Source organism: Xanthomonas prunicola, from assembly GCF_002846205.1.
GTDB lineage: Bacteria > Pseudomonadota > Gammaproteobacteria > Xanthomonadales > Xanthomonadaceae > Xanthomonas > Xanthomonas prunicola.
The window spans coordinates 1-81,472 of record NZ_PHKV01000013.1 but is presented as its reverse complement, the minus strand read 5'-3'; the positions used below and the strand labels follow the sequence as shown (position 1 = coordinate 81,472).

57 protein-coding genes, 2 pseudogenes and 1 riboswitch are annotated in these 81,472 nt (G+C 64.3%); of the genes and pseudogenes, 29 read left to right on the top strand and 30 right to left on the bottom strand.

All coding sequences use genetic code 11. The features are described from left to right. Positions 1-371: 371 nt before the first annotated feature. From rpmG to XpruCFBP8353_RS21100, 3 genes are all read right to left on the bottom strand, one after another. On the bottom strand, positions 372-539 hold the full coding sequence (rpmG, locus tag XpruCFBP8353_RS21110) for a 50S ribosomal protein L33 (protein ID WP_002809462.1): 168 nt from the start codon (positions 537-539) through the stop codon (positions 372-374). Positions 540-552: 13 nt separating this feature from the next. Then, on the bottom strand, positions 553-789 hold the full coding sequence (gene rpmB / locus XpruCFBP8353_RS21105; RefSeq protein ID WP_002809459.1) for a 50S ribosomal protein L28: 237 nt from the start codon (positions 787-789) through the stop codon (positions 553-555). A 386-nt stretch (positions 790-1,175) separates the two neighbouring features. Then, a complete protein-coding gene (locus XpruCFBP8353_RS21100; RefSeq protein WP_101364975.1) occupies positions 1,176-4,370 on the bottom strand; it encodes an efflux RND transporter permease subunit in 3,195 nt (1,064 codons plus the stop codon). Between the two features lie 140 nt (positions 4,371-4,510). Here XpruCFBP8353_RS21100 and XpruCFBP8353_RS23880 point away from each other — a divergent pair, with 140 nt between their 5' ends. Further along, the gene (locus XpruCFBP8353_RS23880) at positions 4,511-4,654 is read left to right on the top strand and encodes a hypothetical protein (protein WP_162301140.1); all 144 of its coding nucleotides are present in this window, start codon (positions 4,511-4,513) and stop codon (positions 4,652-4,654) included. A 316-nt stretch (positions 4,655-4,970) separates the two neighbouring features. Here XpruCFBP8353_RS23880 and XpruCFBP8353_RS21095 read toward each other — a convergent pair whose 3' ends face one another. The 5 genes from XpruCFBP8353_RS21095 to rsmG all read right to left on the bottom strand — a co-directional run bounded on the left by XpruCFBP8353_RS21095 (position 4,971) and on the right by rsmG (position 11,428). After that, the gene (locus tag XpruCFBP8353_RS21095) at positions 4,971-6,242 is read right to left on the bottom strand and encodes an efflux RND transporter periplasmic adaptor subunit (protein ID WP_101364974.1); all 1,272 of its coding nucleotides are present in this window, start codon (positions 6,240-6,242) and stop codon (positions 4,971-4,973) included. A gap of 182 nt (positions 6,243-6,424) precedes the next feature. After that, a complete protein-coding gene (locus XpruCFBP8353_RS21090; RefSeq protein WP_101364973.1) occupies positions 6,425-7,696 on the bottom strand; it encodes a TolC family protein in 1,272 nt (423 codons plus the stop codon). A gap of 55 nt (positions 7,697-7,751) precedes the next feature. Beyond that, positions 7,752-8,135 (bottom strand): DUF2946 family protein, encoded by a 384-nt coding sequence (locus XpruCFBP8353_RS21085; RefSeq protein ID WP_101364972.1) that lies wholly within the window; start codon positions 8,133-8,135, stop codon positions 7,752-7,754. A 506-nt stretch (positions 8,136-8,641) separates the two neighbouring features. Then, the gene (locus XpruCFBP8353_RS21070) at positions 8,642-10,456 is read right to left on the bottom strand and encodes a DUF885 domain-containing protein (RefSeq protein WP_101364970.1); all 1,815 of its coding nucleotides are present in this window, start codon (positions 10,454-10,456) and stop codon (positions 8,642-8,644) included. A gap of 333 nt (positions 10,457-10,789) precedes the next feature. Continuing rightward, the gene (gene rsmG, locus XpruCFBP8353_RS21065; protein ID WP_101364969.1) at positions 10,790-11,428 is read right to left on the bottom strand and encodes a 16S rRNA (guanine(527)-N(7))-methyltransferase RsmG; all 639 of its coding nucleotides are present in this window, start codon (positions 11,426-11,428) and stop codon (positions 10,790-10,792) included. Positions 11,429-11,621: 193 nt separating this feature from the next. On the opposite strand from rsmG, the gene XpruCFBP8353_RS21060 reads away from it, so the two are divergent. Further along, positions 11,622-13,283 (top strand): alkaline phosphatase D family protein, encoded by a 1,662-nt coding sequence (locus tag XpruCFBP8353_RS21060; protein ID WP_101364968.1) that lies wholly within the window; start codon positions 11,622-11,624, stop codon positions 13,281-13,283. Positions 13,284-13,459: 176 nt separating this feature from the next. Then, positions 13,460-15,031: an alkaline phosphatase D family protein gene (locus XpruCFBP8353_RS21055; protein ID WP_101364967.1), complete on the top strand. Its 1,572-nt coding sequence runs from the start codon at positions 13,460-13,462 to the stop codon at positions 15,029-15,031. Positions 15,032-15,049: 18 nt separating this feature from the next. On the opposite strand, the gene XpruCFBP8353_RS21050 is transcribed toward XpruCFBP8353_RS21055, so the two are convergent. Continuing rightward, on the bottom strand, positions 15,050-15,646 hold the full coding sequence (locus XpruCFBP8353_RS21050; RefSeq protein ID WP_101364966.1) for a 4'-phosphopantetheinyl transferase family protein: 597 nt from the start codon (positions 15,644-15,646) through the stop codon (positions 15,050-15,052). Between the two features lie 126 nt (positions 15,647-15,772). Here XpruCFBP8353_RS21050 and XpruCFBP8353_RS21045 point away from each other — a divergent pair, with 126 nt between their 5' ends. After that, positions 15,773-16,024 carry a GlsB/YeaQ/YmgE family stress response membrane protein gene (locus XpruCFBP8353_RS21045; protein WP_101364965.1) on the top strand — a complete coding sequence of 84 codons (252 nt, stop codon included), beginning with the start codon at positions 15,773-15,775 and terminating at the stop codon, positions 16,022-16,024. A gap of 59 nt (positions 16,025-16,083) precedes the next feature. Here XpruCFBP8353_RS21045 and XpruCFBP8353_RS21040 read toward each other — a convergent pair whose 3' ends face one another. Together XpruCFBP8353_RS21040 and xth are read right to left on the bottom strand one after the other, a co-directional pair. After that, a complete protein-coding gene (locus XpruCFBP8353_RS21040) occupies positions 16,084-16,521 on the bottom strand; it encodes a GFA family protein (RefSeq protein ID WP_101364964.1) in 438 nt (145 codons plus the stop codon). Then, positions 16,518-17,297: an exodeoxyribonuclease III gene (xth, locus tag XpruCFBP8353_RS21035; protein ID WP_101364963.1), complete on the bottom strand. Its 780-nt coding sequence runs from the start codon at positions 17,295-17,297 to the stop codon at positions 16,518-16,520. Before xth ends, XpruCFBP8353_RS21040 begins: the two co-directional genes overlap by 4 nt. 378 nt (positions 17,298-17,675) lie before the next feature. Between xth and XpruCFBP8353_RS21030 the strand changes: the two genes are divergently transcribed. After that, positions 17,676-18,821: an ROK family transcriptional regulator gene (locus XpruCFBP8353_RS21030; RefSeq protein WP_101364982.1), complete on the top strand. Its 1,146-nt coding sequence runs from the start codon at positions 17,676-17,678 to the stop codon at positions 18,819-18,821. A 490-nt stretch (positions 18,822-19,311) separates the two neighbouring features. Here the strand turns inward: XpruCFBP8353_RS21030 and XpruCFBP8353_RS21025 are convergent, their stop codons facing one another. From XpruCFBP8353_RS21025 to XpruCFBP8353_RS21015, 3 genes are all read right to left on the bottom strand, one after another. Continuing rightward, entirely contained in the window at positions 19,312-21,039 is a 1,728-nt protein-coding gene (locus XpruCFBP8353_RS21025) for a cation acetate symporter (protein ID WP_101364962.1), read from the bottom strand. Beyond that, positions 21,036-21,353 (bottom strand): DUF485 domain-containing protein, encoded by a 318-nt coding sequence (locus tag XpruCFBP8353_RS21020; protein WP_101364961.1) that lies wholly within the window; start codon positions 21,351-21,353, stop codon positions 21,036-21,038. Before XpruCFBP8353_RS21020 ends, XpruCFBP8353_RS21025 begins: the two co-directional genes overlap by 4 nt. A gap of 86 nt (positions 21,354-21,439) precedes the next feature. Further along, positions 21,440-22,822, bottom strand: coding sequence for a DcaP family trimeric outer membrane transporter (locus XpruCFBP8353_RS21015; RefSeq protein ID WP_162301145.1), 1,383 nt, complete (start codon positions 22,820-22,822; stop codon positions 21,440-21,442). Between the two features lie 298 nt (positions 22,823-23,120). On the opposite strand from XpruCFBP8353_RS21015, the gene acs reads away from it, so the two are divergent. Beyond that, complete coding sequence (gene acs / locus XpruCFBP8353_RS21010) at positions 23,121-25,064, top strand: acetate--CoA ligase (protein ID WP_101364960.1); 1,944 nt, start codon at positions 23,121-23,123, stop codon at positions 25,062-25,064. Positions 25,065-25,328: 264 nt separating this feature from the next. After that, on the top strand, positions 25,329-25,997 hold the full coding sequence (locus XpruCFBP8353_RS21005) for a response regulator transcription factor (protein WP_010374372.1): 669 nt from the start codon (positions 25,329-25,331) through the stop codon (positions 25,995-25,997). Positions 25,998-26,141: 144 nt separating this feature from the next. On the opposite strand, the gene XpruCFBP8353_RS21000 is transcribed toward XpruCFBP8353_RS21005, so the two are convergent. Further along, a complete protein-coding gene (locus tag XpruCFBP8353_RS21000; RefSeq protein ID WP_101364959.1) occupies positions 26,142-27,050 on the bottom strand; it encodes a DUF4424 domain-containing protein in 909 nt (302 codons plus the stop codon). A 505-nt stretch (positions 27,051-27,555) separates the two neighbouring features. Here XpruCFBP8353_RS21000 and XpruCFBP8353_RS20995 point away from each other — a divergent pair. The 8 genes from XpruCFBP8353_RS20995 (at position 27,556) to XpruCFBP8353_RS20955 (ending at position 34,313) form a co-directional block, all read left to right on the top strand. Continuing rightward, entirely contained in the window at positions 27,556-28,119 is a 564-nt protein-coding gene (locus tag XpruCFBP8353_RS20995; protein WP_162301147.1) for a peroxiredoxin family protein, read from the top strand. A gap of 3 nt (positions 28,120-28,122) precedes the next feature. Further along, positions 28,123-28,326: a hypothetical protein gene (locus XpruCFBP8353_RS20990; RefSeq protein WP_101364957.1), complete on the top strand. Its 204-nt coding sequence runs from the start codon at positions 28,123-28,125 to the stop codon at positions 28,324-28,326. 581 nt (positions 28,327-28,907) lie between these two features. Further along, complete coding sequence (locus XpruCFBP8353_RS24680; RefSeq protein ID WP_407071321.1) at positions 28,908-29,144, top strand: hypothetical protein; 237 nt, start codon at positions 28,908-28,910, stop codon at positions 29,142-29,144. Beyond that, entirely contained in the window at positions 29,141-30,151 is a 1,011-nt protein-coding gene (locus XpruCFBP8353_RS20975) for an aldo/keto reductase (protein ID WP_162301144.1), read from the top strand. Before XpruCFBP8353_RS24680 ends, XpruCFBP8353_RS20975 begins: the two co-directional genes overlap by 4 nt. Then, entirely contained in the window at positions 30,148-31,020 is an 873-nt protein-coding gene (locus XpruCFBP8353_RS20970; RefSeq protein ID WP_101364955.1) for an amidohydrolase family protein, read from the top strand. Before XpruCFBP8353_RS20975 ends, XpruCFBP8353_RS20970 begins: the two co-directional genes overlap by 4 nt. Then, a complete protein-coding gene (locus tag XpruCFBP8353_RS20965) occupies positions 31,017-31,787 on the top strand; it encodes an SDR family oxidoreductase (protein ID WP_101364954.1) in 771 nt (256 codons plus the stop codon). Before XpruCFBP8353_RS20970 ends, XpruCFBP8353_RS20965 begins: the two co-directional genes overlap by 4 nt. A 167-nt stretch (positions 31,788-31,954) precedes the next feature. Next, positions 31,955-32,812 carry a fumarylacetoacetate hydrolase family protein gene (locus tag XpruCFBP8353_RS20960; RefSeq protein ID WP_101364953.1) on the top strand — a complete coding sequence of 286 codons (858 nt, stop codon included), beginning with the start codon at positions 31,955-31,957 and terminating at the stop codon, positions 32,810-32,812. A 178-nt stretch (positions 32,813-32,990) separates the two neighbouring features. Then, positions 32,991-34,313, top strand: coding sequence for an L-fuconate dehydratase (locus tag XpruCFBP8353_RS20955; RefSeq protein ID WP_101364952.1), 1,323 nt, complete (start codon positions 32,991-32,993; stop codon positions 34,311-34,313). A 266-nt stretch (positions 34,314-34,579) separates the two neighbouring features. On the opposite strand, the gene XpruCFBP8353_RS20950 is transcribed toward XpruCFBP8353_RS20955, so the two are convergent. Together XpruCFBP8353_RS20950 and fucP are read right to left on the bottom strand one after the other, a co-directional pair. Beyond that, positions 34,580-34,939 (bottom strand): L-fucose mutarotase, encoded by a 360-nt coding sequence (locus XpruCFBP8353_RS20950; RefSeq protein ID WP_162301143.1) that lies wholly within the window; start codon positions 34,937-34,939, stop codon positions 34,580-34,582. A 2-nt stretch (positions 34,940-34,941) separates the two neighbouring features. Continuing rightward, a complete protein-coding gene (fucP, locus tag XpruCFBP8353_RS20945) occupies positions 34,942-36,243 on the bottom strand; it encodes an L-fucose:H+ symporter permease (protein WP_101364951.1) in 1,302 nt (433 codons plus the stop codon). A gap of 177 nt (positions 36,244-36,420) precedes the next feature. Between fucP and XpruCFBP8353_RS20940 the strand changes: the two genes are divergently transcribed. The 4 genes from XpruCFBP8353_RS20940 to XpruCFBP8353_RS20925 all read left to right on the top strand — a co-directional run bounded on the left by XpruCFBP8353_RS20940 (position 36,421) and on the right by XpruCFBP8353_RS20925 (position 40,884). Continuing rightward, complete coding sequence (locus XpruCFBP8353_RS20940; protein ID WP_101364950.1) at positions 36,421-37,170, top strand: IclR family transcriptional regulator; 750 nt, start codon at positions 36,421-36,423, stop codon at positions 37,168-37,170. A gap of 125 nt (positions 37,171-37,295) precedes the next feature. Further along, on the top strand, positions 37,296-38,423 hold the full coding sequence (locus XpruCFBP8353_RS20935) for a helix-turn-helix domain-containing protein (RefSeq protein ID WP_162301146.1): 1,128 nt from the start codon (positions 37,296-37,298) through the stop codon (positions 38,421-38,423). An 81-nt stretch (positions 38,424-38,504) separates the two neighbouring features. Continuing rightward, complete coding sequence (locus tag XpruCFBP8353_RS20930; RefSeq protein WP_101364948.1) at positions 38,505-40,046, top strand: S41 family peptidase; 1,542 nt, start codon at positions 38,505-38,507, stop codon at positions 40,044-40,046. 79 nt (positions 40,047-40,125) lie between these two features. Continuing rightward, positions 40,126-40,287: riboswitch (yybP-ykoY riboswitch) on the top strand. 12 nt (positions 40,288-40,299) lie between these two features. Continuing rightward, positions 40,300-40,884: a manganese efflux pump MntP gene (locus tag XpruCFBP8353_RS20925; protein WP_101364978.1), complete on the top strand. Its 585-nt coding sequence runs from the start codon at positions 40,300-40,302 to the stop codon at positions 40,882-40,884. 80 nt (positions 40,885-40,964) lie between these two features. Here the strand turns inward: XpruCFBP8353_RS20925 and XpruCFBP8353_RS20920 are convergent, their stop codons facing one another. Together XpruCFBP8353_RS20920 and XpruCFBP8353_RS23875 are read right to left on the bottom strand one after the other, a co-directional pair. After that, positions 40,965-44,417 (bottom strand): hybrid sensor histidine kinase/response regulator, encoded by a 3,453-nt coding sequence (locus XpruCFBP8353_RS20920; RefSeq protein WP_243391175.1) that lies wholly within the window; start codon positions 44,415-44,417, stop codon positions 40,965-40,967. A gap of 182 nt (positions 44,418-44,599) precedes the next feature. After that, positions 44,600-44,749, bottom strand: coding sequence for a hypothetical protein (locus tag XpruCFBP8353_RS23875; RefSeq protein ID WP_162301142.1), 150 nt, complete (start codon positions 44,747-44,749; stop codon positions 44,600-44,602). Positions 44,750-45,147: 398 nt separating this feature from the next. Here XpruCFBP8353_RS23875 and XpruCFBP8353_RS20910 point away from each other — a divergent pair, with 398 nt between their 5' ends. Beyond that, positions 45,148-47,790, top strand: a complete 2,643-nt coding sequence (locus XpruCFBP8353_RS20910) for a glycosyl hydrolase 115 family protein (protein WP_101364946.1) — start codon at positions 45,148-45,150, stop codon at positions 47,788-47,790. A 103-nt stretch (positions 47,791-47,893) separates the two neighbouring features. Here the strand turns inward: XpruCFBP8353_RS20910 and XpruCFBP8353_RS20905 are convergent. Both XpruCFBP8353_RS20905 and XpruCFBP8353_RS20900 read right to left on the bottom strand, forming a co-directional pair. Beyond that, positions 47,894-50,293, bottom strand: a pseudogene (locus tag XpruCFBP8353_RS20905) (GH36-type glycosyl hydrolase domain-containing protein); the annotation flags it as partial. Between the two features lie 2 nt (positions 50,294-50,295). Beyond that, positions 50,296-51,678, bottom strand: a complete 1,383-nt coding sequence (locus XpruCFBP8353_RS20900) for an MFS transporter (RefSeq protein ID WP_101364944.1) — start codon at positions 51,676-51,678, stop codon at positions 50,296-50,298. Between the two features lie 157 nt (positions 51,679-51,835). Here XpruCFBP8353_RS20900 and XpruCFBP8353_RS20895 point away from each other — a divergent pair, with 157 nt between their 5' ends. Both XpruCFBP8353_RS20895 and XpruCFBP8353_RS20890 read left to right on the top strand, forming a co-directional pair. Continuing rightward, positions 51,836-52,420, top strand: coding sequence for a gluconokinase (locus XpruCFBP8353_RS20895; RefSeq protein ID WP_101364943.1), 585 nt, complete (start codon positions 51,836-51,838; stop codon positions 52,418-52,420). 803 nt (positions 52,421-53,223) lie between these two features. Further along, on the top strand, positions 53,224-54,954 hold the full coding sequence (locus XpruCFBP8353_RS20890; protein WP_101364942.1) for an outer membrane protein assembly factor BamB family protein: 1,731 nt from the start codon (positions 53,224-53,226) through the stop codon (positions 54,952-54,954). A 322-nt stretch (positions 54,955-55,276) separates the two neighbouring features. Here the strand turns inward: XpruCFBP8353_RS20890 and XpruCFBP8353_RS20885 are convergent, their stop codons facing one another. From XpruCFBP8353_RS20885 to XpruCFBP8353_RS20865, 5 genes are all read right to left on the bottom strand, one after another. After that, entirely contained in the window at positions 55,277-55,504 is a 228-nt protein-coding gene (locus XpruCFBP8353_RS20885) for a hypothetical protein (protein WP_011257273.1), read from the bottom strand. Beyond that, complete coding sequence (locus tag XpruCFBP8353_RS20880; RefSeq protein ID WP_162301141.1) at positions 55,485-55,934, bottom strand: 3-dehydroquinate dehydratase; 450 nt, start codon at positions 55,932-55,934, stop codon at positions 55,485-55,487. Before XpruCFBP8353_RS20880 ends, XpruCFBP8353_RS20885 begins: the two co-directional genes overlap by 20 nt. 10 nt (positions 55,935-55,944) lie before the next feature. Then, positions 55,945-56,373, bottom strand: coding sequence for a hypothetical protein (locus XpruCFBP8353_RS20875; RefSeq protein ID WP_101364940.1), 429 nt, complete (start codon positions 56,371-56,373; stop codon positions 55,945-55,947). A 631-nt stretch (positions 56,374-57,004) separates the two neighbouring features. Next, positions 57,005-60,862, bottom strand: coding sequence for a translocation/assembly module TamB domain-containing protein (locus XpruCFBP8353_RS20870; RefSeq protein ID WP_101364939.1), 3,858 nt, complete (start codon positions 60,860-60,862; stop codon positions 57,005-57,007). Then, complete coding sequence (locus XpruCFBP8353_RS20865) at positions 60,859-62,640, bottom strand: autotransporter assembly complex protein TamA (RefSeq protein WP_101364938.1); 1,782 nt, start codon at positions 62,638-62,640, stop codon at positions 60,859-60,861. The genes XpruCFBP8353_RS20870 and XpruCFBP8353_RS20865 overlap by 4 nt, the downstream gene beginning before the upstream one ends. 384 nt (positions 62,641-63,024) lie before the next feature. On the opposite strand from XpruCFBP8353_RS20865, the gene XpruCFBP8353_RS24400 reads away from it, so the two are divergent. The 6 genes and pseudogenes from XpruCFBP8353_RS24400 (at position 63,025) to XpruCFBP8353_RS20840 (ending at position 70,722) form a co-directional block, all read left to right on the top strand. Further along, positions 63,025-64,104 carry an MvdC/MvdD family ATP grasp protein gene (locus tag XpruCFBP8353_RS24400; protein WP_228729120.1) on the top strand — a complete coding sequence of 360 codons (1,080 nt, stop codon included), beginning with the start codon at positions 63,025-63,027 and terminating at the stop codon, positions 64,102-64,104. Positions 64,105-64,202: 98 nt separating this feature from the next. After that, the gene (locus XpruCFBP8353_RS23560; protein ID WP_127172435.1) at positions 64,203-64,385 is read left to right on the top strand and encodes a hypothetical protein; all 183 of its coding nucleotides are present in this window, start codon (positions 64,203-64,205) and stop codon (positions 64,383-64,385) included. Between the two features lie 377 nt (positions 64,386-64,762). Then, on the top strand, positions 64,763-65,437 hold the full coding sequence (locus XpruCFBP8353_RS24395) for a hypothetical protein (RefSeq protein WP_311061691.1): 675 nt from the start codon (positions 64,763-64,765) through the stop codon (positions 65,435-65,437). A gap of 727 nt (positions 65,438-66,164) precedes the next feature. Further along, entirely contained in the window at positions 66,165-67,433 is a 1,269-nt protein-coding gene (locus XpruCFBP8353_RS20850; protein ID WP_101364937.1) for an HlyD family secretion protein, read from the top strand. Beyond that, the gene (locus tag XpruCFBP8353_RS20845) at positions 67,430-69,532 is read left to right on the top strand and encodes a peptidase domain-containing ABC transporter (protein WP_101364936.1); all 2,103 of its coding nucleotides are present in this window, start codon (positions 67,430-67,432) and stop codon (positions 69,530-69,532) included. Before XpruCFBP8353_RS20850 ends, XpruCFBP8353_RS20845 begins: the two co-directional genes overlap by 4 nt. Positions 69,533-69,623: 91 nt before the next feature. Continuing rightward, positions 69,624-70,722, top strand: a pseudogene (locus tag XpruCFBP8353_RS20840) (IS3 family transposase). 148 nt (positions 70,723-70,870) lie between these two features. Here XpruCFBP8353_RS20840 and XpruCFBP8353_RS23870 read toward each other — a convergent pair. The 3 genes from XpruCFBP8353_RS23870 to glyQ form a co-directional block, all read right to left on the bottom strand. Next, on the bottom strand, positions 70,871-71,014 hold the full coding sequence (locus XpruCFBP8353_RS23870) for a hypothetical protein (protein WP_162301139.1): 144 nt from the start codon (positions 71,012-71,014) through the stop codon (positions 70,871-70,873). Next, positions 71,014-73,209, bottom strand: a complete 2,196-nt coding sequence (gene glyS, locus XpruCFBP8353_RS20835) for a glycine--tRNA ligase subunit beta (protein WP_101364935.1) — start codon at positions 73,207-73,209, stop codon at positions 71,014-71,016. Before glyS ends, XpruCFBP8353_RS23870 begins: the two co-directional genes overlap by 1 nt. Positions 73,210-73,527: 318 nt before the next feature. Continuing rightward, the gene (gene glyQ / locus XpruCFBP8353_RS20825; protein WP_101364934.1) at positions 73,528-74,436 is read right to left on the bottom strand and encodes a glycine--tRNA ligase subunit alpha; all 909 of its coding nucleotides are present in this window, start codon (positions 74,434-74,436) and stop codon (positions 73,528-73,530) included. An 89-nt stretch (positions 74,437-74,525) separates the two neighbouring features. Here glyQ and XpruCFBP8353_RS20820 point away from each other — a divergent pair, with 89 nt between their 5' ends. Next, complete coding sequence (locus XpruCFBP8353_RS20820; RefSeq protein WP_101364933.1) at positions 74,526-76,340, top strand: GspE/PulE family protein; 1,815 nt, start codon at positions 74,526-74,528, stop codon at positions 76,338-76,340. 399 nt (positions 76,341-76,739) lie between these two features. Here XpruCFBP8353_RS20820 and xopAD read toward each other — a convergent pair. Next, positions 76,740-81,472: XopAD/skwp family type III secretion system effector (xopAD, locus tag XpruCFBP8353_RS20815; RefSeq protein ID WP_282956978.1), on the bottom strand; the 4,733-nt coding region annotated here is incomplete at its 5' end.

Here is an 81,472-nt window from a genome sequence, read left to right as displayed (position 1 = left end):
AAGGTGACGCGCAGCGCCGGATGAGGGTGCGCTTCAGGCGCCTGCCAGTGCCTGGAGTGACAAACGCGTCGCCACGCGCCTTCAGAAGTGACACTGCGATTGCTTCGCCCGGTACCCTCACCCCAACCCCGCATCCGCTCCAAGACACGCGCACCTTCGGTGCGCAAGCGGTGCCTTCTCGCTCCAAGGCAAAGAGGCGTTGTCACACACCTTTATCTCCCTCGACCTTGCTGACTGGCTTGGCCGGGATGGCGTGACGCTATTGGCAAGAGCACCGCCATCAGCCACCAACACGGCATCCCAACCCCTAAAACGCAAACACCCGCCTTTCGGCGGGTGTTTGCTTGAAAGCAGATCCAGCGATCAATCGATCACTTGATCTTGCCTTCCTTGTACATCACGTGCTTACGCACGACCGGGTCGTATTTCATCATTTCCATCTTCCCCGGAGTGTTTTTCTTGTTCTTATCCGTGGTGTAGAAGTGGCCGGTAGCGGCCGAGGAAATCATACGAATCTTGTCACGCTTGCCTTTTGCCATGACTGCTTACTCCTCAGACCTTTTCGCCGCGCGCGCGCAGCTCTTTCAGAACGGCATCAATCCCGTTCTTGTCGATGGTGCGCAATGCATGCGCGGAGACACGGAGTTTCACCCAGCGGTTTTCGCTGGCGACCCAGAAGCGACGCTCGTGCAGGTTGGGCAGGAAGCGACGACGGGTTCTGTTGTTTGCGTGGGAGACGTTGTTACCCGTCTGCACACGCTTGCCGGACACTTGGCATACGCGGGACATTACGCACCTCGATAAATGAATTGCCACCCATAGCCTGGGGAGCGGCGGCCCCGACAGCGCCAGGCTGTCACGCAACGTTGGGAATCAAGAACTTACGCTGGAACAGGCCGGCAACCCCATTGCGCTGGGTACCGCCATCCGGAGCGATCCGGGCACAGCGAGCCGCGCATTATGCACGGCTTTCCTATGTGCCGCAAGCACTTAGCGTGTCCGGGGCGAAGGCGGCGCCTGCGTCGGCCCCGAGCTGCCACGTTGCGAACAATGGCGGCCGCGGCCCATTCTCCGACTGCCTGGTCATCCGCATGGCGGCACACACAGCCTAACCACGCCGTGCATGCCCAGACCGCGGAGCACGCAGGAGGCACGTGGCGGCCGCGCCGCGTCCGCTAGTCACTCGCTCCACGCCCCTGATGCGCTGGCCGCTCCCGATGCAGCCAGCGATACAGCACCGGCAACACCAGCAGAGTGAGCATGGTGGAGGAGACGATGCCGCCGATCACCACCGTGGCCAGGGGGCGCTGCACCTCGGCACCGGCACCGACGTTGAAGGCCATCGGCACGAAACCCAGCGCGGCCACCAATGCGGTCATCAGCACCGGCCGCAGGCGCGACAACGCGCCCTCGCGCACTGCCTGCTCCAGCGGCATGCCATCTGCGCGCAGGCTGCGCACGAAAGCGATCATCACCAGGCCATTGAGCACCGCCACACCCGACAACGCGATAAAGCCCACGCCGGCAGAAATCGACAACGCCAGCCCGCGCAGCGCCAACGCCACCACGCCCCCGGTCAGTGCCAGCGGCACGCCGCTGAACACCACCAGCGCATCGCGCAGCGAACCGAATGACCAGTACAGCAGTGCAAAAATCAGCAGCAACGTGCCTGGCACCACCCAGGCCAGGCGCTGGCTGGCGGAGATAAATTGCTCGAAGGTACCGCCGTAGCCGATCCAGTAGCCGGTGGGCAGCACGACCTCGGCCTGCACGCGTTGCTGCACCTCGGCCACGAAACTGCCCAGGTCGCGATCGCGCACGTTGGCGGTGATCACGATGCGGCGCTTGCCGTCTTCGCGATTGATCTGGTTCGGGCCGAGGACGGTTTCGATCCTGGCAACCTCACGCAACGGCACGGTGATCGGCTCGCCGCTGCGCCAGCCGGCAGCGCGGCTGGATTCGTCGGCATCGCCACGCTCGCCATCGCCGCGCAACGGGATCGGCAGGTCCGCCAATGCGGCCGGGTCCTGGCGCAGGCTCTCCGGCAGCCGTACCACGATGTCGAACCGGCGGTCGCCGTCGAACAGTTGCCCGGCCGGCTGCCCGCCCACCGCGGCCGCTACTGTGTCCTGCACCACACCGGGATTGAGCCCATAGCCAGCCAGCGCAGCACGGTCGGGCACCACTGCCAGCATCGGCAGGCCAGTGGCCTGTTCCAGGCTCACGTCGGCCGCGCCCGGCACCGCGCTGGCGATCTGCTGTACACGCTGCCCCAGCTTGACCAGCGTGGCCAGATCGTCGCCATAGACCTTGATCGCCACATCCGCACGCACGCCGGAAATCAGCTCGTTCATGCGCATCTGGATCGGCTGGGTGAACTCGTAATTGTTGCCGGGCAGCTGCTTGGCTGCCTCTTCGATCTCGGTCAGCAATTGCGCTTTCGGCTTGCGCGGATCCGGCCATTGCGCGCGTGGATGCATGATCAGGAACGTATCGGCCACCGACGGCGGCATCGGGTCGGTGGCCACTTCGGCGGTACCGATTTTGCTGAAGACATGCGCCACTTCCGGAAACTGCTTGATGCGTTTTTCCAGCGTGGATTGCATGGTGATGGACTGTTCCAGGCTGGTACCGGGAATGCGCAAGGCATGCAGGGCCACATCGCCTTCATCCAGATTGGGGATGAATTCGCTGCCCAGCCGCGTGGACAGCAGCGCACACAGCGCCACCGTGGCCAGCGCCGCACTACCGACCCAGCGGCCGTGATGCAGCGCGCGATCCAGCAACGGTGCATACACCCTGCGCGCCCAGCGCATCGCACGGTTTTCGTGTTCGGCCACCTTGCCGCCGAGCAGCAATGCGATCGCTGCTGGCACAAACGTCAGCGACAGCAGCATCGCGCCGCTGAGCGCGAGCACCACGGTGATCGCCATCGGGTGGAACATCTTGCCTTCGATGCCCGTGAGCGCGAACACCGGCAAATACACCGCGGTGATGATGCCCAGGCCGAACAGGCTGGGACGGATCACCTCGGCGGTGGCTTCGGCGGTGAGTTCGAAGCGTTCGTCGCGATCGAGCACGCGGCCCAGCCGCAGTTGCGCCTGGCCGAAGCGGCGCAGGCAGTTCTCCACGATGATCACCGCGCCATCGACGATCAAACCGAAATCCAGCGCACCCAAACTCATCAAGTTCCCGGACACGCCGCCACGCACCATGCCGGTAAGCGTGAACAGCATCGCCAACGGAATCACCGCGGCCGTGATCAAGGCCGCGCGCACATTGCCCAGCAGCAGGAACAACACCACGATCACCAGCAAGGCGCCTTCGATCAGGTTCTTGGCGACGGTGACGATGGTGCGGTCCACCAACGCGGTGCGGTCGTACACCGGCACCGCCTGCACGCCGGCCGGCAAGCTGGCGTTGGCCACTTTCAAACGCTCGGCAGCCGCCTGCGACACGGTGCGGCTATTGGCGCCGACCAACATGAACACCGTGCCCAGCACCACTTCGCTGCCGTCCTGCGTGGCCGCACCGGTGCGCAACTCGCGGCCCTCGCCCACCTGCGCCACATCGCGCACCCGGATCGGCACGCCTTGCCGCCGATCCAGCACGATCGCACCGATCTGCGCGCTATCGTCCACCTGCCCCGGCACGCGCACCAGAAACTGCTGGCCGTTGCGTTCGATATAGCCGGCGCCGATGTTGCGGTTGTTGGCCTGGACCGCTTGCACGACGTCGTCCAGGGTGAAGCCCAACGCGACCAGCCGCGCCGGGTCGGGCGTGATGTGGATCTGCCGCGCATACCCGCCGATGGTGTTGACCTCGGTCACGCCCGGCACATTGCGCAGCTGCGGGCGCACCACCCAATCCTGCAAGGTGCGCAGATCGGTGGCCGTCCACGCACTGCCATCGGGCTTGCGTGCATTGGGCTGGGCCTCGACCGTGTACATGAAGATCTCGCCCAGGCCGGTGGCGATCGGCCCCAGCTGTGGTTCCAGATCGGCCGGCAATTGCGATTTGACCTGCTGCAAACGCTCGGCCACCTGCTGCCGCGCGAAATACAGATCGGTGCCATCGGCAAACACGGCGGTCACCTGCGACAGACCATAGCGCGACAGCGACCGCGTCGACTCCAGCCCTGGTAACCCTGCCAGTACCGTCTCCAGCACAAACGTCACCCGCTGTTCGGATTCCAGCGGCGAATAACCCGGTGCCGCGGTGTTGACCTGCACCTGCACATTGGTGATGTCGGGTGTCGCATCGATCGGCAAGCGCGAAAAACTCCACGCACCGATTGCAATCAAGACGCCTGTCAATGCCAGCATCAACCAGCGCTGTGCAATCGCCAAGCGGATGATGTTGGTCAGCATGACAAGCCCCTCCGTACATACCCGGTACCGCTCTGCGCCAGCCGGTGTCCTCGCCGTGCCACCGACCGATAGCGCAGCCTCCCTACCGCGATGCTGCGCAACACGCCAAACGAACAACCAACCGCACACCAGCGCTGCTGTTGTTGCTGTTGTTGCTGTTGTTGCTGTTGTTGCTGTTGTTGCTGTTGCTGTTGCTGGTTGCTTTCGGGGCCCCATACCGCAGCGGCAAGGCCGGCAGATACAACCCGCAGGGCGCCGCGCATGGATGCGCGGTGTTTTTGTAAGTGACACGGATGTCCCTTACAAACATTTCTGCCGAACTTGCGCACCCGCAGCGCCGCAGGCGCGGAGGGCGCGAGGACGGGGTGTGCTTTCTTTTGGTTACTTTGGTCAGCCTGCGGCTGCCGTAGAGCGCTTCTTGCACAAGCAAAGAGAAGTGACTCGCGCCCGACAGGGCGTGAAAGCCTTTGCCCTTGTCTGAAAGGACAAGAAGGCCTTTGCCCTAATCCGAACGGGCGCGAACGCCTGGACCTTGGCATGTCCCCTTTTGCACGACAAACACCCTCAGTCAGGCATGCACTAGCGCTTCCCCCCATCAGATCAATGCTCATGCGAGGCCCCCGATTTTTCGATATCGGTCTTCACCAGATAACTCTGCTCCACCACCACCGTATCGCCCACGGCCAGACCCGATCGCACTTCCACCTGCTGCGCATCGCGTGCGCCAAGCTTCACCGGCCGCGCTTCGTACACATCGCCCACTCGTACAAACACCACCTCCCGGTCACGCACTTGTTGTAGCGCGCCCACCGGCACCACCATCGCCGCCGGCTGCTGCGCCACCGTTACCCGCGCTTTGACTGCAGAGCCCGGCCGCCACAAGCCATCGCTATTGCGCAACACCGCACGCGCCACGGTGCTCTGGCTCGCCGTGGCAGTGCCCGGCAACACACGCTCCAGGGTGGTCTGCGCCACGACGCCATCGCTCATGCGTGTCACCGTCACTGGTGCGCCGGCGGTGATGTGCCCGGCGTCGGCACCGAAGATGTGCAGATCCACCCACAGAGTCGATAAGTCGGCGATTTCGAACAGCGCCTGACCTTCGCCTGCGTTGCTGCCCAAGCTGGCGTTACGCGCAAGCACGGTGCCGCTGATCGGTGCGCTGATCGAATAGGTGGTCAGGCTCAGGTTGCTCTCCACCGTGGCCAGCACCTGGCCGGCGCGCACCTGGTCGCCGACATTGACGCGCAGGCTGCGTACCGGGCCGGGAAAGCGTGCGGTGGCCTGCGCTTGCGCACCTTCTGCCGGCGTCAGTAGCCCCTGCACTTCGTGCTGGTCGGCGATGCTGCCGGCGCCGACGGCGGCCACACGGATGCCCGCGTCCTGCGCGATCTTGGCCGCGATGGTGGTGCGCCCCTCATAGCTGGGATAGCTCCAGCGATGGGCCTTGCCCTGGACGGTGGCACGCACGTCCACATCGAACGAATGCGGCTCGCTTACCGTGGTGTCGGCTAGCAGACTGCCATCCCCGCGCGGCCGCAATCGATGCACGTCGTTGACGCCGCCAAGCCGCTGCAGATGCACTTCCACGCTACCAGCGGTGGCCGGCACCGGTTTTCCATCGCGGTAGAGCCAGGCCTGGTAGGTGGGTGGCGTGCCGTCTTCGGCGATCGCCAGCTCCACACTGTCGCCGTCCTGGTTGAGCAGCCGTCCGCCATGCGTGCCGGTCTGGCCTTCGCCGCCATGCGCATCGGCATCTGCCTCGCCTGCGGCGGCAGTGTCTGTGTGGTCATCGTGCGATGCTTCGCTGCTGCGGCCACAGCCGCCGAGCAATAGCGCCAGCAACAGCGGCGCAATCATGAAACGTGTCATCGAAGGGAATCCTGGTTGGCGCCGGCGCGTTGAATCGGGCGAACGAATAGAGATGCGTTGCGCTGGAAATGCGCCAGGCGTGGGCATCGTTTCGCGAGCGCTGGGTGCCGACATCACTGCGAATGCAGCGATTCCAACCAGGCCCACGCACGCGGCATGAAAACGCAGTACTGAAACAGCGTTCATGGCGTCACCTGCGCTGCGGGATCAATGACGAACGGCTGCCCGGTCAGGCGCTGGATTTCGATCAACGCGGTCTGCGCGTCCAGTGCGGCGGCCAGTTGCTGCTGACGTGCATCGCTGCGTTGCGCCTGCAGCTGCGCCCAGTCCAGATAACTGGTGGCGCCGGCGCGATAAGCGCGCTCGGCGGCGGCATCGGCACGTGCGAGTGCGGGCAGCACATCGCTGCGCATGCGCGTGACTTCCAACTGTGCAGCACGGTAGCGGCCATGCGCGTCGGCCAGCGTTGCGTAGAGCGTCAGCGCCTGCGATTGACGTTCCAGATCCAGCAACGACAGCTCCGCTTCGGCGGCGCGGATCTCCGGCTGCGCGCGTGCTGCGCCACCCAACGCCAGCGAGACGCTGCCGAGCAACGCTGTGGCGTCGTTACCTTCGAGCCGACGTACGCCCACCTGCCAGTCCAGATCCGGGCGCGCCTGGCTGCGTGCCAAGCGCACACGTGCCTCGCGCACGCGCTGTTCGCCATTCAAACGCGCCAGTTCCGGCGTGGCATCGAGCAACTGCGCCAACACCTCGAACTCGGGAATGTCCGGTAGCTGCAACGGGTCGCCGGTGATGGCGCCGACGTCCGATGTGCGCTCGCCCCACAACACCGCCAATTGGCGGCGTGCGGCGAGTAGTTCCTGTTGAGCGCGGTCGCGTTCGAGTTCTGCGCGCGCCTGCAAGGCCTGGGCGGTCAGCAACACCGATTCCGGCGACGCGCCGGCCTGCAGCCGTTGGCGCGCAGCACTGGCGGTGCGTTGGCGCTGGGCCAGCGTTTCCAGCGCCACTGCGTGCCGCTGCGTGGCCATGCCGATGGCCAGGTAGCGCCGCGCCACTTCGGCCAGCACATCCAGCCGGGCCAGGGCGCGTTGCGGCGCCAGCGTGTCGATACGCGCTTGCGCCAGGGTGCGGCGCGCGTCGAGCTTGCCGCCGCGTTCCAGCACGCCGGCCAGGGTGACGGTGAGTTCCGCCTGGTCCAGCGCGCGGGTGGGGCCGGTGCCGAACACGTTTTCCAGTTCGGCGCCGATGCGCAACGGCGGACGCAGTGCGTCGCGTTCGGCGTCGGCGGTGAGGACCGCGCGTTGGCCATCGGCCAGGCGCAGATCGGGGTGCTGGCGGGCAACGCGCGCAATGGCGTCGTCCAGGGTCAGCACGGGTTTGGGCGGCAGGTCCTGCGCATTGGCGCACGGCGCAACCGCGAAGACGGCAAGCGCCGTCAGTCGCAACCACATGAGGGTGTCTCCGGAATCGGGATCGATGGACAGGCCGGCAGTTGCCGGCGGTGCATCAGACCGTGATCGGAGGACGCAACCCGGTCTCGCTCAGACGCGAGCGGTAATCGGTGGTCAGCACGGGCGGCTGCCCGTGCGCGCGCGCAGGCAACGGACCCCAGGCAAGCGCCGGCAGCATGGCCGGGCTGTGCCCGTGGCAATAGCCGCTGTGCATCAAGGCATGCATCAAACCCGCACCGTCGCGTTCGCCGGCATCGCCTTCGTCGGCGCCGTCATGGCCATGCGGTGCGGTGTCGTCCAGATGTGCCTGGTCGTGCGCCAACGCATGCACATCACCCAGCGCGCAAGCGACCGGTGCGACAAGCACGCCCATGACCAGCACCAGCAACGCGATCAGGCGCAGCAAGGGGGGCAATCGACGGGCGCGACGAAGCAGCATGGGCGCAGCGTATCGGGGCCGGGGCAGTTACACAATCGCATGTACAGCCGAGCTACGTTCAAAGCGCAGGGCAAAAGCCGTGGTGCGTCGAGGACGCGATGCCCTCACCGCTCGCGGGACACGCCGTGAATCCGTCAGTGGAGGCTCCTTGGCGGCATCCATGCCGCCAAGGGTCCCGCAATCGGCGAGGACACCGCACCAGGGCGTTGGTCGGTAGCTTAGCGAAACCTGCTTGCCGATCATCTGGCGTTGGCAACCGACTGGATGTGCCGTAGTCCAACCACCCCATTTCATGCGCTGCTTGTAACCACGCACACCGACCATCTCGACGGGTCCTTGCCCGCCCACCGTCGCGGGACCTTACGCGGCATGGATGCCGCGTAAGAGCCTACAAGGACGTACTTGCGGCGTGTCCTGCGATGGTGGGCGGGCAAGGGCCCTGCAACCAAGCCAAAGACCAGACGCTCCAAAGTGGTCCTGTCAGCCGCTCAAGATGCCCCCGGGCATCACGGCGCCGCGCGACGGACCGGTTTGGCGTCTATCGGGCGTGCCTTGCTTTCGGCGATGAAGGCACGCACCTGCTGCTCCAGCACCGGCAAGGTGACCGAGCCCTGGCGCAGCACCACATCGTGGAAGGCCTTGATGTCGAAGCGATCGCCTAGCGCCTTTTCAGCTTCGCCACGCAGCTTGACGATGGTGATCTCGCCCAGCTTGTAGCTCAGTGCCTGGCCGGGCCAGGAGATGTAACGGTCCACTTCGGTGGTGACTTCGTGCTCGCTGAGCGCGGTGCGGTCGCGCAGATAGGCCAGTGCCTGCGCGCGGCTCCAGCCGTCGTGGTGCACGCCGGTGTCGATCACCAACCGGCAGGCGCGCCACATCTCGTAGGTGAGCCGGCCGAACTCTTCGTACGGTGTTTCGTAGATGCCCATCTCCTGGCCGAGCTTCTCGGTGTACAGCGCCCAGCCCTCGCCGTAGGCGGAGATGTAGTTCTCACGCCGGAAAGCCGGTTGCTCGCCCTGCTCGAGCGCCAGCGATCCCTGCAGCGAATGACCCGGCGAGGACTCATGCAGGGTCAGCGCCGGCAGGTTGTACAACGGCCGCGATGGCAGGTTGTAAGTGTTGACCCAGTAGGTGGTGGCACCACCGCGGCCAGCGGTCCAGAACGGGGCGATATCGTCGGGCACCGGCTTGATGGTGAAGCGCCCGCGCGGCAGCGTGCCGATGAACTTGCCCACCTGCCCATCCACGCGCTTGGAAATCCACGCGGCGCGATCGAGCAACTCTTGCGGGGTCTTGGCGTAGAACTGTGGATCAGTGCGCAGGAAGGCCAGGAACTGCGCGAACGTGCCTTTGAAACCCACCTGTTTGATGATCGCGTTCATCTGGGTCTGGATACGCGCCACTTCGTCCAGGCCAATCTGATGAATCTGCTCAGGGCTAAGTTCCAGCGTGGTGTATTCGCGGATCTGCTGCAGATAGAACGCCTTGCCGCCGGGCAATGCTTCGGCGGCCAGCGTGGTGCGTGCCTTGGGCATGTACTCGTTGCGAAAGAAGGTCAGCAACTTGCTGTACGCCGGAAGGACCTGCGCGCGCAGCGCCGCCTTGGCCTGTTCGCGCAGTTGCGCCTGCTCGGCGGCGGGGATCTGCGCAGGCAGCTGCTTGAACGGTGCGTAGAAGGTCGATTCGGTGGGGTCTTTGACATCGGCCACGGTGGCGATGGACACATCGCGCCCGTCCAGCACTGCGCGGGGCACACTGAATCCGCGGGCCAGGCCGGCGCGCATGTTGACCATCTGCTGGTCGAAGTAGCGCGGCACATCGTTCAGACGCGCGATGTAAGCGCGGTACTCGGCCGCGGTCTTCATCGGCCGCTGCGCCATGAAGCCCAGATTCGACCAGAACGAACTATCGGAATTGAACGGCATCTCGTAGGCACGCAGACGCACTTCGGCCGCCAGGTTCTCCACCTGCGGGCGGTAAATGGCGAAGTTGATCTGATTGGCCGGCGAGAGCTGCTTCGGGTCGATACCGTCGAGCTGCTTGAGCACGCCGTCCCACACGGCCAGCCGTGCTTGCTGCGCGGCCGCGCTGACATCGGGCAGATGCGTGTTGTCGCCAGTGGTGTCGCTGTCTTCGTCGGCCTGGCCGGTCTCGGCCTGGCGCCAGGCCCACTCTTTTTCATAGATGGCGCGGAAGCGCGCGTCGGCAGGTGCTTCGGCGGTCAGTGTGGCCGGAGTCGGTGGTGTGGCAGCCTGGGTCGTGGCGGCGAACGAGGTGCCCAACAGGGCGAGCGCGAGGGCAGTGGCGAGCGAAGAGGTCACGTGCGGAAAGCCTGATCTGGAGCGAACGCCCGATCATGGCAGCACCCGGGCGTGCTGCCATGGGCCGGAAGTCCCAACGCGGGCCGGCGCACGGGTGTGGCTGGAGTGTCGGCGGCTGGACCGATATGGCGGGGCGAGTCAGGGACTGCCCCCATCCGCCCTGCGGGCACCTTCGGGGGAAGCGACGTGGTGGGCTTGTCAGAAGCCGTTCGTCACCTCTTCGCCGGAGGTAAAGGACGTGACGTGCTTGGCGAGGGCAGTATCGCCCCCTCTCCCGCTTGCGGGAGAGGGTTGGCGTGAGGGCCGCTCGAGGCCGGTAAACGTAGCTTCGGATCAGGCCTTGCGCACCACCACCAGGTGCCGCTCGCCCTCCAGACCGGGCACCTGCAGCGGGTGCACCTCGGCCACGCTCCAGCCGTCGGGCAGTGCGGTGATTTCTTCGTGCGGATAAACGCCCTTCATCGCCAACAAGCTGCCGCCCGGGCGCAGCAGGTGGCCGCCGACGGCGATGATGCCGGCCAGCGTATCCAGCGCGCGTGCGGTGAGGTGGTCGTAGGCGGCTGGCTCGTCCAGCGCTTCGGCGCGCGATTCGGCCACGCGGGCGTTGCGCAGCTCCAGATGGCGCAGGGCCTCGCGCATGAAGCGCGCCTTCTTGCCATTGCTTTCCACCAGCGTCACCTGCAGCTGCGGGCGGGTGATCGCCAACGGGATGCCGGGCAGGCCGGGGCCGGTGCCGAGGTCGGCCAGGGTGCCGCTGGCGATGTAGGGCTGCATGGCCAGCGAGTCGAGCAGATGGCGGGTGACCATCTCGCGCGGGTCGCGCACGGCGGTGAGGTTGTAGGTCTTGTTCCAGCGCACCAGCAAGGCCAGGTAGCGCAACAGCGGCGCGGCGAAGGCCGCATCCAGGGATTGGGCCTGCAGGCCGCGTTCGAGCGCGGCGGAGACCTCGGGGGCAAGTGCGGCATCGTTCATGGCGCAATTATCGCAGCTGGGCTGGCGGGCATGCGCGTAACGATGGGGACGGTACTGCGAGGGCTGGCGTGGTTGCCTCCGCAGGTCGCTCACCTGCTGCGTGATGCTCGTCCTACGCCGTGGCGGCCTCTGCTGAACGAGCGGCAGTGACGCTGTCACGCGTGACACAAAACTGACATGCCGTGACCCCAGCATGGTCGTGTCTGCTTGCCTGCCCTTTATCCATGCTGTGATCGACCCGTCTGCCGCTTCCCTCCTGGCTGATTCCGCTGCCACCACGCTCGCTCCACCGGATCCTGGCCGGCGGCGCATCCTTATCGCTGGCGCCGGTCTGGCTGCGGCGGGGCTGCTCAGCCCCTTCGCACGCGCCAGCGGTAGTGCCGACCCTTTCACGCTGGGCGTGGCGGCCGGTGACCCCTTGGCCGATGGCTTCGTAATCTGGACGCGGCTGGCACCCCGCCCGCTGGACCCGGACGGACGCGGCGGCCTGAGCGCAGCGGTGCCAGTGCGCTGGCAGGTGGCCAGCGACCCGGCGATGCGCACCATCGTGCGCCAGGGCGAGACCGTCGCCAGCCCCGTCTGGGGCCACGCGGTGCACGTGGAGCTGACCGGCCTGGCGGCCGATCGCCCTTATTGGTACTGCTTTCAGGCACTGGGTGCGCGCAGCCCGATCGGCAGCGCGCGTACCTTGCCGGCAGCGCATCAGATGCCGGACACGGCGCGATTCGGGTTTGTCTCCTGTTCGCACTGGGAGCTGGGGTATTTCAGCGCCTACCGTCACCTCGCCGCAGAACAGCCGGACCTGGTGTTCTTCCTGGGCGATTACATCTACGAGTACAGCAACCACGGCGCGGCGGCGAACAAGGTCGTGCGCCCGCACGGCAGCGGCGAGTGCCTGGATCTGGCCGGCTACCGCAATCGCTACGCGCTCTACCGCACCGACCCGGACCTGCAGGCGCTGCATGCCGGCAGCGCCTGCGTGGCGACCTGGGACGACCACGAGGTGCAGAACGATTACGCCAACCGCTGGTCGCAGGATCCGTCGATTCCGGTCGACACCTTTCTGGCCCGGCGCGCTGCCGCCTACCGCGCCTTTTACGAACATTTCCCGCTGCGGGCCCGGCATCGCCCGCACGGCGCGGACATGCGCATCTACCGCTCGCTGGATTACGGCCAGCTGGCGCGTTTTTACGTGCTCGATGGCCGCCAGTACCGTAGCGAGCAACCCTGCCCGCAGGCCAATGGCTGGCGCGGCGGCCATGTGGCGGCCGACAGTTGCCGAGAACGCACCGACCCGCGTCGCACCATGCTCGGTTGGGAGCAGGAGCGCTGGCTGCATGGCGGCTTCGCCCAGTCACCTGCGCGCTGGAACGTCATTGCGCAGGATTTGCTGGTGGCACCGATGCGGCAGGCAGGGCGCGATGGCGTGGTCGGGCACTGGACCGACGGCTGGGATGGCTACCCGGCTACACGCGAGCGCATGCTCGATGCGATTGCGAAGACGCGCTTGCGTAACCCGGTGTTCTGGGGCGGCGACATCCACTCGTACTGGGTCACCGATCTGAAGGCCGATCCGGCCGACGACGCGTCGGCAACGCTGGCCACCGAATTCGTCGGCACCTCGATCACCTCCGACGGCCAGAGCAATGTCGAACTGCACGCGACCATGGCAGCCAATCCCCACGTGCATTACGTGGACGGCGAAACGCGCGGCTATGTGTCGGTGACGGTCACGCCAGGGCAGATGGAAACGCGGCTGCAGGGCATCTCCGATCGGCGCGACCGCAACGCCACGGTGTCGACGATGAAACGTTTCATGGTGGAAGACGGCAGACCCGGCGCAGTGGAGGCCTGAGCTGCTGCCGCGGCAGCGTAAGTCTGGACTGCGCCGAAACGGCTGCCCACAGCACTCCAAACACCGCGCACTGTGTCGGCCATCGCATTGAGACGGTCAGACGTAGGAATGGACATGCAGCGGTAAGACGGCAGCGCTACACCTGCACGCTGCTGCAGCTGCCTGAAGGACACGCCATGACCGCCTCCGATCCCGCCCGCCGCCGCATCCTGCAAGGGTTGGGGGCCGGTTTGTTGCTGCCGGCCGCTACCGGTTGGTCCACACGCGCTCTGGCCGCGCCGTCGGGGCGACCGGCCATCACCGACGGCGTGCAAAGCGGCGATGTGCTGGACGGCCGCGCGATGCTGTGGAGCCGTGCCGATCGCCCAGCGCGGTTGCGCGTGGAATGGGACACCCGCCCAAGCCTGCGCCAGGCGCGACGCGTGGACGGCACGATGGCGTCGCCGGCGCACGACTTCACCGCACGCGCGGATCTGAGCGGCCTGCCGCGCGATCAGGACATCTTCTATCGCGTGCGCTTCGAAGATGCAGACAGCGGCGTCCTGAGCGCGCCCGTCCACGGCCATTTACGCAGTGCGCCGCAGGCGCGTGGCGATGTGCGCTTTGTCTGGAGCGGCGATACCGTGGGCCAGGGCTTCGGCATCAATCCGGACATCGGCGGCATGCGTATCTACAGCGCGATGCGCGAGCGCAATCCGGATTTCTTCCTGCACAGCGGCGACACCATCTATGCCGATGGCCCGATTCCGGCCGAGCTGATCGTGGAAGAAGGCAAGCGCTGGCGCAACCTCACCACTGCGGCCAAGAGCAAGGTCGCCGAAACGCTGGACGAATTCCGCGGCAACTACCGCTACAACCTGCTCGATGCGCACGTGCGCCGCTTCAATGCCGAGGTGGCGCAACTCTGGCAATGGGACGACCACGAAACCACCAACAACTGGTCGCCCGGCAAGCAGTTGGATGCGCGCTACCAGGTGCGCGACATCGACGTGCTGGCCAAGCGCGCTCGCCAGGCGTTCCTGGAATATGCGCCGATGCGCGGCGTGCGCGCCGATGGCAACGGACGCATCTATCGCAAGATTTCCTACGGCCCGCTGCTGGATGTGTTCGTGCTGGACATGCGCAGTTACCGCGGCGCCAACAGCGACAACCTGCAACCGCAACCCGGCCCCGATGCTGCGTTTCTCGGGCCGGAACAATTGGCATGGCTGCAACGCGAACTGGCCGGCTCACGCGCGCAGTGGAAAGTGATTGCTGCCGACATGCCGATCGGCCTGCAAGTGCCCGATGGCGAAGATGCGAACGGGCGCCCGCGCTGGGAAGCGATTGCCAATGGCGATCCCGGCGTGCCGCGTGGCCGCGAACAGGAAATCGCCGCGCTGTTGCGCTTCATCAGCCACGCACGCATCCGCAACACGGTGTGGCTCACCGCCGATGTGCATTACTGCGCGGCCCATTACTACCATCCCGACCGGGCGGCGTTTCAGCAGTTCGAGCCATTCTGGGAATTTGTCGGCGGCCCGCTCAATGCCGGCAGTTTCGGGCCCAATGCGCTGGATGCCACGTTTGGCCCGAGCGTGGTGTTTCAAAAGGCACCACCTGCGCCCAACACGTCACCGCTGGCCGGTTACCAGTTCTTCGGCGAAGTGGAGATCGATGGCCGCAGCGGCGTGCTCACGGTGACCTTGCGCGACCTGGATGGCGTGGCGCAGTTTCGTCAGCCGATTCTGCCGCACGGTGTGACGTAACAACACGCGGCGGCCGGCTTACGCGCCCGCCAACGGATAAAACGCCAACGCCGCGCGACACTCCGGTGCAGCCCACCATTCGTGCAACTGCCATTGCGCGGCCTGGCCGAGTGCCGGATCGCACCACTGCAGGTGCAGCGCGCCATCGGGCGTGAGTGCATATGCAAGCCGATGCAAACCGAACGACAGCCCATGCCCATATGCCTTGAGCAAGGCTTCCTTGGCGCACCACAGCCGAAAGAACAGCGCATGTTGTGCGTCCGGCGCCAGTGCGGTGAGCAAGGCGATTTCGTCGGGATGGAAGAAGCGTTGCGCGATCTCCAGCACGCGCGGACGCGCGCGGATGCGCTCCAGATCCACACCCAGCCTCACGCCTTCGCCCAGCCCCACCAGCAGATACTCGCCGCTGTGGCTCCAGCCGGTATCGCGGTCGGGGAGCGCCGGCTGCAGCGATGGACGCCCGCGTGCATCGCGCTGCAAGGGCACCAGCGCCGGGTCGATGCCCAGCGCCGGGCCAAGCAGCTGACGTGCCTGCGGCTCGCCGCGTTCGCCGTGCCGGTGCGGGCGCAGCCACAGCTGCACCGGGCCAACCCGCCAATTGGCGTGCGCTGTCACGCGCTGTGCACCAAGCCAAACGCTTGGCCACGCCGTTCATGGCGCTCGACAGCTGCTTCACGCGCGGCTGCGTTGAATGGCGCCCATGCACCACCTCCGGTGCACGCGAACAAGGAGATCAGCAACATGGGCATCATCATCTGGTTGATCGTCGGCGGCATCGTGGGTTGGCTGGCCAGCATCATCATGCGTCGCGATGCACAGCAGGGCATCATTCTCAATATCGTGGTCGGCATCGTCGGTGCGCTGATCGCCGGTTTCCTGTTCGGCGGCGGCATCAACCAGGCCATCACGCTGTGGACCTTCGTATGGTCGCTGGTGGGTGCGGTGATCCTGCTGGCCATCGTCAATCTGTTTACCCGCGGCCGCCTGCGCTAACGTAGCGCGTCACACACCTGGCTCCATGCAACGCCCGGGTCTGCCCGGGCGTTGTCGTATCAGCCTTCCGCAGCAGCGCGGTCGGCCGGATGGTTGACACCGTCTTCCACCGGCACGGCGATGTTCAGCGCATAGGGGTTGACGCCTTCCAGGCAGCCGACGTTGTAGCCGTATTCGTTGGGATTGGAGCGGCGCCGGTGATGCGTGTAAATACCGCACACGCCGCAGAAATAATGCGCCGCGGCGTGTGTGTTGAACTGATACAGGCGCAGCACCTCTTCGCCCTGCAGCACGTGCAGACCATCGAGCGGGACCGAGGCGACGATGGCGCCACGCCGGCGGCACATCGAACAATCGCAACGACGCGGATCGAGCAGGCCGTGCGGCAGATCCAGATCGATTTGCACTGCACCGCAGTGGCAACTCAGACGATGCACCGGCGCCAGCGTGACATCGCCTACTTTGTGCGTGCTGCGACGCAGATGCCGCTCGCTCATGCGCCCGCCTCCGCCAGCCGTACCCACGCCGGAGCATGATCGCTGGGGCGTTCCCAGGTACGCGGTTCGCGGTCGATGCCCGACGCCACGGCACGCGCGCGCAAGGTATCGGACACCAGCGTCAGGTCGATGCGCAGGCCGAGATTGCGACGGAAGCCGGCCTGGCGGTAATCCCACCAGCTGAACTGCTCGGCGTCCTGGTTGTGCAACCGGAATGCATCGTGCAGGCCCAGCGCCAGCAATTTTTCCAACGCGGCGCGTTCGTCGGTCGAGGTGAGGATGTGGTGCTCATTCCACACCGTCGCATCGTGCACGTCGCGCGCATCCGGGGCGATGTTGAAGTCCCCCAGCACCACCAGCTGCGGATACTTTTGCAGCTCCTGGGCGATCCACTCGTGCGCTGCGGCCAGCCAGCGCAATTTGTAGGCGTACTTGTCGGTGCCCACATCCTGGCCGTTGACCACATACAGATTGATGATGCGCACGCCATCGACCGTGGCGGCGATGACGCGCTGCTGCACGTCGTCGAAGCCGGGGATGCCCATCTGCACGTCCAGTGCCGGCGAACGCGACAGGATCGCGACACCGTTGTACGTCTTCTGTCCGCAGAACACGCTGCGGTAGCCCAGTTCAGCCAGTGCTGCGTCCGGAAACTTATGGTCTTCCAGCTTGGTTTCCTGGATCCCCACCACGTCCGGCGCGAACGCGGTGAGCCACTGTTGCAGGTGCGGCAGACGCACGTTGAGCGAGTTGACGTTCCAGGAGGCAATCTTCATGGCGTGGACCGTGGTTCAAACCACCAATGGTACCGCGCATGTGCCGTGCCTCAGGACGGTGGAGCAATGCGTCCCTTCGATGGAGGGCAACGGGGCACGCGTGCCACGCAATGCAGCGATGGAGGCGGGCGCATTTGTGCACGTCCCGTCCAGATGCGTGCGCCGTGTTTCGGTGCCGACGGACGACCGGGCGCGCTTGCCGTCGCGCGGCGGCACGGGGGCGTCTACCTGCAGATCAGGACCAGTGAGACGACTGCCACGGGCGACAGCACGCTGGTGGCATCTGCAAGTAACAGCAGCGATCAATCATTTACTGAGAATTTAGTCAGCGCAGCCGAAGTGGGTAAGCTAGCGCCACCCTCTGTGATGCCGCTAGCCATGCCGTCATCAGCCGCCGTCGCGTTGCCGCCGCATTCGCCAGCCCTTCCCAATCTGAGCATCAACGAGCGCGACATGCTCGACCGCCTGCGGCGGGCCGGCGTACTCACCCGTGCCGACCTCAGCCGGGGCACCGGACTGACCGTGCAGACCGCAGTGCGTCTGATCGAAGGTCTGCAAGCGCGCGGCATGGTGCAGATGGGCGAAGCGGTGGCGCGCAACGGGCGCGGCAAGCCCGGCGTGGCGGTGTCGCTGAATCCGGCGTACGGGCACACGCTGGGTATCTCCATCGCCACCGATGCACTGACCTTGGCGCTGGCGGATTTTTCCGGAGCGGTGTTGGCCGTCAGCGAGACCGCGCTGACCGATACCACCTTGTACGGCGTGCTCACCCAGCTGCAGGCCGCCGATGCCGCGCTGCTGGCACGTGCGGACGCGGCTGGCACGCGCCTGGGCGTCGGCGTTGCAATGGATGGGTTTTTCACCGGTGAGGATGCCTTCATCAACCCGCCCGAGCCGCTGCGCGCCCTGGGTCAGATCGCCCTGTGCCCGTGGCTGGCCGAGGCGTTCGGGCAACCGGTGTGGATGGATAACGACGGCAGCGTTGCCGCCGCTGGCGAAGCGATGCTGGGCGTGGGTCAGCGCTACCGCGACTTTGCGTATCTGTTTCTGAGTTACGGTCTGGGAGGCGGCCTGGTCATCGACGGCCAGGTCATGCGTGGCGCACGTGGCAATGCGGGCGAGTTCGCCGGCATGTTGCCGGCGCAGCAGATGGAGCGCCCCACCCTGGAACTGCTGCGGGAACTGCTGGCCGAAGACGGCGTGGCGTTCGCCGATGTGCGCAGCGTGCTGGCGGCCTACGATCCGGCCTGGTCGGCGATCGAGCGTTGGATCGCCCGCAGCGCACCGGGAATATCGTTGATCGTTTGCGCCATCACGGCCGTGTGCGACCCCGAAGCCATCGTGCTCGGCGGTCGCCTGCCGGGCGATCTGGCGCAGCGCTTGATCGCCGCAGTGCAGATCGACAACCTGCCACGCCGCGACCAGGACCGCCCGATGCCCCTGCTGCTTCCGGCCGAAGCGCCGGCCGATGCCTGCGCGATTGGCGCGGCCACCCTGCCGTTGAAGGCACGTTACTTCCGCTAGGCGCGTCGCCGGTGGACGCACGGCGGCGTCGCTACGTTTCTTGCTGCCAGTCGATGCGCTGGTGAGCGGGAGGCGGCGGTGCCACTTCGCGGTTGGACGTGTAGGGCAGTCATCGTCGAACACCTCCACCGCCAGCATGCGTGCCTGTTGCTGCTGTCGTTGGGGTGAGCGCATCCAGCACCTTGTGCTCGGCTTGCAGCGGTGCAGCCGCATTGTCGGTGGCGCCAGTGACTGGCATGCCGCCAGTCGCTACGCCGCGCATAGGCCGGGTCGCACGCATGTAGCAGTGGCGACTCCACCAGCGACGCCAAGGTTGGATGGCATCGCGGTGACCTGCCCATCGCGCATGCGCTGCCACGCGGGCCAGTGACGTGCTGAATCTTAGCGCGATCGTCCAGCCGAGTCCTCGCCAGGACGGCTGCCTCCCCAAAACGCAAAACGCCGGCACTGGGCCGGCGTCTGCGCTCACAACACCAATGACGCTGGTCGATCAGTGACCGGACGCACCGCTGGCACCTAGGCCGGTTTCGGCACGGATCTGCTGCGCCTTGAACGCTGCGCGTTCGTTGGCTGCCTGCGGGCTGCGATCCAGCACCGAGAACAACCAGATGCCGACAAAGCCAATCGTCATGGAGAACAGCGCCGGCGAGGTGTACGGGAACGGCGCCGAGCCGGCTGCGTTGCCCAGCGTATCCACCCACACCGACGGCGACAGGATCGTCAGCACCAGCGAAGAGATCAGGCCGAGGAACCCGCCAGTCACTGCGCCACGGGTGGTGCAGTTCTTCCACAACAACGACAGGATCAGCACCGGGAAGTTGGCCGAGGCTGCGATGGCGAATGCCAGCGACACCATGAAGGCCACGTTCTGCTTCTCGAACACGATGCCCAGCAGCACCGCGATCACGCCCAGCACCAGGGTGGTGGCACGCGAGACCTTGAGCTCCGAGCCCGGCGCCGGGTTGCCCTTCTTCATCACCGTGGCATACAGGTCATGCGACACCGCCGAGGCGCCGGACAGGGTCAGGCCCGCCACCACCGCCAGGATGGTGGCGAAGGCCACCGCCGAGATGAAGCCCATGAACACGTTGCCGCCGACCGCATTGCCGACCAGCACCGCCGCCATGTTGGCCGCACCCTTGCCGCCGTGGATGGTGCCGGTGGCGACATCGGCGAACTGCGGGTTGGTCAAGACCAGTGCGATCGCACCGAAGCCGATGATGAAGATCAGGATGTAGAAGTAGCCGATCCAGGTGGTCGCCCACAGCACCGACTTGCGTGCCTGCTTGGCATCGGGAACGGTGAAGAAGCGCATCAGGATGTGCGGCAGGCCGGCGGTGCCGAACATCAGCGCCATGCCGAACGAGATCGCCGAGATCGGATCCTTCACGAAGCCACCCGGGCCCATGATCGCCAGCCCTGCTTTTGCCGCATCCTCGGGCGATGCACCGCCGTTGGCCGCAATCGCCGTCTTCACCCGGACGCCCTCGGCAAACAGCGCCTCGAAGCTGAAGTTGAAGTGCCACATGATCGCCACGGCCATGAAGGTCACGCCGGTCAGCAGCAGCACCGCCTTGATGATCTGCACCCAGGTGGTGGCGGTCATGCCGCCGAACAGCACGTAGATCATCATCAGCACGCCGACCAGGGTCACCGCGACCCAGTAGTCCAGGCCGAACAGCAACTTGATCAACGCACCGGCACCGACCATCTGCGCGATCAGATAGAACAGCACCACCACCAGCGTGCCCGACGCGGCGAAGCTGCGGATGGCGGTCGGCGCGAAGCGGTAGCCGGCCACGTCGGCGAAGGTGTACTTGCCGAGGTTGCGCAGCCGTTCGGCCATCAGGAAGGTCAGGATGGGCCAACCGACCAGAAAGCCGATCGCATAGATCAGGCCGTCGTAGCCGTTGGCCATCACCGCCGCGGTAATGCCCAGGAACGAGGCCGCCGACATGAAGTCGCCAGCGATCGCCAGGCCGTTCTGGAAACCGGTGATGCCGCCACCGGCGGTGTAGAAGTCAGCGGCCGACTTGGTCTTGGCCGCCGCCCACTTGGTGATCCACAAGGTGCCCAGCACGAAGAAACCGAACATGCCGATCGCCACCCAGTTGGTGGGCTGCTTGTCGACCTGGCCCATGTCGCCGCCGGCGGCCAGCGCGAGGCCTGCCGGCAACAGGCCGGCCAGAATCAGGAGAAGGCGCGAAGTCTTGCTCATTTGCGGGCTTCCTCGAGGATTTGCGCGGTCAGCTGGTCATACGCGCTGTTGGCACGACGCACATAGATGGCGGTGATGACGATGGTGAACACCATCACCCCGATCGCGATCGGAATGCCGATCGAGGTCACCCCGGCGCCGATCGGCTTGGCGAGGAATTCCTTGTCGAAGGCAATCAGGCCGATGTAGCCGTAATAGGCCAGCAACATCAGTACGGTGAGTGTCCAGCCCAGCGTGTTGCGCTGACGCTTGAGTGCGTGGTACTTCGGATTGGCATCGATCTTGGCGATCAACGCGTCATTCGAGACGGTCATGGTCTGTCTCCTGGTAGAGCGCTGGTAAGACATCAAGCGGCGATGCCCGCTCCACCGCAGTGGAGCAGGCCGCCAGTGGCAGGAACTTAGAAGCTGTACTTGGTGGTGAATTGCAGGCGCGAGATGTCACCGGAATCGCCGTTCTCCGCTTCGCGGCGGCCGTACATCAGCTCGGCGCCCACATCCACCTTGGGCAGCGGCGAATAGAAGACGTTGGCGCGGATGCTCTGCTGCGACTTGCTGGCCAGCCCGCCGGTATTGGCGATGTCGTGGTCGTAGTTCACCCGCGAATACATGATGGTGCTGCGCAGCTTGGCGTTGTAGTCGTGGCGCCAGGCCACCCAGCCGGCGATCGTGCTGACGGTCTGGATATTACCGTCCATGTCGATCTCCACATCCGAGCCGTTACCCAGACCCAGATAGCGCCCCAGACCCTCGCCGTAGCTGAGCTGGTAACGCAGATCGTTATTGGCATTGATGATCCAGCGGCCGCCGCCGGCGATGGCGCCGCCAAAGTCGGTGTCGTTGGTCAGTGCGCTGCGGGTGCGGTACTGGCGCGCAATGGCCGACAGACCGAACGTGCCCCAGGTGCCCTTCCAGTTGTAGCGCGCAGTCAGGTCCGGCATCGCGCCATGATCCGAGGCCAGGATGGTGTTGCCGCCCTGATACGGCGTGGTCAGCGTCTCGGGGTTTTCTGCCGACACGCTGAAGGCGCCGCGGGTGTAACGGATCTGGGTCTGGCGGCTGAACAACGCACCGTCGGTCGGCCCGACGATATCGGCCGCTTCCGGCAGGATGGTGGGATCGATGAAGTTGGACCAGGTCTGGCCGGCCAGCCAGTTGTTCCAGCTCACGTAAGCGTGGCGCAAGGTGCCGCCGTACAGATTGTTGACCTGGTTGGCCAGCGCGTTGCCGAAGAAATCCAGTTCGATGAAGCCGGTGATCTTGTCGCCGTTTTCGGTGACCGTGTCCACGCCCAGGTTGAAGCGCGAGAACTTTGCATGGAAGTCGGTGTCGGTGCTCGACGCCTGCCCGCCGATCGGTGTCTGCGTCGGGATGTACAGGTAACGTCCCACCGCGCCTTCGGCCAATGCGCCGTCGGAGGTGCGGGTGGTCATGAAGTCGGCCTTGATGAAACCGCCGTAACGGAACGTGGTCCCCGCCGCTGCGTTTGGCGTGATGCTGGTCAGCTGGATCGGCTTCTTGCCGGCAGGCACCACCGGTGCAGGCGGCGTCTGTGCCTGCAAGGTGCGCACTTCGCTGACTTGCGTCTGCGTCTGCGCGATCTGGCCCTGCTGTTGTTGCTGCGCGGAGACCAGCAGCTGGACCTGACGTTCAAGCTCGGCGATGCGCGCTTCCAATGCCTTTTCCTTGGCCGTCTGTGCGAACGCCACGCCCGGCAAAATGGTGGCGACGAACAAGGCGGCCGCCAACGGATGGCGCACCAGCGGTGCAATACGGTGTTTCATGGACCCCTCTCCCCAATGAAGGCCTCGCGCTTGATGGCGATGCTGTGCGGAGCGTGCGGCAGTCCGCGCTCCTGAGCCTATTCGCCTTTGGTCGTAGCTGCAACGCAACATTCTGCAAGATGACCGATGGTCGCACTGCAGCCGGCAATGGGTGTGCGCTGGTGCACTTCCCGAGGGGTTACGACCATGGTCTAAGGCGCCGTTGGCCGCCGGGACAGAATGGATGCGGCACACTGATCGTCTACCGAGGGCAGCCGTAACGCCCTCTTCCGACAAGTTCATCGCAAGTGAGGGTGCCATGGCTGATGTTTATCCCGTCGATCCCGCGTTCGCCGCCGATGCGCGCGTGACGCGCGAGCAGTACGCCGCGCTGTACCGCGAATCGATCGAACACCCCGAGCAGTTCTGGGGCAAGGCCGCGCAGCGGTTGGAATGGTTCAAGCAACCCACCCAGGTCAAGGACGTCAGCTACGCGCTGGAGGACTTCCATATCCGCTGGTTCGGCGATGGCGAGCTCAACGCGAGCGTCAACTGCCTGGACCGCCAGCTGGCCACGCGCGGCGACAAGACCGCGCTGCTGTTCGAACCCGACAGCCCGGATGCGCAGTCCTACCCTGTCACTTATCGCGAGCTGTACGAGCGCGTCTGCAAGCTGGGCAATGCGCTGCGCAACCTGGGCGTCAAGAAGGGCGACCGGGTCACCATCTATCTGCCGATGATCGTCGATGCCGCCGTGGCCATGCTCGCCTGCGCGCGCATCGGTGCGGTGCACTCGGTGGTCTTCGGCGGCTTTGCTGCCAACTCGATCGCCGACCGCGTCATCGATTGCCAGAGCAAGCTCATCATCACCGCTGACGAAGGCCTGCGTGGCGGCAAGAAGATCCCGCTCAAGGCCAATGTGGATGCAGCGCTGAAGATTCCCGGCACTAACACGGTCGAAACCGTGCTGGTGGTGCGCCACACCGGCGGTGCGGTGGAGATGCAGGCACCGCGCGACCGTTGGTTCCATGACGTGGTCGACGGCCAGCCGGCCGAGTGCGCCCCCGAGCGCATGAACGCCGAAGACCCGCTCTTCATCCTCTACACCTCCGGTTCCACCGGCAAGCCCAAGGGCGTGCTGCACACCACCGCCGGCTACCTGTTGTTTGCCAGCTACACGCATGAAGTGGTGTTCGACCTGCGCGAGGACGACATCTACTGGTGCACCGCCGACGTGGGCTGGGTGACCGGCCACAGCTACATCGTCTATGGTCCGCTCGCCAACGGCGCCACCGCAGTGATGTTCGAGGGCGTGCCGAACTACCCGAACGTGTCGCGCTTCTGGGAAGTGATCGACAAGCACAAGGTCAGCATCTTCTACACCGCGCCCACCGCCATCCGCGCGCTGATGCGCGATGGCGAGGCGCCGGTCAAGAAGACCTCGCGCAGGAGCCTGCGCCTGCTCGGCAGCGTCGGCGAGCCGATCAATCCGGAAGCCTGGCGTTGGTACTACGAGGTCGTCGGCGACAGCCGTTGCCCGATCGTGGACACCTGGTGGCAGACCGAAACCGGCGGCATCCTGATCTCGCCGCTGGCCGGCGCAGTCGATCTCAAGCCGGGCTCGGCCACCCTGCCGTTCTTCGGCGTGCAGCCGGCGCTGGTCGATGCCGAAGGCAAGATCCTGGAAGGCGCCACCGAGGGCAATCTGGTGTTGCTGGATTCGTGGCCGGGCCAGATGCGTAGCGTGTATGGCGACCACCAGCGTTTCATCGACACCTATTTCCGCACCTATCCGGGCAGCTACTTCACCGGCGACGGTTGCCGCCGCGATGCCGACGGCTACTACTGGATCACCGGCCGCGTGGACGACGTGATCAACGTCTCCGGCCACCGCATCGGCACCGCCGAAGTGGAAAGCGCGCTGGTCTCGCACCCCAAGGTGGCCGAAGCGGCGGTGGTCGGCTTCCCGCACGACGTCAAGGGCCAGGGCATCTATGCCTACGTCACCCTGATCGCCGGGCAGACTCCGAGCGAAGACCTGCACAAGGAATTGGTGAGCTGGGTGCGCAAGGAAATCGGCCCGATCGCCTCGCCCGACCATCTGCAGTGGGCCCCCGGCCTGCCCAAGACCCGCTCGGGCAAGATCATGCGCCGCATCCTGCGCAAGATCGCCGAAAACGCCCCCGACCAGCTCGGCGACACCTCGACCCTGGCGGATCCATCGGTGGTGGATTCGCTGGTCAATGAGCGGCTAACGCGATAACGCGCTGACGCGCGTTGGGAATGGGGAATCGGGATTGGGGAATCGTTAGAGCGGTTCCCTTAGGAGTGGGAAATACCTAGGCGGATTGGGGATTCGTAAAAGCCGGTTCCAGGCCCCTACATTTATTCACCGTTGCCAATTCTCTTCTTCAACGTCACCGCATCGACGCTGTTGCTGTTGCTGTTGCTGTTGCTGCTTGCCGCGCCGCTCTTCGCTATTGCCTTTGCGATTCCCCATTCCCGATTCCCCATTCCCGGCCCCTCAATGACCACCCTGCTGATCGCCGATGACCATCCCCTGTTCCGTGAAGCCTTGCGCGGGGCGGTGCAGCGCGTCATGCCGGGGGTGCAGTTGTTCGAGGCCGACACGGTGGATGCGTTGTACACCCTTGCCGATGCGCAGCCGGATGCCGATCTATTGCTGATGGATCTCAACATGCCGGGCGCGCAGGGTTTCAGTGCGTTGGTGCATATGCGCTCGTTGCATCCGCAATTGCCGGTGGTGGTGGTGTCCGCACGCGAAGAGCCCACCGTGATGCGGCGGGCGATCGACCACGGCGCGTTCGGCTTCATTCCCAAGTCTGCCGATTCGGACACCATCGGGCGTGCATTGGCCACCGTGCTCGATGGCGAGCGCTGGATCCCGGCCGAAGCGCAAAACCTGCCGCCCACCGATAGCGAAGAACGCGAAGTTGGCCAGCGTCTGCGCGATCTCACTCCGCAACAATTCCGCGTGCTGCAGATGCTGGGCGCCGGGCGCCTCAACAAGCAGATCGCCTACGACCTGGGGGTGTCCGAAGCCACCATCAAGGCGCATGTCACCGCCATCCTGCGCAAGCTCGGCGTCACCAATCGTACCCAGGCAGTGCTGATGGCCGGCAAGCTCGCCATCGATGCCGACGGCATCGTGCTGCCGCCGCCGGAAGACGACTGACGTAGACCCGCGCCCCTTGCCGGCGACGTGGTCCAGCGGACAGCATTCGTTTGCTGCGCGCTGCAGACAACTGCCGCGATGGGCCTAATCGGTAACGCCGCCTCGCACACTCGTTGGCGCGTACGCTGAGGTTTCCGGTTCGATTTACTCTGCAGCACGCACGAACAACACGTTCAGATCGCGCATCGGCACGAAGTTGGCCTGCTTGAACTGGAAGGTCAGCGGGTCGATCTTTTTCAGTTCGCCGTCGAAGCACACACTCAGGATGTCGCTGGGCGCCTGCTTGCGGATGGTCAGCTGGAAGTCCTTGATCGGGCCGTTCCAGTTCTTGCCGGTGGTGAGCACATAACGCAGGTTGGCCCAGCCCAGACCGTACTGGCCTTCGCGACGCTGCATGCTGGCTTTGGTGGACGGCTCGATGCAGGTGTCTTTTGCATACGTCTCCAGCAAATACCTGCTGGGCTGCGGGACGCCGGTGGACACGCTGGGTGTGTAGGTGTGGCGGATCTGCACGCTTCCTTTAGCGGGAAATTTCTGCTGCCAGACGAAGTACTCGTTGAGCGTGAAGCGCGGTTGCCCATCGCCATCGACCCAGCGCGCGGGCAGCGGCTTGCGTCCCTTCGGCGGCGTGGACGATTCGGTGAAGGCGGCGACGTCGTCCGGGGTCCAGCCGGTGGCGGCGAACGTCTTGGAGACGTCGCTGCCGTCATCCAGCAGCACCACCAGCTTGCGCGTGGTGGCGACCGGTTTGCCATCGGCCCAGAGTTTGAAATCGGTCAGTGCACTGTGATCTGCCATACCGAAATACATCGGCGGCATGGGAAAGGCCACCGGCACGCTCAGATCGCGCTCGCTGTGATTGGTGAACACATAATCCACCTGCACGCGCGCTTCGCTGAGCAGCAGCGCTTCGCGGTCCATGCTGATGTCGGCCTGATGCAGCAGACGGATGGTGCCGTTGTCGTCGCCGAAACTGCTGTCATTGGCCTGTGCCGCACTGCAGGCAAGCAGTGCCAGCACGCACAGCCGAGCGGAGAACGCCATCGCGCGCATCACATGATCCTGGGAAGGACGGCACGCACCCACGCGCCGTAGCGCACAGCATGCCACGAGCGGGCACGGCTGGACGCTGGACAGCAGCTAGCGCTGCGTGGACAGCGCGTGTGGCGATGCCGCTCTCGCGTCTGGTGGTTTCTGTGTTTCCGGCGTGATTGCGTGCTCGCGCCCGCGTGCAGCTACCGCAGATCAGCCTGCATACGAGGTTGGTTTGACGGTGCGCTTGCGTTCGACACGTCAGGCAATCCGTATGTGCACATGTGCGCCGACGCCGATGCCGCATCGCACGCTTAGCGGTTGACCGGATTGCGCAAACACCCATCCCGACACCATGCATCAGTGACAAGCCCAAGCGCGCGGGCGTGATCGCATCCACAGCCGCAGCCCGTGCGACATCTCAGTTGTCGATATCACCATTGACCATGTGCTGATGCCTGGGCAAGGCTCGGGCACCCGGAACGCTGTTGGAGCTTGAATGGCGCGACGTTTCCCCTGGCTCTGGATGGGCCTGCTGGTGGCATGTGCATTGATTGCTGTGCTGGCGTGGCAGAACCGGCAGTTGCGTGTGCAGCAGCAATGGCTGCAGACGCGCATCGGCACACCCTACGAAGGCATGTACGTGCCGCGTATCGAAGTGACCGATGGCGCTGGTCAGCGCCATTTGCTCGGCGCTCCGCATGGGCCAGCGCAGGTGCTGTTCTTTTTCACCACCACCTGCCCCTATTGCCAGCGCTCGGCACCGACCGTGCTGCGCGCGGCGCAACAGTTGCAGGCCAACCTGCCGGGCAGGCCGCAGCTGTTGGGCGTGTGCCATTGCGATGCTGCCCAGGCCGCGCGCTATGCACATGTGCACGGTTTCGATTTTCCGGTGGTCACGTTGACCGATCGTCGCGCGTTGATGCTGTTTCGCGCGCGCAACGTGCCGCTGCTGATGGCCATTGATGCGGAGGGGCGCGTGCGCCATTCCCATCTTGGCGTTTTCGATACCACGGAGCGGGTGCAGGAACTCGTCGCCGCCTTGCGCCACACGGACGCGCCAGCGGCTTTTGCAACGGTGAAGGAGTAATGCATGAAGAAGCGTTGGGTCACCTTACGCAGTGCGTTGATGGCAGCGACCTTTCTGGCAAGCACCGGGTTCGGTGCCTTCCAGGTGATGGCGGTCGATAACGCACAGCCGAAAGTCGAATCGTGTAGTGCATGGGCCTGCAAAGCCGAGTGTCCGGAATTCGGCGGCGACCTGGGCCAGGGCAACGTCTGCTACTGCTGCGGTTGACTGCGATCGATAGCGCGACTGCGTCGCTGCCAGACAGGAACGCCCAGTCCGCGGAATCGGCATGTCGCACGCACACATCCGGTTCTTCGCACCGACCGTATCCCGCTGACAGTCAGCGATGGAGTGATTGTCGCTGTAACGCCTGACGGCGAGGTCCCCCCGGACCTCGCCGTTTGACGCTCTCGCTGCGTGGCGCGAGCCGTCCGCATGCAAGCGCGTGGCAGCGCAAGTCACGCACTATCGCCTTGCCTTGTTGCGCGACCTGCACGCCGACCTTCCGGCTCAAACAGCCACCGGACACGGTGTGACGCAATCCGGATACCTCGATGCGGGGTGGGCTGGCGCATCCACTGCCGACCTTTATCGAAAGAACATTCGATTCCAGCACTTGGTGGTGGTTGGTCAGGCGCACGCGGATGGGCCGGTGCGTTGTGGCCACGCGCGTCCATGCTGTCCTCACCCTCCACGCGACCGAGGTCGGTGGAGCCGATGATCTGCGCAGCGAGCTGCGCGCTCCACAGCCTACGGATCGCGTCGACCAGGATCACGACGATGACCCGGCCCTTCTCGTCCGCGTTGGCCTGACTCATGCCGGCTGCGGAATTCGACATCACGATGCGTGTCCGCACAGACGCCGGCAAGCCGATATCGCCAGAATGCTGCACTGCAGCGTGATCTGTTCATTGATGATTGCCATATTCATATGCGAACAGCCGGGCACCTGCTCGCTGGTGGACGTTGTAATGCTCAGTCCCTGCTTTCCAGATTCCCAACGCGCTTGCTGCGCTTCCAACCTGCTCGCGGAGCGGCGTACGTGAGCGGCATGGCACGGCAGCGTCTCGGCAGCACCGACGTGCAGCTGTCGGCACTGGGCTTCGGCGCCGCGCCGATCGGAAATCTGTACACGGAAGTGGATGAGGCAGACGCACTGGCCGCGGTCGCAGGCGCGTTCGAGGCCGGCATCCGTCACTTCGATAGCGCGCCCTACTACGGCTATGGGCTGAGCGAAGCACGCCTGGGCCGTGGCCTGGCCGGGGTAGCGCGCAAGGCCTACACGCTGTCGACCAAGGTCGGCCGCTGCGTCTACGACGACGCCCAGGCCGCCGCCGGCCGCGACGGCTTTGCAGTGGCCGGTCGCCGCGCCGAGTTCGATTACAGCGCCGACGGCGTGCGGCGCGCGTTCGCCTCCAGCCTGGAGCGCCTGGGCACCGACTACATCGACGTGTTGCTGCTGCACGACATCGGTGCGCTGACCCACGGCGATAACCACGCCAACGTGCTGCGCCAGGCCTTGGAGGAGGCGTTGCCGGCGATGGCGGAGCTGAAGGCGGCCGGCGCTTGCGGGGCGATCGGGCTGGGCGTCAATGAGCAGGACGTGGCACTGGAGGTGTTGCCGCGTTTTCCGCTCGACTGCGTGATGCTGGCCGGCCGCTACACCCTGCTGGAACAGCACGGCGCCCGCGCGCTGCTGGAGCAGGCGCAGCAACGCAACGTGGCGATCCTGTCGGCCGGCCCGTACAGCTCCGGCCTGCTCAGCGACGCACGCGGCCCCGGCGCCACCTATAACTACGCCCCGGTCGATACCGCCACGCTGCAGCATGCGCAGCGGCTGTACGCGGCCTGCGCGGCGTTCGGGGTGGATATCGGTGCCGCCGCCCTGCAGTTCCCGCTGGCGCATCCGGCGGTGACCACGGTAGTGGCTGGCATGCGTACCGTGGCCGAAGTGCGATCGGCGGCCACGCGGCTTGCGGCCGCCATTGCGCCCGAGCTGTGGCAACGCCTGCGCGATGATGGTCTGCTCGCGACGGACTTGCCCACACCATGAGCCGGGTCGACGCGCATCTGCACTTCTGGCACCTGGCCCGTGGCGATTACCACTGGCTGACGCCCGAGCTGGCGCCGCTGTACCGCGACTTCGGCCCGGATGACGTCGGCATTGCGCTGGACGCCGCCGCTGTCGATCAGGTCGTCGTCGTGCAGGCGGCCGCCACCGAAGCCGAGACCCGTTACCTGTTCGAGCTAGCCCGCGAGGATGCGCGCATTGCCGGCGTGGTCGGTTGGGTGGACTTTGCTGCACCCGATGCCGCCGCACGCATCGGCGCGCTGGTGCATGCCGGCGGCGGCGTGCTCAAGGGCCTGCGCCCGATGGTGCAGGACATCGCCGACGTGCACTGGCTAGCCGATCCCGCCCTGGATGCCGCCTTCGATGCACTGCTGGCGCACGATCTGGCCTTTGACGCCTTGATCCGCGCCGCGCACGTACCAGCACTGCAGGCGCGCCTGAAGCGCCACACGGGGGTGCGCGTGGTGGTGGATCACGGCGGCAAGCCGCAGATTGCCGCTGGCGAATTCGTCGCCTGGGCCGCCGGCATGGCGGTTCTGGCGCAGCATCCCAACGTGCACTGCAAACTCTCCGGCCTGCTGACCGAAGCCGCGCGCGGCGCTGGCGTGGACGCGCTGGAGCCGTATGTCGCGCATCTGTTCGCCCGCTTCGGCCCGCAGCGGCTGCTGTGGGGCAGCGATTGGCCAGTGCTGACCTTGCGCGCCGATTACGCACACTGGTTCGCGCTCGCACAGCAACTCGTCACCCGGCACGCCGCCGAACACGCGGCCGCCATCTTCGGCGACAACGCACGCTCGTTCTATCGTCTGCCACGGCCGGCGGCCCCCACCCACGGAACCTCATCGGTATGACTGTCTCGATTCCCACCACTCCCACTCCCCGTCTGCAGGGCAAGCGCTGCCTGATCACCGCCGCCGGCGCCGGCATCGGCCGCGAAAGCGCGCTGGCCTGCGCACATGCCGGCGCACAGGTGATCGCCACCGACATCGACGCTGCCGCCTTGCAGGCGCTGGCCGCCGAATCGGACGCCATCACCACCCAACTGCTCGACGTCACCGACGCTGCCGCGATTACCGCATTGATCCAGGCACACGGCCCGTTCGACGTGTTGTTCAACTGCGCCGGCTTCGTGCATCAGGGCAGCATTCTCGATTGCGACGAACCGGCCTGGCGCCGCTCGTTCTCGATCAATGTCGATGCGATGTACTACACCTGCAAGGCGGTGCTGCCGGGCATGCTCGAACGCGGCCGCGGCAGCATCATCAACATGTCGTCGGTTGCCTCCAGCATCAAGGGCGTGCCGAATCGCTTCGTGTACGGCGTGACCAAGGCCGCGGTGATCGGCCTGAGCAAGGCGATCGCCGCCGACTACGTGGCGCAGGGCGTGCGTTGCAATGCAATCTGCCCGGGTACCATCAAGACGCCGTCGCTGGGCGAGCGCGTCAAAGCCTTGGGCGGCGACGAACAAGCGGTGTGGAAGAGCTTCACCGACCGCCAGCCGATGGGCCGCCTGGGCGACCCGCGCGAGATTGCGCAGCTGGTGGTGTACCTGGCATCGGACGACTCGTCGTTCACCACCGGCCAGACTCACATCATCGATGGCGGCTGGTCCAACTGAGTACGGCAACGACGCACGCTGCCGCCCGCCACACACGTGGCCGCAGCGCTTGCGTGATGCGATCTGTCGCGCTTTCGCTTCGATGTGAGCACACCGTCCTGACCTACCCGATGCACGCGCGCTAGGTTTGCTAGCCGCTCCATTTCTCATCAGCAAAGGAAGACCGCATGAAACTCGTACGCATTGGCGCCGAAGGCCACGAACGCCCTGGCCTGATCGACAGCGAAGGCCGCATCCGCGACCTCAGCGGTGTGATCGACGATGTGGCCGGCGAGCACATCACCACCGCCGGCCTGGAAAAACTGCGCACACTGGATGTGGCCACGCTGCCGTTGATCGAAGGCCAGGTGCGTTACGGCGCAGCGGTGGGCCGCATCGGCAAATTCATCTGCGTGGGGTTGAACTATGCCGACCATGCCGCCGAATCGGGCATGGAAGTGCCCAAGATGCCGATTCTTTTCATGAAGGCCACCACGGCGGTGTGTGGTCCCAATGACACGGTGATCATCCCGCGCGGTTCGGTGAACAGCGACTGGGAAGTGGAGCTGGGTGTGGTGATCGGCGATGTGGCGCGCGATGTGTCGGTAGAGCAAGCGCTGAACCATGTGGCTGGCTACGCGGTGATCAACGATCTGTCCGAGCGCGAATTCCAGCTCGAACACGGCGGCCAGTGGGTCAAGGGCAAGAGCGCCGACACCTTCGGTCCGATCGGCCCATGGCTGGTGACGCGCGACGAGATCGCCGACCCGCAGAACCTGGCGATGTGGTTGGAGGTCAACGGCCACCGCTACCAAAACGGCAGCACCCGCACGATGGTGTTCGGCGTGGCGGAGCTGGTCAGCCACATCAGCCGTTACATGACGCTGATGCCGGGCGATGTGATCAGCACCGGCACTCCGCCGGGCGTGGGCCTGGGCCAAAAGCCGCCGGTGTATCTGAAGCCGGGTGACGTGATGGAACTGGAGATCGAAGGTCTCGGCCGTCAGCGCCAGCCGGTGGTGGCGCATCCGCGCGATATCGGTTGAACCTCCTTTCGTAAGAGTGGGATTGATCGAGCACGGCGCATCAGCAGCGGCTCGATTCTTTCTTGCTTGAAACGAGCCTGCGCCGCGCGACCACAGGCAGTGCGCGCCGTCGCCGAGCCCCTCCCTGGTTGGGAGGGGGTGTGCATCCCAACTTGTTGTTCCACTCGTCCAGGACTTTATGAGCACCATCGTCGCCCTCGATACCCACGACGTCCGCTTCCCCACCTCGCGCGAGCTGGATGGGTCCGATGCGATGAATCCCGATCCCGATTACTCGGCGGCCTACGTCGTACTGCGGACCGATGCTGCCAACGACCTGGCCGGTTATGGCCTGGTGTTCACCATCGGCCGCGGCAACGATGTGCAGACCGCCGCGGTGGCGGCCCTGGCCGATCACGTGGTCGGCCTGCGTGTGGAAGACGTCATCGCCGATCTTGGCGCGTTCGCGCGCCGGCTCACCAACGATTCGCAGCTGCGCTGGCTCGGCCCGGAAAAGGGCGTGATGCACATGGCCATCGGCGCAGTGATCAATGCCGCCTGGGACCTGGCCGCGCGCGCCGCGAAGAAGCCGCTGTGGCGCTTCATTGCCGAACTCACGCCCGAGCAGTTGGTCGACACCATCGACTTCCGCTATCTCACCGACGCACTCACCCGCGACGAAGCACTGGCCATCCTGCGCGATGCGCATCCGCAGCGCGCGCAACGCATCGCCACGCTGATTGAGCAGGGCTACCCCGCCTACACCACTTCGCCCGGCTGGCTCGGTTACTCGGACGAGAAGCTGGTACGGCTGGCCAAGGAAGCGGTCGCCGACGGCTTCCGCACCATCAAGCTCAAGGTCGGCGCCAATGTGCAGGACGACATCCGTCGCTGCCGGCTGGCGCGCCAGGCCATCGGCCCGGATATCGCCATGGCGGTCGATGCCAATCAGCGCTGGGACGTGGGCCCGGCGATCGACTGGATGCGCCAACTGGCCGAATTCAATATCGCCTGGATCGAAGAACCCACCAGCCCAGACGACGTGCTCGGCCACGCCGCCATTCGCCAGGGCATCACGCCGGTGCCGGTCTCCACGGGCGAGCACACGCAAAACCGCGTGGTGTTCAAGCAACTGCTGCAGGCCGGGGCGGTGGACCTGATCCAGATCGACGCTGCACGCGTGGGCGGGGTCAACGAAAATCTCGCCATCCTGTTGCTGGCCGCCAAGTTCAACATCCGCGTGTTTCCGCACGCCGGTGGGGTCGGCTTGTGCGAGTTGGTACAACATCTGGCCATGGCCGACTTCGTTGCCATCACCGGCAAGATGGAAGACCGCGCGATCGAATTCGTCGACCACCTGCATCAACACTTCCTGGACCCGGTCCGCATCCAGCACGGCCGCTATCTGGCACCGGCGGTGCCCGGTTTCTCGGCAGAAATGCACGCGTCTTCGATTGCCGAATTCAGCTACCCGGATGGACGTTTCTGGGTGGAAGACCTGGCAGCCAATCGACAGGGCTGACCAGCGCCCTCATCCGCCCTTCGGGCACCTTCTCCCGCTTGCGGGAGAAGGAAAGCGGGAGCGGAGCAACGACGAAGCAGGAATCACTGCGAGCGGTGTGGAAAGAGCAGTCATGACTGCAAGGGCAAGGACGATGACGTCGTCATGATTGCGGGGTGAGAACGGTAACGCCGTCATGCCTGCGAACGGAAAATGCACGCTGCAGCCCCTGCCCCCTTCTCCCGCCTGCGGGAGAAGGGGCTCGCAGGGCGGATGAGGGATGCGACTCAGCCTTGCGCCGCCACCGCCTCACTCAACGCAAATATCCGCCCGGCCTCGCGCCACTTCTCTCCTGGCGCACTGCCCGGCAGCGGCTTTTGAAACCGCCACATCAACGCTTCCCACGCCTGGATGCGCGGGTCGGCTGCATCGCGCGCCGCTTTCGCGGCTGGGTCGTAGCTCTCGCTCACGTCCATCAGCATCACCAGCCGATCACCGCTGCGAAAGATCTCCAGTTCCAGGATGCCGGCCTGCTGCAAGGAGGCCACCACTTCCGGCCATACCTCATTGGGCCGATGCCAACGCTCGTATTCGGCGATCAGCGCCGCATCGTCGTGTAGATCCAGCACATAACAAAGACGCGGCATGCTCAGGCTCCTGCAACCACGGGCGCTGCGCGGCGTGCGCGCAACGCGAACAGCAAGATCACGGCAAAGCACGCACCCGGCACCACCATCGCCCAATGGATGCCAGCCATGTCCGACACAGCGCCCATCACCGCGGTGAGCAGCGCGCCGCCGATGATGGACATCACCAGCAAGGAGGAGCCCAGCTTGCGCGCGTCGTCGTGCATGCCATCCAGGCCCAGCGCAAAGATGGTCGGGAACATCACCGACATGAACACGCTGGCTGCCACCAGTGCATACAACCCGGTCCAACCAGGCAGCGCGATCGCCACCGCACACAAGATCAGGTTGATCACTGCAAAACTTGCCAGCAACTTCGCAGGCGCCAGATAGCGCAACAGCGCCGTGCCAATGAAGCGGCCAGCCATGAACAGCACCAGCGAAATGGTCAAGTAAGTGGCCGCGGTCTTTTCCGGCGTGCCGGGCACTGCATCCTGCAGATAGCGGATCAGATAGCTCCAGATCCCGACCTGCGCACCCACGTAAAAGAACTGCGCTACCACCGAAAACACGAACAACCGGTTACGCAGCAACTCGCTGAAACGTGCGCGCCTGGGCGCGGCACCAGCGTCGGCATCCGGCGCGCCGGTGGGAAAGCGCACCAGCGCAATCAGGATCGCCCACAGCACCACCACTGCACCGATGATCAGATACGGCATCTGCACGGCCGACGATTCGGTGGCGAAGAACGCCTCACGCGCGGCCGGCGCCATTGCCGCGAGTTCGGCAGGGGTGTGCTCCACGCCGGAAAAGATGAAGTGCTGGCCGACCAACACGCCGGTGATGGAGCCCAGCGGATTGAACGCCTGCGCCAGGTTCAAGCGCCGCGCTGCGCCATCGGCAGGACCGAGCACAGTGACCAGGGGGTTAGCCGTGGTTTCAAGGAACGCCAGGCCGCTGGCGATGACAAACAACGCCAGCAGAAACAGCCAGTAGGTGTGCACCTGCGCGGCCGGATAGAACAGGAACGCACCGCAGGCGTACAGCAGCAGGCCCAGCACCACCGCCGCCTTGTAGCTGTAGCGGCGCATGAACATCGCCGCAGGCATCGCGAACACGAAATAGCCCATGTAGAACGCGCTCTGCACCAGCCCGGCCTGCAGGTCGGTCAGTTCGAAGGCCTTCTTGAACTGCTTGATCAGGATGTCGTTGAGGTTGTTGGCCATGCCCCACAAAAAGAACAGGCTGACGATCAACAACAGGGGAATCATGGCGGTACGCGCCAGGTTGCCGCGCGGTGACGCGGCAATGTCACTGTGATGCATGCGACCGTTCCCCTCCCAAGGCTGTGGCGCTTGCGTTGCAATCGAGCGAGCGTACTGCGCTGACCATCGCCATGCAAATATAAAATCTTTGTTTATATTTGCACTGACACACCACCTGACCCCGTCCTGCGTTGCCTGTACCCTGGCGCGCCGCACCTTGCCTGGACCTGCAAACGGATGAGCACCGAACCCGCCAAGTACCGCGCGCCCGCCCTGGACAAGGGCCTGGACATCCTGGAATTGCTCGCCCGCCAGGCACAGCCGATGAGCATGGGGGCGATCTCGCAGGGTATCGGGCGCTCGCGCGGGGAAATCTTCCGCATGCTGCAGGTGCTGGAAGAGCGCGGCTATCTCACGCGCGATGGCGAAGGTGACTACGTGCTGACCAACCGCCTGTTCATGCTCGGCATGCAGCAGCCGCATGTGCAGAGCATCAGCGAGGCCGCACTGCCGGTGATGCGTCGCTTGTCCGATGCGATCTACCAGCCGTGCCACCTGGTAGCGCCATCCGGCGACCAGATCGTGGTGATCGCGCAAATGGACGTGCCCAGCGACCTGGGCCTGGTGGTACGCCCGGGGCATCGTCGCCCGTTGACACATTCCAGCTCCGGGCTGGTGCTGTTCGCTTTCCAGCAGCCGGAGGTGCAGGCACGCTGGCTGGACATGCTCGATGCCAGCGACGTGCCGTTCGAGCGCGCGCAGTTCCTGGCCGCCGCCGCGCAGGCGCGCCGCGATGGCTATGCGATGCAGCCCAGCGAGGCGGTGGTGGGCGTGGTCGATCTGACTGCACCGATCCTGCAGCGCGGCAGCGCCACCTACACGCTCACGGTGCCCTTCATCGAACGACGCCCTGCGCTGGTGAGCCCGCAAGCGGCGTTGCAGGCCCTGTGCGCGGCGACCGCCGAGATCTCCAGCGCGCTGCACTAGCCGCACACAGGCCGAATGCCGCGCGAGAGCGGCCGGAACCGTGGCCAGAACAGCGGCGCCGTCGATCGCCCCTATACTCGGCGCGATCGACCAGACGGGATCGCATGTCCAGCATCAAGTTCGGGATGTGGAGCACCATCCTGCTGCTCGGCAGCGCGCATGGCGTGCTCGGTGCGGGCCTGTTGCTGCTGGCGCCGGTCAATCGCATCGCCAACCGTTGCCTGGCGGCGCTGTTGCTGGTGGTGGTGGCGCTGATCACGCCCTACACGCTCGGCTATGCCGGCGCCTACGACGCCTACCCTGACCTGACCTACGCGCCGCTGTTCTGGGAGCTGGCGATCGGGCCGCTGGTGTGGCTCTACGTCCGCCAACTGGCGCGCCAGCAGCTCCCACCGCGCTGGGCACTGCATCTGCTGCCGGGGCTGCTGCAAGGCGCTTACTACACATGGCTGTTCACCTGGCCGCTGCAACGCAAATGGGACTGGAACGCCACTGTCCAGGTGCCCTGGATCGCCCCACTGCAAGATGCATTGGTACTGGCCTCGCTGACGCTGTATCTGCTGCTGGCCTGGCGCGACTACCTGGCTTATCAACGCTGGCTGGAGCACTACAGCAGCGCGCGCGAGGAACTGCGGTTGCCATGGCTGCGCGGCTTTCTGCTGGCCGCCTCGTTGCTGGTGGCATTGCGGTTGGGCTTCACCGCCAGCGACCGCTTGTGGCATCGGCTGTCGTACTTCGACGAGTTCCCACGGTATCTGGCCACCGCCGCCCTGGTCTACTACCTGGGGCTGGAAGGTTGGCGACATGCCCGGGCGCAGTATCCGCAGCGCGATGCGGCGCTGGTGCTGAACCCGCCAACGCCTGCAAGCGATCCCGCAGCGCCTGTCGCCCCGCAGCCTGCGGCGATGGAGAAGGACTGGCAGGCACTGGGCCAACGCGTGGCCGCCGAGGTCAACGCGCACGGCTGGTGGCGCGAACCGGACCTCACCCTGCCCGAGCTGGCGCGCCGCATGGGGACCAACAGCAATTACTTGTCGCGCGCGCTCAACGAAGGCCTGGGGCAGACCTTCAGCGCCTTCATCAACGCGCGACGCATCGCCGAGGCGCAGCGCTTATTGGCGGGTGATGAGGACATTCTCTCCATCGCGCTGGCGGTCGGCTTCGGTTCCAAGGCCAGCTTCAACCGGGTGTTTCGTGCCCACGTTGGGTGTACGCCCAGCGATTACCGGCACGCGCAACGTCCCACATTCTGAAAATCGCGTGGCGATTGGGCATTTGAGACGCCAGCCGCGGTGCAGCTGAGGATGCTGGCGACTCTCGCGCAAGGAGTTGCCATGTCCCCTCGCATCCGCCCTCTCCCATCGCTGTTGTGGTTGCTGCTGCTGTGGCCCCTATGCGTGGCGCCGGCGGCCTCATCGGCACCACTGTTGACCAGCGACAGCCGACTCGCAGGCCCGGCGTTGTTGGCCGATGTCGATGTGCTGCAACATGCCTATGAGGCACTGCATCCGGGTCTGTACCGCTATGCGACCGAGCAGCAGGTCGCGCAACGGTTCGACGCGTTGCGCACCGAACTGGGACACGGCGCCACGCTCGGTCAGGCCTATCTGGCCATCTCGCGCCTGACCGCCAGCGTGCGTTGCGGCCATAGCTTCCCGAACTTCGTCAATCAACCCGAGCCGATCCAGCATGCCCTGTTCCCCGGCGAGCGGCTGCTTCCGTTTCACTTCCGTTGGCTGCATGGCCGCATGGTTGTCAGCCGCAATGGCTCGGACCAGCCGGACCTGCGACCTGGGACCGAAGTGCTGTCGATCGATGGCGTTGCCACCGCGCAGATTCTGGCGGCCTTGATGACGGTGGCGCGCGCCGACGGTGGCAACGACGCCAAGCGCATTGCCCAGATGGAAGTGCAGGGATTTGCGCGCATCGAGGCATTCGATGTGTATCTGCCGCTGCTGTTTCCGCAGATGTCCGCCGACCCGGTGCTGCAGGTCCGCACGCCGGGAGCAACCGCGCAACGCACGCTACGGGTCCATGGCATCGGCGCGGCGCAGCGCAACGCGATGGCGCCCCAGCGTGCACGCGACAGCGCAGCGCCGGCATGGACGCTGACGATGGACTCGGCCGATCTGGCGATCCTGCGCATGCCGGACTGGGCGCTCTACGACAGCCCCTGGGATTGGCAGGCCTTTCTGGCCCACAACTTCGCACGCCTTGCCGAGCGTCAGGTGCCTGCGCTGGTGATCGATCTGCGTGGCAACGAGGGCGGGCTGAATGTGGGCAGCGTGCTGCTTGGCTATCTAGGCGCAAGCGAGGTTGCTGTATCGCCAATGCGTCAATTGGTGCGCTATCGGCGCCTGCCCGATGCGTTGGCGCCATATGTGACCACCTGGGATCGCTCCTTCCGCGACTGGGGCGCGCGTGCCGTCGCCTATGACACGCGTTTCTACACGCTCGATCCCCCGCACACTGCAGCGCAGCGCTACCTGCCACTACGCGCGCCACACTTCAACGGCCGGGTCTTCGTGTTGACCAGCGCCGAGAACAGCTCGGCCACCTTCGAATTTGCACAGCAACTGCAGCGCAACGGCCTGGCCACGCTGGTCGGCCAGCCCACCGGTGGCAACCTGCGCGGCATCAACGGCAGTGCGTTTTTCTTTCTGCATCTTCCCAACTCGCAGATCGAAGTGGATCTACCGCTGGTCGCACAGCTTCCAACCAGCGCGCAGCCGGACCGCGGCGTATTACCCGACGTGCCGGTAGACATCACCGCGCAGGATCTGCAACACGGCCGCGATGTGGAAATGGACGCGGTGCGCGCCTTGCTGCGCAGCGATGGAACGCCGCAGAAGGCCCACCACGACGCACCCGCATAGCCAAGGCTATAAAGATCAGACCGACCTTCGCGTGCAGTGCAAACGCACAGAACGCAGCAATGCGTTGGTACACTGCGCGCCCCTTGGGGAGTAGCCTGCTTTCGTCCATCGAAAGCGCCTGCATCAACATACTCGGCCAGTGCGCCGTGGTGCAGGCAACCAGTTTCGGTTTGGCGAGACCAGCGGCATGCGCGCACGACGACGGTTGGCGCGGGCGCATGCCGTTGTGACCGTGCCCAACCCGAGAGTGTCGATGTCTCCTTTTTCCATTGTGTTGATCGGTTTTGCGATGTCCACCGACGCGTTTGCCGCGGCGATCGGCAAGGGCGCGGCGATGCGCAAACCGCAGTGGCGCGATGCGCTGCGCGCCGGCTTAATTTTCGGCTGTATCGAAGCAATCACTCCGGTGATCGGCTGGCTGCTGGGCCGTGCCGCGTCCAGTTATGTGTCTGCCTACGATCACTGGATCGCCTTCGTACTGCTGGGTGCATTGGGCACGCACATGATGATCGCCGGCCTGCGCAATGGGCCGGACGATGCCGACGATGCCGACGCCGAGACGCCGAAACGGCATGGATTGCTGGGCTTGGCCACCACCGGTTTTGCCACCAGCATCGATGCGATGGCGGTCGGCGTCAGCCTGGCGTTTCTCGATGTGCACATCGGCGTGGTCGCAGTGGTGGTGGGCCTGTGCACCTTCAGCATGGTCACTGCGGGAGTGATGCTGGGCCGCGCGCTCGGTCATCTGATCGGCAAGCGCGCCGAAATTCTGGGTGGATTGATTCTGGTGATCGTCGGCAGCGTGATTCTTTACGAACACCTGGGCGGCGCAGCATAAGCGTCGTTCATCGTAGCAGCGCGATGACGCGTTATCGGTCGCGCCTCATCGCGCGCCAGCGCGCTGCTACGCCGCAGCCATCAGCGTTTTTTCGCATCGTGATGCGCACTCAAAAACGCACGTAGCGATGCCGGCTTCACCGGTTTGGTCAGCAAGCGATAACCGCGTTCGCGCGCAAGCTGTTTGAGTTCGTCGCGACCGTCGGCGGTGAGCAAGGCGCCGGCAATCGGTGCGGGTGCGGCCGCTTGCACGGCATCAAGCGTATCCAAACCATCCATGCGGTCATGCAGGTGGTAATCCACCAGCATCAGGTCCGGCTGTTCGCGCGCACGTTCCAGTGCCTGATCCACCGTGCTGGCGGTGATCACCTCCACCTGCCAGCGGCCGAGCAGCGCGCGCATGCCGTCGAGAATCTCGCGGTCGTTGTCCACGCACAGCACGCGCAAGCCGGCCAGCGAATCGCCACTGGGCGATGCCCGCGTGGCCGGCGCAGGCACCAGTGGCGCAACCGGCACCGGCGCCACGCGCGGCAACAGGATCGAGAACATGCTGCCGCGGCCGACCTGGCTGCGTGCGCTCAAGTCGTGATCGAGCAGGCGCGAGATGCGTTGGCAAATCGACAAGCCCAATCCCAGACCCTGTTCGCCCCAATCGAAGGGCTGCTGATAGCGGCGGAATTCTTCAAAGATCTGCCGCATGTGATGCTCGGGAATGCCCGGGCCGGTATCCCACACCTGCAGCTCCGCCTGCTGCCCGCGCCCGCGCATGCCCAGCACGATGCGGCCCTGGCGCGTGTAGCGCAGCGCGTTGGCCAGGAAGTTCTGCATCACCCGGCGTAGCAGACGGCGGTCGCTGCGCACCCAGATCGGGCGGCTATGCACCTGCAGACGAAGACCGCGGCTAGCGGCCACTGGCGCATACTGCGCGGCCAACTCGTGCATCAGCGCGCTGGCGTCGAAATCTTCGACCGTGGGCCGTAATCCGCCGGCATCCAGGCGCGAGACATCGAGCAGGCCGTCGAGCAGTTCTTCGGCCGCACGCAGCGAGGCATCCACGCGTTCGGCCAGATGGCGCTGTTCTTCGTTGTTTTGATGACTCTCCCGCAAGGCCGAGGCGAACAGGCGTGCGGCATTGAGCGGCTGCAACACGTCGTGACTGATCGCCGCCAAAAAGCGTGTCTTGGATTGCTGCGCCAGTTCGGCCTCGCGCGAGCGATCGGCCACGCGTTGTTCGAGGTTTTCGTTGGCGTCCAGCAATGCGCGCTCGGCGCGCTTGTAGTCGGTGATGTCGTTATAGCTGGTGACGTAGCCACCGCCCGGCAGCGCCTGGCCACGCATTTCGATCACCTTGCCGTCGCTGCGGGTGCGTTCGAACACGTGCGGCGAGCCGGCGCGCATATGCCGGATACGCCGATCGATCTGGTCTTCGATATCGCCCTCGCCCAACTCGCCACGCTCGGCGTTGTAGCGGATCAGATCGGCCACCGGGCGGCCCACATACAGCATGCCATCGGGATACCCGAACAGCTGCTGATAACGCCGATTCCAGGCAGTCAACCGCATGTCCGGGTCGACCACGCTGACCGCGGCGCTGATGTTTTCCAGCGTGGTGGACAGGATCTCGCGATTGAAGCGCAACTCCTGGCCAGCCTCGTCCAGCACCGCCACCACTTCGCCCAGCTCCATCCCCGAACCACGCAACAGGCTGGTCAGCACCAGCCGTGCAGAGGCCGCGCCAATGGACGCGGCGAGCAGGCGTTCGGTGAACTGTACCCAGGCACGGTCGGCGACCACGGTGGGCTGCAACTCGCGCTCCAGCAATTGCGCCTGCTCCACGAACGCGCGCCGCGCATGCCGTTCACCCACCACGCGCTCGGCTAGCGCTTGCAGATCGCCGACCCGCACATGCCCAGGCCATTCACCGGCCACCGCAGGGCGCTGCGCGTACGGATCCAGAAACGGCGCTGCACGTAGCCGCTCGTCCACGCCGGGACGCCAGCGTGCGGAGACCAGCATCATCGCGCCCACGTTGATCAACAACGACCAGAACGTACCGTGCGCGAGCGGGTCCCAGCCGCGCATGCCGAACAGCTGCTGGGGTTGCAGCCAGGCGATGCCGAACGGCCCATCCGCCAGCCATTCCGGCTGCAGCCAACCGGCGCGCGTGGCGGCCGGCAACAGCAGCGTGTAGATCCAGGTCATGAAGCCGAGCACCATGCCGGTCTCCACGCCCTTGCGGCTGGCACCACGCCAATACAGCCCACCAATCACGCCCGGCGCGAACTGCGCCACCGCGGCAAATGCCATCAATCCGTATGCCGCCAAGGTGGTGTCGTTGGCCACGCTGCGGTGATAGCCGTAGGCAATCAGCGCCAGCAGCAAAATGGCGACGCGACGAATCCACAACACGCGCGAAGCCACCGCCGCGCGCGCATCGGCGCTGCCACGGCGACGCAGCAGCACCGGCATCACCAGGTCGTTGCTGACCATGGTGGCCAACGCGATGCTGGCCACGATCACCATGCCGGTGGCCGCCGAGAACCCGCCCACGTAGGCCACCAGCGCCAGCACGGTATTTCCCTGGCTGAGCGGCAGGGCAAGCACCATCGCATCGTCCACCACCGCACTGCCCTTGCCGAACAGCGCGATGCCGGCCGAGGCGATCGGCACCACCATCGCCGAGATGATCACCAGATAGGCGCCGAACAACCAGCGTGCGCGGCGGATGTCGCCCACGTCGCTGCATTCGACCACCGCGACATGAAACTGGCGCGGTAGGCAGATCACTGCCAGAAAACTCAGCAGCGTCTGCGAGATGAAGCCCACCGAGGGCGTGTGCTCGAACAGCGTGCGCGCCGAATCGGCGATATGCAGCTGGTGGTCGCTCAACCACAGCCATGCGAACAAACCCACCGCCACGATGGCGACCAGCTTGATCACCGACTCCAGCGCGATCGCCAACATCATGCCGCGGTGGTGCTCGGTGGCATCGACCTGACGTGTGCCAAAGAGCGTGGCGAACAGTGCCATCAGCAACGCCACATATAACGCGGGGTCGGCGAAGAGGCCGCGCCCGGCGCTGCTATGCCCGGTCAACACCTCCAGGCTCATCGCCACAGCCTTGTACTGCAGCGCCAGGTACGGAACGATGCCGACCAGCGCGATCACCGCCACCAACGCGGCCAGCCGGCGCGAACGGCCGTAACGCGAGGAAATGAAATCGGCAATGGAGACGGTATTTTCGGCGCGGGCGATCAGCGCCAGGCGCTCGATGATGCGCCAGCCGAACAGCAGCAACAGCAGTGGGCCCAGATAGATCGGCAGGTAGCCGATACCGTTGCGCACCGCCGAACCCACCGCCCCGTAGAAGGTCCACGACGAGCAGTACACGGCCAACGCCAGGCTGTAGACCGCCGGCCGCAGCCACGGCCGCTCCGGGTACAGCGGACGGCGGTCGCCCCACCATGCCACCCCGAACAGCAGGGCTGCGTAGCCAACGGAAACCAGCAGCAGGATCCAGCTCGAGACCACCATGTCCTCCTACACGGCGCAGCGCCAGGCGTGGAGTTTACGCAGTCGCGCACGTTGACGTTGCGTGGGCGGCATCAGACCCCGGGCTGGCGTCAGGCGATGGGGTGCGGCGGCGTTGATGTCTCGGCCTGTCGGCCCGCTCACGGCGTTGCACGGATGCGCTGCGGTCGTTGGCTGTACATCGGTCATCGCAGACGGGCAATAAACACCCGCGGGCTACGGGCAGCTTGTAGACCGAAAGCCATCATCGATGCGGTGATCCGCAGCCCGTTCACACCCGCCAAAACTGCCAACACGCGCAGCGCCGCGTGCAGCCATCGATTCTGCACGGCCATGGCCGCAAGACACGGCAACTGCCTGGCAATATATGCCGCGCAACTAGCGCAGCCGCGTTTGCTAGACCGCTTGATGTTAGCGCTATCACGACATACTGTCTGTCCACCCTGAATCGGACGATGTGCCGAAAACGTTTCATTGCTCGATGCCGGTTTGTCATGCCATGGAGTGATTGTTACGCAACGCCGTCGTCCGCGCGCTCCGCGTGATGCCGGTGACCGCTGCATTCCAAGCATGACAATCACCACCCCGCAGTGCGGTGTCATCGCAACGCGGTGGGGCGCGGAACATGTGCAGGCGTAACACATGCCGCCCCGTGCCCTTCGCTCACAACCGCAGTCGATACGTGCGTCGCGCACATCCATCCAGAACTCAGCACCGCATGCGTGGAGAGCCCATGTCCGTTCCGGCAAGCACACAGACCTCGTCAATTGCACCGTCGCGCGTGCGATCCCTGCTGATCACCGCGGTCGGCCTTTTCGCCGCCGACGGTGTCTGGGCCTGCAACACGCCGGTGTCGGTGTGCGAACGCGACAGTGCCGGCGCAGTTGCGCTCATCCACTCGGAGGTACCGGCCACGGTCGTGGTCGATGCATCGGCCGATCCTGCCGTGCGCTCGGTCGCCGCTAATTTCGCAGCCGACCTGCAACGCGTCGCCGGCCGCAACAGTGGCGTGACCACCGCGCTGGCTGCCGTCCGCGGAACGGCCGTGATCGTTGGCACGCTCGGCCAGAGCCCGATCATCGACACACTCATTGCCAGCGGAAAAATCGACAAACGCGCGTTACTGCAGCGCTGGGAGGCGTACACACAGATTGTGGTCGAGCACCCCACTGCGCAGATCGATCGCGCGCTTGTCATCGTCGGTGCCGATCGCCGTGGTGCGGTATTCGGCACCTACGATGTTTCAGAGAAGATCGGCGTGTCGCCCTGGTACTGGTTTGCCGACGTCGCAACGGCGCATCGCTCCAACCTGTTCATTACCCGCGGCAGCGTGTCCGATGCGCCGAAGGTGCGCTACCGCGGATTCTTCATCAACGACGAAGACCCTGCCTTGAAGGGCTGGGCCATGAAGAAATTCGGCGGCGTCAATTCGAAGATGTATGCGCATGTCTTCGAACTGGGCCTTCGCATGAAGGCCAACTACCTGTGGCCGGCGATGTGGGGCAAGGCCTTCAATGTCGATGATCCCGACAACATGGTGCTGGCCGATCAGATGGGCATCGTCATGGGCACCTCCCATCACGAGCCGATGATGCGCGCGCAAAAGGAATGGCATCTCAAGAGTATCCCCAACAGCGGTGGTGCCTGGGACTACAACAGCAATGCCGCCAATCTGCGTGCCTTCTGGAAGGGTGGCATCGCGCGAATGATGTCCAAGGGCGGTGGCCAACGCTACGACAGCCTGGTCACCGTCGGCATGCGCGGCGATGGCGACGAACCAATGGCCGAAAGCACGGCCAGCCAGTTGCTGGAAAAGATCGTCGCGGACCAGCGCGCCATCATCGCCGAGGTCACCGCGGCACCGGCCACGCAGACGCCACAGGTGTGGGCGCTCTACAAGGAAGTGCAGGACTACTACGACCACGGCATGCAGGTTCCCGACGATGTCACCCTGCTGTTTTCCGACGACAACTGGGGACAGATTCGACGCCTTCCGGTCACTGATCTGCAACGCGCCGGCGGTTATGGCGTGTACTACCACTTCGATTATGTCGGGGTGCCGCGCAACTACAAATGGATCAACACCAATCAGATCGAAAAAATCTGGCAACAGATGGATCTGGCCTACCAGCGCGGCGCGCGGCAGCTCTGGGTGGTCAACGTCGGCGATATCAAACCGATGGAATATCCACTGAGTTTTTTCCTGAAGATGGCCTGGAACCCGGAGGCGATGACGCCCGCAGCACTTGCGGCGTATCCGCAGCAATGGGCACAGGCAGCGTTCGGCGCTGCGCCCGCCGCACGCATCGGTGAGCTGATCACCCGCTACAGCACCCTGGTTGCACGCAGGAAACCGGAGCTGATCGACCAGGATACGTTCGCACTCGGTGAGGGTACGCCTGCCAAGCTGGACGGCGGCGAGTTCGGGGCGATGGTGAGCGAATGGCAGGCGCTCGAGCAGCGCATGCTTGATGTCAAGGCGGGCTTGCCAGCCGACCAGCACGATGCCTACTTTCAGCTGATCGAATACCCGATCGCTGCAGTTTCCAATCTCTACCAGCTCTACTACGCGGCGGCGTGGAACAAGCGCCTTGCGGCACGCAACGATGCACGTGCGAACTACTTCGCCGATAGGGTCGCAACCACGTTTCAGCGCGATCAGGCCCTGACGCAGCGCTACCACACGATCAACGGTGGCAAATGGGACGGCATGATGAATCAGGTCCACATGAGTTATGTGATCTGGAATGACCCGACTCAGCAGTCGATGCCATCGATCAGCCGTGTTGGCGGCGACACGCCGCCCGACCGGATCGCCCGCTCTATCGCATTCGCACCGCCTGCACCGCAAACGCCGGGGGTGATCTCGATCGAAGCGCCCATGTTCTCGCGGGTCACCCCCAACAAGGGGCTGCAGTGGACCGCGATTGCCGCGCTGGGACGCACGCAAGGTGCCGTGGTCGCGTTGCCGCAGGGGCAGCCCGCCACCGCGGCCGAGGACCGTGTTGCAGTGGAGTACGACGTGGTTGTCTCAACGCCGGGAATGGCCACGCTCGGCCTGTATCTTGCGCCCACGCTGGAGACGTCCAAGCGCGGGCCGCTCCGGCTCGGCGTGTCGATCGACGATGGTCCGGTGACCACGGTTAGCTCGGACCTGCAACCGACCGGCGGGGCACAGAACACGCCTGCTGAAAAAGCCTGGGCAACGGCGGTGCAGAACAACGCGGTGTTCCTGTCGGCACAGATGGGCGCGCTGGAAAAGGGGCGGCACACGATCAAGGTCCTCAGGATCGACGACAACCTGGTCCTGGAGAAGCTCGTGCTGAGCACCGTGCCGGTGCCTGCGTCCTATCTGGGGCCGGCGCCGACACGCTGACGCCAGGCCAGCTGGAGGCCCTCCAGGACGCTTCCTGCCACGTCTTCGCGAGCATGGGTCACGCCGCGAAGCACCTTGCCGTCACACAGGCCCAAGCCGGCGCTTACCCCGGCAGCCGTACCTCGACCCGATACACCTGCCCACTGACGATGTTGCCAATGCGCTGATCCGGGCAGACCTCGCCATCCACCAGCACTTCCATCGCAGTGCGGCCCGGCTCGCGCGTCAGCGTGACGTCAACGTTCGCGCCACGGAACTGACGCGTCGCACGCGCGTGCGGCCAGTGCGATGGCAGCTGCGGACGAATCGCCAGCGCATCGCCCTGGCCGACCAAGCCGAACAAACCTTCCAGCACGCAGCGATACACCCACGCCACCGTGCCGGTGTTGAACAATTGGCTCGAGCGCCCAGCCGTGCGCGGGTACTGATGCCATGCGCCACGGTAGTAGTTGGGTAACGACACCGGCAGATGGCCGCGTTGCAACACATCCTCGCGGGTCGGCCCTGGCAGGAGCGCGCGCAGGATGTCCCAGGCGCGGTCGGCCTCGCCGATTTGGTACAGACTGTACAAATAGAATGCCGCCGCGTGGTTGTAGACCGCACCGTTTTCCGCCGCACCCGGCCACTTCTGCGTCAGCCGGCCCACGTCGTCGCGCATGTGCGTGTACGCCGGCGCCAGCATCACGGGGCCATACGGCGTGTGCAGCTGCTCGCGCACCGCCTCCAGCAGCGCCGCACGTTGCTCCGCATTGGCGGTACCGGCCAGCAGCGCGAAACTCTGCGGATTGAGATAGATGCGCCCCTCCACATCCTCGGCGATGCCGAAGCGCACACCGTCATCGGTGATACCGCGCGCATACCAGCCCCCATCCCACAGCTCACGGTTGGCATCGGCGTTGATCGTGGCAACCGCCTCGCCAAATGTCTGCGCCTGTGCGCTGCGGCCCTGCGCGGTGCAGATCTCCGACCACAATCGCAGCGCATACGCGGTGGCGACGGTGAGCCAGCCGGACACGCCCTTGCCGCGCCAGCCGACCATGTTCATCGGATCGCACCAATCGCCCTGTGCGATGAAACTCAAACCGCGTGCATCGCGCGCATCCAGCAGCCACTGCATCGCCGCATCCAGCCGTTCGGCCACACGCAGGCGCTGCCCGTCGTGGGTCTCCACGATCGCATCCAGGACGCTGGTATCGCCGGTTTCGGCCAGATATGCGCTCAGGAAGATCGGCAACCACACGCAGTGGTCGGTATGCGGTACCTGGTTGATGTATTTCAGCTCGGCGCCTTCCACCAACAGAATGCCGTCCGGCATCGCGCCGCTGGGTTCCTGCTGCGACAAGGCATGCAACAACGCCGCGCGTGCGGTGGACGGCTGCAGATAGGCCATGCCCATATGGTCTTGCAGATAGTTACGCGTCTGCGGATCGGTGGTCAGACGATTGACGTCGCCGTGATAAAACACCTGACGTGGCAACCAGTGGTTGACCAGATTGTCCAGCGCCGCGTCGGGCGTGGCGATCTGGATGCATCCACGGCCGGCCTGCAGATAGTCTGCATACTCACGCGCCGCTTGTGCGAAGCCGGCTTCCGACACATAGCGCGCGCGCAGCGCGGCGATTTCGGCATCGTCCTTGGCCGGCCCGAATGCGAAGCGATACACGCTGGCCGCATCGGCGTCCAGCGTCAGCCGGTATTGCAAGGCTGCGGCGGGCGTTTCGTAATGCGCCGCGTGGTTGCCCAGTTGCTCGGCCTGCACGGCCGATGGCGCATGCAGACCACCCTCGCCTTCGAACGCCATCTGCTGCGCGTCCCAGGCCACCGGCGTCTGCTCGTGCAGCAGAAACGTGCAGTCCTTGAAATCGCGCTGGCGGAAGTAATCGTCCACCTTCTGATACGGCGCCACACTACGGCAGACGATGCCGCCCAATGCCGGCGCGTAGCCGCCGCATTGATGCATCCACGACATGTAGCCGACCGGGAAATAGGCATACAGGCTCAACCTGCGCGCACGCCCGGAGACGTTGTGCACACGGCATTCCCACAGCTCCACCGCATCGTCGGTGGGAAGGGACACGCACAAGTCCACCACGATGTCGTCGTGACGCACCCGCCAGCGCACATCGTGCTTGCCGGCAGAGAACTCGAACGCCTGCGGCTTCGCCCGCACCGGTTCGTGCGGCACCGAGTACAACGCGCCGGTGACTTCATCCTTCAAGTAGAAAAAACGCCCGGGATGATGCGCGTAGTACGGCTGCTCCGGCATCATGAAATTGCGCGCTTCCAGCATCGGCGCATGCGCGTATTTCGATGGCTCCGGCTGCATGAACTGGCCCGTGGCATAGCCGCGGCAGGTCAGCTGCAGCATCATGCGGCGGTTCCACAAAAAGCCGCCGGCATTGGGCATTGCGGTGGGGCTATAGAGCGCGTAGCGCGCACCATCGGCGCTGGGCGCCATCAGACTGGACAGCGCATCGGACGTAACAGTGGGGGTTGCAGACACGGTCAAGAGTGCTCCGGTTCATCGCGCTTGCGCGCGGCCAGTTCATGCTGGATGCGGTTCAACAAGCCGTCGTCCAGCGGATAGAAACGCATGGTCCAGGCAGCCAGCAGCGCGACCGCACCAGGAATCACCGTCAGCAGCAGCACGATGCCGGTCAACGACCCGGTGGACTGCGCAGTGTTGGCGACATAGCCCATTGCGGCCAGTACCCAGGCGATGCCGGCCGAGGCCAACGCGCCACCGAGCTTTTGCGAGAACGTCGCGGCCGCAAACGTCATCGCGGTGGCACGGCGGCCGGTGCGCCATTCGGTGTAGTCGGCGCTGTCGGCATACATCGAAAACGCCAACGGCGATTTCGGCCCCAGCGCCAGGCCGATCAGCATGTTCAAGGCAAATACCGCCCACACTGCATCAGCAGGCACGAAGAACATCGCACAGCTGAGCAGGCCGACGAGCACCATCAGCCCGCACATCAGCTGGCGCTTGTCCCAGCGCCGCGTCAGCATCGGCGTGATCGCCGCACCCACGCCCAAGGCCACCGAATAACTGCCCAAAAACAAGCCGACCAGATCCGGGCGTTGCACGTAGTACTTGAGGTAGTACACACCCGCACCGCCGCGCATGGTGATCGTGATCATGATGATCAACGACAGTACGAACAGCACGCACCACGGCCTGTTCTGCAACAGATCGGCGATGTCACGCCGGATCGGCGTGTGTTGCTGCGGCGGCGGTTGCACGCGCTCGCGCGTGGCCAATGCCACGGTGACGAACAACAGCATCGCCAGCGCGCCGTACAGCATCATCGTGCGCTGCCATCCGAGCGCGTCGTTGCCGTCGCCGAGCCAGTGCACCAAATCCATCGTGAAGTAATTGACCAAGGTCGTGCCTGCAAACGCACCGATGAAGCGCAGGCTGATCAGACCGGTGCGTTGCTGGCTGTCGGCGGTGATCACGCCGGACAACGCCGAATACGGAATGCTCACCACCGTGTACGCCAGCATCATCACCAGGAAGGTGATCGTGGCCCACCACATGCGCCCGTGTTGATCCAGATCCGGCGTGGTGTAGGCAAGCACACCGGTGGCCGCCATCGGCAGCGCGCCCCACAGCAGATACGGTCTGAACTTGCCGAGCCGGCTACGGGTGCGGTCGGCCAGCGCGCCCATCGCCGGGTCGGCGATCGCATCGGCGATCTTGGTCAACAGAATCATCGTGCCGACGGCAGCAGCCGGCAGATGCATGGTGTCGGTATAGAAGATCAGCAAGAACGCAGAGATGTTGGCCCAGTACAGATTCAGACCCAGATCGCCGGCGCCATAGCCCAGCTTTTCGCGCCAGCGCAGGCGCGCCGATGCAGGAGACGTTGCGGGCGATGACGTCATCGACACACCTTCAAACGCGTTGTACCCGGCCGGGCACGCCGTTACGCTGGGTGCCCGCGCACCTGGCGAGGAGCGCCGACGCTACACCACGCGTCGGCCGCCGCCAACGTGAAATCCACTCCAATGCCGAATCGATCCAGAGATATAACCTGACGTGATGGACACCGCCACACTCGCCACGCCCGCGTCCGCTTCGCCGCTTGCCATCGTGGTGATGGGCGTGTCGGGCAGCGGCAAGACCACCATTGCGCAGGCACTTGCAGCGCATTACGGCTTCCGTTTTCTGGATGCCGACGACTATCACAGCGTGGCCGCACGCGCGCAGATGGCAGCCGGCCAACCGCTCACCGACGCGATGCGGCTACCGTGGGTGGAACTGCTATCGGCGACGCTGCGCGATTGCGTACAGGCTGGCGAATCGGTGGTACTGGCCTTCTCCGGTTTGCGCAGCGCACATCGCCAATTGCTGCGCAACAGCGGCGTACCGATGCGCTTCGTATTTCTGCATGCGGCCCCGCACGTGATCGCCGCCCGCTTGAGCGCCCGCGCCGGCCACTTCATGCCTCCCACGTTGCTCGACAGCCAGATACAGACACTGGAACTGCCGCTAGACGAAGCAGACGTCGTGTCGGTGGATGTAGATGCCAACGTCGCTGCCGTGGTGCAGGATGCGATCGGCCAGCTCGCAGCGACCGATCCCGCTGCACTGCAACACGCTTCACGCGCGTCCGAGCGCGTGTGAGTCGGCCCAGAGGATTTGCACGAGGCATGCGGTGATCGCCGCCTAGTGCGTGTGCGTTGTGCGTCACGATGCTGCTGCGTCGAGATCGGCGATACATCAGATCGATAACGTCTCGCGCATCGTCATGGCACTGCACACAGACAGGGCGCACGGTGCAACGCGGCCTGGTACGTGCTGTCGCGCTGGCTTCGTCGCAGCCAACGCGGATCCATGCAGCCGCATTCTGCGGCCGGCAACTAAGCGGCCAAGCGACTTCGTAGCGCCACTGCGTGCTCCCCACGGGAGAAGTGCCCCCGGGCGGATGAGGGCACAGGCCACGCCCGCCGGCATCCGCACGCCGCGCCATGAGTACCGCACCGCATAATCAGCCGCAGCGCTCAGCGCGAACGTCCATTCGCCACAAGGTGCTGCGAGTATCGGCTCCGATGCCCACATCGCGCACCAGGCTGTTGTCGCACCCTCTTCCATCGCGTTCTCAACCAGCAGAAAGCCACCACACAAGGTTGCGCGACATTTCCAGGTTACTTCTTGCAAACCATTGCCATCCGCACACATTCAACGAACGCGCATCAATCATTTTTTCTATCGAGACCGCGCAAGATAGTGATGAATCATCACGATTTGTGCGAATAACGAACCCATTGAACGCAAATTTTTCAAGCTGGTCGTACCAGATGCAAACGGACCCGACCGCTTTGTGAATGCAGCGCCGCGCAGGTGTTGCGCGGTCGCTTCAATCGTCCATCGTTCGGTCAGCAGATCCGGGGGGATCCAACGCTTCCTTCTATCTAGGACATGCCGTGATGACCAATCCCAAACGCCGTTTGCGGTTCCGCAGTTTGACGCTCGTTCCTTGCTTGCTCGTCAGTGCCGTGGCTGTCGCTCAGTCTGGTGCCACCACCGCACAACAGCCGGTATCGTCCCTGGATACCGAGGCATTCGCACGCTCCGGCCAGGTCTGGCGCAGCTTCGGTCAAGACCTTCCCTTCGCCAGCCCCAGCAACTGGACCACCGCCGGTGGCGGCTACTTGAATTGGCGTTTCGCACCGGGCGAGTGGAAGATCAATCGCACCACGGCCAAGACCCTCAAGCCGGCGTGGACCCTGACCACCACCGGCGATATTTCGGCCACGCCCAGCGTCGAAGGCGGCACCTTGTATGTGCCCGACTGGGGCGGCACGCTGTATAGCGTGGACACGCAAACCGGAAAGCCGAACTGGCAAGCCAAGCTGTCCGATTACACCGGCAACGCCAACTCGGTGACGCGCAACACGCCGGCCATCAGTGCCAGGAGCATCATCGTTGGCGACCAGGTCGCAGGCACCTTGCTGGCGCTGGACAAGAAGACCGGCAAGCTGTTGTGGAAGACCACGGTGGAAGCCAATCCGCAGGCGCGCATCACCTCCTCGCCGGTCATCTACGGCAACCGCATCTACGTCGGCGTGTCGTCCGGCGACTGGGGCAACCTGGCGGCCAACCACACCTTCAGCTTCCGCGGCAGCGTGGTGGCGGTGGATCTGAACACCGGCAAGAAGGTGTGGCAGTTCTACAACGTGCCCGAGGGCTACACCGGCGCGTCGGTATGGGGCCAGGTGGCCATCGACCCGATCAACCGTCGCCTGTATTTCGGTACCGGCAACAACTACAACATTCCGCAGGGCGTGGGTAACTGCATCTCCAATGCGCGCTCCTACCGCGGCAGTGAACTCACGGTGCAGGATGAACTCAACTGCATGGCGCCGGACAACTACGTCGATTCGGTGATTTCGTTGAATCTGGATACCGGCAAGCTGGTCTGGGCCAACCGTGCGCAGGGGTACGATGCCTGGAACCTGTCCTGCATCGTCGCACCCACCAACGGCCTGTGCCCGAATACGCAGGCAACCAACCTGACCGGTCCGGATTACGACTTCGGCGGTGCCGGCGTGCAGCTGTTTGCCGTGCCGCACAACGGCAAGTTGCAGCAGTTGGTCGGTGCCGGTCAGAAGAGCGGCATCTACTGGGCCTTCGACGCCAAGACCGGCGCCAAGGTGTGGTCGACGCAGGTCGGCCCCGGCGGCACCACCGGCGGTGTGGAATGGGGTACCGCGTTCGACCCGTACAAGTCGCAGGTCTACGTGGCCATCAACAACAACTCCAACGCCACCTACACATTGGGGCCGGCGAACGTCCAGACCCATAACGGCGGCTCGTGGGCCGCGCTGGACGCGGCAACCGGCAAGATCAAGTGGCAGGTCAAGGTGCCCGGCATCAACCCGGTGAATCCGACCGTGCCGGCGGGCGGCCAGGGCTCGCTGACGGTCTCGCCGAACCTGCTGTATGCCGGCTCGATGGCGGGCAATATGGTCGCACTGGACGCCGACACCGGCGCCACCGTGTGGAACTACAACGCCAGCGGCTCGGTGATCAGTTCGCCGGCGATCGCAAACGGCGCGCTGTATTGGGGCGACGGCTACGGCCGCTTCAACTTCGGTACCGCCGCGACCAGCAATCAGCTGATCAAGTTCGTACCGGACAACGCAGCAGCCAAGTAAGCAGGATCCGCAGGACGGCAATTAGGTGTCCTGTCCGAAACACGACACTGCCGCCTTCGGGCGGCAGTGTCTCTCAGTGGTTGTCGTTGGACGTGGTGTCCAGACAATGCGGCGCCGCACCGGGCGTACGCTTTGCAGCGCTTGCAGCGACACGTCCGCGCGCTAAACACAACGAACGGCCACCAGAACCTCGCAGGCGGTCGCCAGTTGGATGCGGACAGCGCGCAGCACCTGCAGCGTAAAGGTGATGATGCCGCGCCGAGTCACGCCGCGCCCGCCTAGTGGCTGCGTACTCGTGTTGTCGGCTGCTCTGCGCGCGCAGCTACAGGCGCGTGACCTGGCATAAGCGAATCTGCCCCGCCTCCAACCCATGCGCCTCAGCCGCACGTCGGCGCAGCGCGCACACCAGTCCGGCTGCATCCAGCTCGCCATCGGCTGGCACGTCCACGCTGTGCGCCAGCTGTCCCCACAGCACCGGCCGACCGTCGCAATACCCTTCGTAATCGGCGAAGTAATGCAGCTGGCGCCGCTCAGGTCCCGACGTGGACATCGCCTTGAATCTCCGTGCAGCCCAGATGTTCCAGCGCGATCTCCAGCCCAAGCAGATAGCTCTGCGCGCAGTAGCCACGCACCGTGGCGATGCATTGCCCCAGACCGTGCGGCAGGCAACGTTCCGGGCGGTCCACGCTATCGTCGTGCGTTTCGACATACGGGTAAGGCAAGTCGCGCAGCACGCGATGCAACCGCGCACTGTCCACGCAACTGCCCGGATCGATCAGCGCGATCTCCATCCGCGCCTGACCGGCCACACGTAGCGCATCCAGCAGTTCCTGCTCCGACCCACAGGCGCGCACCGCCACCGTCTTGCCCGCGTCTCCGGCGCACGCGACCAATTGACGGATAACGGCGCGCGGCAATGGCTGCGGCCCGCGCACCAGCGGCAGCGCGGCCTCAGGCCCACGCATGATCACGATCGACATGGCGTCCTCCTCAGGCCGCAACGCGCAATGGCGCGCGCAGCGACGGCAGGCAGCGCGCGGCAATGCCGAGCGACATCGCATACGCGCGCGGCGCATCGTGCGGCGTGATCACCACCGCCAACGGCGCATGCTGCGCATGCAGCCACGGCTCCAGCTCCTGATCGGCATCGGTATGCAGCTCGATATACGGCGTGGGCAACGCGTCCACGGCAGCACGCAAGGCACGCGCGCAGCTGCGCTCGGACAAGGGCAGATCGCCCGAATCCAGCAACACCAGCTCCACCTCGGCATCGCCACCGGCCGCATGCAGCTCGGCAATCAAGCTATCCACATCGGCACACGCCAGCGTGCGCAACGCACGCCCAGCACACTCAGGCAACTGCACCGGCACCAACGGCGCCGGATCGACCTGAGGACCTCGCAAAATCAGGATACACATCGTGTTCGGCTCAACGCACTGCTGTGCGGGGGTGCCAAGGTAGATCTGCGTGGCGTAAAGAGGCTAGATCCGCACCACTTCGCGAACATAAAGAGTACGTAACGGCCCGTCTTCACCAACCAAAACCGCGCGATCTGCCAGCGATGACGATGCTCAACGTACACGGGGCTGAAAAGCGTTTACGCCATGTGAACCTGGTTCTGCAGGGCGTGGACTTACCGCCTACGAATTTTCGAATAGTCGATTGCCAACGCTACAACTAGTAACAATTCCGAGAATAAAAACAACTTCACTGTTTTGGCCAATGCCATATCCACTCTGGACCACTGGAGTATCAGAAAGAACACGGAAAAAAAGATGATGTAACCAATCTGATAAACCACAAGCGCCCTGAGCCATCTTCTTCTGGCAGCCCTCATGCTGTGCTAGCTCGACTGACTTGTAAAGTTATTATGCAACACCAGTTCCGGGTCAATCGTAATCAACCCAACTGGAGTCCTTTCTCACCACAACTCGGAAGATACTTGCCGGCGCAAGTGATCTAGCCTTCTATTTGCACAATACGATCTACAGGCCGCTGGCGGCAGACTTCGCAGAGGGGCCAGCAGTTCCGCCAGCCAACTGTCACGACCTACTTCTCCCGCCGCCAATTCACCGAGCCCTTGGTCTCCACCGTGCTGGATTCGGCTTCGATATCGAAGCCGCGGCTGAGCAGGTATTTCAGCGTCAGGACCGAGCCGCCGCCGATCATCGAGACGCCGTAACCGACATAGAGTTTGGGCGAGAGATACTTGCCAAAGCCCACCACCGAGCCCAGCGTGCTGGATTGGCTGACGCCGGCTTCGTCCAGGCCGAGCTTGGCGCCGATCTGCGAGGCGATCAGGCTGCTGCCAGCCGACAATGCCGCCGAGGCGGCGCTGACCTGCTGGGTTTCGTCGCTGCTGGCCGTGGACAGGCCGCGGCCGAGGACCAGGTACGACAGCGCTTCGGATTGCGACATTGCCGGCTCGGACCACACATCGGCGCGCGGCGATTCGGCGCGGCCGCTGACGTCGATACCGGCGGTGACATCGCCGATCTTGCGCTCGGCGCGCAGGCTCACGCGTGGGTCGGAGACGATGTTGTTGTTCCAGGTCAGCTGGCCGCGGCTGATGGTCAGATCCTGGCCATAGGCCTTGTAGCGGCCGCGCACATCCAGCCCGCCGCTGGCGGTCATCTCGCGGCCCGGACGCGCGCGAATCTGCATCTGCCCGCTCAGTCCGCCCTTGAGGCCGAAACCGGTCATGTTGACCTTGTCGCCGAGCACGATCGCCAGGTCCATATCCAATGGCGAGGCTGGCGTTTGTTCTGGATCTACCGGATCCAGCACCACCACGTCTTCGGACACCGAGGTGCCGCGGTCCAGGCGTTCCAGGTCGATGTCGGCCTCGGGCACGGTGACCTTGCCGCGCAGATGCATGGTGTTATCGGTAATGCCGAACTGCATGTCCGGGTTGGCGATGATGCGCAACTCGCTGGTGTTGTACGCCAGCACGTTATTGCCGCGGATATTCAGCAGCAGCGGCGTGCTGGTGCCGAACCACGACAACCCGCCATCGACGGTGAGCGTGCCTTCGCCGGATTTGGCCGAGGCGGTGATCTTGGCCGAGCCATCCGGCAATGCGTCGAAGCGGCCCTTGCCTTCGCTCAGGGTCAAACCCATCGACGGGTATTCGGCGGTGAAATCGCTCAAGGTGGCATCGCCGCCGAGCAGCGGTTTGTCGCGGGTGCCGCGCAGGCTCACGTGGCCTTCGACCAGCCCCTTCGGCCGCACCACATCGGCAATGACCAGCTCCAGCCAGTACAGCCGCGACATATTGAGATACAGCTCGCCGTTGAGCGGTGCGTACGCATCCCAGCCGGTGTTGAACTTGGCATCGACAAAGCCGGCGCCCTGGAAGCCGATACCGAGCTTGCCCTGGATCTGCTGCTGGGTGAAATCGGCCTGCATGCTGAACTGGTCGTAGCGCAACAGTTCGCCGCGATTGGGGTTACCGGCCACGGCGGCGTAACGGGTTTCGCCCAGACGAATACCGCCTTCGGGCGATGCGATGCGCAGGCTGCCTTCCCACGCGTTGCCGCGCGGCTTGAAGCTGCCGTCCAGCGACAGTTCGCCACGCAGATAGATCTGCCGGCCTTCCTGCTTCGGCAGCCATGGCTGCACCAGCGACAGCGGCAGTGCATCGCCATGCACCACCATGCCTTCGCGCGGCCAGTTGGCGCTGGCGCAGAGCGCGCCGCCGGTGGCTGCGCCCAGGCAGGTATCGGACAAGGTGAAGGCCGCACCGTCGGTACTGAACTGCGCCGGCTGACGCAGTGCCCAGGCATCGCCCTTGGAAGGTGCAATCCGCAAGGTGGCGACCTGGCCCTGCCAGCGCTCGCCGTTGCGCCGTACATCGCCCTGCAGGGCAACGCTGGCCATGCTGTTGGCGATGTCGGCATCCAGCCGCAAGGCTTCCACTGCGCCGCGCGCCTGTACGCGCACGCTGTCCAGCACCGCACCGGCTTCGATGGCGGTGCCTTGCAACGCCAGTTGCCCATCGCTGCCGCGCCACGGCAGCCGGCCACGCAGGCTGATGCTCTGCGCGCTATAGGTGTTCCAGCGCAGGCCATTGCCGGTGATGTCGGCGGTGATGTCGGGTGCGTCGCGCTTGCCGCTGACCTGCAGCTGCCCACGTACTACGCCGGTGGCGCCAGGCAGCACATCGTCCAGTTGCAACGGCTGCAGCTGCGCGGCGATATCGAGCTGGTCGCCGACCTTGCCCTTGGCGTTGATGCGGCTATTGCCCAGCGCCAGTTGCAAATCGCCTTCGCCCTGTTCGCCGCGCAATGCGAATTTGCCATTGGCCGACAGCGCGCGTTGACGCAGCTGCCCGGTCAAACTGGGAATCTCCGCAGTGGCTTCAAAGCCCGGCGAGACGCCGCCCGCCGGTGCCGGCAACTGGCGACCCTTGGACGCGATCTTGCCGGACAGGTTGCCATTCCAGCCCGGCGCGAAATAACCCGGGTCGAACTTGGCCAGTTGTGCGCTGACATCCCATTGCAGCTCCGGCGCCCAAGCCACTTCGCCGGTGAGATCCAGCAAGCCGCCGGGCGTTTTCGCCTGCACCTGCTTGAGCTGCGCACGTTGGTCATTGCCGCGGCTGTCGAAGACCAGCTCGGCCTGCTGACCATCGCGCTCGACCGTGGCGCGGCCGATCGCGGCCCACGCCTTCAAGGTGCCGGCCACGCCCAGGCGTGCGTCCTGCAACTCCACCGGCACCAGCGGCGCCTCGGGTGTTGCCGGGTCCGCCGCTGGCGTGAAACGCAGGCCGCTGGCGTTGACCGCAAACCGGAAACTCGGATTTTGGATATCGCGGAAATCGGCGGTGCCGCGCAATTGCGTGCGGCCTTCGAAGGTGTCGATCACCAACGGTTCGACGGTGAGTACCTGTTCGGCCAGGCCGATATGCGAAGGCTGCAGCGTGGCGCTCAACTCACCTTGCTTGATGCGGCCGTGCAGATCGGCGTTGCCGCCCTTGCCGGAGGCTTGCAGGTTCAGTGCGATCGGCGTGCCGGGCGGATTGGCCTGCCCCTCAGCGGCCGGAATCAGCAGCGAGGGATCCAGCGCGTCGGTGACCGCCTTGAACGCCCAGGTCGGGTCGTCGCGGCCGGTAAACACCAGACTGGCCTGCAGCGGTGCCGGCGCGCGGCCGGCGATGGCCACTTCCATCTTGTCCAGGTCGCCGCGTGCCACCAGCCCCAGGCTGGCCGGGGTACGCCCGCGCGCGGCCGGTAACACTGCCGTGGCGGTGAGGTCGGCGCGATACGCGTCGTTGGGCACGTAATCGCCATGCAGGCGGAAATCGCCCATGTCGGTGTCGATCACCAGATCGCGCGTGCGCAGTTCGCCGGTGGCCACTTCCAGCCCGCCCTGCATCTTGTGCAGCACGATCATCGGCTGCTGCAGCTGGGTGATGCGCAGGTTCTGCACATCGATATTGTCGGCCTGGATCGCCAGCGGCACGTCGATCTGCGGCAGCGACTCGGGCCAGCTGGGGAGTTTGAACGGCTCGTCGCTCTTGCCCAGATTCAAGGTGGCGTTGCTGACCTGCACCGCGTCCAGCTGCAGCTTGCGCCCCAAGAGCGGGCGCAGATCCGGCTCCAGATACACGCGCTCGGCGGTGAAGTGGATGTCCTGATACCTGAAGTCGACATTGCGCAAGGTCAGCGGGCCGGCGACCGGGCCCTCGACTTTGCCGTAGGTAAAGGTGGCACCCACCGGCAGGCGCGCAACCACCTGCGCCAGCAACACGTCGCGCCCGGCCACGGTCTGCAATAACCAATAGAGCGCGATCAAGGCCAGCAGCACCAGCCCGAGCACGGTCAGGCCCGAGCCTACCCAGAACCGGCGGCGGCGATAGAAGCGCGCGCGGGGTGGTGCGGCGGGCGGCGGCGTGGGTGTGCTCACAGATTGGCCCCGATATCGATGTAGAGCTGAAACTGCGAGTCGGGGTCATTCAAGCCATGCGCGATGTCCACGCGCACCGGGCCCACTGGCGAGCGCCAACGCAGGCCGAAGCCGATACCGGTGTGCCAGTCCGGCCGGTCATCGAACGCGCTACCGCTGTCGACGAACACCGCGCCGCCCCACGGGCCACCCTTGAGGTAATGCTCGTATTCCGCACTGGCGGTGACCACGTTCTTGGCACCCAGTGCGAATTCGTCGGGCTTGGGCGTGCGCGGGCCGACCTCGCGAAACGCATAACCGCGAATACTGTTTGCGCCACCGGCGAAGAAGCGCAGGCTCGGCGGCATCGCCACCAGGTCGCTGGTCCAGGTGGTGCCACCTTCGCCGCGCAGGATGATCCGGCTGTTGTCGCCAGCGCCCAGAAACCAGCGCAGTTGGCCATACAACTGGCCGAAGTTGGTATCGGAGCCGGCACCCTCGGCGCCGCCGCGGATGAACATCTGGCCGGACACGCCGCTGCGCGGAAACAGCCGGTCGTCGACGTTGATGTAGTTGGCCTGCAGCTGCGGGTAGATCAGCGTGGAGGTTTCGTACACCGCGCCGTCGAAATCGTCGCCGCTGCTGAAGCGCCAACGCTCGCGCAGGGCGTTGATCGAGGCGATCGCACTCCAGCGCTCATTGATCTGGCCGCTGCGGCTGCCGGTGAGTTTGACGTTGCGCAGATCGATGTAGTCGGTCTGCTCGTCGTACAGCCGCGCCGAGGCGGTATACCAGCCATCCAGCCAACGGAACGCCGGCACGCGGTAGCTGGTGGTCAGGCTCTTGCGGTTCTGTGCGTAGTCCAGCTGCGTGTCCATCTTGTGGCCGCGCGAGTTCACATAGCGCCGCTCCACGCCACCGCGCACACCGGCGCCGCTCTCGCTGCCGTAACTCAGGCCGGCGGTGTAGACGGTGCGCTTGGCGCGGGTAAGTTTGACGTCCACCGGCACGCGGCCATCGGCGTCGGCTTCTTCTGGCTTGGGCTGGATGTCGATGGTGCTGAAGTAATCCAGCTTGGTCAGCGACTCACGCAGCCGATCCAGCTTGCCTTCGTGGTAGTAGCTGCCCTCGTCCCAGTACACCAGCGGGTCGAACAGGCCATCGCGGAAGTAGTCGTAGTCAAAGCGCACCTTGCCCATGTCGTAACGGCGGCCGCTATCCCAGTTCAGATCGATATCGGCCGCATGCTCGGCACGCGTGATCGCAACGCGGCGCTGGGTGATGTCGGCATCGAAGTAGCCACGCTCGGCCAGGCGTCGGGTAATGCGCACCTTGCTGGCTTCGTATTGCGGATGGCTGAAGACCTGGCCCTCGCGCGGCTCGAACTGCTTGAGGTCCTGGCCCAGGTAGCGGTCCTGCTCGGCCCAGCCGGTGATCGAGATATGCGAGGTGCGCACCCGCACCGGCTCGCCACGGTCCACCGTGATCACCACGGTCACCCTGTCGCCCGCACGTGGCGCAGCCAGCGCGATGGTCGGCGAGTAATAGCCAAACGGCTCCAGCGCCTCACGCGTCTGCCGCTCGGCTTGTGCCAGCAGATACTCCAGACGCGACTCGCCCTGTTCCTTGCCGACGGCCTCATAGAGAGACAAAGAGACCTGAATGTTCTCGATCATCTCGGCGTCGTCGCCGTCGTCTAACCCCTTGATTTCGATCCTGTCGATGGTTGCCCGAGCAACCGCTTGCAGCGGAACGAACAGGGTGCACAGCAGGGAAAGAGCAAACGCGACTTTAAGCATCGTCAAAGGATACCCAGCCTCGGCGTGAAGGGACAAAAAAACTTAAGAAGCGTGATTACACGAGTGGCACCACTTCGTTTGAGTCAAGATGGATTTAACGGTTATTTCACACCCTGCGCCCGTTCTATCTCGTCGGATTTGACGGCATTTGGTCAGCACAGTTGCTCCGCTTGAGCTCGCTGTGCTATAGGTAGTGAGCCACACGTAAATGCACGTTCCGCCTTCTGCACTTAAACACCATGCTCAATTCAATACCAAAATTATTGTGGTTATGTAATGACGGTAAAAGTACCTGAAACGCCAGCTGCTTAGGTCGTTTTCGCCTCTTTTGGCCAAGCTTGCTGAGAATGCGGATGCAATGAAAGTATGCAAAGACAGGCATGTATGGATACATACAAAAAAGCGGTACTGATCAACTCTCTCGATGGGGATTTCCATGCAGCCGTCCTTGGGCAAGCACTATCTAAGCGCGGCAGTCGCGTCATTCGGTGGAATGCCGAGGACTATCCCACCAGATCTTCGGTGAGCATCAGGTATGCAGAAAGGCATGCAGATGTACGAGTCAGTACAGGGGAGCATGATTTCAATGAACATGACATCGGTGTCGTCTGGAACAGGCGTCGGCGTGTGCCGGAAGTACCGAAGCTCATCGACGTCAGGGATCGACAGTTCGCTCAGATGGAGCTGGACGCGGCGTTCCATGCGCACAAGTCGCTCTTTAGAAAGGCGTTTTGGATCAATAAGGGCGTTAGCGCAGACGCCTGTGAACTAAAAATTCATCAGCTCTTGGAGGCGCAGGCTGCCGGGCTTCTCATTCCGCGAACATTGATTAGCAACAACCCCAGGGAAATAAGAACCTTCATCGAAAATGCTGGGGAGCATATCTACAAGCCACTAACAGGCTATGTATGGGAAGAGGATGGTTCAATAATCCAGACTTTTACAGCAAAAGTGACGGCAGAGCTACTGCCCGAGCATAATCTGCTAGCGTCAACTCCAGGGATTTTTCAAGCCAAGATTCCAAAGAAGTATGAGGCCCGTATACAGTTCTTTGGTCGTTTTTACGGTGGGGTGAAGATTGAGTCCCACACGCTGGACGGTGGAGACCTCGACTGGAGAATAGGACAAGGCGGCATCAAGGCGTGTGCGCCGGCAGTTCTCCCCGAAGAAATTTACCACAAATGTCTCAACCTCATGGAGCGGCTCGACATTGTCAGTGGCGGATTTGATTTCATCATTGATGAGAATGATCAATGGATCTTCCTAGAGGTCAATGAGGCCGGACAGTTCATGTTTATTGAGACATGGTGCCAGAGTATCCCGCTCACTGAGGCGTTCTGCCAGTTCATTGAGCGCGCAGATCCACAATTCGAGTATGAGCCAGTTTCCCAACCGCTTACTCTGAGAGAAGCCTACGAAGATGCTAAACGTTCGGGATTGGAAACTGAGTTGGTTTTTCCCTGAGTATTGATGCATTAGCGCATCAATGTGGTTCGCTATTCGCATGGATGGTCCATGCGATGCCGCGCAGCATTACCTGCGCACTTACTGGAGTCGATGAAATGAGCAATGCTGATGTCACGAAAAACCGTAAGAATGCTACTGAACCGGGACGCGTGCTTGCACGGGTCCTTTCGCGTGATGAAGTAGGCCAGGTTGCAGGCGGCGCCACGAACCCGACGCCGACCAATACATGGAAGGACAAGAGTACCTGTACGCCGAAGACTGATCCCGGCTCCGCCTGAGGCAGCGCAACAATCGGTAGTTGGGCGATCTTGATTCGACTACTGGTGGGCGCGTCCAGCGGCTCCAGAGTTGGGCGCGCCTTAGTTGCGCATAAATCGTCATTGTTTACGAGCCCACGTCTCGCAGATAGAGCAACGGGGTTTTAGGATCAATTCCGACCCGTCTCTAATGTGTGGCGATAGGTCATCGGCACATCGCAACCTGCTTACCTGCCCAGGTATTACGGCGCAGCCCCGCGCCCCCTGACCGTCTCTTTGAACGAGGTCGTCTGGATCTACCTGACGGGCCGCTCAGCCAGCGTGACTGCTGTATTTGAGGATCTGGATCTATGAAGAGAACTCCTTGGACTTTTCTAGCATTAGCAACTATTTCGTGCATGGCATGTGCAGCAGATACAGCAGATACAGCAGATACAGCAGATACAGCAGATAAGAGTATCTATATCGAATTTCTCTGGGACGCCCAGCCGCCTCGTTCAATCGCACGCCAGCAGACTATCCAATTCCTGACCGATGGTAAGCACGATCATCAGGTATGCGTCGCAACCGATCTTGCCGATACAGACGTGCGTGGCTTGGTGTTGACGGTGCTCGACGCAGTCGGACAGCAAGTATCGAGCCACACCTATCCCGATTACCGGGGCGTCAAGCATTGCTATAGCGCCGATCTAGGCAAGGACGGCACGCTTGGCCTCTGGACGTTCCGAGCGGAAACAGGCGATGGGCGCGCTGGGGAAAGCACGATACAGGTCAATGCCAGGCTCGAGGACTCACCACTTTCCAAGGATCCTGGAACACCTTATGTCGTGGGGCGCCCTAACTATGATGCTTCGATTCCACCACGGGAATGGCTTGGCAGGCTTGAGTGGGACATGAAAGTCAACGCGCAAGGCAAGGTGACCGAAGTCTCTGTCGTGACAGCAGAGGGGGTTGGCTTGAAACTCCGCGACCGCGCCATCGCCGCAGGCTACCTTTCCCTTTTCTTCCCGGACAAGCAGCGAGAGAGCAAGCCACTGGTCTGGAGACGCGAGCTTTCATTTGCACCTGACTAGGGCTTGGTGGGCTGGTTCCGCTCGCCCTGCGTGCTTGCCAACTTCCAGCCACGCTGCGGGTCAGTCGTTCCGGATCCGCCCCGGTAAGCGGCAGGTTTTTTATGAGAAATTATTTTCGGCAGCACTGGGGAAGCCGTCAGATACGTGACGGTACCGCCGGGATCTCCCCTTACCCCAGTTTTTCCAGCTCGGCGGATTGAACGACGTTCCCGATTAGGCCGCGATTCTAACTCTCGTCGTTTGGTGGAGCCCACGGGCTTGCCGTGCAGATTTTGGAGATGGTCAACGTCAATCTGGTGCGAAAAAAGCCAAGCCTTCGGTCTGGCACAATCGTCGTCGCGACCTTCGTCACAGCACCCAGCTAACTCAAAAGTGCAGACCCCAATCGACCCCGAGACGTATAATAATAAACAAGAGCAATCGATGGTATTTCGACACAAAGGCGTGCATTGGCATGGATGAAATCGCGGCTGTTTCAGCCAGCGGGATCTACCGCAGCCATGTCGCCGATGTCAAGGTGACCCAGGAAAACACTAGGAACTCCAGACCTGGAAGATCGCAACAGATGCGTGGGTGGTCGGGAAGATGGCGCAGGTGCTGGCACTGTTTGTGCTGTCGTTACTCAAGCCAGCTACATGCATCCTGTGGGCAGTACTGATTGAAACTTCTAAGGTGCTGCTGGCTATTCAGATCTTCCTTAGTGAAATATTTAGTGCGAGGAATGTAAGTGGAGCTTTTCCGCAATGAGGTGTTCGCGGCGAAAAAAGTAGACCGGCTCGGCGGCATCAGCATCACCCCGCCCCGCTTGGGTTGGGTTTTCTTTTTTAGCGCGGCCCTGATCTTGTTGGTCATGACGGGACTTGCACTATTTGGGCGCTACAGCAGGACTGAAAAAATCGTTGGACGCCTGATTCCATTGGCTGGCCAGGCGAATGTGGTGGCGCCACAGCCATCCGGTGCGACCGTGGCCGAAGTCTTAGTGTCGGAGGGAGATCAGGTGACTCTTGGGCAACCCCTTGTCAGAGTATCCAGCCAGCGTTCCAGCGCGGCGTCCAGTGATACTGGAAAACTGATCTCCGGGCAAATTGCCAGCAAGCGCCAACAGCTCAAGGCGTCGGTCGAATCTCAGCAGCGCCTATCTTTACTGAAGGAACACGATCTGCGTGATCGGATCGACCTGCTACGTGCGCGCATTGCAACGTTGACGCTGCAGATCAAGAATCAAGATATCCGCTACAAGGCGGCTAACGCGCTCTACGAAACTTGGCGCACCAAGGCAAGCGGATTGGTCAGCGGCTACCAGCTGGCGCAACAATATGACACGGCACTACAGCAGAAATCCCTTGCGCAGGATGTGCGAAACCAGCGGCTTCAGGCGATGCTTGAGTTAAACCAATCGGAGGCTGAGCTGGCTCAGCTTCCCCTCATCACCGATGAGCGTATTGTCGCGCTAAATGTACAGATTGCGGATGTGGAAAACGAAAAAGCAGAGAACGAACAACGCCGGAACCAGGTGATTCGTGCTTCGATGGACGGCATTGTCGCAGCTGTCCTCGCACATCCTGGCATGGTGGTAGATGAGGCGTCACAGCTCATGGTGATCCTTCCCAGGAATTCGAAGCTCGTGGCCGAACTATGGGTGCCCAGCTCGGCGGTCGGTCTGTTACAGGTCGGCAAGCCCGTGGATATCAGCTACGATGCATTTCCTGCCGCTAGATACGGCAGACAGCGCGGTAAGATTATCTCTATCTCGACGAACGCTGTTTCAGCGTTGGAGATCGGTAGGATCCTCGGCAGCGCCCAATCCAGCTCGGGCTATCGTGTGATAGTCGCGATTGACGATGCATCGTCATCGTCCTTCTTTCGGCGGTTTGCAGCAAAGCCTGGAATGACCTTGACGGCCAAGGTCGATGTGGAGACCAGAAGCCTGATTGATTGGATGCTCCGTCCGTCCGCTTTGCCATCCCTGGGCTCAGATGAAAAGGCTACCCCATGACAATGGCTGATGGCAGCCCGACTCTTTTGTGGTCGCAAAAAAAGCGTGTCGATCCAATCATGCAATCGGAGGCGGCAGAGTGCGCGCTGGCGTGCCTAGCAATGCTGGCTCAGTTCTACGGCAATCACTGCGGGCTTCCTGCCCTCAGGCGTCGCTACAGCTCCACGCTGAAGGGTATGTCGCTTAACCAGGTTATCGAGGTTGCAGATGACATGGGCTTCGGTTGCAGGGCGTTGCGCGCAGAACTGGATTATCTGAGGGAAGTGCAAGCGCCCGTTATTTTGCATTGGAACATGAATCACTTCGTGGTACTGGCTGGTACCAAGGGCAGCAAACTGGTAATCATTGACCCGGCCCAAGGGCGGCGCCTGATGCCTATGGGTGAGGTCAGCAAATACTTCACCGGAGTGCTGCTGGAATTAGAGCCCAGCGCGTCATTCAGGCGGGCAAGCAAGTCACCTAGCGTGCCACTGTCTGCATTGACCGGGCGGATCAGCGGATTGAAAAGGGTGCTGATCCAGATCTTCGCCCTCGCGTTGGCGATCGAGGCGCTAGGTCTATCTATACCGCTCCAAGCCCAGTGGGCAGTTGACCAGATCTCAGAGTCTAACGGCAAGGTCATACTCACAGTTGCAGCAATCTTTTCGCTGGTGATCATCATCCAGGCGGGTCTGAATTTAGCGAGGGCTTGGTTGATTAGCTGGCTGGGGGCCAACATCAGCACGCAGTGGGTCATCAATATCTTCAGCCATCTCATGCGCCTACCCCTGGACTTCTTCGAGAAGCGCCACCTGGGAGACATCATGTCCCGATTCGGATCCATTCACTGGATCCAGGCGATCTTGACGGGTAGCTTCGTCACCGCACTGCTAGATGGCCTGACAGGCAGCCTAGCTTTGGTATTGCTATTTATCTACAGCACAGGTATGGCGACCGTCGTGGTGGTCGTGGCCACCCTCTATGCCTTGGGTCGCTTCCTCATGTTCGGGGCACTCTGGCGTGCAAGTGAACAGAGCATGGTGTTAGATGCACGACAGCAATCGGAGTTGATGGAGTCGGTACGGGGTATTCAGGCAATTAAGCTGGCAAACCGCCAGCTCGAACGCCGCGCCCGCTTGGCAAATGCTACGCTGGAGGCCGCCAAGCGTGGCGTTACCGCGGAGCGGATCAAGCTGGGCTTTGGAGCCGCCAGCCAGGGCATCTTCGGGCTGCAGCGAGTTTTCTTGCTTTCAGCAGGCGCGTACCTCATCTCGGGCAACGCGATGACCGCCGGCATGATGGTTGCCGCACTGTCTTATGCGGACCAGTTTTCTACTCGCGTGGGCTCCCTCATTGATAACGCGGTCGAACTGAAGATGCTTGGACTTCACCTCAATCGTCTTGCCGATATCACTACTGCGGACGAAGAGCCTGCCCGCGGGCGCCTGGAACGCGCCCTCCGGTCCGCGCCGGAGGTGCAGATGAAGGGGCTGGGATATCGCTATTCCGAATGGGAACCGTGGATCTTCAGGAACTTGAGCTTTACCATAGCACCCGGCCAGTCTGTTGCCTTGGTCGGTCCAAGCGGATGTGGCAAGACCACGCTTGCCAAAATCGTCCTTGGCCTACTTGCGCCGCAGGAAGGAGAAGTGACAGTAACCGACCAGCCCAGACCTGTGTGCCGCAGCGCCATCCCCGCTCAGGGAATGGCGGCAGTGATGCAAGATGATTGCTTATTCTCTGGGACAATCGCCGACAACGTGGCGTTCTTCGACAGCTCGGCGGAGCTGTCCGAAATCGAAGCGGCAGCGCGTACTGCTGGTATCCACGATGAAATATTGAAGATGCCGATGGGCTACGAAACCCTGGTCGGCGATATGGGCTCGACGTTGTCCGGTGGACAGAAGCAAAGGATCCTACTGGCGAGGGCACTATACAGGCAGCCTAAGATCCTCGTGCTCGATGAAGCGACCAGCCATCTGGATAGCGACAACGAAAAGGTGGTTAACGACGCAGTTATGGATCTAGAGATTACTAGGATCATCATCGCTCATCGCAAAGAGACCATTGCGATGGCGGACCGCGTATTCGATCTTTCCACGCAAACTTGGATCCGATGAGCGATCAGTGACTGCGTGGACGACGACGTCCCCCCAATTTTGAGTAGCACCTCAGTTTGGAGTCCAATTCCCTACCCCAAGGAGATTGGACGTGAAGAAGCGTTTTTCCGAAGAACAGATCATCGGCTTCCTGCGCGAAGCCGAAAGCGGCGTCGCCATCAAGGACCTGTGCCGGCGGCATGGCTTCAGCGAGGCCTCGTACTACCTGTGGCGCAGCAAGTTCGGCGGGATGAGCGTGCCCGATGCCAAGCGGCTCAAGGAGCTTGAGTCCGAGAACGCGCGGCTAAAGAAGTTGCTGGCCGAGCAGTTGAGAACGACCTGATCAAGGATGCGTTGCGAAAAAAGTGGTGAGCGCACCGGCGCGTCGTGCGCTGGTGCGCGAGTGGATCGGGCGTGGTGCTAGCGAGCGTCGTGCCTTGGCGGCGATTGGCATGAGCGCCAGCGCGCTGCGCTATTGCCCACGCCAAGACCGCAATGGCGAACTGCGCGAGCGCATTCTTGCGTTGGCGCATCGCCATCGCCGCTACGGCGTGGGGATGATCTATCTCAAGCTGCGACAGGAAGGACGCCTGGTGAACTACAAGCGCGTGGAGCGGTTGTATCGCGAGCAGCAGCTACAAGTGCGGCACCGCAAGCGCAAGAAGGTACCGGTTGGCGAGCGTCAGCCGCTGCTGCGGCCAGCGCAGGCCAACCAGGTCTGGTCGATGGACTTCGTGTTCGACCGCTCCGCCAACGGCCGAGTGATCAAGTGTCTGGTGATCGTGGACGACGCAACGCACGAGGCGGTCGCCATCGAGGTGGAACGCGCGATCTCCGGGCACGGCGTTGCGCGCGTGCTGGATCGGTTGGCACACAGTCGCGGCCTGCCGCAGGTGATCCGCACCGACAACGGCAAGGAGTTTTGCGGCAAAGCGATGGTTGCCTGGGCGCATGACCGGGGTGTGCAGCTACGGCTCATCCAGCCGGGCAAACCAAACCAGAACGCCTACGTCGAATCGTTCAACGGCCGGCTGCGCGACGAATGCCTCAACGAACACTGGTTCCCAACGCTGCTGCACGCGCGCACCGAGATCGAACGCTGGCGACGCGAATACAACGAGGAGCGACCCAAGAAAGCAATTGGCGGCATGACGCCGTCCGCTTATGCCCAACATCTGGCAAACACCGATATCATCAACCCCGGACTCTAAACGCGGCCGCTACTCAGGGCGGGGGGACGTCGACGACAGACTCATAGCTTGCGCTCGGTTGAAAAGCCCAACGTGCCGATCACCGACTGCATCTACAGTAGTACCAGCATCCAGGGCCGCTGATACGGCAACTCAGAGCTGCAGTCGGTCACTGCCAAATACTGGCGTTATGGCGTAGTTTAATTGCAGCCCCCAGCAGCGCCTGCAATGCAGACGCTGCCACGCCCAGGTCGCGCCGCGCCAACGCGGCCTGGGCGGCCTGCCAGTGCAGCGCGCCCGCCGACCTGGACATCAGCTGGACAGATGCTCGATGGCGGCGACGCTGCCGAGGCGGTCGCCGAGCTTCTTCAGCAGTGCGAGCCGGTTGGCGCGCAGCTGCGGGTCGTCGGCGTTGACCATCACGCCGTCGAAGAACGCATCCACCTGCGGACGCAGGCGTGCCAGGCGTGCGAGCACGGCGACATAGTCGTGACGATGCAAGGCATCGCCGGTGTCGCCGATGGCCGCTTCCACCGCTTCGGCGAGCGCTTGTTCGGCCGGTTCGCGCAGCAGGCTGGTGTCGATGTCGCCGGGGATCTCGCCCTCGACCTTGCGCAGGATATTGCGGATGCGCTTGTTCGCCGCGGCCAACGCGTCGGCTTCGGGCAACGTGGCGAAGATGCCGATGGCATCGATGCGGCGGTCGAAGTCGTAGAGCGATCCGTGGGTCGCGCCCGGGTGCGCTCCTACGCTGGTCGGTGTCGGCACGGCTTCGGACGTGACGGAGAACAATGCGGCGACCGCGTTGAAATGCGTTGCAGGTACGCCCTTGTCGGCGTAATAGCCGCGTAGGCGGTCGAGGATGAAGTCGAAGATTTCTTGGGCAAGCTGCGCGTACTGCGTGGTGTCGATATCGGAAATCGTTTCTTCGCTGGTTAGCTTGGCTTTTCTGACAAGGCGATCCCACGGCAGCAACTTGACCGCAGCCACCAGCGTCGCCTTCAAATCCAGATCAAACCCACTCTCAATCACCGTCCGCGCCAACCCCAACGCATTGCGCCGCAGCGCGAACGGGTCCTTGTTGCCGGTCGGCTTCAAACCGGCCGCAAAGCCACCGGCCAAGGTATCCAGACGCTCGGCAATCGCCAGCACCTTGCCCAGCGGCGACAGCGCGATGTCGTCGCCGGCAAAACGCGGTTGGTAGGCCTCGTCGATGGCCAGCGAAATCTCGCTCGGTTCGCCGGCGGCCTTGGCGTAATGGCGGCCGGCAATGCCCTGCAGCTCCGGGAATTCGTTGACCATGCGCGATTGCAGATCGTTCTTGGCCAATTCCGCAGCACGCCGTGCCTGCACCGGGTCGGCACCGACCTGCGGTGCAATCGCCTCGGCCAGCGCCGCCACGCGCGCGACCTTGTCGGCCACGCTGCCCAGCTTGGCCTGATACGTGACGCTGGACAGGCCTTCGCCCATCGCCTGCAGGCCCTGCTTGAGGTCTTCGTCGAAGAAGAACTTGGCGTCGGCAAAGCGCGGACGGATCACGCGCTCGTAGCCCTTGGCCACTTCGGCCACGTCCTTGGATTGGATGTTGGCGATGCCGATGAACTGCTCGGTCAAGGTGCCGCCGTCGTCCAGCACCGGGAAGAATTTCTGGTTGATCTCCATGGTTTCGATCAGCGCTTCCTGCGGCACCGCCAGGAAATCGCGTTCGAAACTGCACAGCACCGCCGCCGGCCATTCGACCAGGTTGACCACCTGCTCCAGGTTGTCGTCGCTGATGCGTGCGCTGCCGCCGGCCTGCCTGGCGGCCGCCTGCACTTCGTCGACGATGCGGGCACGGCGCGCGTCCGGATCCACCAGCACGTGCGCCGCGCGCAGCGCATCGACGTAGTCGCCGGGTGCCGCCAGCGACACTGCGCCCTCATGCATGAAGCGGTGCCCGCGCGTGATGCGGTCGCCGCGTACGCCCAGCAACTCGGCCGGAATCACCTCGCTGCCGAACAACAGCACCAACCATTGCACCGGCCGTGCGAAGGCGTACTCGTGCGCGCCCCAGCGCATCGGCTTGGGGATGGGCATCGCGGCGATGGCCTCGCGCAAGATCTCCGACAACAAGTCGGCCGTGCGCGCGCCCGGCGTCACTGCGCGATGCACGAAACGCTCGCCCTTGGCGTCGCTGGTGCGTTCCAGCGCGGTCCAGTCGATACCGGCCTTGGCGGCGAAACCGGCCAATGCCTTGGTCGGTTGGCCTTCGGCGTCGAGGGCGATGTTGAGATACGGCCCCAGCACTTCCGAGCGCTGCTCCGGCTGCTCGGTGGCCACGCCCGGCAGCAGCACCGCCAGACGGCGCGGGGTGGACAGCGGCTTGGCATCGCCGCGGGTGACGGCAACGCCGCGCTTTTCCAGGCCGCTCAGCACGCCATCGAAAAAGGCCTGCGCCAGACCCGGCAGCGCCTTGACCGGCAGCTCTTCGGTGCCCAGTTCGATCAGCAGGGGAAGTTGTTCGCTCATATGACATGGACCTTTGCGTAGTCCCTTCTCCCTGCGGGAGAAGGTGCCCCGAAGGGGCGGATGAGGGGACGGGCGAAGCTCTGTGGAAGGTTGGGTGCATGAGGGCTGCGCCTCGTCCCCTCACCCCAACCCCTCTCCCGAGGGGAGAGGGGCTCGCTAGTCCCTTCTCCCTGCGGGACATTGTCCCCCTTCATGGGGGAGAAGGTGCCCCGCAGAGGCGGATGAGGGGACGGGCGAAGCCCTGTGGAGGTTGGGTGCATGAGGGCTACGCCCCGACCCTCACCCCACCCCCTCTCCCGGTGGGAGAGGGGCTCTCGGTTATTTCTTCACACCAGGAAATCCCAGCTTCTCGCGTTGGGCGTAGTACGCCTGCGCCACGCCCTGGGCCAGCGCGCGCACGCGCAGGATGTAGCGCTGGCGTTCGGTCACGCTGATCGCGCGGCGTGCATCCAGCAGGTTGAAGGCGTGGCTGGCCTTGGTGACCTGCTCGTACGCCGGCAGCGGCAGGCCGACCTCGACCAGATGCCTGGCTTCGGCTTCGCAGGCGTCGAAGCGGTGGAACAGCTCGGCCACATTGGCGTGTTCGAAGTTGTAGGTGCTCTGCTCCACTTCGTTCTGGTGATACACATCGCCGTACGTCACTGCGGCGCCGTCCGGACCGTAGGTCCACACCAACTCGTAGACGTTGTCGCAGCTCTGCAGGTACATGCACAGGCGTTCCAGGCCGTAGGTGATCTCACCGAGCACCGGCTTGCACTCCAGTCCGCCGGCCTGCTGGAAGTAGGTGAACTGGGTGACCTCCATGCCGTTGAGCCAGACTTCCCAGCCCAGGCCCCAGGCGCCGAGCGTGGGCGATTCCCAGTTGTCTTCGACAAAGCGCAGGTCGTGCACCAGCGGGTCGATGCCCAGCGCCTTGAGCGAGCCCAGGTACAGGTCCTGGATGTTGTCCGGGTTGGGCTTCATCGCCACCTGGTACTGGTAATAGCGCTGCAGCCGATTGGGGTTTTCGCCGTAGCGGCCGTCGGTGGGGCGGCGCGAAGGTTGCACGTAGGCGGCATTCCACGGCTCCGGGCCCAGCGCGCGCAGGAAGGTGGCCGGATGGAACGTGCCCGCACCCACTTCCAGGTCCAGCGGCTGGATCAGTACGCAGCCCTGATCGGCCCAGTACTGGTTGAGGGTCTGGATCAGGCCCTGGAACGTGATTGGAACGCGGCTGGAATCAGACATGCAGCAAGGGCCGTGCGGAAGGGGTGCGCTAGTATACCGGCCGACCCGCGGCGCTTTGCCGCGGAGCACCGCTGCAGGGGAAGACACGCATGGAACAGCGGCGCACCGCCGATCCGGATAACGCCGTGGCACTGCTGCCGCGCGGCCGGCTGATGTTCGACCCGGTGGCTGCCGCCCTGCTGGCCGACGGCATGGTGGTCCCGCACGAACACGAGCGTGTGCAGTTCTCCGCCAGCGGCGCGCGCAGTGCCAGCGATGTACATCCGCTGGTGCTGCTGGCCAATCTGAAATTGCACGCTGCACAACCGCCGGCCGGCGAGCTCGGGCTGGAGCGGCTGACCGAATGGCTGGCCACCCGCACCGGGCTGCGCTATCTGCGCATCGACCCCACCCGCATCGATGTCGCCGCCGTCACCGGCGTGGTCTCGCACGCCTATGCGCGCCGCCATCGCATCCTGCCGTTGGCGCTGGATGCAGAGCGCGTGCTGATCGCCACCAGCGAGCCGTTGGCGCTGGACTGGCTGGCCGACGTGCAGCACCTGAGCCGGCGCCGCATCGAGCTGGCGCTGATCAACCCGCTGGACCTGCATCGCTACACGATGGAGTTCTTCGGCGTCACCCAGTCGGTGCGCGGCGCACGCAGCGATGCACGCAGCAGCGAATCCAATGTCGGCCTGCCCAGCTTCGAACAACTGGTGGAACTGGGCCGCGCCGGCGACGTCAATGCCGACGACCACCACATCGTACATATCGTCGACTGGCTGCTGCAGTACGCCTACGAGCAGCGGGCAAGCGACATCCATCTGGAGCCACGTCGCGAGGCTGGGCGCATGCGCTTTCGCATCGACGGGGTGCTGCACAAGGTGCTGGAAGTGCCGCCGTCGGTGATGACCGCGGTGGTCAGCCGCATCAAGGTGCTCGGGCGCATGGATCTGGCCGAACGCCGCCGGCCACAGGACGGCCGCATCAAGACCCGCTCGCCAGGCGGGCGCGAGGTGGAAATGCGCCTGTCGACGATGCCCACTGCCTTCGGCGAGAAGTGCGTGATGCGTATCTTCGACCCGGATTCGGCCTTCAAGAGCATCGAGCAACTGGGTTTCAGCCCCGAAGAGGCCGCCGGCTGGAGCGCGCTGGTCGAGCGTCCGCACGGCATCGTACTGGTCACCGGCCCCACCGGCTCGGGCAAGACCACCACGCTGTATTCCACGCTCAAACGCCTGGCCACGCCGGACGTGAACGTGTGCAGCGTGGAAGACCCGATCGAAATGATCGCGCCGGAATTCAACCAGATGCAGGTGCAGCAGAACATCGATCTGGACTTCGCCAGCGGCGTGCGCACGCTGCTGCGGCAGGACCCGGACATCATCATGATCGGTGAAATCCGCGACCTGGAAACCGCACAGATGGCGGTGCAGGCCTCGCTCACCGGGCATCTGGTGCTGTCCACGCTGCACACCAACGACGCCGCCTCGGCGATCACCCGCCTGCTGGATCTGGGCGTGCCGCATTACCTGGTGGCGTCCACGCTCAACGGCGTGCTGGCGCAGCGGCTGGTGCGCACGCTGTGCGTGCACTGCAAGCGCCCGCATACGCTCAGCGACACCGACTGGGCGGCCATCCGCGAGCCCGGCGAAGCGCTGCCGGCACCGCTCAACGTGCACGCGCCGGTCGGCTGCCTGGAATGCCGCCGCACCGGCTACCTGGGCCGGGTGGGCCTGTACGAACTGCTGCCGGTTACCCCACGCCTGCGCACCCTCATCCGCCCGGACACCGAACTGGCGAGCTTCAGCCAGGCCGCCCGCGGCGAGGGCCTGCGCACGCTGCGCCGGACCGGCCTGGAAAAGGTCGCCGCCGGGCTGACCACCATCGAAGAAGTACTCTCGGTGCTGCCGCCGCGGGAGTAGACGCGTCCTTCGTCCTGACGACCACGCCGCTTGCGCGTGCATGCTCCGTCGGGGACCTTCGACGCCGCGAGGCGTCGAGGGCCGGCAGGGACCGGTTGAAGACGTCTCTGCTGACAGCAGGACCGATGCCTGCCGATCGCTCGTGTTCGCTCAGGCGCACGGTGGCTTGCCATGCACGCAGCAACACCTCCGGTTTGCACGCCGTTCTCGCACACGTCGCGGTCGATCGCCATGACGGCGATCGACGCATTCGCCCGCTCCTGCGAGCCGCACGCGCTGGATTCCCGCACCAGTGGACTCGGCGCTCATGCCTTTCTTTAGGGTGGAGATGTCGTTTGGCTCACAGCTGGCCCCTCTTGAGAGCCGCAGTTTCGCGACCTCTTGCGCGTTGATTGGTCCTCATGCGCGGCCTCCAAGCCGCTCGATGTGGGCGGGCTTGCTCACCTTGGCCGTCATCTCGTGCATCGCCTTTCTGTGCCCTGCGATCTCCTGCGTCAGTTTTGCCTGCCTGACCGGATCGGGCTGAGGTTTTTGCCGCTCACTGTCGAGTCGTGTCTGCGCCAACTGCATCCGCTTGTACGACAGATGCGTTTGCGCCTTGGCGTCGAAGCTCTGCGCAGTGTGAAACTGCACTTCAAACGCGTAGCCCTCGGCATCGGTGAAGCTGGCATTGATGCCCCGGTAGGTGCCGTCTCCTGAGGTAAAGTAATTCTGCAGCTTCACGCACCTCATCCCTTGCCGACGCATTGCGTCCTGGGCCGCCTGCACCTTCGCCACGAAACCCTCGGACGGCAACTCAAGCGCATAGCGCAGCGCATCGCCCACGCTCTGCGTAGCCTGTTCGGCTGGCATGCCGGCGCGTAGATGGCGCCGGATCTTGTCCTTGATCGAGGCGACCGATTTCTGGAACGGAGCCTGTTGCACCTGCTCGATCCGGCCCTGCCTGGCGTTGTAGCGCACGTTGCCCCATAGCCGCGCGCCTAAACCTTCGGCCAGCGTGTTGAGCACCGGCGTCAGCGACGCTTGCTTGCCTGTGGCGGTGTTGAACACGCTGTGTGCCGGCGATGCGTTCGCATTGACGGGGGTCTGTTCGGAGGCAAGCGCCGGCAGTGTGCTTGCCAGCGCCGGCACGGTCTCTTCCTGCCAGTCGTCGATCTGCTCGCATCCTGGCGGCGAGGCCACGCGCTTGAATGCCTCCAGCGCAGGCGCCTGCAGCGTGCGTTGCTCGGCCCGCGAAGCGCCGCCAAGCGCCAGCGCATGGGTGCGCTTGTACAGATCGTGGAAACGCTCCTTGAGCGCGAAGGTCTCCGGGGTATGGAACTGGATCTCCCACAGCGCACCGTCAGGGCTGCGCAGCGTGACATTGATGGCCTTGAACGAGGGCGGGTAGACGGTGAATTGATTGGTCAGCTTGACCCGTGCATGGCCCTGATCGTCCAGTGCGGCCAGCATGGCGCGCAGACCGGCGGTAAAGTCCTGCGGTTCCAGCACCACGCTGTAGCGCAGCGCGTCGTTGACGCCGGCTGCCGCCTCTTCCAGCGTCTGCTTCTTCAACGCCACCCGCTGCCTGAGCTTTTCCTGCAACGAGCCGTAGGACTTCAGTTGATGCTGTGTGCCGGCCAATTGCCCACCATGGGGGGCGGCAATACGCTTCAGCATGTCGGTGACCTGCGGCTCCATCTGGCGGGCACGCATCAGCAAGGCCTGTGCCTGGACCGCAATGTCCTGCGGCTGCACGGCGCGCAGCCGCTCGGCCGGCGGCTGCGGCCGGGCGATCCAGCCGGCCTGCTGGAGCGCCTCAAGCGCGTCTTCCATGACGCCAGCGGCCATCGACGGCATGCGCTGCAGCAGCAGCTTGGTCTGTTCGGGATCGAAGCGCCCGTCCTGCATGGCCCGGGCGGTTGCCCTGCTGTAGGGCACGCTGCGGACCCGCTCGGCGAAGCTCCGCTCGGCCCGTTCGCAGGCCTCCACGATCTTGGCGAACAGCGCCGTGCCGGTGTCGGACTTCAGCGCATCGGTGCCGACCTTGATCGCGATGGTGAACAGGTTGCGCATGGTCAGTTCCGGCTGGCCGGGGATGAGCCCGGGTTGCCCGTCCGGGAACTGCGCATGCGACAGCCGGCACACCGGGTAGTTATCCAGGATGGCGTGGATGCGTGCGTCGACTCCGGACGCAGCCTCGTAGGCCTTGGCCAGGCCGGGAAACGCCTCAGCCAGGGCATCGGGCAACGCCGGCGCGGCGCTGTCGGCGGCCGGGTTTGTCTCAAGCGCAAGCAGCTGCGCGTGCAGCAACGCGGCCGCCTGGCGCGCCTCGGGCAGGTGGGCGCGTTCGATCGCCTCGCGCGCCTGCACGCGCAGCGTGGCCAGCACCTGGGGATCGCGGACCTGCTCTTCGAGCAGCTCGCGCAAACCGTTGCGCAACGCGCGCTCGATGCCATCGTAGGTGCCGAACATCATGTCGCGCGCCATCGCTTCGCGCAGTTCGTTCGGCTGCCCCAGGAAGCGCGCCGCCAGCGTGGCGGCCGCCGAGGTGATGCGCTGACCGCGCTTGAGGGCCATGATCTCGGCCAGCCGCCCGGGCTGGTAGTGACCGGTAACCGGGTCGATGGCCGGCGTGGCCGTCTTCGGCGGCTTGAAGGACTTTTGCCGACCGAGCCTGGCCTTGCGATCCATCACCCGCGAAATCAGCGCGGCCAGCTTGGGATAGCCTGCGTAGACGAAGGCGTCGTCGCCGTCGGTGTCCATGTCGCGTTTGCGCAACTCGTCGATCGGCAGTGCGCCCAGGCGCCCAGGCTCCACGATGTCCTTGAGCCGCAGGCTGCCGGTGCTGAGGATGTCGCGCGGCAAGGCACCGCGGTCGCGGCCGCTCGTCCAGGACGACAGTGTCTTCAGATCTTCCTTGGAGCAGGCCAGGTCGGTGTCACTGAACGCGGCCGGCCACTGCTGCTCGGGCACCACCACCAGCATGCCCTTGCTGTGCAGCATCTGCGGATCGACGCCGGAGCGATCATCGAAACCGGTGTAGCTGTACTGGATGCCGAAGCACTGGGAGAGGAACGCGGCGGTGGCGTCGCCCGTGGCCACGGTGGCGATGCGCTGCTCCGGTACCGGCAGCAGATTCTCCTTGTCGTAGGGGGGCTTGCCGAGCAACAACGGGCCGCCCGCGACGTCGAAGGCCTGGCTGCGCTGCTGCGGCAGATGCACCTTGTCGTCGGCCGAAGGCACCGCCCGCACCCGCTGACCCTGGTAGCCGCCGCCGATGAGTGGCCTGTACACCCACAGCGGGTCATCGCCTGTCGGCTCCAGTGTCTGCAGCCGGTCCTGCATCGCCGCGTGCGCCTCTTCCAGCGCCGCCGCATCGCGGGGGTAATGCTGCAACGCCTGCGCTGGCATCAGCGAAGGCCCCTTGTCCTTGGCCACCAGATCGCGCTGCTCCTCGGTGGCCTGGTTCGCCTGCACCGCGTGCCAGGCATCGTAATGCTTGCGGAAGGCCGGAATGGACAAGGCCACTCCCAGTTTCAGGAAGCCGCAGCCATCGTTGGGGCACAGCGCCAGGGCAGTGCCATCCACGGCCAACGGCTTGAACGGATGCGCAGGGCCCTCGACGTCATCGAACACGCCCAGGCGCAGGGTGCCCTCCACGACATGGTCGCTGGGCACCATCTCCAGCAGCGAGCGCTGCATGCGCGACCAGTCCTCGCGTTGCGGAGCGAGCTTGGCCGCCAGGTGCATCAGGCTGCTGCCCGGGGCGGCGTCGGCATAGCGGAACGCCGGCAACAGCGACGCCGACTCCTTCCTGTGAGACACCACCAGGCTGCGGCTGCCGGATTTGCTGCGCGCCGCGCGGCTGCCGCCCAACATGTCGAAGCGCCAGGGCTCGCCGTTGTAGTTGAACGTCCGCGCGAGCATGAAGGTCGATAGCTCACCAGGCAATTGCACCTCCACCAGCGGCAGCCCGGTCAGGCGCGCAAACAGCGAGTACGGCTTGTCCGATTCGGAACGGTTGGTCGACAGCTCCTTGCCCACCAGATCGACCACCACATGGGTCGTGCTGCCGCGGCCGGGCGCCGGCGCCACCGGCCGGCCGGGAACCGAGGACATGCTCACGCGTCCACTGTCCAGATCGAAGCGGGTCGGTGGATGGGCCTGGGTAATCGCCGGCGCGTCCTTGGCCATGCGCAGGTCCAGGGCGTCGAACACCTGGTCGCCGGCCTCGATCTGCGCGATCAGGTTCCAGCTCATCTCGCCCAGGTCCGCCTCGATCGCCTGGCGCGTGCGCGCCAGCGTCAGGTCCACCCACGTCACCAGTTCGTCGCGGCGCTGGCGCAGTTGCTTGCGCGGGCCGTCAAGATGGCGCGCTTTCCATTGCCGGCTCACCACCGCGTAGGCCTTGAGCACCTGGTAGAAGGTCAGCGCCGGGCAGCGCGTGGCGTGCTGTTCGATGTCTGCCGACGCGCCTGCGCCGTCGTCGCGCAGGTACAGGTCGATCTTGCGCGCGACGATGGGCTGCAACGTGTCGAACACGCGCAATGCCTGGACGCGGTGGCGGGGGCTCAGCTCCGGACTGCGGATCAGCGGCAACAGTCCCATGCAGAGGCTGCCGATGCCCTCAAGGCTGGTCTGGCGTAATTCATCGTCCCCGATCAGGGCCCACACCCGCTCCAGCGCGGGCTGTCCCAGCGGACGCATATGGCGCTGAAGCCGCGCCGATGCAAGGGCCTTGAAGAGCACACCGATATCGGCGGCCGAAGCGGAGGCAAAATGCTCGCGGTGCACATCCAGGTGCCCGGCCATCGCCTGCAGCTTGGCGACAGCCAAGCTCCGGAACTGCTCATCGTCCTCTTCGTCCAGATGCAACGGCCGGGACATCGCGTTGGCCATCAGCGCGATCCCACGCATCTGGAACTGCCGCCAGGGCAGCTCGGTCGAGCCTGCACGCTCGGCGAGCAGCACGAATGCCGACTGGCACACCGGCCTGGCGAGACATTTGCTCAGCGCGTTGAGCGCGACGGCCACGCCTTGCGGGTCCAGGGCTTTGCGCGAATCGGGCTCGTTGGCCAGCTTCGCAGCCAAGACGTCGATGGCTGTCTCGCAGGCGGGCGTGCCGGGCCATTTGCTCAGGGCATTGAGCG

Bases quoted from the DNA above. Each gene is read 5' to 3' on its own strand.
- rpmG (WP_002809462.1), bottom strand. From the start codon at position 539: ATGGCAAAAGGCAAGCGTGACAAGATTCGTATGATTTCCTCGGCCGCT.
- rpmB (WP_002809459.1), bottom strand. From the start codon at position 789: ATGTCCCGCGTATGCCAAGTGTCCGGCAAGCGTGTGCAGACGGGTAAC.
- XpruCFBP8353_RS21100 (WP_101364975.1), bottom strand. From the start codon at position 4,370: ATGCTGACCAACATCATCCGCTTGGCGATTGCACAGCGCTGGTTGATG.
- XpruCFBP8353_RS21095 (WP_101364974.1), bottom strand. From the start codon at position 6,242: ATGACACGTTTCATGATTGCGCCGCTGTTGCTGGCGCTATTGCTCGGC.
- XpruCFBP8353_RS21090 (WP_101364973.1), bottom strand. From the start codon at position 7,696: ATGTGGTTGCGACTGACGGCGCTTGCCGTCTTCGCGGTTGCGCCGTGC.
- XpruCFBP8353_RS21085 (WP_101364972.1), bottom strand. From the start codon at position 8,135: ATGCTGCTTCGTCGCGCCCGTCGATTGCCCCCCTTGCTGCGCCTGATC.
- rsmG (WP_101364969.1), bottom strand. From the start codon at position 11,428: ATGAACGATGCCGCACTTGCCCCCGAGGTCTCCGCCGCGCTCGAACGC.
- XpruCFBP8353_RS21060 (WP_101364968.1), top strand. From the start codon at position 11,622: ATGGTCGTGTCTGCTTGCCTGCCCTTTATCCATGCTGTGATCGACCCG.
- XpruCFBP8353_RS21055 (WP_101364967.1), top strand. From the start codon at position 13,460: ATGACCGCCTCCGATCCCGCCCGCCGCCGCATCCTGCAAGGGTTGGGG.
- XpruCFBP8353_RS21045 (WP_101364965.1), top strand. From the start codon at position 15,773: ATGGGCATCATCATCTGGTTGATCGTCGGCGGCATCGTGGGTTGGCTG.
- XpruCFBP8353_RS21040 (WP_101364964.1), bottom strand. From the start codon at position 16,521: ATGAGCGAGCGGCATCTGCGTCGCAGCACGCACAAAGTAGGCGATGTC.
- xth (WP_101364963.1), bottom strand. From the start codon at position 17,297: ATGAAGATTGCCTCCTGGAACGTCAACTCGCTCAACGTGCGTCTGCCG.
- XpruCFBP8353_RS21030 (WP_101364982.1), top strand. From the start codon at position 17,676: ATGCCGTCATCAGCCGCCGTCGCGTTGCCGCCGCATTCGCCAGCCCTT.
- XpruCFBP8353_RS21025 (WP_101364962.1), bottom strand. From the start codon at position 21,039: ATGAGCAAGACTTCGCGCCTTCTCCTGATTCTGGCCGGCCTGTTGCCG.
- XpruCFBP8353_RS21020 (WP_101364961.1), bottom strand. From the start codon at position 21,353: ATGACCGTCTCGAATGACGCGTTGATCGCCAAGATCGATGCCAATCCG.
- XpruCFBP8353_RS21015 (WP_162301145.1), bottom strand. From the start codon at position 22,822: ATGAAACACCGTATTGCACCGCTGGTGCGCCATCCGTTGGCGGCCGCC.
- acs (WP_101364960.1), top strand. From the start codon at position 23,121: ATGGCTGATGTTTATCCCGTCGATCCCGCGTTCGCCGCCGATGCGCGC.
- XpruCFBP8353_RS21005 (WP_010374372.1), top strand. From the start codon at position 25,329: ATGACCACCCTGCTGATCGCCGATGACCATCCCCTGTTCCGTGAAGCC.
- XpruCFBP8353_RS21000 (WP_101364959.1), bottom strand. From the start codon at position 27,050: ATGCGCGCGATGGCGTTCTCCGCTCGGCTGTGCGTGCTGGCACTGCTT.
- XpruCFBP8353_RS20995 (WP_162301147.1), top strand. From the start codon at position 27,556: ATGGGCCTGCTGGTGGCATGTGCATTGATTGCTGTGCTGGCGTGGCAG.
- XpruCFBP8353_RS20990 (WP_101364957.1), top strand. From the start codon at position 28,123: ATGAAGAAGCGTTGGGTCACCTTACGCAGTGCGTTGATGGCAGCGACC.
- XpruCFBP8353_RS20970 (WP_101364955.1), top strand. From the start codon at position 30,148: ATGAGCCGGGTCGACGCGCATCTGCACTTCTGGCACCTGGCCCGTGGC.
- XpruCFBP8353_RS20965 (WP_101364954.1), top strand. From the start codon at position 31,017: ATGACTGTCTCGATTCCCACCACTCCCACTCCCCGTCTGCAGGGCAAG.
- XpruCFBP8353_RS20960 (WP_101364953.1), top strand. From the start codon at position 31,955: ATGAAACTCGTACGCATTGGCGCCGAAGGCCACGAACGCCCTGGCCTG.
- XpruCFBP8353_RS20955 (WP_101364952.1), top strand. From the start codon at position 32,991: ATGAGCACCATCGTCGCCCTCGATACCCACGACGTCCGCTTCCCCACC.
- XpruCFBP8353_RS20950 (WP_162301143.1), bottom strand. From the start codon at position 34,939: ATGCCGCGTCTTTGTTATGTGCTGGATCTACACGACGATGCGGCGCTG.
- fucP (WP_101364951.1), bottom strand. From the start codon at position 36,243: ATGCATCACAGTGACATTGCCGCGTCACCGCGCGGCAACCTGGCGCGT.
- XpruCFBP8353_RS20940 (WP_101364950.1), top strand. From the start codon at position 36,421: ATGAGCACCGAACCCGCCAAGTACCGCGCGCCCGCCCTGGACAAGGGC.
- XpruCFBP8353_RS20935 (WP_162301146.1), top strand. From the start codon at position 37,296: ATGTGGAGCACCATCCTGCTGCTCGGCAGCGCGCATGGCGTGCTCGGT.
- XpruCFBP8353_RS20930 (WP_101364948.1), top strand. From the start codon at position 38,505: ATGTCCCCTCGCATCCGCCCTCTCCCATCGCTGTTGTGGTTGCTGCTG.
- XpruCFBP8353_RS20925 (WP_101364978.1), top strand. From the start codon at position 40,300: ATGTCTCCTTTTTCCATTGTGTTGATCGGTTTTGCGATGTCCACCGAC.
- XpruCFBP8353_RS20920 (WP_243391175.1), bottom strand. From the start codon at position 44,417: ATGGTGGTCTCGAGCTGGATCCTGCTGCTGGTTTCCGTTGGCTACGCA.
- XpruCFBP8353_RS23875 (WP_162301142.1), bottom strand. From the start codon at position 44,749: ATGGCCGTGCAGAATCGATGGCTGCACGCGGCGCTGCGCGTGTTGGCA.
- XpruCFBP8353_RS20910 (WP_101364946.1), top strand. From the start codon at position 45,148: ATGTCCGTTCCGGCAAGCACACAGACCTCGTCAATTGCACCGTCGCGC.
- XpruCFBP8353_RS20900 (WP_101364944.1), bottom strand. From the start codon at position 51,678: ATGACGTCATCGCCCGCAACGTCTCCTGCATCGGCGCGCCTGCGCTGG.
- XpruCFBP8353_RS20895 (WP_101364943.1), top strand. From the start codon at position 51,836: ATGGACACCGCCACACTCGCCACGCCCGCGTCCGCTTCGCCGCTTGCC.
- XpruCFBP8353_RS20890 (WP_101364942.1), top strand. From the start codon at position 53,224: ATGACCAATCCCAAACGCCGTTTGCGGTTCCGCAGTTTGACGCTCGTT.
- XpruCFBP8353_RS20885 (WP_011257273.1), bottom strand. From the start codon at position 55,504: ATGTCCACGTCGGGACCTGAGCGGCGCCAGCTGCATTACTTCGCCGAT.
- XpruCFBP8353_RS20880 (WP_162301141.1), bottom strand. From the start codon at position 55,934: ATGTCGATCGTGATCATGCGTGGGCCTGAGGCCGCGCTGCCGCTGGTG.
- XpruCFBP8353_RS20875 (WP_101364940.1), bottom strand. From the start codon at position 56,373: ATGTGTATCCTGATTTTGCGAGGTCCTCAGGTCGATCCGGCGCCGTTG.
- XpruCFBP8353_RS20865 (WP_101364938.1), bottom strand. From the start codon at position 62,640: ATGCTTAAAGTCGCGTTTGCTCTTTCCCTGCTGTGCACCCTGTTCGTT.
- XpruCFBP8353_RS24400 (WP_228729120.1), top strand. From the start codon at position 63,025: ATGGATACATACAAAAAAGCGGTACTGATCAACTCTCTCGATGGGGAT.
- XpruCFBP8353_RS23560 (WP_127172435.1), top strand. From the start codon at position 64,203: ATGAGCAATGCTGATGTCACGAAAAACCGTAAGAATGCTACTGAACCG.
- XpruCFBP8353_RS24395 (WP_311061691.1), top strand. From the start codon at position 64,763: ATGGCATGTGCAGCAGATACAGCAGATACAGCAGATACAGCAGATACA.
- XpruCFBP8353_RS20845 (WP_101364936.1), top strand. From the start codon at position 67,430: ATGACAATGGCTGATGGCAGCCCGACTCTTTTGTGGTCGCAAAAAAAG.
- XpruCFBP8353_RS23870 (WP_162301139.1), bottom strand. From the start codon at position 71,014: ATGTCCAGGTCGGCGGGCGCGCTGCACTGGCAGGCCGCCCAGGCCGCG.
- glyS (WP_101364935.1), bottom strand. From the start codon at position 73,209: ATGAGCGAACAACTTCCCCTGCTGATCGAACTGGGCACCGAAGAGCTG.
- glyQ (WP_101364934.1), bottom strand. From the start codon at position 74,436: ATGTCTGATTCCAGCCGCGTTCCAATCACGTTCCAGGGCCTGATCCAG.
- XpruCFBP8353_RS20820 (WP_101364933.1), top strand. From the start codon at position 74,526: ATGGAACAGCGGCGCACCGCCGATCCGGATAACGCCGTGGCACTGCTG.